The sequence below is a fragment of the Kurthia sp. FSL E2-0154 genome (assembly GCF_038003625.1).
GTDB classification, from domain to species: domain Bacteria; phylum Bacillota; class Bacilli; order Bacillales_A; family Planococcaceae; genus Kurthia; species Kurthia gibsonii.
Genome location: NZ_JBBOPO010000001.1, coordinates 865069 through 980411 on the forward strand (window position 1 = coordinate 865069; position 115343 = coordinate 980411).

The 115343-nt window shown below is 36.2% G+C and carries 111 protein-coding genes, 2 CRISPR repeat arrays, 1 riboswitch and 1 other annotated feature (1 of these 115 running past the window's edge); of the genes, 89 read left to right on the forward strand and 22 right to left on the reverse strand.

The features are described 5' to 3' along the window. Positions 1–255: 255 nt before the first annotated feature. The 4 genes from MHB75_RS04155 to msrA all read right to left on the reverse strand — a co-directional run bounded on the left by MHB75_RS04155 (position 256) and on the right by msrA (position 4559). Positions 256–1317: a DHH family phosphoesterase gene (locus MHB75_RS04155; protein WP_340996041.1), complete on the reverse strand. Its 1062-nt coding sequence runs from the start codon at positions 1315–1317 to the stop codon at positions 256–258. A 798-nt stretch (positions 1318–2115) separates the two neighbouring features. After that, on the reverse strand, positions 2116–2892 hold the full coding sequence (locus tag MHB75_RS04160) for an SH3 domain-containing protein (RefSeq protein WP_340996043.1): 777 nt from the start codon (positions 2890–2892) through the stop codon (positions 2116–2118). Between the two features lie 151 nt (positions 2893–3043). Further along, entirely contained in the window at positions 3044–3949 is a 906-nt protein-coding gene (locus tag MHB75_RS04165) for an AEC family transporter (RefSeq protein ID WP_340996044.1), read from the reverse strand. A gap of 64 nt (positions 3950–4013) precedes the next feature. Then, positions 4014–4559, reverse strand: coding sequence for a peptide-methionine (S)-S-oxide reductase MsrA (gene msrA / locus MHB75_RS04170; protein WP_285216270.1), 546 nt, complete (start codon positions 4557–4559; stop codon positions 4014–4016). 124 nt (positions 4560–4683) lie between these two features. Here msrA and MHB75_RS04175 point away from each other — a divergent pair, with 124 nt between their 5' ends. The 18 genes from MHB75_RS04175 (at position 4684) to MHB75_RS04260 (ending at position 29279) form a co-directional block, all read left to right on the forward strand. Further along, positions 4684–5628, forward strand: coding sequence for an LCP family protein (locus MHB75_RS04175; protein ID WP_340996046.1), 945 nt, complete (start codon positions 4684–4686; stop codon positions 5626–5628). A gap of 50 nt (positions 5629–5678) precedes the next feature. After that, positions 5679–6902, forward strand: a complete 1224-nt coding sequence (locus tag MHB75_RS04180) for an AI-2E family transporter (protein WP_340996047.1) — start codon at positions 5679–5681, stop codon at positions 6900–6902. A 268-nt stretch (positions 6903–7170) separates the two neighbouring features. Next, positions 7171–8205 (forward strand): N-acetyl-gamma-glutamyl-phosphate reductase, encoded by a 1035-nt coding sequence (argC, locus tag MHB75_RS04185; RefSeq protein WP_340996048.1) that lies wholly within the window; start codon positions 7171–7173, stop codon positions 8203–8205. Between the two features lie 14 nt (positions 8206–8219). Then, positions 8220–9446 carry a bifunctional glutamate N-acetyltransferase/amino-acid acetyltransferase ArgJ gene (gene argJ / locus MHB75_RS04190; RefSeq protein WP_340996050.1) on the forward strand — a complete coding sequence of 409 codons (1227 nt, stop codon included), beginning with the start codon at positions 8220–8222 and terminating at the stop codon, positions 9444–9446. Beyond that, complete coding sequence (argB, locus tag MHB75_RS04195) at positions 9409–10188, forward strand: acetylglutamate kinase (protein WP_340996052.1); 780 nt, start codon at positions 9409–9411, stop codon at positions 10186–10188. The genes argJ and argB overlap by 38 nt, the downstream gene beginning before the upstream one ends. Beyond that, positions 10185–11318, forward strand: coding sequence for an acetylornithine transaminase (locus tag MHB75_RS04200; RefSeq protein ID WP_340996054.1), 1134 nt, complete (start codon positions 10185–10187; stop codon positions 11316–11318). Before argB ends, MHB75_RS04200 begins: the two co-directional genes overlap by 4 nt. A gap of 210 nt (positions 11319–11528) precedes the next feature. Then, a complete protein-coding gene (locus tag MHB75_RS04205; RefSeq protein WP_141273912.1) occupies positions 11529–11960 on the forward strand; it encodes a hypothetical protein in 432 nt (143 codons plus the stop codon). A gap of 13 nt (positions 11961–11973) precedes the next feature. Next, entirely contained in the window at positions 11974–12285 is a 312-nt protein-coding gene (locus MHB75_RS04210) for a hypothetical protein (RefSeq protein WP_068453792.1), read from the forward strand. Positions 12286–12567: 282 nt separating this feature from the next. Continuing rightward, a CRISPR array of direct repeats spans positions 12568–12869; the repeat unit is 37 nt; unit sequence AGTTTTAGATCAATGTAATTTTAGATAGTAGTAAAAC. Between the two features lie 335 nt (positions 12870–13204). Then, positions 13205–17212: a type II CRISPR RNA-guided endonuclease Cas9 gene (gene cas9, locus MHB75_RS04215; protein WP_340996056.1), complete on the forward strand. Its 4008-nt coding sequence runs from the start codon at positions 13205–13207 to the stop codon at positions 17210–17212. A 9-nt stretch (positions 17213–17221) separates the two neighbouring features. Further along, positions 17222–18109, forward strand: coding sequence for a type II CRISPR-associated endonuclease Cas1 (gene cas1 / locus MHB75_RS04220; protein WP_340996057.1), 888 nt, complete (start codon positions 17222–17224; stop codon positions 18107–18109). A gap of 23 nt (positions 18110–18132) precedes the next feature. Further along, entirely contained in the window at positions 18133–18441 is a 309-nt protein-coding gene (cas2, locus tag MHB75_RS04225) for a CRISPR-associated endonuclease Cas2 (protein WP_336663328.1), read from the forward strand. Continuing rightward, complete coding sequence (locus tag MHB75_RS04230) at positions 18438–19304, forward strand: hypothetical protein (protein ID WP_340996058.1); 867 nt, start codon at positions 18438–18440, stop codon at positions 19302–19304. The genes cas2 and MHB75_RS04230 overlap by 4 nt, the downstream gene beginning before the upstream one ends. Before the next feature lie 301 nt (positions 19305–19605). Then, positions 19606–20894: a CRISPR direct-repeat array (repeat unit 36 nt; unit sequence GTTTTAGATCAATGTAATTTTAGATAGTAGTAAAAG). A gap of 334 nt (positions 20895–21228) precedes the next feature. Next, a complete protein-coding gene (locus MHB75_RS04235) occupies positions 21229–21381 on the forward strand; it encodes a hypothetical protein (RefSeq protein WP_340996060.1) in 153 nt (50 codons plus the stop codon). A gap of 123 nt (positions 21382–21504) precedes the next feature. Continuing rightward, a complete protein-coding gene (locus MHB75_RS04240) occupies positions 21505–23028 on the forward strand; it encodes a CoA-acylating methylmalonate-semialdehyde dehydrogenase (RefSeq protein WP_340996062.1) in 1524 nt (507 codons plus the stop codon). 123 nt (positions 23029–23151) lie between these two features. Next, positions 23152–24711, forward strand: a complete 1560-nt coding sequence (locus MHB75_RS04245; RefSeq protein WP_340996063.1) for an amidohydrolase — start codon at positions 23152–23154, stop codon at positions 24709–24711. Between the two features lie 135 nt (positions 24712–24846). Further along, positions 24847–26391, forward strand: coding sequence for a PucR family transcriptional regulator (locus MHB75_RS04250; RefSeq protein ID WP_340996065.1), 1545 nt, complete (start codon positions 24847–24849; stop codon positions 26389–26391). Between the two features lie 117 nt (positions 26392–26508). Continuing rightward, on the forward strand, positions 26509–27858 hold the full coding sequence (locus MHB75_RS04255) for an aspartate aminotransferase family protein (protein ID WP_255314746.1): 1350 nt from the start codon (positions 26509–26511) through the stop codon (positions 27856–27858). A gap of 23 nt (positions 27859–27881) precedes the next feature. After that, positions 27882–29279, forward strand: a complete 1398-nt coding sequence (locus MHB75_RS04260) for an amino acid permease (protein WP_340996066.1) — start codon at positions 27882–27884, stop codon at positions 29277–29279. Between the two features lie 47 nt (positions 29280–29326). Here MHB75_RS04260 and MHB75_RS04265 read toward each other — a convergent pair whose 3' ends face one another. Continuing rightward, positions 29327–30487, reverse strand: a complete 1161-nt coding sequence (locus MHB75_RS04265; protein WP_340998555.1) for an aminotransferase class I/II-fold pyridoxal phosphate-dependent enzyme — start codon at positions 30485–30487, stop codon at positions 29327–29329. 163 nt (positions 30488–30650) lie between these two features. Continuing rightward, a riboswitch (SAM riboswitch) is annotated at positions 30651–30763 on the forward strand. Between the two features lie 71 nt (positions 30764–30834). Here MHB75_RS04265 and metA point away from each other — a divergent pair. The 6 genes from metA to MHB75_RS04295 all read left to right on the forward strand — a co-directional run bounded on the left by metA (position 30835) and on the right by MHB75_RS04295 (position 36636). Continuing rightward, positions 30835–31743 carry a homoserine O-acetyltransferase MetA gene (gene metA / locus MHB75_RS04270; RefSeq protein WP_068453781.1) on the forward strand — a complete coding sequence of 303 codons (909 nt, stop codon included), beginning with the start codon at positions 30835–30837 and terminating at the stop codon, positions 31741–31743. A 105-nt stretch (positions 31744–31848) separates the two neighbouring features. After that, positions 31849–33774, forward strand: coding sequence for a translation factor GTPase family protein (locus MHB75_RS04275; RefSeq protein WP_340996068.1), 1926 nt, complete (start codon positions 31849–31851; stop codon positions 33772–33774). Positions 33775–34513: 739 nt separating this feature from the next. After that, on the forward strand, positions 34514–35068 hold the full coding sequence (locus MHB75_RS04280; RefSeq protein WP_340996069.1) for a chromate transporter: 555 nt from the start codon (positions 34514–34516) through the stop codon (positions 35066–35068). Beyond that, positions 35065–35592 (forward strand): chromate transporter, encoded by a 528-nt coding sequence (locus MHB75_RS04285; protein ID WP_087680503.1) that lies wholly within the window; start codon positions 35065–35067, stop codon positions 35590–35592. The genes MHB75_RS04280 and MHB75_RS04285 overlap by 4 nt, the downstream gene beginning before the upstream one ends. A 74-nt stretch (positions 35593–35666) precedes the next feature. Beyond that, complete coding sequence (locus MHB75_RS04290; RefSeq protein ID WP_340996072.1) at positions 35667–36077, forward strand: GNAT family N-acetyltransferase; 411 nt, start codon at positions 35667–35669, stop codon at positions 36075–36077. A gap of 115 nt (positions 36078–36192) precedes the next feature. Continuing rightward, a complete protein-coding gene (locus MHB75_RS04295; RefSeq protein WP_340996074.1) occupies positions 36193–36636 on the forward strand; it encodes a DUF5680 domain-containing protein in 444 nt (147 codons plus the stop codon). Here MHB75_RS04295 and yeiL read toward each other — a convergent pair. Beyond that, a complete protein-coding gene (gene yeiL, locus MHB75_RS04300) occupies positions 36625–37323 on the reverse strand; it encodes a transcriptional regulator YeiL (protein ID WP_340996076.1) in 699 nt (232 codons plus the stop codon). The genes MHB75_RS04295 and yeiL overlap by 12 nt on opposite strands. Before the next feature lie 82 nt (positions 37324–37405). On the opposite strand from yeiL, the gene MHB75_RS04305 reads away from it, so the two are divergent. The 5 genes from MHB75_RS04305 (at position 37406) to MHB75_RS04325 (ending at position 40824) form a co-directional block, all read left to right on the forward strand. Next, entirely contained in the window at positions 37406–38563 is a 1158-nt protein-coding gene (locus MHB75_RS04305; RefSeq protein ID WP_340996077.1) for an MFS transporter, read from the forward strand. 12 nt (positions 38564–38575) lie between these two features. Continuing rightward, on the forward strand, positions 38576–39028 hold the full coding sequence (locus MHB75_RS04310) for a membrane lipoprotein lipid attachment site-containing protein (protein ID WP_340996078.1): 453 nt from the start codon (positions 38576–38578) through the stop codon (positions 39026–39028). A gap of 127 nt (positions 39029–39155) precedes the next feature. Continuing rightward, the gene (locus MHB75_RS04315; RefSeq protein WP_141273900.1) at positions 39156–40223 is read left to right on the forward strand and encodes a YeeE/YedE family protein; all 1068 of its coding nucleotides are present in this window, start codon (positions 39156–39158) and stop codon (positions 40221–40223) included. 12 nt (positions 40224–40235) lie between these two features. Next, positions 40236–40460: a sulfurtransferase TusA family protein gene (locus tag MHB75_RS04320; protein ID WP_068453749.1), complete on the forward strand. Its 225-nt coding sequence runs from the start codon at positions 40236–40238 to the stop codon at positions 40458–40460. A gap of 70 nt (positions 40461–40530) precedes the next feature. Continuing rightward, on the forward strand, positions 40531–40824 hold the full coding sequence (locus MHB75_RS04325) for a hypothetical protein (RefSeq protein WP_068453745.1): 294 nt from the start codon (positions 40531–40533) through the stop codon (positions 40822–40824). A 68-nt stretch (positions 40825–40892) separates the two neighbouring features. On the opposite strand, the gene MHB75_RS04330 is transcribed toward MHB75_RS04325, so the two are convergent. Further along, positions 40893–42221 (reverse strand): IS3 family transposase, encoded by a 1329-nt coding sequence (locus tag MHB75_RS04330; RefSeq protein WP_340996079.1) that lies wholly within the window; start codon positions 42219–42221, stop codon positions 40893–40895. A gap of 231 nt (positions 42222–42452) precedes the next feature. After that, positions 42453–42926, reverse strand: a complete 474-nt coding sequence (locus MHB75_RS04335; protein ID WP_340996080.1) for a YbaK/EbsC family protein — start codon at positions 42924–42926, stop codon at positions 42453–42455. A 103-nt stretch (positions 42927–43029) separates the two neighbouring features. Between MHB75_RS04335 and MHB75_RS04340 the strand changes: the two genes are divergently transcribed. The 5 genes from MHB75_RS04340 (at position 43030) to MHB75_RS04360 (ending at position 46441) form a co-directional block, all read left to right on the forward strand. Beyond that, a complete protein-coding gene (locus tag MHB75_RS04340; protein ID WP_068453740.1) occupies positions 43030–43230 on the forward strand; it encodes a YwbE family protein in 201 nt (66 codons plus the stop codon). Between the two features lie 106 nt (positions 43231–43336). Then, entirely contained in the window at positions 43337–43993 is a 657-nt protein-coding gene (locus tag MHB75_RS04345; protein WP_340996081.1) for a hypothetical protein, read from the forward strand. A gap of 235 nt (positions 43994–44228) precedes the next feature. Then, entirely contained in the window at positions 44229–44678 is a 450-nt protein-coding gene (locus MHB75_RS04350) for a GNAT family N-acetyltransferase (protein ID WP_068453733.1), read from the forward strand. A gap of 377 nt (positions 44679–45055) precedes the next feature. Continuing rightward, positions 45056–45709, forward strand: a complete 654-nt coding sequence (locus MHB75_RS04355; RefSeq protein WP_068453731.1) for an acetate uptake transporter — start codon at positions 45056–45058, stop codon at positions 45707–45709. Between the two features lie 117 nt (positions 45710–45826). Then, complete coding sequence (locus tag MHB75_RS04360; protein ID WP_340996082.1) at positions 45827–46441, forward strand: RraA family protein; 615 nt, start codon at positions 45827–45829, stop codon at positions 46439–46441. A gap of 103 nt (positions 46442–46544) precedes the next feature. Here the strand turns inward: MHB75_RS04360 and MHB75_RS04365 are convergent, their stop codons facing one another. Next, positions 46545–47060, reverse strand: coding sequence for a hypothetical protein (locus MHB75_RS04365; RefSeq protein ID WP_340996083.1), 516 nt, complete (start codon positions 47058–47060; stop codon positions 46545–46547). A gap of 130 nt (positions 47061–47190) precedes the next feature. Between MHB75_RS04365 and MHB75_RS04370 the strand changes: the two genes are divergently transcribed. Continuing rightward, entirely contained in the window at positions 47191–47745 is a 555-nt protein-coding gene (locus MHB75_RS04370) for a DJ-1/PfpI family protein (protein WP_068453725.1), read from the forward strand. A 161-nt stretch (positions 47746–47906) separates the two neighbouring features. Here MHB75_RS04370 and MHB75_RS04375 read toward each other — a convergent pair whose 3' ends face one another. Genes MHB75_RS04375 through MHB75_RS04390 form a run of 4 tightly spaced genes read right to left on the reverse strand, consistent with a single transcriptional unit; the run spans position 47907 to position 50872 of the window. Then, complete coding sequence (locus MHB75_RS04375) at positions 47907–48671, reverse strand: ABC transporter permease (RefSeq protein WP_340996084.1); 765 nt, start codon at positions 48669–48671, stop codon at positions 47907–47909. Then, positions 48668–49564 (reverse strand): ABC transporter ATP-binding protein, encoded by an 897-nt coding sequence (locus MHB75_RS04380; protein WP_340996085.1) that lies wholly within the window; start codon positions 49562–49564, stop codon positions 48668–48670. Before MHB75_RS04380 ends, MHB75_RS04375 begins: the two co-directional genes overlap by 4 nt. Continuing rightward, complete coding sequence (locus tag MHB75_RS04385) at positions 49551–49763, reverse strand: PLD nuclease N-terminal domain-containing protein (protein ID WP_340996086.1); 213 nt, start codon at positions 49761–49763, stop codon at positions 49551–49553. The genes MHB75_RS04380 and MHB75_RS04385 overlap by 14 nt, the downstream gene beginning before the upstream one ends. Continuing rightward, a complete protein-coding gene (locus tag MHB75_RS04390) occupies positions 49763–50872 on the reverse strand; it encodes a helix-turn-helix domain-containing protein (RefSeq protein ID WP_325921145.1) in 1110 nt (369 codons plus the stop codon). Before MHB75_RS04390 ends, MHB75_RS04385 begins: the two co-directional genes overlap by 1 nt. Before the next feature lie 121 nt (positions 50873–50993). On the opposite strand from MHB75_RS04390, the gene MHB75_RS04395 reads away from it, so the two are divergent. The 5 genes from MHB75_RS04395 to MHB75_RS04415 all read left to right on the forward strand — a co-directional run bounded on the left by MHB75_RS04395 (position 50994) and on the right by MHB75_RS04415 (position 53400). Beyond that, positions 50994–51965 carry a tetratricopeptide repeat protein gene (locus MHB75_RS04395; protein ID WP_340996088.1) on the forward strand — a complete coding sequence of 324 codons (972 nt, stop codon included), beginning with the start codon at positions 50994–50996 and terminating at the stop codon, positions 51963–51965. A 5-nt stretch (positions 51966–51970) separates the two neighbouring features. Continuing rightward, positions 51971–52084 (forward strand): copper homeostasis protein CutC, encoded by a 114-nt coding sequence (locus MHB75_RS04400; RefSeq protein ID WP_340996090.1) that lies wholly within the window; start codon positions 51971–51973, stop codon positions 52082–52084. 38 nt (positions 52085–52122) lie between these two features. Next, positions 52123–52662 carry a copper homeostasis protein CutC gene (locus tag MHB75_RS04405; protein ID WP_340996091.1) on the forward strand — a complete coding sequence of 180 codons (540 nt, stop codon included), beginning with the start codon at positions 52123–52125 and terminating at the stop codon, positions 52660–52662. A 19-nt stretch (positions 52663–52681) separates the two neighbouring features. Continuing rightward, a complete protein-coding gene (locus tag MHB75_RS04410) occupies positions 52682–52822 on the forward strand; it encodes a hypothetical protein (RefSeq protein WP_340996093.1) in 141 nt (46 codons plus the stop codon). Between the two features lie 332 nt (positions 52823–53154). Next, positions 53155–53400: a hypothetical protein gene (locus tag MHB75_RS04415; protein WP_068453711.1), complete on the forward strand. Its 246-nt coding sequence runs from the start codon at positions 53155–53157 to the stop codon at positions 53398–53400. A 157-nt stretch (positions 53401–53557) separates the two neighbouring features. On the opposite strand, the gene MHB75_RS04420 is transcribed toward MHB75_RS04415, so the two are convergent. Beyond that, positions 53558–54007, reverse strand: coding sequence for a GNAT family N-acetyltransferase (locus MHB75_RS04420; RefSeq protein ID WP_340996094.1), 450 nt, complete (start codon positions 54005–54007; stop codon positions 53558–53560). A 138-nt stretch (positions 54008–54145) separates the two neighbouring features. Between MHB75_RS04420 and MHB75_RS04425 the strand changes: the two genes are divergently transcribed. From MHB75_RS04425 to MHB75_RS04495, 15 genes are all read left to right on the forward strand, one after another. Further along, the gene (locus tag MHB75_RS04425) at positions 54146–55321 is read left to right on the forward strand and encodes a pyridoxal-phosphate-dependent aminotransferase family protein (RefSeq protein WP_340996096.1); all 1176 of its coding nucleotides are present in this window, start codon (positions 54146–54148) and stop codon (positions 55319–55321) included. 131 nt (positions 55322–55452) lie between these two features. Further along, a complete protein-coding gene (locus MHB75_RS04430; protein WP_340996098.1) occupies positions 55453–56688 on the forward strand; it encodes a right-handed parallel beta-helix repeat-containing protein in 1236 nt (411 codons plus the stop codon). A 14-nt stretch (positions 56689–56702) separates the two neighbouring features. Then, on the forward strand, positions 56703–57275 hold the full coding sequence (locus tag MHB75_RS04435; protein WP_340996101.1) for a hypothetical protein: 573 nt from the start codon (positions 56703–56705) through the stop codon (positions 57273–57275). Between the two features lie 237 nt (positions 57276–57512). Next, positions 57513–58121: a LysE/ArgO family amino acid transporter gene (locus MHB75_RS04440; protein WP_068453706.1), complete on the forward strand. Its 609-nt coding sequence runs from the start codon at positions 57513–57515 to the stop codon at positions 58119–58121. Between the two features lie 82 nt (positions 58122–58203). After that, positions 58204–59676: a class I adenylate-forming enzyme family protein gene (locus MHB75_RS04445; RefSeq protein WP_445667017.1), complete on the forward strand. Its 1473-nt coding sequence runs from the start codon at positions 58204–58206 to the stop codon at positions 59674–59676. A 12-nt stretch (positions 59677–59688) separates the two neighbouring features. After that, positions 59689–60870, forward strand: a complete 1182-nt coding sequence (locus MHB75_RS04450; protein ID WP_340996106.1) for a thiolase family protein — start codon at positions 59689–59691, stop codon at positions 60868–60870. Positions 60871–60943: 73 nt separating this feature from the next. Continuing rightward, positions 60944–61288, forward strand: coding sequence for a hypothetical protein (locus tag MHB75_RS04455; RefSeq protein ID WP_340996107.1), 345 nt, complete (start codon positions 60944–60946; stop codon positions 61286–61288). A 106-nt stretch (positions 61289–61394) separates the two neighbouring features. Then, the gene (locus MHB75_RS04460) at positions 61395–62690 is read left to right on the forward strand and encodes an SPFH domain-containing protein (RefSeq protein ID WP_087680484.1); all 1296 of its coding nucleotides are present in this window, start codon (positions 61395–61397) and stop codon (positions 62688–62690) included. Between the two features lie 12 nt (positions 62691–62702). Beyond that, positions 62703–63791 (forward strand): hypothetical protein, encoded by a 1089-nt coding sequence (locus MHB75_RS04465; RefSeq protein ID WP_087680483.1) that lies wholly within the window; start codon positions 62703–62705, stop codon positions 63789–63791. 90 nt (positions 63792–63881) lie between these two features. Next, positions 63882–65045, forward strand: a complete 1164-nt coding sequence (locus tag MHB75_RS04470) for a hypothetical protein (protein WP_340996109.1) — start codon at positions 63882–63884, stop codon at positions 65043–65045. Position 65046: 1 nt separating this feature from the next. Continuing rightward, entirely contained in the window at positions 65047–66171 is a 1125-nt protein-coding gene (locus MHB75_RS04475) for an AAA family ATPase (RefSeq protein ID WP_340996111.1), read from the forward strand. Then, positions 66172–67395, forward strand: coding sequence for a VWA domain-containing protein (locus MHB75_RS04480; RefSeq protein ID WP_340996112.1), 1224 nt, complete (start codon positions 66172–66174; stop codon positions 67393–67395). Between the two features lie 73 nt (positions 67396–67468). Beyond that, entirely contained in the window at positions 67469–67978 is a 510-nt protein-coding gene (locus MHB75_RS04485) for a YusW family protein (RefSeq protein WP_340996113.1), read from the forward strand. Positions 67979–68134: 156 nt separating this feature from the next. Continuing rightward, on the forward strand, positions 68135–68959 hold the full coding sequence (locus tag MHB75_RS04490; RefSeq protein WP_170214740.1) for an AraC family transcriptional regulator: 825 nt from the start codon (positions 68135–68137) through the stop codon (positions 68957–68959). Between the two features lie 14 nt (positions 68960–68973). Continuing rightward, entirely contained in the window at positions 68974–70011 is a 1038-nt protein-coding gene (locus MHB75_RS04495; RefSeq protein WP_340996116.1) for an NAD(P)/FAD-dependent oxidoreductase, read from the forward strand. Between the two features lie 14 nt (positions 70012–70025). On the opposite strand, the gene MHB75_RS04500 is transcribed toward MHB75_RS04495, so the two are convergent. Continuing rightward, positions 70026–71384 carry an MATE family efflux transporter gene (locus MHB75_RS04500; protein ID WP_340996117.1) on the reverse strand — a complete coding sequence of 453 codons (1359 nt, stop codon included), beginning with the start codon at positions 71382–71384 and terminating at the stop codon, positions 70026–70028. Between the two features lie 69 nt (positions 71385–71453). On the opposite strand from MHB75_RS04500, the gene MHB75_RS04505 reads away from it, so the two are divergent. The 11 genes from MHB75_RS04505 to brxL all read left to right on the forward strand — a co-directional run bounded on the left by MHB75_RS04505 (position 71454) and on the right by brxL (position 89559). Beyond that, positions 71454–72278: a MerR family transcriptional regulator gene (locus tag MHB75_RS04505; protein ID WP_340996118.1), complete on the forward strand. Its 825-nt coding sequence runs from the start codon at positions 71454–71456 to the stop codon at positions 72276–72278. A gap of 57 nt (positions 72279–72335) precedes the next feature. Next, positions 72336–73061 (forward strand): FadR/GntR family transcriptional regulator, encoded by a 726-nt coding sequence (locus tag MHB75_RS04510; protein ID WP_340996120.1) that lies wholly within the window; start codon positions 72336–72338, stop codon positions 73059–73061. Between the two features lie 594 nt (positions 73062–73655). After that, positions 73656–74246, forward strand: a complete 591-nt coding sequence (locus MHB75_RS04515; RefSeq protein WP_340996121.1) for a DUF1819 family protein — start codon at positions 73656–73658, stop codon at positions 74244–74246. 4 nt (positions 74247–74250) lie between these two features. Beyond that, positions 74251–74817, forward strand: a complete 567-nt coding sequence (locus tag MHB75_RS04520) for a DUF1788 domain-containing protein (RefSeq protein WP_285216308.1) — start codon at positions 74251–74253, stop codon at positions 74815–74817. Between the two features lie 54 nt (positions 74818–74871). Then, the gene (brxC, locus tag MHB75_RS04525; protein ID WP_340996123.1) at positions 74872–78453 is read left to right on the forward strand and encodes a BREX system P-loop protein BrxC; all 3582 of its coding nucleotides are present in this window, start codon (positions 74872–74874) and stop codon (positions 78451–78453) included. Between the two features lie 11 nt (positions 78454–78464). Continuing rightward, positions 78465–81977 carry a BREX-1 system adenine-specific DNA-methyltransferase PglX gene (pglX, locus tag MHB75_RS04530; protein WP_340996125.1) on the forward strand — a complete coding sequence of 1171 codons (3513 nt, stop codon included), beginning with the start codon at positions 78465–78467 and terminating at the stop codon, positions 81975–81977. An 80-nt stretch (positions 81978–82057) separates the two neighbouring features. Then, a complete protein-coding gene (locus MHB75_RS04535) occupies positions 82058–82840 on the forward strand; it encodes a hypothetical protein (protein WP_340996127.1) in 783 nt (260 codons plus the stop codon). A gap of 36 nt (positions 82841–82876) precedes the next feature. After that, complete coding sequence (locus MHB75_RS04540) at positions 82877–83683, forward strand: DUF2971 domain-containing protein (RefSeq protein WP_340996128.1); 807 nt, start codon at positions 82877–82879, stop codon at positions 83681–83683. 256 nt (positions 83684–83939) lie between these two features. Next, positions 83940–84905: a DUF3800 domain-containing protein gene (locus tag MHB75_RS04545; protein WP_340996129.1), complete on the forward strand. Its 966-nt coding sequence runs from the start codon at positions 83940–83942 to the stop codon at positions 84903–84905. A gap of 22 nt (positions 84906–84927) precedes the next feature. Next, a complete protein-coding gene (gene pglZ, locus MHB75_RS04550) occupies positions 84928–87486 on the forward strand; it encodes a BREX-1 system phosphatase PglZ type A (protein WP_340996131.1) in 2559 nt (852 codons plus the stop codon). 18 nt (positions 87487–87504) lie between these two features. Then, a complete protein-coding gene (gene brxL / locus MHB75_RS04555) occupies positions 87505–89559 on the forward strand; it encodes a protease Lon-related BREX system protein BrxL (RefSeq protein ID WP_445666993.1) in 2055 nt (684 codons plus the stop codon). Between the two features lie 74 nt (positions 89560–89633). Here brxL and proC read toward each other — a convergent pair whose 3' ends face one another. Continuing rightward, positions 89634–90440, reverse strand: a complete 807-nt coding sequence (proC, locus tag MHB75_RS04560; RefSeq protein ID WP_340996134.1) for a pyrroline-5-carboxylate reductase — start codon at positions 90438–90440, stop codon at positions 89634–89636. 57 nt (positions 90441–90497) lie between these two features. Next, positions 90498–90711: a binding site (T-box leader), on the reverse strand. A 125-nt stretch (positions 90712–90836) separates the two neighbouring features. On the opposite strand from proC, the gene MHB75_RS04565 reads away from it, so the two are divergent. Genes MHB75_RS04565 through MHB75_RS04575 form a run of 3 tightly spaced genes read left to right on the forward strand, consistent with a single transcriptional unit; the run spans position 90837 to position 93027 of the window. After that, positions 90837–91784, forward strand: coding sequence for an MBL fold metallo-hydrolase (locus tag MHB75_RS04565; RefSeq protein ID WP_141274884.1), 948 nt, complete (start codon positions 90837–90839; stop codon positions 91782–91784). After that, the gene (locus MHB75_RS04570) at positions 91771–92505 is read left to right on the forward strand and encodes an SDR family NAD(P)-dependent oxidoreductase (protein ID WP_141274885.1); all 735 of its coding nucleotides are present in this window, start codon (positions 91771–91773) and stop codon (positions 92503–92505) included. Before MHB75_RS04565 ends, MHB75_RS04570 begins: the two co-directional genes overlap by 14 nt. 54 nt (positions 92506–92559) lie before the next feature. Continuing rightward, the gene (locus tag MHB75_RS04575) at positions 92560–93027 is read left to right on the forward strand and encodes a hypothetical protein (RefSeq protein WP_340996138.1); all 468 of its coding nucleotides are present in this window, start codon (positions 92560–92562) and stop codon (positions 93025–93027) included. Between the two features lie 92 nt (positions 93028–93119). On the opposite strand, the gene MHB75_RS04580 is transcribed toward MHB75_RS04575, so the two are convergent. Beyond that, complete coding sequence (locus MHB75_RS04580; protein ID WP_068453674.1) at positions 93120–94136, reverse strand: DUF2332 domain-containing protein; 1017 nt, start codon at positions 94134–94136, stop codon at positions 93120–93122. 108 nt (positions 94137–94244) lie between these two features. Here MHB75_RS04580 and MHB75_RS04585 point away from each other — a divergent pair, with 108 nt between their 5' ends. The 8 genes from MHB75_RS04585 to MHB75_RS04620 all read left to right on the forward strand — a co-directional run bounded on the left by MHB75_RS04585 (position 94245) and on the right by MHB75_RS04620 (position 101351). Further along, a complete protein-coding gene (locus MHB75_RS04585) occupies positions 94245–95126 on the forward strand; it encodes a LysR family transcriptional regulator (RefSeq protein ID WP_068453673.1) in 882 nt (293 codons plus the stop codon). Positions 95127–95349: 223 nt separating this feature from the next. Beyond that, entirely contained in the window at positions 95350–96552 is a 1203-nt protein-coding gene (locus MHB75_RS04590; RefSeq protein WP_445666994.1) for an argininosuccinate synthase, read from the forward strand. Continuing rightward, on the forward strand, positions 96552–97925 hold the full coding sequence (argH, locus tag MHB75_RS04595; protein WP_285216321.1) for an argininosuccinate lyase: 1374 nt from the start codon (positions 96552–96554) through the stop codon (positions 97923–97925). The genes MHB75_RS04590 and argH overlap by 1 nt, the downstream gene beginning before the upstream one ends. A gap of 256 nt (positions 97926–98181) precedes the next feature. Further along, the gene (locus MHB75_RS04600; protein WP_340996141.1) at positions 98182–98823 is read left to right on the forward strand and encodes an HAD hydrolase-like protein; all 642 of its coding nucleotides are present in this window, start codon (positions 98182–98184) and stop codon (positions 98821–98823) included. A gap of 69 nt (positions 98824–98892) precedes the next feature. After that, positions 98893–99573, forward strand: coding sequence for a nuclease-related domain-containing protein (locus MHB75_RS04605; protein ID WP_340996142.1), 681 nt, complete (start codon positions 98893–98895; stop codon positions 99571–99573). Positions 99574–99685: 112 nt separating this feature from the next. After that, positions 99686–100396: a cytochrome c biogenesis CcdA family protein gene (locus MHB75_RS04610; RefSeq protein ID WP_068453666.1), complete on the forward strand. Its 711-nt coding sequence runs from the start codon at positions 99686–99688 to the stop codon at positions 100394–100396. A 56-nt stretch (positions 100397–100452) separates the two neighbouring features. Continuing rightward, entirely contained in the window at positions 100453–100815 is a 363-nt protein-coding gene (locus MHB75_RS04615) for a response regulator (protein WP_087680471.1), read from the forward strand. 23 nt (positions 100816–100838) lie between these two features. After that, positions 100839–101351 carry a CcdC family protein gene (locus MHB75_RS04620; RefSeq protein ID WP_068453664.1) on the forward strand — a complete coding sequence of 171 codons (513 nt, stop codon included), beginning with the start codon at positions 100839–100841 and terminating at the stop codon, positions 101349–101351. A gap of 483 nt (positions 101352–101834) precedes the next feature. On the opposite strand, the gene MHB75_RS04625 is transcribed toward MHB75_RS04620, so the two are convergent. Further along, the gene (locus MHB75_RS04625; RefSeq protein WP_340996146.1) at positions 101835–102020 is read right to left on the reverse strand and encodes a hypothetical protein; all 186 of its coding nucleotides are present in this window, start codon (positions 102018–102020) and stop codon (positions 101835–101837) included. Positions 102021–102110: 90 nt separating this feature from the next. Here MHB75_RS04625 and MHB75_RS04630 point away from each other — a divergent pair, with 90 nt between their 5' ends. The 5 genes from MHB75_RS04630 to MHB75_RS04650 all read left to right on the forward strand — a co-directional run bounded on the left by MHB75_RS04630 (position 102111) and on the right by MHB75_RS04650 (position 104090). After that, complete coding sequence (locus tag MHB75_RS04630; protein WP_141273593.1) at positions 102111–102317, forward strand: DUF1659 domain-containing protein; 207 nt, start codon at positions 102111–102113, stop codon at positions 102315–102317. Between the two features lie 19 nt (positions 102318–102336). Further along, positions 102337–102552 (forward strand): DUF2922 domain-containing protein, encoded by a 216-nt coding sequence (locus MHB75_RS04635; protein ID WP_141273591.1) that lies wholly within the window; start codon positions 102337–102339, stop codon positions 102550–102552. Positions 102553–102611: 59 nt separating this feature from the next. Further along, complete coding sequence (locus MHB75_RS04640; protein WP_087680623.1) at positions 102612–102746, forward strand: YvrJ family protein; 135 nt, start codon at positions 102612–102614, stop codon at positions 102744–102746. Between the two features lie 58 nt (positions 102747–102804). Continuing rightward, complete coding sequence (locus MHB75_RS04645) at positions 102805–103401, forward strand: SCO family protein (RefSeq protein ID WP_307723174.1); 597 nt, start codon at positions 102805–102807, stop codon at positions 103399–103401. A 149-nt stretch (positions 103402–103550) separates the two neighbouring features. After that, positions 103551–104090 carry a GNAT family N-acetyltransferase gene (locus tag MHB75_RS04650; protein WP_141273585.1) on the forward strand — a complete coding sequence of 180 codons (540 nt, stop codon included), beginning with the start codon at positions 103551–103553 and terminating at the stop codon, positions 104088–104090. A 132-nt stretch (positions 104091–104222) separates the two neighbouring features. On the opposite strand, the gene MHB75_RS04655 is transcribed toward MHB75_RS04650, so the two are convergent. The 3 genes from MHB75_RS04655 to MHB75_RS04665 form a co-directional block, all read right to left on the reverse strand. Beyond that, on the reverse strand, positions 104223–104759 hold the full coding sequence (locus MHB75_RS04655; RefSeq protein WP_340996150.1) for an HdeD family acid-resistance protein: 537 nt from the start codon (positions 104757–104759) through the stop codon (positions 104223–104225). Positions 104760–104773: 14 nt separating this feature from the next. Further along, positions 104774–105805, reverse strand: a complete 1032-nt coding sequence (locus MHB75_RS04660) for a YdcF family protein (protein WP_340996153.1) — start codon at positions 105803–105805, stop codon at positions 104774–104776. Positions 105806–106222: 417 nt separating this feature from the next. After that, the gene (locus MHB75_RS04665; RefSeq protein WP_340996155.1) at positions 106223–106552 is read right to left on the reverse strand and encodes a hypothetical protein; all 330 of its coding nucleotides are present in this window, start codon (positions 106550–106552) and stop codon (positions 106223–106225) included. Between the two features lie 197 nt (positions 106553–106749). Between MHB75_RS04665 and MHB75_RS04670 the strand changes: the two genes are divergently transcribed. The 6 genes from MHB75_RS04670 to speB all read left to right on the forward strand — a co-directional run bounded on the left by MHB75_RS04670 (position 106750) and on the right by speB (position 114289). Then, on the forward strand, positions 106750–108885 hold the full coding sequence (locus MHB75_RS04670; protein ID WP_340996157.1) for a type IA DNA topoisomerase: 2136 nt from the start codon (positions 106750–106752) through the stop codon (positions 108883–108885). Between the two features lie 609 nt (positions 108886–109494). After that, positions 109495–110667: a methionine adenosyltransferase gene (gene metK / locus MHB75_RS04675; protein WP_218026238.1), complete on the forward strand. Its 1173-nt coding sequence runs from the start codon at positions 109495–109497 to the stop codon at positions 110665–110667. Further along, a complete protein-coding gene (locus MHB75_RS04680; RefSeq protein ID WP_340996161.1) occupies positions 110667–112154 on the forward strand; it encodes an aminotransferase class I/II-fold pyridoxal phosphate-dependent enzyme in 1488 nt (495 codons plus the stop codon). Before metK ends, MHB75_RS04680 begins: the two co-directional genes overlap by 1 nt. Next, complete coding sequence (speD, locus tag MHB75_RS04685) at positions 112151–112588, forward strand: adenosylmethionine decarboxylase (protein WP_087680631.1); 438 nt, start codon at positions 112151–112153, stop codon at positions 112586–112588. The genes MHB75_RS04680 and speD overlap by 4 nt, the downstream gene beginning before the upstream one ends. Further along, positions 112588–113445, forward strand: coding sequence for a polyamine aminopropyltransferase (gene speE, locus MHB75_RS04690; protein WP_340996162.1), 858 nt, complete (start codon positions 112588–112590; stop codon positions 113443–113445). Before speD ends, speE begins: the two co-directional genes overlap by 1 nt. Beyond that, entirely contained in the window at positions 113435–114289 is an 855-nt protein-coding gene (gene speB / locus MHB75_RS04695) for an agmatinase (protein WP_340996163.1), read from the forward strand. Before speE ends, speB begins: the two co-directional genes overlap by 11 nt. A gap of 74 nt (positions 114290–114363) precedes the next feature. Here speB and mscL read toward each other — a convergent pair whose 3' ends face one another. Continuing rightward, a complete protein-coding gene (gene mscL, locus MHB75_RS04700) occupies positions 114364–114753 on the reverse strand; it encodes a large conductance mechanosensitive channel protein MscL (RefSeq protein ID WP_068453620.1) in 390 nt (129 codons plus the stop codon). 196 nt (positions 114754–114949) lie between these two features. Here mscL and MHB75_RS04705 point away from each other — a divergent pair, with 196 nt between their 5' ends. Beyond that, positions 114950–115343, forward strand: the 5' end (the start) of a protein-coding gene (locus MHB75_RS04705) for a DHA2 family efflux MFS transporter permease subunit (RefSeq protein WP_340996165.1). The gene runs 1046 nt beyond the window's last position; the window shows 394 of its 1440 coding nt (coding positions 1–394); it begins with the start codon at positions 114950–114952; the stop codon falls past the right edge of the window.

Here is a 115343-nt window from a genome sequence, read left to right on the forward strand (position 1 = left end):
AACTATATTTTTACACGAAGTAGATAAATTAATCTAGTCTTTTCTCTTAAATTTTTTATTTTTTTTATTCTATGGAAATTTAAGACTTTGAAAATGATAATTTTTTGATTGAAACTTATGCGTAGTTTAAACTGAAAAATGAATGAAATCAAATGTTATGTGTTAATGAGGGTAAAAATACACATCAAAAAAGTGTTTAATAAAAAAATAAAGACATAACTCGCTTATTCGCGAATTATGTCCAATATGTTCAAGTTATGCTTTTTTTTGTGCCTCGAAAATAGCCGAGATGAAGTCCATACCAAGTGCAGATAAGTCACATCCAGATGCATTTGGATGACCGCCACCATTATATTCTTTCGCAATTTTTGATAAATCAAGTTTTTGTCCAATTGAACGTAGCGAGACTTTATTTTTTACTAAAGAGACAATGAAGACACAATCAATTTCTTCTTCAAACTTCTCAGCTAAATGATTGCCAAGTTCGCTAAAGAATGAATCTGTTTCAACAACACCAATATTAATCGGTTCATCATGTCCTTTTAATGTGTAATTTTCAATGATGATCATTTGTTTTGATTTTTTCTTTAAAATTTTACGTAGTTCATCTTTTGAAAAATCAAGATACTGTTGGTCGGCCTCTGTGAACAATGAGTCATTTAAAATGTAATTCATACGATCCTTTGCGAATTCGTGGCGACGACGTGCGTAGAAAATCGTATTCAGGTCGGCAGCTTCCTGGATCGAAAGAGCGTGCCAATCCCATGTATCATATAGACGAACATTTTCAACAAAATGCGTAACACGTGTTAACATCGTGTCTTTTTCTTTTTGTGTATATTCAGGGGTGGCGATTGATTCTTCACCATCTTCTTGCTCGATTCGTTGAAGAGGTGCCACTTCAAAACCAGCATTGAATAAATTTTTGAACATTAAAGTAGTCGCACTCATTTTAATGCCATTTTTTTCTGGAATAACTTCTGCCCAACCATAATCATTTAAATAGAGTGCAGAAGCATGGTGGTCAATTAAAATAATATGACGGCCATTCGGTTCTTTATTAACAGCAGAAATCGCTTCAGCTGTTTCTTCGTTTACAGATAAGTCTGTAATGATTAATAGTTCTTGATCTTGCAGCTCAGCGATTTTTTCAATCACAGCCTCATCAATTTTACGCGTCTCTACATAATAAGGAATATGCGGAATACCAAAAGCATCTAATACAATAGAAGGACCGATTCCGTCCAAGTCTGTATGTGTAATTAAATGAATTTGAGCATATTGCGTTAGTTTTTTCGGTAATTTTTTAAAATTCATATCGTCAACGCCTTTCTAAAACATCGAACCTCATTATAGCATTGAGTGGTTTCATAAAAGAAGGGGAAAGCACGAATTTATACATTTTACTTGGCTGAAAGGGAATCATATTGCGTTGAAAGGGACAAAATCACGCGCGAAAGGGAAACGTCGCCATTGAAAGGGACAAAATCACGCGCGAAAGGGAATCATCGCCATTGAAAGGGACAAAATCACGCGCGAAAGGGAATCATCGCCATTGAAAGGGACAAAATCACGCGCGAAAGGGAATCATATTGCATTGAAAGGGACAAAATCACGCGCGAAAGGGAATCATCGCCATTGAAAGGGACAAAATCACGCGCGAAAGGGAATCATCGCCATTGAAAGGGACAAAATCACGCGCGAAAGGGAAACGTCGCCATTGAAAGGGACAAAATCACGCGTGAAAGGGAATCATCGCCATTGAAAGGGACAAAATCACGCGTGAAAGGGAATCATCGCCATTGAAAGGGACAAAATCACGCGTGAAAGGGAATCATCGCCATTGAAAGGGACAAAATCACGCGTGAAAGGGAATCATATTGCATTGAAAGGGACAAAATCACGCGCGAAAGGGAATCATATTGCGTTGAAAGGGACAAAATCACGCGTGAAAGGGAATCATCGCCATTGAAAGGGACAAAATCACGCGCGAAAGGGAAACGTCGCCATTGAAAGGGACAAAATCACGCGCGAAAGGGAATCGCTGCCATTGAAAGAAACAGATCCACCTGATAAAAAAACAAGGAAGCCTTAAAGGGCTTCCTTGCTTTGCTTTTATTTTGTTAATTGGATAAACGTTTTACCTCGGTCTTTTGTTTGGATTAGTCCTTTATTTGGTGCGTAGTAGTAGGTCATTTTGCCATTTTGGGTCACAACGACATTTTTAAATGTGCCAGCTTTTGTTTTAGCAGTGGCTTTTGTTTGCGTAATTTTTGTTTTTTGACCAAGTTCGCCAGACCAGATTAAATTCTTTTTAATTGGGTATTTGATAGAAAGGGATAAATATCCATCTTCTATATCACCTGTATAAAGCCCTTTGCTTGTATCATATTCTGTAATCCCGAACTGTGTTGGTGAAGATTTATAGAACCAGAAGTTTGTAACTGCTGGACTCGGTTTGTAGGTTTTTAAGAAAGAAGCGGTAAATGTACGCGCATAAATCGAACCTGCATTCATTGGTACGTCGTAGCGATATTTTTTAGAAATATCTCGCGCGTAATGTGTGCCTGTTTTAGAAGAAACTTTTTTCAACGCAGATGTTTTTACATAGGCATATTGGAATTGATAACGAATTTTTGAGAATCCGTTCTTCGTTTGTCCTGTAACAATGACAGCACTATTCTTCGGTAGTTTCACATATTTTTTTGAATTAGCAGAAGGTTTACTGAAAATATGAACGGTTTTATTCGGTTGAACTTCTCTGAATTGTTCAACGGAAACCGTTTTATAGGTGCTCTTGGCTTGAGAAAAGGTAGGTGTTAACGTCAAAATACTAAATGCGACAGCAGTAATTGTGATGAATGTACCTGTTTTTTTCAATGAATAAGACATGATGAAGACCTCCTCTTTTCCACCTACAAGGATGAAACGTTATGTATAGGTTGGATATTAAGCTACGTATTCCCTAAAAAATCAGAAATAAACGGTTTTTTAATAAAAAAACCTCACGTATCTATTAGACGAAGCGTGAGGGTAAAAAGTTTTAAACTCCTAAGAAAAATAACACAATCGGAATACTGATGATACTCAGTAATGTTGTCACTAATGTTGTGAACGAAACGAGATCAGGCTTTGTATTAAATTGTAGTGCAAGCATTGTCGTATTTGCGGCAGCTGGCATCGCAGCTTGTAAAATTAAAACCGATTTTACAAGTGGAGGTAAAGGCATAAAATAAAGAATAGCTGCTGCAATAAGTGGTGAAGCGATAATACGAATGATTGTTGTTGCACCCATTGCTACATAATTGACACGTTTTCTTGAAATCACAGCTAACTGCATCCCTAAAATAAGCATGACCACAGGAATGGAAGCATCTGCGATTAAGTCAACAGCATTCATGACAGATTGATGTACTGGTACATGAATTAGTTGTAAAACTAAACCGATGACAGCACCCCATAAAACGGGCATTTTCAACGCTTTTTTAAAGGATGCGTTTAAGCTTGGGGAGTCGTCACTACCCACAGAAGCAATAAAGATACCAAGTGTATTCATAAAAAGGGAGTGAATAACCATAATAATGACAGCAATATGAAAGCCTTCGTCACCAAATGCAAATAATGCAACAGGCGCTCCGTAGTTACCACTATTCATGAAGACAGCTCCAAGCATGACAGCAGATGTTTCTGAACGGTCACTATGTAAGAGGCGTGTAACAAGGAATGTTACGATGAACAGTAGAACACACAATAAAATCGCAAACGAAAAAATATACATGTAATCGATATTAATCGGTGTCATATAAAATGTTCGGAACGCTAATACGGGTGACATGACGTAAAGTGTTAAAGTGGAGATGTTTTTAATATTAAAATGGAGAATACGTTGACCAATAAAACCTGTTAAAAATACGAGTAGCACAGGTAATATAACAAGAAATAAATCCATAAAGTCACTTCTTTCTACCAAAAAAACAATGAAATAAAATGAGAACCTTTTTTATACAATAACGTCACATAGACGTATCTTCATCCCAATGTGATGAAATGAATTCATCGCGCCCAGATTGCGCACGGTCTTCTTTATATTCTTTTGGATTCTTTTTATAAAAGTCTTGGTGATAATCCTCTGCGATGTAAAATGTCTCAGCTGGTACAATTGGTGTAACAATCGGCTTTTTAAATTTACCAGACTTAGCCAATACTTCTTTTGATTGTTCAGCAAGTACACGCTGTTCTTCATTATGATAAAAAATCATTGCACGATAATTTGAACCGCGGTCTTGGAATTGACCTTCGTCGTCAGTTGGATCAATTTGTTGCCAAAACAATTCCAAAAGTTGTTCATAGCGAAATTGTGTAGGGTCATAAATGATTTCAACCACTTCTGTATGACCTGTTTCACCTGTTTTAACTTGTTCATATGTTGGATTTTCAATAGTCCCACCCATATAACCAGATATAACAGATTCGATTCCATCCCACTCGATGAATGGTTTAACCATACACCAGAAACAGCCACCGGCGAATGTTGCTTTTTGTAATGATTGATTGGACATAAAAGACCTCCTAAAAGAAAGATGTAAAATATTTTTTTAATATAATAACTACTCAAAAAACTGTAGAGAGCATGTTACTATTATAAAGAAGAAAACGATGAGACGAAAGGAGAATTTAAACGATATGGCACAAACACGAAAAAGAAGAAAAAAAGGTAAATTACGTAAAGGAAGAATCTTTTTTACAGTATTATTTTTACTTGCAATCATCGGTGGCGTTTATTTTTACCTACAATATAAATCTGGAGAACAATTGGCTGTTGGAGAAGAAGCTCCTGAAAAAGCAACGTTGGAATTTAATGGTGATCCACAAAGTAATAAGGATATTGAGAATATTCTATTAGTCGGTGTTGATTCACGTGGTGAAAAACAATCACGTTCCGATACAATGATGTTAGCTTCATGGAATAAAGCAACAAATGACGTCAAATTAGTTTCATTCATGCGCGATATTTATGCGGATATTCCAGGTTATAAAAGTTATAAATTAAATACAGCTTATTATTTAGATGGAGCTGATTTATTGAAAGCGACATTGAAACAAATGTTTGATGTAGAAATTAATCACGTAGCGGTGGTCGATTTTAAAAACTTTGAAAAAGTAGTAGATGTTGCTGCTCCGAATGGGGTAGAAGTAACTGTACCACATGACATGTCAAAAAATATTGGTGTCAAATTGAAAAAAGGAACACAACGTCTAAATGGTAAAGAACTACTTGGATTCGCACGTTTCCGTTATGATGCACAAGGCGACTTTGGACGTGTTGAACGTCAACAACAAGCAATTGAAGCATTGAAAAAAGAAGTTCTTCAAGTTGAAAATGTGAAAAACTATCCAAAATTACTTGGTGTTGTGCAAGGATCTATCCAGTCAGATTTAACGAAGGGTGATCAGTTGAAGATGCTATTAGGTGCTGTAAAAGGCGGCGATGTAAAAATCGAGAAATTAACAATTCCTGTTGAAAATAGTTATACATTTGCGAATGTACCCGGTTCAGGATCAGTCATCCAAATCAATTTAGAACAAAATATCCAAGCACTGGATAAATTCTTACGCTTTAACCAATAAAAGGTGTATACTGAGAACAATAGAGAAATAGAAAGAGTTGGAGGTGTGCTATGGAACCGAATAAAAGAGATTTTTTTAACACACGGTTTATTCAGTTTTTAGGCGGTAAAAATTTGCTTTTTGGATTAGTCACATTAATTTTAATGGGAATTGCTTTGTATCTTTACACAAAGGTCTCATTCATTTTTGAACCAATCATCGTATTCGTCCATACAGTACTGCTACCTGTTGTATTAGCAGTGATTGCCTTCTATTTACTACGACCAGTCTTAAAATTATTAATGAAGTGGCGTATTCATCGCGTATGGGCAATTCTCATCATTTATGTTGCACTCGCAGGGTTGATTACATTGCTTGTGACGCTTGTTGTACCATTTTTACGCGAGCAATTTATGAATCTAATTACAGAATTCCCTCAATATTTTGTTCAGTTCTTAGATACCATTCAAAAATTTGTTGAAAGTTCGAAAGTTGCAGCAATACTTGATAAGTATGACCTGCGGCTTGACCAAGCGATTAATAATACAACAAAAGAAATTAGTGATTATGTAAAAGATGGAGCCGGTCAGTTAGGTAAAGGACTTGCGACAAGTATCACAGGTTTTTTAACGACATTAACAGGCATTGTATTAGCACTTGTAACTGTTCCATTCATTTTATTCTACTTATTAAAAGACGGTGAAAAATTACCACGTGCTTTTATGAAATTATTACCACCATCTTTACGTGGCGGTACAGAGCATGTATTAAAAAATGCGGATCACCAAATTAGTAGCTACATTCAAGGACAAATTATCGTGTCCTTCTGTATAGGTACGATGGTGACGATTGGTTTCTTAATTATCGGACTTGATTATGCTGTACCACTTGGTTTTTTAGCTATGATTACATCTGTCGTACCTTATCTAGGACCTATCATAGCCATTACCCCCGCAGCCATTATTGCGATTGTAACGGCACCTGTCATGCTATTAAAATTAGCAGTAGTTTGGACGATAGTGCAGTTAATTGAAGGGAAGTTCATCTCACCACAAGTAATGGGTAAATCATTACATGTGCATCCGATTACAATCATTTTCGTTCTGTTAACAGCTGGTTCATTATATGGTGTACCAGGAGTTGTGCTCGGTATTCCAGGATATGCTGTGTTAAAAGTAGTTGTATCGCATTTATGGAACCTGTTTAAAAAGCGTTTTAATAAATTCCATGATGATCACGAACAATATGAAGTGATGGAATGGAAAGATGAGCAAGACGAACAACCGAAATCATAAATAGAGACATTGAGTGAATAAAGATACATGGAAATGTATGTTTTAAATCGCTCAATGTTTTTTTATGCACGAATAAAAGAAGCAATTTAACGAATACAAGCTCATTTATAAAGAAAGAGAGGATATAAATTGCGTGAGAACCTCTTTTGTAAAATAAAATGCTGAATTAAAACGGAATTTTCTAAAATTTTCAAAATAAATAAAAATACATTTGACATTATAAATATACATTTATATAATATGAATATCATATGAAAGAGGTGATTCGATGAAAGTGGGCATCATTGGTGCAACAGGTTATGGAGGATTAGAACTCGTTCGGCTACTAAGCAGTCATCCAGCAGTCCAAGAGATTCAATTATTTACTTCTTCAGAAGAAGGGATATCATTCTCAGCAAAATACCCGCACTTAACAACATTATATGATCAGCCGCTTGAAGCGATTACGAAAGAAGCCATAGCACAATTAGATGTGGTCTTTCTTGGAACGCCTTCTGGCATATCGGGTCAATTAATTCCGGAAATCTATCATGAGCAAACAGTCTTTATCGATTTATCAGGAGATTTGCGATTAAAGAATATTGAAAATTATGAAAATTGGTATGGTAAAAAAGCTGCCCCACAAGATTTAGTCAATCAAAGCGTTTATGGTTTATGTGGTTGGAATGATGCAGCAATTAAAGAAGCACAAGTGATTGCGAATCCGGGGTGTTATCCGACAGCGACGTTACTTTCTATTCTACCTTTATTGCAAAAGGGGTTAGTAAAGCATCACAATATTATTATTGATGCGAAAAGTGGTGTATCTGGTTCAGGTAATAAGCCATCACAAATGACGCACTTTACAGAAACAACCGAAGCTACAACGATTTATAAAATTAATCAGCATCAACACATTCCAGAAATTGAGCAAGCGATTGAATTATTTACAGGAAAAGTTGAGCCGATTACCTTTTCAACGCATCTTGTTCCAATGATTCGAGGCATTATTACGACGAGCTATTTACAAGTTGAATCAGGGGTAACGGAAGAACAGTTATATAGGGCGTATGAAGATGTATATGCAGATGATCCATTCATTCGAATCGTACCAAGTGTACAAAAGTTAAGTACGAATCAAGTGCGTGGAACGAATTACTGCGATATGACGATTAATTTAGATGCGCGAACAAATCGCTTAACCGTTGTTGCGGTGATTGATAATTTAGTGAAGGGTGCAGCAGGACAAGCAATTCAAAACATGAATAAAATAATGGGATATGAAGAACAGGCAGGACTAAAACAAGTACCGCTGTTCATCTAAAAGGAGAGCATAGTATGGCACAAATCATCGAACCAGCAAAAAGATTAACAAGTGAAAGTATTATTGCACCAAAGGGGTTTAGTGCAGCAGGTATTCATTGTGGACTAAAGCATAAAAAGAAAGATTTAGGCATGATTGTAAGTGAAGTACCAGCGAGTGTAGCAGGTGTATTTACAACGAATGCGATTAAAGCAGCACCGCTTGTATTGACGAAAGAAACAGTCTATACGAATGAAAAGATGCAGGCAATCATCATTAATTCAGGTAATGCCAATGCATGTACAGGTACACAAGGTATAGCAGATGCACTACAAATGCAGCAACTGACAGCAGAGAAGTTGGGGATTTCACCGCAACTTGTAGGTGTAGCTTCAACAGGTGTTATCGGTGAAATTATGAAGATGGACAAAGTAGTAGCAGGCATTGATATGATTCAACCAGGACATACACTTGAAAATGCGATTGACTTTGCACAATCGATTTTAACAACAGATACGGTTATGAAAAATACAGCGTATGCAGTCGAGATTGATGGACAAGAAGTCATCATTGCAGGTGTTGCAAAAGGTTCAGGTATGATTGAGCCGAATATGGCGACAATGCTTGGTTTTATTACGACAGATGCGAATATCGAACAAAAAGAGTTACAAGCATTATTAAAGAAAACAACGGATACGACATTTAATGCGATTACAGTAGATGGTGATACATCAACGAATGATACGGTTCTTGTATTAGCTAACGGTTTAGCTCAAAATAACCCATTAACACCAGAACATCCACAATGGTCGATTTTTGAAGATGTTTTTGTCAAAGTAGCAGAAGATTTATCAAAAATGATTGCACAGGACGGAGAAGGTGCGACGAAGCTAATTGAAGTAAAAGTTGAAGGTGCAATTACGGATGAAGAAGCACGTAAAATTGCGAAAACAGTTGTTGGATCACCACTTGTAAAAACAGCCGTATTCGGTTGTGATGCGAACTGGGGACGTGTTATTTGTGCCATTGGCTATAGCGGCTGCACAATTGATCCGACAGATATTCTAATCAAAATCGGTGATACAACGGTTGTTGAAAAGGGAGAACCGATTCCTTTCTCTGAAACAGAATTAACAGCGTACTTAAAAAATCATGAAGTGAAAATTTATGCGAACTTACATCAAGGAGATGGTGTAGGAAAAGCATGGGGATGTGACTTAACCTATGACTATGTCCAAATCAATGCCACATACAGATCGTAAAAAAAGAATGGTCATCAAATTAGGTGGAAGTATGTTAGAAGGTTTGAATGAAACATTCTTTCAACACTTAAAAGAAGTGCAACAAACATATGATGTCATTATCGTTCATGGCGGTGGTCCAGCGATTAATGAGGCACTTGCGCAGGCAAATATAGCCACACATAAAATTGACGGTATTCGTGTAACAGATGAACAAGCCGTTCATCTCGTAGCAAATACACTCATTGGTGAAGTGAATCCAATGCTAGTTGGTCAACTCAATCAAGCAGGTATCAAAGCGATTGGATTGAATGGTCAAGATGCGAAGTTATTACGGTGCCATTATTTAAATAAAGAAGTATTTGGCTATGTAGGGGAGATTGATACAGTCAATATGGCAATATTAGAGCAGTTACAAGCGCTTAACATCCTACCTGTCGTTGCATGTATTGGTGCGACAAATATAGGGCAACTTCTCAATATTAATGGAGATACTGTAGCTTGTGATGTAGCACTTGCCAATCAAGCTGATGAACTATTATTTGTGACAGATGTAGAGGGCATTCGTATTGAAGATGCATCGATTCAGCAGACGACTGCACAGCAAATTCAGGGGTGGATTACGACGGGGGCAATTTACGGCGGCATGATTCCAAAAGTAGAAGCGGCGATGACATGTGTCGATGCAGGAATTCCAGCAGTGAAAATCGTTGGTGCAACGCTACAAGGAACGACTATTTTAAAAGAGAAGGTGACACAATGAGTGCTTTATTTCAAAACTATCATCGAAGACCTGTTCATCTTGTGGAAGGTAAAGGGACGTACGTATGGGATGACCAACAAAAACGCTATTTAGATTTTACTAGCGGTATTGCCGTCTTGACGTTGGGGCATTGTCCTGAGGAATTAGTTCAAGCGATGAAAGCGCAAAGTGAAAAATTGTGGCATACATCAAATTTATATACAAGTCATGCACAAGAAAAGTTAGCGCATGATCTTGTGAAAGATACACACCTTGCTCACGCTTTCTTCTGTAACTCAGGAACAGAAGCGAATGAAGCCGCAATCAAATTGGTACGTAAACATACGAAAAAACATAAGATGATTACATTTGAACAGTCTTTTCATGGACGTACTTTTGCGGCGATGAGCGCAACTGGACAAGCAAAGGTTCATAGTGATTTTGGACCGATTGTTGATACATTTGAATATGTACCATTTAATGATGTGGCAGCACTTGAAGCAGCAGTAGACGATGAAACCGCCGCAATCATGTTAGAAGTCGTACAAGGAGAAGGCGGTGTACACGTTGTCACGCCTGAATTTGCCGAAGCGATTCAACATATTTGCGACGAAAAAGGGATCTTACTCGTAGTCGATGAAGTACAGACTGGTATTGCGCGTTCAGGTACACGCTATGCTTTTGAACAGACAGCTTTAAAACCACATATTGTCACACTCGCAAAAGGACTTGGTGGTGGGTTCCCAATCGGCGCTATGCTTGGGACAGCGGAATTATTCGATACATTCAATGCGGGTACACATGGTTCGACATTCGGTGGAAATCCGATGGCGATGGCAATCGCACAAACCATTGTAGATGTAACATTCAATGATCCATTCTTAGAAAAAGTGAAAGCATCTTCTACCTATTTTAAAGAACAACTCGCGATTCACTTACCAGAAGTAGAAGTACGTGGTATGGGATTACTACTTGGAATGGAATTAACACAACCGATTCCAGAAGTTGTTGCGGCATGTGAAGAAAAAGGTTTACTCGTTGTCGGAGCAGGTGCGACTACACTAAGGCTCTTACCACCACTAAATGTAAGCCAACAAGAAATTGATGAAGCAGTGCAGATTTTAAAACAAGTAATGCTTGTAAATGTCTAATTAATATACGTGAATTAATGTGTTCAGAGAATCACCATTCACGCTGTATACCTCTTAAATATCTGTGATTTGTCATAGACGGTGCGGAACAGGGACCAAACCGTCTGTGAAAATCACACCTAATTCACTTCCTAATAAAACTAGGGAGATTTTTTTATGTATATATTTACCTTTTTATATGTTAAAATGGAAGAAAGTGGGGGTGTTAGAGTGACGGTACATACAATCGAGGGGAAAATAGAACAACTTCAGATGGAAAAAACATATATTTACCTACAAACAAAGGATTTCATTATGCATCTACCGATTACAACAGAAGTCATAGATTGGGAAGCAGGTGACACTATTTCGCTACATAAAATACCTGCTCAAAGTTATTTTCGCCTCTATCGTTTATATGGACAATATGTATTATTCATTTCTGAAAAATCGACTTTTTATGGACTATATGAAGGAATCTATGATGAGGTGACATCGTGTATTAGCGACGTTTGTATGATTCGTCATAGCGCACAGACGAAAAAATACGGCGCACGTCTAACGGACGGAGCGTATGTCATTGCACTTTGTAAAATCACGACACGCAGTATTCCACCGCAGTCGACACCAACTGCCTTATTCGTATTCCGAAAAAACACATAGGAGCGTGAACAACATGAAAGCAAATCGTACGGTTTTAACGATTGTCGGTATCATTGTATTAGCTGTAATAGGTTGGGGCGTTTATATGATGAATGAAGTCGTTGTTGCTGAAGAACGTATTGAACTATCAGACAAGAACATCATTAAAAAAGATAACCATCAATACATTCAAATCGAGAGAAAAGACTATGAACTTACAGACTCACTCGCGAAAAATATCGATTCTACAACAGAACGCGAATACGTAGTAAGCTACCGCTACAACAAGCTATTCAAAAACAGCGGCGAAATGACATCAATTCGTAAATACGGTCTACAGAATTAGAAGGTTTATAGATTTAAAAAGTGAATACGCCTCAATGCCTATTCCATGAATAGTTAAAAAATACATTTGATTGAAAAAATAGTTAATAAATGTTTAAAAAAGGCAGGGTAATTGGAAAACCTTTATAAACGAGAAAAAGTTGTTAGTTGCTTTAAATAGAAAATAGCCTTTTCTTGTGAAATGTTGATTTATCAAGCTTTCCTGTGTGTTAAACAAAGCTACTAAATAAAAATACATGTTGAAAATCTTAGATTTTAAGGAGAAAACAGCTGGAAATTTTGAGGTTTTAGATCAATGTAATTTTAGATAGTAGTAAAACTGAGTGCAATGTTAGGGTGGCGACAAATTGAGTTTTAGATCAATGTAATTTTAGATAGTAGTAAAACTTATAATTGTAAATTCTTATGTAATGTTAAGTTTTAGATCAATGTAATTTTAGATAGTAGTAAAACTAATTACTATATGAATGATAACGATGAATAGTTTTAGATCAATGTAATTTTAGATAGTAGTAAAACATTGAATTATCGAATGAAAGAATTGTTTGGGTTTTAGATCAATGTAATGTTACATAGTAGTAAAGTGAGTATATCGACAGAGATACGTCGCCGAGCATTTGAATATATTCAAAGACAGTGTGTCCTTTTAAAAGGACATGCTGTTTTTTTTATTTTGAACATAAAAAAACCACCATATCGAGATATGGTGGCGAAGACTCCTGAGGTCAGCATATACGCTTTAAGCTTATTTTAACGTATCAATGTAATGTTACATAGTAGTAACACTTATAAATTTACAGTATTATACATCTAAAGTCAACAATAAATTTCTTTTATGTAAAAAATAAGAAGTTTGACTTTAGTTCTTTTTCCATATAATATTAATGGTAATATTTACAAAAAAGAGAGGAATGAACTAGATGAAGCGAGATTATACGATTGGTTTAGATATTGGTACAGCAAGTATTGGTTTTGTCGCAGTCGATTCAAAACAACAAATTTTACAATATAATAATCGTTATGCTTTTGGGACACATGAATTTTCGACAGCTGAAACAGCTGAAACGACTAGATTAAAAAGAGGAACCAGAAGACGATACAATCGTCGAAAAAAGCGAATCCAGCTAACACAACAATTATTTGCAGATGCCATGAAAGAACATGATTTTTTTACCGAGAAAGCCTCTAAACATTTTTGGCGAAATACAAATGATTTTGAGAATCGTACATTATCGGAAGTGTTAACGAAGTTGCGTATAAAGCAAAATACATACCCTACCATTTATCACTTACGTCAATCATTAATTGAATCAAAAAAGAAAGTTGATTTGCATTTAGTCTATTTAGCTATACATAATTTAGTGAAGTATCGTGGACATTTTTTACAAACTGGTGAGTGGACATCGGCATCTTCAACACAGCCGATTTCATCACAATTAGAGGAGTTATTCGATTATTATAATGTGACATTCTATAATCAGCTATTGGATTTAGAAAATGTAGATTATCGAGCATTAGAAGAAAAATTAGTGAATATTAATTTATCAAAACAACAACGTATTGATGAAGCAAATGAGATTCTAGGCACAAAAAAACTAGAATTTTTGAAATTGTTAGTAGGTTTAAAAACAAATTTAGATAAATTATTTCCATATTCAACCGATTTGGAATTGAAGAAGAAAAAGTCAATTCAATTGTCGAAGCAAGAAGTTACAGATATTGAAGAAACTTTAGTAGATGAAGAAGCTGAATTATTCGAATTCTTACTACCTATTTACCAGTCCATTCAACTATTTGATTTATTGAAAGGACAATCTTATGTAGCAGCAGCTAAAGTTAAAGAATACTATCAATTTGGAAAAGACTTAGATGACTTACAATCTGTATTTAATAACTACTTAGATGAAACGGCTTATCGGACATTCTTTTTAACATCTAAACATAATAAGCGTTTATATGAAGTACAACCAAATAAGGCCAATCTTGAAAAACTATCTATCTTTGATCGTTTCTTATTACATGAGAAGTATGAAGAAGAATTTCATAAGCAATTGAAGAAGTATTTACAGACAGCCAAGCAGCAAGTAGCAGGAACAGTTGATGAACAAAAAATCGACTTGTTGTTAAAACGAATCGGTGATCATGATTTCTTGAAAAAACTAAAATCAAAACAAAATGCTGCAATTCCGCATCAAAATAGTTTGTATGAAGCAAAGCAGATTTTACGTAATCAGCAAGCATACTACCCATTTATTACAGAGGAATTCATTCAAAAAGTAAAACAAATTATTGCATTCCGTATTCCATACTATATTGGACCTTTAAGTAAAAATGATGCGTCACGTTTTGGTTGGGTTAGTCGAACGAACCTAAATGAATCAATTACGCCTTTTAATTTTGAACAGATTGTTAATAAGAGTGAATCGGCAGAGCGGTTTATTCGTAGAATGACGAATAAATGTACGTATTTACCAGAGGAAGATGTATTACCTAAATGTTCCCTTTTATATGAGGAGTACGAAGTAAGAAACGAATTGAATGTTATTCAAATACGTACAAGTACAGATCAAAAAAATAGTAAGTTTCGATTTTCTATTGAAGAAATCGACTGGATTATTGAGCATGTCTTTAAAAAGATGAAAACTGTTAAAACAAAACGTTTGGTAGAAGAATTGAAAAAAAGCCCATTTGACCGTTTTAAAACAGATGCACCTCTACAAATATATGGAACACAAAAAGAAGATCAGTTTGCGACGAGTTTAGCAATGTATATCGACTTAGAAAAGATTTTCGGTGGAATTCTGGAAGAACATGAACATATGTACGAGCAAATCATTGAATGGTTAACTATTTTTGAAGAACGTTCTATCTTTGAATTGAAAATGAAGGAACAATATCCTGAAATAACACATGAGCAAATTGAACGTTTAAGTCGTTTGAAACCAACTGGTTGGGGAAGATTTTCACGAAAACTATTAGTTGGATTACCGATTACCGATTTAAAAACGGGTGAAATTACATGTGTAATGGATATGTTAAGAACGCAAACAGTTAACTTCATGGAACTTATGCGCTTGACGGATTTAAAAGAAAAAGTAGAGAAGTTGCAAAAGAAGCGTCATATGACAAAGAAAATTAGTGTAGCTGATATTCAAGAGCTACCTGGATCTCCTGCCTTGAAAAGAGGAATATGGCATGCCATTAAAATTGTTGAGGAATTAACAAGTATTTTCGGTGAACCAGCACATATTGTATTAGAAGTTGCGAGGTCTGATGAGGAGAAAAAGCGTTCAACTTCACGTCAACAACTCTTAAAAGAGTATGAGCAAATTGCCAAACAGTTAAAAGACCAAGAGATTCAATCGTTTTTAAAAAATCATCTAAAATCAGATGATAAAAATTTACAGAATGAACGTTTTTGGTTATATCTAACGCAACAAGGGCGTTGTATGTATAGTAACGAACCACTTGATATTCAATCATTGTCTTCTTATCATATCGATCATATTTTGCCACAAAATTTTGTGAAAGATAATAGTATCGCAAATAAAGCGCTCGTAAAAGAACGATATAATCATGAAAAGGGTGGCAATCAAACACCACTTCAAATCATTAAAGCAGAAAAACGAAATGAGATGTTAGCATTTTGGGCACGATTGAAAAAGATTGGCATGATTTCGCCTAAGAAGTATGAGTCTCTTTGTAAAGCGAAATTTACAGATGAAGATAAAGAAGGTTTTATCGCACGTCAGTTAGTCGAAACAAGACAAATTATTAAAAATATTAATCTACTATTGGAAGAACGTTTTGAAACAACGACAATCCATGCAATCAAAGCAGGAATGGTTTCTAAGTTTAGACAAGCGATTGATTTACCAAAAGTGCGCGAAGTAAACAATAAACATCATGCAATGGATGCTTTATATGCTGCTACATTTGTACAAATGATTATCGAAGCATATGGAGAAAACTTCTTTGAGTTTACGTTTGAAAAACAAGCATTACGCGATAAATGGAGTAGGGCAGCACAAACGAATAAAGAATTCTTCTTATTTGAGCAGATGAAAGAAAAAGAGCTGTTAAGCCCTTTAAATCAGAAAAAAGTAAGTGCACATGTTTACTATCGAGAGGTATTTGATGAGGTTCCGTGGAATACTACGAAACAAAAGCGTTATGGCGAAAAAATGTTCTTTAATGAAACAATTGAATCACCCAAAATATCCACTGCTAAATATGAGTCTGGAAAAAATAATATTGGTGTACATCAATCGATTAAAAAACGCTGTTCATGGGTGATTTCGTTCGAAGAAATTTCAAAAACAGGTAAGACGAAGAAAATAGTAGGTATAGTTGATGTACCAACTATCTTTTACGCACAGGCAAAAGAACGACAATTAACAAAGCAAGAAATGGTTGAAGCTTTAGTGAAACAAAACGCTAAAAAGCCAACTCAAAATGTAAAATTTTTATATGAATTGCAAAATTATCATAAGGTATTAGAAAACGGCCATCCATATTATTTCATGTCTTCATCTGAAAGACATGTAGGAAAGCAATTTATTGTATCAAGTAAGCTTTTGAAAAGTTTGCAGCAACATATTTCATACGTTACTGAAAATCAAGAGAAATGGATTACACAAGCAAAAATACTATTAAATCAAGTGAAAGAACAATTTGTAACACAGTATCCATACTTTGGAGAAAAGATGTTTATGAAAATTGAAAAAGAAATTGAAAATGTATCAAATGTTGATGATTTTAAAAAATTAATTAATGAAATTTATAAAAGCGCGCAAAACTCTGGAACACGTTCAGATGTATTAGATAGTCGCTTAAAAAATAAATTCAATACCGCGACATTACAAATAATTGAAGAATCGATTACAGGGTTACTCTACAAGAAGCCTAAAAAAGTAGTCGCTTTATAAGGAGAAACTATGAGCTGGCGAACCGTTATTTTATCGACAGAATCAAAAGTTAGTTTACGCATGAATCATTTAGTAGTATCGGGTGAAAAGGTAAGCACCATTCCATTAGAAGAAATCAATGTACTATTAATTGAAAACCCGAATATTGTGTTAACAGGACATATTTTAAATGCTCTAACAGATAAGCAAATCACCACGATTTTATGTGATCAAAGACATTACCCAACAACTGTTATTCAGCGTGTATTCGGTCATCACAGACAAACAAAAAAGATAAAAGAACAATTCAGCTGGTCACTTGCGAAAAAAGATTTTCTCTGGGGAGAAATGATTAAACAAAAAATTAAAAATCAACAAAAGCTTTTAGACTATTTCGATTTACCAAATGCGGATTTCTTTACGACGTATATAAACGAAGTAGTACCAGGCGATTCAACTAATCGAGAGGGTGTAGCTGCAAAAACCTACTTCCTCTCATTATTTGGTAGCCAGTTCACGCGCTCTGAAGATGATATTCAGAATTGGGCGTTGAACTATGGCTATGCCATACTTCATTCATTATTCTCGCGTCATATTGTCGGAAAGGGGTTATTAACAGAAATCGGTATACATCACTCAAATGAATATAATGCACATAATCTATCAAGTGATTTTATGGAATTATTCCGTCCACTTGTCGACTTCTTTGTCTATCAATATATTCGTGGAGACATATTTGAAAAAGCCGAACGCAGAAAAATAATCAAGATGTTAGAAGTGAAAGTCTGGATTCGAGATGGTCACTATTATCTTGATCAGTGTGTTCAAATATATTTAGATAAAATGATTTTATATTTAAATACAGGTGACGAAAAAGAATTAGTTTTCCCGAATTTTGATTTTAGCCAATATTACTAGGAGTTGAGAGGGTGCATCGAATTATGAGAATGATTATATTTTTTGATTTACCAGTAGAGACCGCCATTCAAAAGAGACATTACCGTCAATTCAGGAAATATTTAATCGAAAGTGGTTATTTTATGATGCAATATTCAGTGTACTCGAAGATTATTTTAAATCCTCAATCCATGCAATATCATCGTGCCAAGTTATTAAAACAGTTGCCACCACACGGATTAGTAGAGGCACTCGTTGTAACGGAAAAGCAATATGCGAACATTGAAACATTAGTAGGAAATACAATTGAGCGAGATGAAAATCATTCGACGAATCGAACAATGGATTTATGAAAATATATACAAACCAGATCGACCCAATTGTTTTACAAGAATCTAAAGTAAATGTGGCATCTTTTGAATCGAGTGAGATGCAGCGAGAATTTCGAGAGTTATTACTTTTCTTTTCAATTGGGAAGAAGAAGGAACATCCCTATTTAATTTTTGAGCAAGAAAAAGAATTAACAAATCGAACAATGAATATTCTATTTTTAAATGGTGGAGACTTAAACTATTTAGAATCTAAAGACTATGTAAAGCTGATCCAAAACATGTTATTTGAACAGTTCAAAACAATCCCTGCTTTAACAGAAAAATGGATGCACTTTGAAAAGACATGTCAAATTCAATTAGAAAATTTATCACATCATTTTTCGGATTTTTATATTGATCTTGAATTTAAAGATGTTGTAATAGATCAAATATGGAAAATGTTAGAGCTTCACATTGTCAATGATGAGACGGAAACGATGACAATTTTAGATTTTCGGAAATTACAAATTGAAAGTTGGAAAAAAATAATTAATCAAGATTTACCAACAGTCATCATTTATCAATTTCCAGAAGCAGATGTAACCATACAAGAAATGAATCAACTAATGACTCTTTTAAATGATATAGGATTAACAATTCTATGCATTTCAAACAGCTATCAATTAATTGAGAATACTTCAAAAGACAGCTTGTTTTTAATAAAAGAGCGTGGCAGTTTATATAATGTGGAGCAGTTAGAAAGAGAGCTAGAAAGTTTCGAATTTAACACGACAAGTATAACCAATGAAAGATTAGCATCTGCCTTAGCATTTCATGATTTTACAAATCAAACAATGTTACTAGACAGCAGATGGAAAAAATTCTTAGATTCAAGTAAATATTAGTAGTTATAGATTAGAATAAAATGGTAGTATATAGAAAAGTGAATACGCCTCAATGCCTATTCCATGCATAGTTAAAAAATACATTCGATTGAAAAAATAGTTAATAAATGTTTAAAAAAGGCAGGATAATTGGAAACCGTTTATAAACGAGAAAAAGTTGTTAGTTGCTTTAAATAGACAATAGCCTTTTCTTGTGGGATGTTGATTTATCAAGCTTTCCTGTGTGTTAAACAAAACTACTAAATGAAAATACATGTAGAAAACCTTAGATTTCAAGGAGAAAACAGCTGGGAATTTTGAGGTTTTAGATCAATGTAATTTTAGATAGTAGTAAAAGGGAAAAATCAGCAAAAGCAGTAGCAGCCGGTTTTAGATCAATGTAATTTTAGATAGTAGTAAAAGTGCAGCCTTTGTGGATGTGTTAATGGAAAGGTTTTAGATCAATGTAATTTTAGATAGTAGTAAAAGATACTATACTTAGTTGTGGCTGTTGCGAAGGTTTTAGATCAATGTAATTTTAGATAGTAGTAAAAGATAAATCGCGTTGTCCCGTTAAAAATGTCTGTTTTAGATCAATGTAATTTTAGATAGTAGTAAAAGAATTGACAGAATACGTGAAAAAATATAAGCGTTTTAGATCAATGTAATTTTAGATAGTAGTAAAAGATTACTACTTATTGAACGGCCACTTCGCAAGTTTTAGATCAATGTAATTTTAGATAGTAGTAAAAGTATGGCGCAGAGATTGTTGATATTGACGATGTTTTAGATCAATGTAATTTTAGATAGTAGTAAAAGGAGCATGGGAATAAGTCAGGAAGAAGCATTGTTTTAGATCAATGTAATTTTAGATAGTAGTAAAAGTACTCGCTTAACTTATGTAGGTAGACGTACGTTTTAGATCAATGTAATTTTAGATAGTAGTAAAAGTATTTGGTTTTAAGTAGTAGTCAATAGCTGGTTTTAGATCAATGTAATTTTAGATAGTAGTAAAAGTACATCGTAAGCATACGTTTCTGCACCTGCGTTTTAGATCAATGTAATTTTAGATAGTAGTAAAAGGACACTACGATTGTGGGCAGGTGCGTTTGCGTTTTAGATCAATGTAATTTTAGATAGTAGTAAAAGTTATACGCTGATAAACGTAATACTGTGACTGTTTTAGATCAATGTAATTTTAGATAGTAGTAAAAGGATGTGCTGACCGTTTTAGACACTTCTTTAGTTTTAGATCAATGTAATTTTAGATAGTAGTAAAAGTAAAGGTTCAGATAATCCACTTATGGACACGTTTTAGATCAATGTAATTTTAGATAGTAGTAAAAGATCGCATTGTACAACTTGATTTTACTTGCAGTTTTAGATCAATGTAATTTTAGATAGTAGTAAAAGGGTTTTGTATCGATTGGCGTAACACAAAGTGTTTTAGATCAATGTAATTTTAGATAGTAGTAAAAGTACATCGTAAGCATACGTTTCTGCACCTGCGTTTTAGATCAATGTAATTTTAGATAGTAGTAAAAGGACACTACGATTGTGGGCAGGTGCGTTTGCGTTTTAGATCAATGTAATTTTAGATAGTAGTAAAACAAAGGTGGCGTTCGTAAACGTGGCGCTAGTGTTTTAGATCAATATAATCTCCGTCTATTTCCTATCAAATTTAGAGATAGTGATTTCGGAGGAGAAATCAAAAATCTGTGCCAACATCGGCGCAGATTTTTTTAGTTGGCAGAATGTCTACAGGAAGCATTCATCCTTGGTGTGTTACAATATTTAATGAAGTGAACTTCTAAAAACAATTGAAAAGAGTAAGGTACAGATGAAATTAAAAGGTTTCATAAACATCATGATTGTGATGTGGGTTGTCCTCAATTTAAAAGATATGCAGTAGGATAATCCACATATTTTTACGAAGATTGTTGTGATGGTAGCCGTTTTATGGCTATTAGGTCATGATTTTTTACGATTTGAACAACAGCAAAAACATGAGAAAATCGGACGTACGGTCTTCCTAGGTGTTTTGATTGGCTACCTTTTTTACGAACTCGAAGGCTATATACTTACATACTTCTTTTGAACACTTTACACTTTGTCTAATTCTCGCTTTTGAATCATTACGCATCGTGCAATTTTTCTGTATCTATTATATGGTAAATTATGTGTAAGTAAAAGATTACTAGCAGATGAAGGGGTGTTTTAGATGACAGTAGAACAAAAAGTACAGCAGTTACATCATTATGTGAATGGTGAAAAAGTAGCAGGTAAGAGCGGTGATTATTCATCGGTTTACAATCCGTCTAAAGGTGAAGAAATTGCGCGTGTACCGCTGGCGACTCGTGTAGAAGTACGCGAAGCGATTGCGACAGCGAAAGCAGCTTTCAAAGGGTGGCGTAATACGTCAGTTGGTAAGCGTGTTGAAATTCTCCATCGTTTCCGTCAATTACTTGTAGAACATGAACAGGAATTAACAGAGCTGATTTGTACGGAGAGTGGGAAAACACGTGAAGATGCAAAAGGGGAAATCACACGTGGTTTAGAGTCAGTAGATATGGCGATTGCTGCACCGCAAATGTTAAAAGGAGAATACTCTGTTAACGTGGGTGGTCAGATTAATGCCTTTTCTCGTAAAGATGCACTCGGTGTTGTTGGAACGATTGCACCCTTCAACTTTCCAATTATGGTGCCGCTTGCGATTACAAGTATGGCTGTCGCGGTAGGAAATGCGGTCATTTTAAAGCCATCTGAAAAAGTGCCCATGTCGGCATTATTCCTATGTGAGCTATGGGAAAAAGCTGGTCTACCAAAAGGTATATGGACGGTAATTAATGGTGGTAAAGAAGCAGTAGATGAGCTACTTGAGAACAAAGATGTACAGGCCATCTCATTCGTTGGCTCAACACCAATTGCAGAGTATATTTATGCAACAGGTACAAAACATGGTAAACGTGTGGCAGCATTCGGTGGCGGTAAAAACTTTATGGTCATCATGCCAGATGCGGATTTAGACCAAACAGCGAATGCGTTCTTAGGTGCTGCATATGGTGCTGCTTCGCAGCGTTGTATGGCGATTTCAGGTGCTATTCCAGTCGGTGAAGACACTGCGAATCGTTTTGTGGCGATTTTAAAAGAAAAAATCTCACAACTAAAAGTCGGCGATTATCAAGAAGTCGGCATTGATTTCGGGCCTGTTATCACACAGCAATCAAAAGATGTTGTCATCGAATCAATCGAGCGTGCCATTTCAGAAGGCGCAGAAGTTGTGGTTGATGGACGTGATTGGGATATTGTAAAAGAATCAAAAGGATTCTTCGTAGGTCCAACATTACTTGATCATGTACAGCCAGGCATGCATGCATACGAACAAGAAGTCTTCGGTCCTGTTCGAATCGTGACACGCGTCTCAACATTACAAGAAGCAATCGATTTAATTAATGCACATGAACTAGGAAATGGTGTAACGATCTTCACGAATAATGGTGGCGCAGCTCGTCACTTTGAAGATGAGATTGATGTAGGTATGGTCGGTGTCAACGTACCGATTCCAATTCCTGTTGGTTATCATAACTTTGGTGGCTTTAAACGCTCAAAATTCGGTGAAGGGCATATGTTTGGTCCAGATCAAGCGCGCTTCTTTACAAAAACAAAAACCATTTCTGAAAAATGGCTAACAGCGGATGAGCATGCGACAACAGCGTTCTCATTCCCAAGTAACCAAGATGCGTAAATAAATGATTGAGAGAAGTAGGTGTTCGTACCTGCTTCTCTTTTTTTCGAACAGAATTACTTTCTTTTTAATCGTTAAAAAGAGATAATAGAGAGAATAAATGGAAAAAGGGGTGATGTGTACGTGAAAAAAGTTTGGATCAACGGCACAATTTACACAATGGAATCAGAAGGCGATACGATAGAGGCGGTTTTAACAGAAAATGGGCGCATTATAGCATGCGGCTCTACCGAAGATTTAAAAAAAGAAGCGGATGAAATCATTGATTTACAAGGGGCAGTGATGTATCCCGGCTTCGTTGATAGTCATTTACATATGATTGGCGTAGGACTACAGTTAATGCGACTCGACTTATCGTCCGTCCAATCAAAAGAAGAAATGTTATATTTACTCACGATTGCAAGCCAAAATATACCGGAAGATAGTTGGCTCATTGCGGAAGGTTTCAACGAAAATCAATTTTTAGACCCGACGATTCCGACATTACAAGAACTCGATGCAATTCGTCAAGGACCGATTGCAATTAGTCGTATATGTCGTCATGTCTATTTAGGAAATACAGCTGCATTACGCGCCGCTAATCTAGAAAATTACACAGATTCAGATAAGGGGTCTGTCGGACGCGATGAACAAGGGAATTTAACAGGGCTTGTCTATGAAGCGGCAGCAGAACAATTGCGTGATGCTCAAATTCAAGAGGGTGAGCAATATGTGAATGAATTAAAAAAAGCTTTGAATGTCGCAATGGATACAATGTTATCAAAAGGATTAACAGCAGGTCATACCGAAGATTTCGCTTATTATGGACCTTACCAAGAACCGTATCGTGCGTACCGCGAAGTTTTAGCTGAACGACAAGATTTTCGCTGTCATCTACTTATGCACTACTATGTATTTGAAGAAATGATGGAAGCGAATCTTACGTTTGATGAACCATTTATGGAACGCGGTGCAATGAAAATTTTTGCGGACGGTTCATTTGGCGGTTCAACAGCGGCACTGGTTGAAGATTATGCAGATCAATCGGGATGGAAGGGAACACTCATTCAAACAGATGAGGAGATGGCGAAATTATTCCAGCTCGCACGAAAATATGACGCGCCCATTGCGGTTCATGTCATTGGTGACGCCGCAGCAGAGCAAGTCGTAACGATGATGGAACGTTACCCAGCGGCTGAAGGTGTGTGCGATCGATTGATTCATGCGTGTTTAGTGAATGAAGATTTATTAAAGCGCATCGCAAAACTGCCTGTTGCAGTCGACGTTCAACCGACATTTGTGACATCAGATTTTCCTTGGGTAGCCGATCGACTTGGTGAGGCACGTTTACCATATGCTTATGCATGGAAGTCATTACTTGAACATGGAATCCCATGTGCAGGAAGCAGTGATGGACCGATAGAGAGAATCGACCCGCTACTTGGAATTGAAGCGGCTGTCACACGTAAAAAAGACGGTGTTGTATATGGTGTAGAACAATGCATCAGTCGTTTTGAAGCGATTCAAATGTATACACGTGGCGGCGCAGAAATTATTGGGAAGTCACATGAGCGTGGAATGATTAAAGAAGGATTTGTAGCTGATTTTAGTGTGTTTGACCGAGATTTATTTCAAGGAACGATTTCAGAAGCGCAAGCAGTCATGACGGTTGTCGATGGACGCATTGCTTATCAACAAGGTTGATTATACAAAAAGTTTAGGTGTATGAATGCCTAAACTTTTTTATTTGAAAAATCTAAATTTTAAGAAATAAATCAAAAAAGTTATAGAATTCCGACAAAACTACATTATAATAGATAGCATAAAAGAGGTGAAAATGTGCAAAATTTACAATTACAATTAGCAGATATTTTACAATACGAGCAATTTCAATCGGCAGAATGTATGACGGGAAATATCAATCGACTTGTGAAGTGGGTACATATTATTGAAAATTCAGCTGTAGGTCATCTCATGAAAGAACATGAACTCATTTTAACAACAGGAATGGGGATTCATAAAGATGTCGATACATTTGAACGTTTTTTAGATGAACTCATCGCCAAAAACTGTGCAGGGCTATGCATTGAATATGGTCGTTACGTTCAGTCAATTCCAACAACCATTCTACAAAAAGCGAAAAAACATCAATTTCCGATTGTTGTTTTTCATGAAGAGGTGTCTTTTAGTGATATTACACAAGAAGTACATCGCCAAATCATCAGTCATCAGTACCAATTAATTGAGCGACTGGAAGCCTATACACATACATTGAGTAAGGCATCGCTCACATCGAATCGACCAGAAGCATTACTTGAAGTATTAGTCGAGGCAATTGGTGGACAGTGCATTTTACAACTAACAGATGAAAAAGCGGTCTATTATCCAAAATGTGATGCAGCGAAAAAAGCGCGTCTTGAAAAAGAAGCGCCTTTAATAAAGGAGATTTTATTATTATCCCAGCAATACGGTCAATTGAAATGGTATGGATTACATAGTGGAAGTGAGTCTTTGTTTTTAGAGAGAACTGCACTATTTATCGCACAAATTATTTTAAGGAAGCTGTATTCAATTGAGAAAGAAACGGTAGCACAGCAACTTTGGAAACAGGATTGGCTTGAAGGACGATTATCGAAGTCGGAAATTTTGCAGCATCTTGAAAAAGAACATGAACGTATTCGTATAAAGCAGATGACCGTTTTGTATGTGAATGTAGCAAATGGTCAGCTGGAAGGACAAGAAGGCTTTGATGATGTGTACTTTACATTATATGCCCGCAATGTTTTTGAAAAACGTGGCTTTACAATCTGTACAACGAATCATCAGGAGCATTATTATATGATTATTTTTAATCAGCGCGATGAAGCTTCAATGATGACGCGGTTACGGGAGGCTGTGTTAAAGATTAAAAAGATTTTCAAAACAGACACCGTTACACGCATTGCGACAGGTAAAACAGTTGAATCAGTGGAAGATGTACCGACTGCATATGAAACTGCCAGAACAACGATGCATATTCGAAAAGTATTGCAGACGACAGATTGTTTGTATGAAGATGTGTTATTAGGGCATATGATTTTAAATTTACAACAAACAATGGATGTAGAGCAGGTGATGACGCAATATCTCGGACCATTAATTGCCTATGATGAAAAACATTCATCGGAGTTAATCCCAACATTGCGCGCTTATTTAGCAACGAATTGCTCCAAACAGGAAACAGCTCAAAAATTATATATTGTGCGTCAAACATTATATCATCGTTTGAAAAAAATAGAAGAATTAATCGGAATGGATTCGAGTGAACCACATCATCGTATGATGTTTGAGATGATGCTATACGTAAAAGAGTTTATAGAAAAATCTTCGAAAATTCATGAATAAGCTAACTTATGTAAAAATATTCTGTTAATTATTTTACATTATGTAACATACATTTCTTCCTTTCATGTCAGATAATACAAGTAAGAAAGACAACATGAATGAGAAGGAGTGGTTGATGTGTCTAAAACACAAACAGAAATGAACGCAAAAGCAGTAGATGAACAATATCTTTGGCATGGGATGAAACCGTATAATCCGCAAGCAACAATGATTATAGAAAAAGCACATGGTGCACGTATTCAAGACTCAGATGGTCATGAATATATCGATGCGATGGCAGGGTTATGGTGTGTAAATGTTGGTTATGGGCGTGAAGAAATCGCAAAAGCTGCTTACAATCAAATGGTGAAAAATGCTTATGCGCCATTATCGCAATCACATCCACCAGCGATTCAACTCGCAGAGAAAGTAAATGAATTACTAGGTGGTGGCTATGTAGTATTCTTCTCAAATAGTGGTTCGGAAGCAAATGAAGTCGCTTTCAAAATTGCACGCCAATATTATGCGCAACAAGGAAAAGCATCTAAATATAAAATTGTGTCGCGCTATCGTGCATACCATGGAAATTCGATGGGATCTTTAGCAGCAACAGGTCAAGCAGAACGCAAATACAAATACGAACCGCTTGCGCCGGGCTTTTTACATGTTGCACCGCCTGATGAGTACCGTCAACCAGAAAAAGCATCTGAACCGACTGCACTTCCTTCTGTTCAAGCAGTCGACCATGTCATGACATGGGAGATGGGTCAGACGATTGCAGCTATGATTATGGAGCCAATTATTACAGGTGGCGGAGTGATTATACCGAATGAGCAATATATGCGCGGTATAAAAGAAGTATGTGAAAAACACGATGCATTACTCATTGTTGATGAAGTAATTTGTGGTTTTGGACGTACAGGAAAGCCGTTCGGACATCAACACTACGGTGTAAAACCAGACATTGTAACGATGGCAAAAGGGATTACAAGTGGTTACTTACCACTATCTGCAACTGCTGTGAAGCGAGAAATCTATGAAGCATTCAATGGGAGTGAGATGTATGACTATTTACGACATGTCAATACATTTGGCGGTGCAACAGCGAGTTGTGCAGCAGCGCTTAAAAATATTGAGCTAATGGAGCAAGAACAGCTATTTGAACGATCATCTATTAAGGGAGCAGAAATCTTACAAACACTTCAAGAACAGCTTGAAAATCATGCACTTGTTGGCAGTGTACGTGGAAAAGGTTTATTAATTGGTATTGAGTTAGTAGAAAATAAAGAGACAAAACAACCTGTAGCCGTTCAGGTTGTGAATGACATTATTGCAGCGTGTAAACAACAAGGCATCATCATTGGGAAGAACGGTGCAACTGTTGCAGGATATAATAATGTCCTAACATTATCACCACCACTCAATACAAGTGATGAAGATTTACAAATGATTGTCGATACCGTTGTGAAAGCCATTTGGGATAAATAGCAAAGCATAAAGGGGTGTTGTAGATGAATGAAGGTCAGTCGTTACAAAAGGGGTTAAAAAAGAGGCATATGACGATGATCGCCATCGCTGGTGTTATTGGCGCGGGACTCTTTATGGGGAGTGGTTCAGTTATTCACTTAGCTGGACCTGGCGCCATCTTATCGTATGTGATTGCAGGAACCATTGTTGTCCTTGTGATGCGCATGTTAGGGGAGATGGCAGCTAAAAATCCGTCGAGTGGCTCATTTGCGATTTATGCAAGTCAGGCACTTGGAAAATGGGCAGGATTTTTAGTCGGCTGGCTTTATTGGTTCTTCTGGGTAATTGCCATCGCGCTAGAAGCAACTGCAGCAGCAGCCATCATTCAATATTGGTATGATGGGATTCCGCTTTGGTTATTAAGTTTAATCTTAACTTTAACATTAACTGTTACCAATTTAGTATCGGTTAAGGCTTTTGGTGAATTCGAGTACTGGTTCTCATTAATTAAAGTAGTTAGTATTATTGCATTTTTAGCAATCGGTGCATTTATTATTTTTGGCATCGTACCAGGCTTTTCATCAGTTGGCTTTACGAACTTAGTAGGGCAGGGTGGGTTCTTACCGAATGGTTTTGGCGCAGTCATGATGGGTGTTGTCATTGTCATCTTCTCATTCATGGGTACTGAAATTGTGGCGATTGCAGCAGGAGAATCTGCTGAACCGGTGAATGCCGTACAAAAAGCGACGAATTCAATCATCTGGCGTGTACTGATCTTCTTCGTCGGTTCGATTACCGTCGTTGTGACATTGCTTCCATGGGATTCATCGAGTATTTTAACAAGTCCTTACGTTGCAGTACTCGACTATGTCGGTATTCCAGCAGCAGCGCAAATTATGAACTTTGTCGTTTTAACCGCTGTATTATCTTGTCTGAATTCAGCACTGTATGCAACATCTCGTATGTCTTTTGCTTTAGCAGAAGAAGGACAAGCACCGAAAATTTTCTTGAAGTTGAATAAGCGCGGCGCACCTGTTTATGCCATTTTAGCGAGTACATTCTTCTCGTATATTGCCGTAATTATGAATTATGTATCACCAGAAGCGGTCTTCATGTTCTTAGTCAATTCATGTTCAGCGATTACATTAATTATGTATTTCATCATTGCAGCTTCTCAGCTTGTTATGCGTCGTCGTGCGATTAAAGAGGGAACAGAACATGAACTCGTACTACGTATGTGGTTATTCCCGTATTTAACAATTGGCACGATGATTATGGTAGGAGGACTTGCAATTGCGATGTTCTTCATTCCAAGTATGCGCTCTCAAATTCTCTTTACAGCAGTCATTGTAGCGGCAGTCATGCTTATGTATTACTTTACACAACGTAAAAAAGCACCTGTTGACCTGTTACAACCAGAACCTGAAACACCGCTTGAATAATAAAAAGTCTGAATCCTTATTGATGATGGGATTCAGACTTTTTCTGTTTATAAAGTTGCGAGTCTTGTAACAGCTTCTTGTAATAGTTTTTCATCTTGAACGAGTGCGATACGTACATGGTTTCTGCCCGATGCACCGAAGATTGAACCGGGTACAAGTACAACGCCTGTTTGTTCAATAACGTGATAGACAAATTCTTTGTCATCCATCTGTTGTTGCGGATACTTCGCATAAACGAACATACCACCAGCTGATGGTGCGAGTTCCCAGCCGATTGCTTCAAGACCTTCTGATAGTACACGATGTCTTGTCGAAAAAATGGTACGCAATTCATCTGTAATTGATTCCGCATTGTCGAGTGCAACACATGCCGCATCTTGAATTGGACGGAATGTACCATAATCAAGGTGTGATTTGAGTTCGCCCAATGTTTCAATGATGGAAGCGTTTCCAACGATATACGCAATACGAGCGCCTGCAAGACTAAAGCTCTTAGAAAGTGAATTAATCTCGACACCCACTTCTTTTGCACCTAGTACTTCCAAAAAACTAAGCGGCTTTGTACCTTCAAAATAGAATTCTGAGTAGGCGGCATCGTGAATGACGATTAAGTTATGTTTTTTCGCAAAAGCAATCGCTTTTTCAAAGAATGCGACAGAAGGCATTGCTGGAACAGGATTCCCTGGGAGATTTAAGATGAGCATTTTCGCACGTGCACAAATATCTTCTGGAATGGCATCAAAATCAGGTAAAAACTGATGTTCAGCTGTTAATGGCATCGCATACGCTTCACATTTTGCGAGATGAATGCCTGCTGCATACGCTACATAGGCAGGGTCCGTTGTTAAGACGATATCTCCTGGATTACAAAATGCGAGCGGTAAATGCACAAGTCCTTCCTGAGAGCCCATCGTTTGAATGATCTCTGTTTGTGGATCTAATTCCACGCCACTACGACGTTGATAATAGTTGGCAACTGCTTCATGGAATCGCTCCGTTCCACCGAGCGTATAGCCATAACTATCAGCCTTTTCAGCTTGTTTTGCTAATTCTTCTCGCACAATTTGAGCAGGTGGTAAGTCAGGACTTCCCAAACTTAAATCAATAATTTTTGTGCCTGTTGCCGCTTTCTTTTTTGCAGCAGCTTTTAAACTACCGAAAATGGCTTTCGGAAATTGATTCATTAATGTTGAACGATGCATCGTCATCATGTTGTGTCACTCCTTTAATTCGCTTATTTCTTCTTTATTTTACCATATTGTATTTGGCTAAAAATACTATTTACGTTTTTTAACGAGAGATTTTATTGAATTATCAGAAATGTTTGCTATTAAAGGATAGTTCTGCTATGATAGTTAATAATTCAATATTGTCTTATCAAGAGAAGCCGAGGGAATGGCCCGATGACGCTTCAGCAACCTCTGTTTAAAACAGAAAGGTGCTAATTCCTACAGAAGCTCCATTATGCTTCTGATAGATAAGAGTCGGATACATATGTGTAGCCTCATTCTTATCAAAGAGTGAGGTTTTTTATATTTAAAGGGGGAGTTTGATCATGCCAATCAATATACCAAGTGGGCTACCAGCAACTGAAATTTTAAAAGAGGAAAAGATTTTCATTATGGACGAAGTGCGTTCGACAAGTCAGAATATTCGTCCGTTAAATATTTTAATTTTTAACTTAATGCCTGAAAAAGAAAAGACCGAGTTACAACTACTGCGTCTTTTAGGAAATACACCACTTCAAGTAAATGTTACGTTTTTAAATACGGCGACACATGAATCAAAAAATGTTAGTAAAAATCATTTAGAGTCATTTTATACGACGTTTGAACATGTAAAACACCGTAAATTTGACGGTATGATTATTACAGGAGCGCCAATTGAATTATTTGAATTCCATGAAGTTGATTTTTGGGATGAGATGGTCGAGATTATGGAATGGACGAAAACAAATGTCACGTCTGTTTTGAATATCTGTTGGGGCGCACAAGCGGCACTCTACTATCATTATGGTATTGGAAAATATACATTACCGTCAAAATGTTCGGGTGTGTTCGATCACATCGTGCATGATAGTACCGTTAAGTTAATTCGCGGATTTAATGATGTATATACAGCACCACATTCACGTAATACCTCTGTTTCAAGAGAGGCTATTTTAAACCATCCTGATTTAGAACTCGTGTCTGAATCAGACGAAGCAGGGGCATTTATTATCGTATCGCGTGATGAAAAACAAATTATGATTACAGGTCATTTAGAATATGATGCAGATACATTAAAGCAAGAATATGACCGTGATGTTGCAAAGGGCATCGAACCGCAAGTACCAAAACACTATTTCCCGAACGACGACCCAACGAAAAAACCGTTGAATCGTTGGCGTTCACACACGCATCTATTATTCTCCAATTGGTTGAATTACTATGTGTACCAAGAAACACCGTATGAATGGGAATAAACAGCAAACCATCTTTTTTCGTGTATATTCGAAAGAAGATGGTTTTATTATTGGACATGATATAATTCATAGTAGAGACGCTTTGATAAGAAATGAGGAAAGATAATGAAGAAAACAATTGGCATTTTAGCGCATGTAGATGCAGGGAAGACCACCTTTTCAGAGCAATTACTTTTTCATACGAAAAGTATTCGCACCATTGGGCGTGTCGATCATCAAAATGCACATTTAGATTTGCATGAGATTGAACAACAGCGTGGCATTACCGTTTTTGCGGAACAGGCCACTTTTACATATCGAGAAAATGATTATACGGTGATTGATACACCAGGACATGTCGACTTCGCGGCAGAGATGGAGCGTTCGATTATGGCACTGGATGGGGCAATTCTTCTATTAAATGGAACAGACGGTGTACAGGGACATACAGAAACAGTTTATCGTTTACTAAGAAAATATCGTATTCCTACACTGTTTTTCGTTAATAAAATGGATTTAATTAGTGCCAATGCAGCAACAGTGACAGAAGAAATTCAACAAGAATTAATGGAATATGCACTACCATTTCATGACTGGGCAACAGGAATAGAAGAATTTGCAGGACGAGATGAGCAATATTTAGAAGACTATTTAGAAGGAAGTTTATCCGAAAGCGAATGGCAAAAAAGGCTTTCGAAAGCTTTCATGGTACAAGAGTTTTCACCGATTTTATATGGCTCAGCATTAAAAGATGAAGGCATCGATTTTGCATTAGAAGTGCTAGATACATTGCTCCAGCCACAGCATAAATCGGGAGAGTTACAAGGAATGATTTATAAAATTCGTCATATTGAACAAAATCAACGTATGGCCTTTATAAAAATTCATCAAGGTTCGTTGAAAGTAAGAGACGATGTACGCTGTGGTGGGAATTGGTTTAAAGTCACACAAATTCGTAAATATCACGGTAAAAAATTTGAGGAATTACAACGAGCGGAAGCAGGTGATACGGTAGCGGTAATTGGTTTGAAAGAAGCAACAGTTGGTATGGGAGTAGGTGAATTTACGCCTTCTTATGAAATAGATTTGCGTCCAACCATGCGCACACAAATTGTTTATGAAGGCGCCTTACATCCGAAAGAGTTACTAGCATATTGTCGTCTGTTAGAAGCAGAAGATCCAGCACTTAGTGTGACGTGGCAAGAAGAAATACAGAAAATAACACTTCATATTATGGGGGAGATTCAATTAGAAGTGCTACAGCAAATTTTTGAAGAACGTTTTAGCGAGCAAATTGCATTTACAGAACCGACAATTATCTATAAAGAGACGATTCAACAGACGGTACGAGGATACGGCCATTTTGAACCGTTAAAACATTATGCAGAGGTGCATTTACAAATCGAACCAAATGAACGTGGAGCTGGAATTGAAGTAATGAGCAAGTGCCACCCGAATGATTTAGCAATCGGACTGCAAAATATGATTCAACAATCATTGATTGAAAAAAAACATCGTGGTATTTTAACAGGTTCTGAAATCACTGATTTACGTGTAACGATTTTAACAGGACGTTCGCATCCGAAGCATACAGAAGGTGGTGATTTTAGAGAAGCGACATTACGTGCCTTGCGTCAAGGATTAGAACAAGCTGAAAATCAATTACTTGAACCGTATTATTCATTTTCATTGAAGGTGCATCATGAACTATTTGGACGCATTGTCACAGATGTAACGAATCGTCATGCACAACTAGATGAACCACAATTTATGGGTGAACAGGTATATATGACAGGTCGTGCACCAGTTGCAACGATGCGTAACTATCCAATTCAGTTTGCTGCTTCAACGAATGGTCGAGGTAATCTGCAACTCCGTGTCGATGGCTATGATGTGTGTCATAATGTAGAAGAAGTGATAGATCAAATTACCTATCAAAAAGACGCTGACCCTGAGTACAGTTCAAATTCAGTATTTTGTGCAAAGGGAAAAGGCTATTCCGTTCATTGGACAGAAGCCAAAGAAGCGATGCACTGTCCAATTAATGACTAAAAGAAGAGTATATTTGGAAAATTAAGCTAAATTCCGAATATACTCTTTTCTTGTTGTTTAAGCTTAATCATGTATATTTTAAGAAATCACTAGATAAATGTTTTATATCTCAAAAAAATAAATTTTACCTTCAATCAAAATGCAGATGGAAAGCCGATTAAATATACAGTAAAAGAAGTTACAGAACTGAAAGATTATGAAGTATCCGTCGACGTAGAGAATAAAGGGAATATTGTCATCAACAATCTGTTATTGAACGTATTGAAATCCCCGCTCATATCAGTAATTTACAACAGATTATAGAGCGAGAAATTGTCCCAAAAGAAAGAATGCTTAAAATGTATAAAACAGAAACAGTAGAAGAAATAAAGACGATTGTTATAACCTATTCGACGAAAATAGATGCAATGAAAGATATTCTTTACTTTCCAAATGGACACGAATGAACAGAATCATATCACCTAGAACGTCGTGTAATTTACCATGTCTGTTTAGCAGAATTCAGTCGTTTAATTCAAATAGATGCGTGGATATCCATTTAACTATAAATAAAATGTAGAGAAATCTATGAATAAATGATTAAATTCGTATAAAAATCAAGTTGTTTTTTTAAAACATTCAGTAAGAAGAACTTCATTTTTATTATAAACAACTAAAAGGAATTTTCTTTATTTTCAAAAAGAAGTATGTGTATTTCAAAAAAAAGGTATAATGAAAAGAAGTATATGGAGGTGTTTTTTTGCGACAACAAAAAGCCATTTTCATTTCTTTTTTTCGTTCAGGTATACTAGGTTTTGGTGGAGGCCCTTCGGTTATACCTTTAATTGAAAGAGAAGTAGTGAAAAATTTTAAATTGATGGATTCAGATGAGTTTGCGAACACGTTAGCGATTGCGAATACGTTACCAGGTCCGATTGCAACAAAAATGGCAGGGTATGTCGGTTACCGTGTAGCAGGTATTACAGGCATGCTCAATGCACTTGTAGCAGCGGTTATACCGACTGTAGTAGCTGTTATTCTGTTATTAAGTAGTTTACAAAAGTTTCAAGAAGTACCATTTGTTCAAGGTATGACAAAAGGTGTTATACTTGTCGTATCTGCGATGATGTTTAGCTTGATGGTTGATTTTTTGAAAAAATCTTACTATAAGCTAGGAATTCTAACGGGTTTAGTTTTATTAGCGATTAGTATCATTTTAATGGTTATTCTCAATCTACATCCAGGGATTGTTATTGTATCATTCCTTGTATTAGCGTTTGTTCTTCCAGTTCGTAAGGGAGGCAAAAGTACATGATTTATTGGCAATTATTCGTTGTATTCCTCTATACGAATTTGATTGGTTATGGAGGAGGTCCTGCAACGATTCCATTAATGGAAGAAGAAGTGGTGCAGCAACATCATTGGATGACGACAGAGGAGTTTAGTAATACAGTTGGTCTGGCGAATGCTCTACCAGGACCGATTGCAACAAAGATGGCAGGGTACATTGGATATGAGCAGGCAGGTATTATTGGAGCCATTATTTGCCTTTTTGCAACAATTATGCCATCATTAATTTTAATGATAGCTCTTTTAGGGCTACTAAATAAATTTAAAAAGTCACAACGTGTACAGCGACTTTCCACATATGTCTTACCAGCAATCGCTATTTTGATGGGGCAACTCGCATATAGTTTCTTAAAAACATCGATGGATTCCTCGGGTATTTGGTTATCCATCATATTAGTCGCAATTTGTTATATTTTGATTGATATCGTAAAAATAAATGTTATTTTTTTAATCGTTTTGAGTCTTATATTAGGTGGTTTTTTCTTATAAAAGGAGGTATAAGACAGTGGATAAATTACGTAAGCATTCTTCACACTAAATTACATTTAGGAGGAGAATAAAATATGAAAGTAACTTTTTCAAAACAAAAACAATTTTCAAAAGAACAATTAGCAGCACTATATAACGATGTCGGTTGGTTTGCTTATACGCAAGATTTACCACAACTACAACAAGCCATTGAACAATCCCTTTATGTTGTAGGCGCTTATAAAGGGGAAGAATTGGTTGGTTTAGTTCGTGTTGTCGGTGATGGTTTAACAATCATCTATGTCCAAGATATTTTGGTAAAGGAAGCTGAACAAAATCAAGGAATTGCCTCGCACTTATTAGAGGATGTATTACACACATTTGCTTCTGTACGACAAAAAGTATTGTTAACGGAAGAAGCACCAGACGTTCGTCACTTCTATGAAAAGCACGGTTTTACATCTTGTGATCAAGGCGAAACAGTCGCTTTTGCAAAATTCACATAAACGAAAAAACACTTTGGAATCATTTCCAAGGTGTTTTTTTAGTTCAAATAGAAGGAATTCGATTATGAAACAGTGAAAAGGGAATAAGAAGAAAAAGTGTAAAGTAGGTGAAGAGATGGGAGATTTAAAAGCATTTATTTGGAAAGTGAAAAAATCGATTTATGCAGAGAATGCAGATCACTATGTACAAGGTGGATTACGCCATACAACATTCAAAGATGGTTTCTATCACTTTGAAAATCAAGAAATTGGCCATCGCTACTATTCTGGGCATGAGGTCATTTATAAAAAAGATGAACCTATTTGGACAATGGTTTATTCGGGTGGCATTTTAAATGATGATATAGGTGAGAAGCGACTATTATCTTTTTTATGCCGTGCCCTTGTAGAAGAGGAAAGGACCAATATATTACGTGGCCCGAGCTTCTATCAAGAGGAACATTTACTTTATTTGAATGAATTTTACGGTGGTATTGATCGATTTTCTGGACGTGAATATATCCGTTTTGGTACACATATTATTTATGAACTTCACTATAGCGGTGGTTTAATCGACTAAGTCAAGTAAACGCACATCAAGATGGTGCGTGACAGTCGCCATCTTTTGTAATGCAGCCGCATCTTCAATGATATAAGTACGACCTTGTTTCGATAACTTTTTCTGTTCAATGAAATGTGCAAAAACATGGAGTAAATGGCGATAAGAGACACCGAGATATTCACATACTTCGGTGTGCTTTTCTTTGTAAATACCTTCATGAGAAGAGATTAAAATAAATTCAGCAAGTCGATTTTCAAGTGGGAAGGAGAGTCCCTGTGCAAAGCGAGATGAGTGCATTGTAGCTTTTCGACTGAGATAGGCGCAAAGAAGACGCAAGAAATGTGCATCTTGTAGTAAGAGAGAGTTTACTTGTTGAATGGGAATCGCAAAACACTGTAAATCCGTTAATGCTTGTACTCCTTTTGAATAAGTGGCATCTTGTAACAATTCGAGTTCACCGATAAAAGCACCTGTTGTAATAAAGTTAAGTAATGCGACTTTACCATTCGGCTGCGTTGTGAAAATTTTTGCACGCCCTTCTAATACATAATAAAGATAATCAGGGGTATCGCCTTCATGAATAATCATGTCACCGCGCTGAAATGTTTGAATAGATAAAAAAGGTTCGATTGGAAAAGAAAATAGTGTATGGATAGGATGTATCTGTAATACCTGTTTTATGTCGTCTGTTTGTAAATTTTGCATCATTTACCACCTTCAATATGAGATATCTCACATTATTGTAGAGAAATACGTGCTAAACTGCAATAAGAAATGGAGTGAAAACATGAGAGAACAAAAGTGGATGGCACAACATTATTTTATCTTCTTCTTATCATGGGGGATTTTTCTACCGTATTGGACAGGGTATCTCGTACATGAAAAAGATGTAGCGATTGAATTAGCAAGTATGATGATGAGTGCAGGGTTAATATTACGCGGGATTTCGACGATGTTCATCTTTCCGGCGATGGCAAACCGCTTTAGTCAAAGTACAGTACTGACAATTTTTATTTACGGCTCATTTTTAACGAGCGTATTATTTATTTTTACAAGTGATACAACGCTATTATTTATTTTAACGTGTTTACTTAGCTTCTTCTTACCAGCGATTATGCCTGGTTTAGATAGTACAGCAGGGATTTTAGTACAAAAATATAATATTCATTATGGACGTAGTCGTTCATATGGTTCACTCGGTTTTATTGTATCGGTTATTATCGTGAGCCTTGTGTCTGCTCTTTACGGCGATCAATCGATGTTATGGCTTATGATAGCCTATACACTACTACTCATAGTAGTCAATCTGCAACATGTACCAGAAGCATTAAAAGAAAAGCCAAATAAAAAAGGGAATAATGTTAGTTTTAAAGCGATTTTTAAAACACGCCATTTCGTTTTTATTTTAATTTTAGTTACATTAATCCAAGGTTCACATGCAGCCTATTATAATTATGGCTATTTATACTTAGAGCATTTAGAAGTACCCAAGTATTTGATTGGTATCGTGATTAATGTCGGTGTTGGATTTGAAATCTTTTTATTTGCGATTGCCGACCGCGTATTTTCAAAGTGGAGTCCTGCTAAATTACTCGTCTTAGCATCTATTGGTGCATCACTTCGCTGGTTACTTGCCTTTGCTGTACCAAATGCATGGATATTTACTGCGTCACAAAGTTTACACGCTTTATCGTTTGCAGTCTCACATTTTGCCTTTATAATGTATTTAGCAAAAGAACTGGAATATACACAGATTACAAAAGCACAAGGAATCTATTCCGCTTTTGCATTAAGTTGGGGAACAGCGATTCTAACGGTTATTAGCGGTTATTTCTATAATACCCAACCGAATTTTGCATTCGCTGCTATGTTTGTTTTCACATTACCAGCACTCGTTGGTTCACTTTATTTATATAAGAAGACGAAAGCAACCGAAAACATGTAAAGGAGTAAGAATTTGAAGAAATATATCATATTATTTTTTGCTATGTTATTGCTTGCAGGATGTAATATACAAGGGAAAACTGCGAAAGAACCACCGACTGTTAAAATAGAAGCAGACGGTAAAAGTTATGATACGATTCTTGGGACGTTTTGTTGGAATGGGAAGTGCGAGGATCATGCAGGACCTGTTGAATTAATGAAGGATGAAGTCACATTACAAGTGAAGGCGGGCGAAAAGCTTCAATTGAAGCAGAGTACGACGAATCTTCCTACAACTTCTTTTTTAACAGAACTTAATTCCATTGAACAAGGAAAAGATTTACCGTTAACAGAAGATGGGACGTTTACAGCGCCGACACAACCAGGAACATATTACTATGGTTATACGGCTTCTTGGCGTGATGAAAAGAAAGATGTATCAATTGGCGATGCACAGTATGCCTTCGCTTTAAAAGTATTACCATAAGAAAAAATCTCGAAATCAATTTGATTTCGGGATTTTTTTACTTTATTTAAAAATAAAGGTTGAAATATTCAGAAAAATAGATTATATTAATCCTACAGGAATACTAGGTTAAAGAAGGAGTGAGAAAATGATTCAAATGGTAGGAACAGGGTTACTATGTGGCGCACTACTTGGTTTCGTCTTACAAAGAGGACGCTTTTGTTTAACAGGTGGTTTTCGAGATTTATATTTAACGAAAAACACACGTATGTTTAATGCTTTATTACTTGCGATTGCGATTCAAGCAGTCGGTGTCTATGCACTTATTCACTTTGATTTATTAGTATATGAAGCAGGAACGTATTCATTCGTAGCTGTAGCACTTGGCTCATTTATTTTTGGAATTGGCATTATTCTAGCAGGAGGTTGTGCAACAGGTACATGGTATCGCGCAGCGGAAGGATTAGTCGGTAGTTGGATTGCACTAATTTTTTATATGTTAACGAGTGCCATGATGAAGACAGGAGCATTCAAACCAATTCATGACGCTCTCCAAAGTATGCAAGTACGTGATAATTCGATTGCACGTACATTCGGTGTCAATGTGTGGGTACTTATTATCTTTTTCATCGGTGTTGTAGCACTCATTCTTGTAAAAGAAGCACGCAAACCGAAGATTTTTATTCCACAACTAAAGCCGAAAAAAACAGGTATCGCGCATCTTTTATTTGAGAAGCGCTGGTCAACTTATGTGACAGCTTCCTTAATCGGTGTGATTGCGATTTTAGCATGGGTATTCAGTGAAGCAAGTGGTCGCATGTCGGGTTTAGGTATTACAACACCATCTGCCAATATCGTACAATATGCTGTAACAGGTGATGTACAGTATATTAACTGGGGTGTTTTCTTAGTACTTGGTTTATTGATTGGTTCATATATCGCCGCAAAAGGAAGTGGCGAGTTCCGTTTACGCGTACCCGATCCTAAAACCATTGTTTCTAGCCTATGTGGTGGTGTATTAATGGGGTTCGGTGCAAGTTTAGCAGGCGGTTGTACAATCGGAAACGGTCTTGTACAAACAGCGATGTTCTCATGGCAAGGTTGGATTTCACTTGGTTTCATTATTCTAGGAGTTTGGACAGCGACTTATTTCGTATTCGTTCGTCCAACAATTAAAAAAACAGCGCAACAACCAACTGTTGCACAAACAAATTAGGAGGAATTTTACATGGTTAAAGTATTAGAAACAGCAGGGCAAGTTTGTCCATTTCCATTAGTAGAAGCGAAGGCGGCACTTGAAACATTAACATCTGGTGAGGAGTTAGAAATTCGCTTCGATTGTACACAGGGAACGGATTCGATTCCACGCTGGGCAGCAGAAGAAGGGCATACTGTAACGAATTTTGAACAAGTGGGCGATGCGGCTTGGACGATTACCGTACAAAAGAAATAGCCACTTGTTTACAGAATACATTTCCTATGGCATCATACTAATGACTCTATAAATAAAAAGGTTGATGACAATGGAACAAAAATTCAAAGTGAATCAAATGCTGACGAATCGTCAAACAGGTCACGTCGAAAAAATTTATGCGACCACACCAGACGGTCAACCATTTGACTTACTCGAAATTAGTATTTTAACGCATTATGAAGTGATTACATTAGAAGCGTTAGAAGAAAAGTTACAACAAGCAGGCATCACATATGAATTAGTGCCTGTTGGTCGCACATATCTTCTAACTGTCGCAACAAAAGAAGATGCAGAACGCTTCATTGAACAAATCGCACCGCTTTATAATGAAGTACTACAATAAAAAAAGAGGAATTTCGTCAAATACATGATAAACTGGCACCTATGTCAAGGACACAATAAAAAAAGAGATTAAGCAACTTGAAGGTGATTCCTATATTGAATAGGAGTCATCTTTTTTAAGTTCCACTGATAACGATAGTTGTTGTAATAAACCATGTAATGATTTATTTTTGTCTTTAATTCTTGTAATGTTTTACTCGATTGATAATCTACTTCGTCCTTTAAATGTCCAAAGAACGATTCTTGAGGCGCATTATCCCAACAGTTACCTCTTCTAGACATCGATTGACCTAAACCATATTGCTTTAATAACTTTTGATATCGAGGACTTGTATAATGGCTTCCTTGATCTGAGTGGATGAAGGCATCTTTATGGAGAGTGACTTTCTTGTTGTTGACTAACTTATGGATGGTTTGCGTTGCGATGTCTAAAGTGATTCGATCTGAAACATGATAGGCTAGAATTTCATTGGTAGAGGCATCTTTTACGGTCGACAAATACGCCATACAATTACCGTTATATGGCAAGTAAGTAATGTCGGTTAATAATACTTTTCCGGGAACACCTTGCTTAAATTTTCGGTTTAATTGGTTTGAAACCACTTGATGTTCCTGTGTAGCTTTCGCCATTTTTTTATAAGGATTCGGCTTTCGATGAGGGCAAATGATGCCGTATTTCTTCATAATTCTTTGGATTTTTTTACGACTAAAGATAAGATGAAAGTCATTCTCCAGAATCATTTTAATGGAACGAGACCCTTTCTTATAACCACGTCGCTCAAAGGCTTTTAATATGATTTCTTTCGCTTCTACGTCGCGTTGCTCTCTGGCTTGACGGCTAGAACGGGCTTTTAGGTAACTGTAATATCCAGAGCGTGAGACGTCTAAAAGGGCACAGAAATAAGCCGTCATTCGCTTCAATTGATTCTGTTCCACCGTTTCATAAATCAATAGATAGATACTACTTGGATTTAGGCTTTCTCTGGCGTTTAGCAGCCTCCTTTCGGTCACTTCGAGCTTTTTTAATAACGCTACTTGACCTTCTAATAGTTTAATTCGAGCCTCTTGTCTTTCAATGATTTCAGTTGATGTCAGTTCACGGATTAAAGGTCGACCTGAATTACTTTTCCTTGAATCTGTAAGTCCGATTGAACCATCCTTTTCATAAGCTTTCTTCCATCTATAAGCAGATTGTTCAATACGCTTCATTCCGATTACTTCTACATCAAAACCATTTTCTTCAAAAATATGACGTGGCAGTTTCCCCGCTAAATAAGCATCTAAAAATGTATGTTTAAAAGCATCTGTATAAGTGATAGAACGCTCGCTAACACGTGCTACATTCGTATTATTTTGAAGTGTTTCGATCTCTTGCTTTGTAAATATGATTTTACTCATGACGTCGCCTTCTTCCTATAGCTTGAATGTAAAGTATATAAAAAAATACCTGTGATTAAAACACTCTTTTTATCGAGTGTCCTAACTACAGGTACCATACTATGATGAAATTCCTCTTTTTTTACTTTTTAAAATACTATGCCTGTGCATGCAATATGAGAATTTCATATGCTGTTACTTTAACATTTTAAAGCATTGTCAATCATTTAAAAATCTTCATTTAGACATATCCTATGTACGCCAATTTTTACATACGTCCACCCATTCAATACTTTGTGCATAGCGTTCTAATTCTGGAATCGTTAATTCGATGGCGGAATTACTACTACCACAAGCTGGGAATACCGTCGTGAATCGTTTAAGTGACTCATCTAAATAGACGCGTACTCCTTCATTAATACCGAATGGACAAACCCCACCAATCGCATGACCAATCGTTTTTTCTACTTCTTCTGGTTTTAGCATGCGTGGCTTTAACTGAAAAGTTGCTTTAAATTTAGCATTATCAATTTTCGTATCACCAGCCGCTACAATTAGAATCGGCTGTTCTACCCCGTTAAATGATAAAGTTTTCGCAATACGCTCAGGCTCACAACCAAGTGCTTGCGCTGCTTCCTGTACAGTAGCCGTACTTGCATCAAATGTTTGAATCTGCTCTACTAAATCAAATTGTTCAAAGTATTGTTGTGCTCGTTCGAGTGACATCTCTTGCTCCTCCTTTGTTATTTGCATGATATAATGATAACGTAATCAATTGAGAAAACCAACGTAATTGTTTGAATATTTCATTTATTAAGGAGAGATTAGAATGGACGGACGTAAGAGAAGTACGATTCATAAAGGACTGGCAGTGGCGATTGTCTTAAAACAAGATCAGCGCACAGGAAAAGAAACAGTGGGGGTTGTCAAAGATATTTTGACGAATAGCCCATCACATCCGCACGGTATTAAAGTGCGCTTAGAAGATGGTCAAGTAGGCAGAGTGTGTAGAATTCTTGACAATGCATAGATTTTTAGACATCATTCTCCATTTATGAATTGCCCAAACAAATCTTGGTTGGTACTATAGAATAGTATGAATATTTGTATAGAGATGAATAGGTAGGGAAATGCACATGAGAATTTTAAATTTCATCATTATTTATGTCGTTGTATTAGCACTTGGTATGGGTGCAATTGCACTAGGTGTACCACAAACGGCAGCACTTTGGTTCTTCACCATTGCCGCAATCGTGTTAGTAATCGGCTACATGTATGCGATGACATCAACGAAGAACACAAAGTTAACATTATTTGCGATTAAGTTTCAAAAACGTTCGCCAATGTTTGCGTATGTCTTTGCGATTAAAGACGGTACATTAGAAGACGAACTAGAAGCGATTGAATTAGTGAAAAAGAAAGTGAAAAATCCTGAAACCGTTTATGACTATGAATTTTTAGGTTATATTCGCCAAAAGGATCTAGTAAATGCGTACGAAATCATTAAAAAGATGAAATCGAGTCCACGTAAACGTTTAAATATCGCAATTTACGAAGCAGAAGCTGGTAAATATGGTATGGCGCGTAGTCACGATTTAGACTTCATCTGGATGGAAGATTATATCGAAGCATATGTCGCAAATCTTCAAGGTAATAAAGAACGTTATGAAGAATATATGCAAAAGGCGATTGAAGGTACAAAGGGTTTACAACGCCTAACGAATGAAGCCATCTATGCACGCGATTTACGTGAATGGGACGAGGCACATCAAAAGAAGAAAAAGAAAAAATAATGAAGGAGCTGTGTACGCAGCTTCTTTTTTTATATAGAATGAAAAAATCTTTTATTTATGGATAAAATTTCAATTTTTTTCTAGAATTATTACCTTAGCGAACTAATTTATGCAAAACTGATTGTATGCAGATGTGTCTAAAAAGACTACAATAAAGATAAGAATTTAAATATTTAGGGGATGGAAGGAAAAAACTTAAGTATTTAAGTGCTATTTATGATAGGAGTGAGATAATATGCAACTATTCGAAGTACCTGTAGGAGCGAGAGAAAAGTTTTTGAATTTATTAATCCTTGCAGATGAGGATGAAGCAGTCGTTAGAGAATATATGAATGAAGGTAGACTATTCGAAATCACAGAAAAGATGGAGAGAGTCGGGGTTATTCAAACAATTGAATGCGACGGTTATTCCGAAGTGAAGAATATTGCCATAACTCCAGAGCGTCAAGGTCAGGGGATTGGAAAAAAAGCTTTACGCTTCGTTGAAAAGATTTTATACGACGATGGAGCTCAGATCATGAAAGTTGGGACAGCAAATTCATCTATTAGCAATATCGCTTTTTATCAAAAGGCAGGTTATCGCCTAGATTCAATTCAGCATGATTTCTTTTCAAATTATAAAGAACCGATTTTTGAAAATGGAATTCAAGCGATTGATTTATTATACTTCTCAAAAGAATTATAAGAATTTACAAAATAGTATGATGTAGCTTGATGAAAGAAAACACCTTCTTGTGAAGACACAAAGGTGTTTTTTTATATGGTCAAAAGAACTACGATTGTATTGTAAGCCGATAGAAAAGCATGTATGTGTCTGGAAATATCAAAAAAATAGCATAAAAAATATACAATTTCTTTCTTGTACTATAACAAAAATGATTGTATCAATACAATAAAACGTGAATTTTCTCTTTTAAATTATTATTTTCTGTTTTGAGTACCTTTTTTGCTTATTAAATCAATTCTTTTACTTATTTATGAAAATATTGGTTCTTTTTTGATGTAAACGGTTATATTTTACTTGTAACAGAAAATAACGTACATAAAGTAGGGGGAATGAACATGAAACAGGTTCAAGATATTCGAGTAACAGCAGCAGATCCATCTGGTATCGGTCTATTTGGTTTAGCGATTGTCACATTGGTGGCATCAACGCAGAAGCTGGAATGGACAGAGGGATTAGGCTTTGTTCTCCCATGGGCAATCTTTTTAGGGGGTTTTGCACAATTATATGCTTCAATGATTGATGCAAAATTAGGAAATACATTTGGCGCAACAGCATTTGGTGCATATGGCTTCTTCTGGTTAGCTGTAGGCGGTGGCTGGTTAATTCAAGCAGGCGTGTTAGGCGAAACACTTGCTTCTCAATTAGATGTACACCAACTCGGTGTTGTATATTTAGGCTATTTAGCATTTACAATTTTCATGACAATTGGTGCATTAGAAACAAACAAGGTATTATTCTTAATCTTCTTCTTAATCAATTTCTTATTCTTAGGTCTAGGATTAAGTTCACTAGGTATCTTAGAAACTTCAATGCACAATATGGCTGCAATTTCTGAATTATTAATCGGATTATTAAGTGTCTACGGTGCAGGCGTAAATGTTCTAAACCGTCACTTCGGTTTTGAATTCTTACCACTAGGCAAACCATTCAACATCATTGGTCGCCGTCGTGAAAAAGCAAAAGCTTCAGACATGGCAACACACTCATAATAGTAAAAGGGAGTCGATTCGTGAATCGGCTTCTTTTTTTATCTTTCAAATCTAGCATAAGTATTCTTTTATGGTATATACTAACAACAGGGTCAGCTTCAAAAGGAGTAAATTAACATGACAACACAAACACAAAAGGTATACTATCCAACAACAGCGATTAGTGACGGACAACATGGTGAAGGGTTCGTTGCGGGTGGCATTCGCCCAATTCGTGAAGATTTCACGTTATTCGGTAAAGCGATTACAGTGAAGTTACCTGTTGGAGAAAACGGGGCAGTATTAGAAGCGATTGCACAGGCAGAGCGCGGCGATGTACTCGTTGTCGATGCGAAAGGCGATTTGAATCGTGCAATTGCAGGTGATTTCGTGATGAGTATGATGAAAGCAGTAGGCATTGCGGGACTGGTTGTTGATGGTGTTATTCGTGATGTTGAAGCAGCACGCGCATTAGACTTTCCGGTGTTTTGCAAGGGGACAACAGCTGTTGCGGGTGTGAAAAATGGTGGCGGACGTGTACAAGTACCTGTCGCAATTGGAGAAGTCGCAGTAGAGCCAGGTGATTATATTTTTGGTGATGCAGATGGTGTCATCGTCGTGCCGCAGTCAAACATTGATAAAGTGTTAGAGCGTACGCAAGCGAAAATCCAAAGTGATGCAGAACGAGAAGAATCTGTATTACAAACGGAAGAGACTGTACGTGCGTACTTAGCGAAAGTTACAAGTAAGTAGTAGTTGAAGAGAAGAATCGTGTAAACGATTCTTTTTTATATAGATCTAGAGATAGAGTTAACTTGATTAGAAGTGTATTGTAAACCTATGCTTTGAACGTCATTTAGTTATGTTCGTAATATGTATCGTATAGTGGCTTAAATGCTTTTTTTAACATTTGTATATTTTCTGTATTATTTGAAATGATATCGATTACATCAGCGTTTACATACAACAAAAAATTATCAGAATAGAATACTATATATGATTCAGGGGTTCCTTTTTTAATAGAGAAACAGTAGTTATATACATCTGTACAATTTAGTTTTTTTAGTTTCGTTAAAATAACTCGAACATCTGGAGTGTGGTATAGATTTTCGGTGATTTCTTGCCAATTTTTTAATTGAATGACTTTTCCAATCCCTGTTTTAACATATATATTTTTATTTTGAAAAATATAACCGGAAATAAAAATTGTTTGTATAGATTTAGTTTTGAATATTTTTTCTAAAATGGATTTCAAGTTTTTTAATGTGAGTTTATCTAAAATGAATCTTATTCTTTTATGATGATGCGTTTGAAAATAAGGCGTTTCTTTATTGGGTGTAAAGTCAATATTAAATCTTTTTAGTTCAACCATTAATAGAGTCTCCAATCTTTTAATAATCTTAATTATGAAATTCGTTTGTAAAATAATCAAGAAAATAAAGGGTTTTCCTTTTGTAGCTCGAATATGAAAAGTGTACGACTAATCAAAGGAGTGGATTTAGATGTCGAAAAAAGTGTTAATCATTGCAGGAGATGCAGTAGAGGCTTTAGAAGTGTACTATCCATATTATCGTTGTTTAGAACAAGGGTATGATGTGACGATTGCAGCGCCAAGCGTGAAAAAGATTCAAACTGTGATTCATGATTTTATTGATGGCATGGACACATATGTTGAGAAAACAGGCTATGGTTTAGAGGCAAATGCAGCTTTCGAAGATGTAAATCCAGATGAATTTGATGGTTTAATCATTCCTGGCGGGAGAGCGCCTGAATATTTACGTTTGAATGACCATGTAGCGAAGATTGTCCGTCATTTCTTTGAAGCAGACAAACCAGTTGCGGCTGTCTGTCACGCGGCACAAATTTTTGCGGTGATTCCAGATGTTATTAAGGGACGTGAGCTAACAGCTTATATCGCTTGTAAACCAGAAGTACAGGCAGCAGGTGCAACATATGTTGAAGAACATCTGCATACAGAAGGAAATCTTGTATCAGGACATGCATGGCCTGATTTACCAGGATTAATGAAAGGCTTCATTCAATTACTTGAAAAATAAATAATTCTAATGAGAAACGGCAACAAATGCTGTTTCTCATTTTTTGTAGAGATAGTGTGATAACGCTTCACTTAAAGCCATACTTCAAAATTATGTGGGGATGCACTTCGCTGTATATAAAAATTGCGTGTAAGATGAAAAACATCGTACACGCGCTTTTTTTAAATTCCTTTTCGATTAAAGAGAACAATAGCAAGCAGGTGGCAGGCGATTATACAAATAGTTGTTGTAATCAGAACACCTGTATAGTCGGACCAGACGTATTCACCGTGGAGTACTAAATTATTTTCAGAGATGAGACGAATGAATGATAGATCTTTTAATTTCTCGAATAGTGAAATAATAAAAAGAACGATGAGAATGCCAACCGCAAATAATAATGTGCCAAAGAATGAGCGGAATAAGACATTACCTAAAATTAAGACGGAAACGACGAAAATACCGAACAGCCAGAGTAAAAAGACAGATAAGAATAAATGCTGAACATCTTCTTTCGGCCAGTAATAGATTGTATAAGCATAGACAACTAATACGGATAATACGTAAATTACTGTCCACATGATCATAGAGAATAATGATTTGACGAGGATGACAGATGTACGTGACAGTCCTTTCGTTAATGGAATCACGAGTGTACCATGTTGGCGCTCATTTGATAAGCTCGCACCGAAGATTAAGACGAAAACGAATAAGCCAATTTGTGAAAAGTTTTTAAAGAATTGTTGCCACGAATCGAATGCTGTCGGTGTCGGGAACGAGTCTGCTACATCTTTTGGTAAGAAGTTCCCTAAAATTTCAGGCATGAATTTTGCAGTGAGAGGACTAGAAAAGGCAAGAATGAAAAAGACGGTTGCTAGAATGAGCAGTCTATAGTTACGGAAGAAGTCTATCCATTCTTTCTTAAAAAGTGCCGATACTTGATTCATGATTGAATCACCTCCAAAAAGACATCTTCGAGTGTCGATTGTTCAATCTCAATGGATTGAATGGCAATCTGTTGCTGAATGCATTGTTCGAAAATCTGTTGTTGTGTTGCAAGTAAATTCGTCGATGGAATCGTGAATGTTGTACCGCTCTGTGTCGCATTCATTAGGAGCGGCTTTAGTTTTTCAGCGTCAGCCATTTGCTGTACGACAACGCGTAAAATCGGTTTTTGATGTTGTTTTAAAATATCCGATACTTTACCGCTCAATTGGAACGTACCATTGTGTAAAAAAGCGACGCGGTCACAAATTTTTTCTGCATCACTTAAAATATGCGTTGAAAAAATAACGGTGGTTTCATGTTTAATCCTTTGCAAAATCTCAATCATTTCGCGGCGACCTACAGGATCAAGTGCGGAAGTTGGTTCATCACAGATGAGTACTTTCGGTTGGTGAATGAGTGCCTGTGCAATACCAAGACGTTGCTTCATACCGCGTGAAAACCCGCCAATACGCTTACGATTGAAGGGAAGACCCACTAAAGCTAAATATCTTTTTGCTCGTTCCACGCGTACTTTTTTATCTAATCCTGTAACTTCACCACAAAATAGTAAATATTCATAGGCTGTCATATACGGGTAGAATGAAGGAACGTCGGGTAAGTAACCGACATGTTGATTCGTCGGTGTGTTACCAAAGCGTACAGATTCGCCTAGAATTCGCACATCTCCCTGATCGGCTTTTAATAACCCCAGCATAATCTTCATTAAGGTTGTTTTACCTGCACCATTTTGTCCAAGTAATCCAAAAATTTGACCTTCTTCTATTTTAATTGAGATATCATTTAAAACAGTATGTGTACCAAACTTTTTATGAATATGATCAATATGAATCATCACGTTCACCTCTTCCAAATAAGAAATAAACAATTGGTCCAATAATCTGGATGAATAATACGATGAGAATCCACATGATGCGGTTACCAAAGCGATAGTGTGGATGGCGAATAACATGAACGAGTGCAACAATCGCGAGCGTCCATTCTAAAATAATAAGTGGAATTAGAATCGGTAATAGCTCTCTGACTTGATTCATTATGCATTCACTCCTAACATATGTGTTAAATTACTTACTAGCACTTGATAACGTGCATCTTGTTTTAATGGCTCAAACATCGGGTTTTTTTCAACAATATCTAGCAGACTTTGACGTAGAGAGGCTTCATCGCGTGGCATTGTCTGACCTAAATCAAGCTCGCGTAATAGCCATTCATCTACTTTATTAAAGTAATCGTCTCCATGTAATGTAATCGGGAAAGGTGTTTGTTCAATTACATGTAAGTAGCGTTGTAAAGCTTCAAATGCTGCGTCCATTCTCCCTTGAATGGTATAACCTTGAGCCGCGCCAATATACATAGAAATACATGAGTTGATATGAAGCGTATCAAGTTGGAATAAACGAATTAAGCCAAAGCCGCGTTCCACCGTCTCTTGAAAACGTTCTTCATCTTGTAATTGCATTTGTAAATAATTTGCGAGAATAAAGACATTACTCACGATTTTTTGAAATAATGAAATTTGATATGTTTCTTCTGCCTTGTCACCTTGTTGAAGCTGTAAATAAGCGCTCGCAAGCACTAAATCATTCCCCGCATAGGCTTCTACTTCCTCACCAAAGAGTGCAATGACTTGTTGTGGTTCGTTTTTAATGAGTGCAATTTGCGCTTGTAATGAACGACAAAGTTGTAACAGACGTAGGTCGCTTGATTGTTGTTGAATGCGAATACAGAGCGATTCAGCTAATGATAAAATTTCTTTCGTGCGTTCCCCTGCTAATTGGGTATAATTAAGTAGTAAGACAGAAATTTGCATTAATAAAGGGAAGCAAGCATAGTATTCTTTAATAATGTTTTGAATTTCAGCATATACCTCATCAAATGGTTTTTGTTGAAAATCATTGGCTAGGCGCATATATAATTGTTGGATGTGTTCTTTTGACATTTGCGGTTCATAACCGAGTAAGTCATCAATCGAACAATTAAAATACGTAGCGAGTTTTGGGAGTACCGACAAATCAGGATAACTCTGATTCGTCTCCCACTTTGAAACAGCTGCAGTTGATACACCCACATAATGTGCGACATCTTGTTGGGTTTTGCGTTCTTTTTTTCGTAGCGTTACTAAGCGATTTGATAAATCAAACATATGATCAGCTCCTTTACATAAAGTATAAAACTAAAAAAGGGGAAAATCGAACGACTTATATTTATATTTGATTAAAAAAATCAACTATTGGTTGAATAATAGAGAAGGAGTGACGAATTACGTGTCACTGACGGAACAACTAAGAGAAGCTGGGCATCCAGAATTAGCTCAGTATTATGAAGAAAAAAATAAACAAGCGATGATTGCATATATGCGTCAATTTGATGTGGTCGCATATCATACATTGTCACTATTACTTGCGCAATTAGAAGCTGTAACAGAGACAACGAATGAGACAGAAAAGATTTTTTGGCAAGATCTAGACATTGCCATTGAAGAATTTTTAATAGCGGAAAAGGAGACGGATTTTCCATATGTTATAGAAGAATCTCTCGTTACTACTTATGCGCAGGCGATTGCTGGAAATTCAGAGGCGATGATGCAGTTGGCTAAGTACTATCAAGACCAAGAATTATATGAAGCTGCGTATGATTGGTATGCGATTGGTATGCAATTAGAAGTAGGAGAAGCTTACTATTGGCATGGAAATTATGCCTTTTTAGGTCGCGTTATTGAACATGATTTAAAAGTAACGTACGAAGCATATTTACACGCTTCACAGCTTGGTTATCCAGATGCTGTAAATAATTTAGCAGACATGTATTTACGTGGTGAATATGTGGAACAAGACGACGCAAAAGCGGCAGAAATTTTTAAAGAAGCTGCCAAATTAGGTGTGAAGGAGTCCATGTACACACTTGGCTATTTATATCATCATGGGAGAGGTGTTCCGAAAGATGAAGAACTCTCGGCTTATTGGTATCACCAATCTGCAATACATGGTGATGTTTTTGCGATTAATAAACTAGGGCACGAGGCATTCGCAGAAGATGATGGGGAACGTGCACTTAGTTGGTATCAAAAAGCAGCAGATTTGCAAGATCCTTATGGCGAGTATAACGTCGGTTTTTGCTATGAATCGGGTATAGGTACACCAATTGATTTAAAAAAAGCGAAAATATGGTATCAAAGAGCCGCATTGCATGGTGATGAAGAAGCGAAAAAGCGTTTAAAAGAACTCGCGAAAGGATGAAGAATGTGCTAGAAGTGATTGTGACAACCGTAGAAGATGCAATTATTGCAGAAGCAGGAGGGGCTGACCGTCTCGAGTTATGTATTTCCATGGAAGAGGGAGTAGCACACCCAGTCTAGGCAAGATTAAAAATGTCATTAGTGCAGTAAGTATTCCAGTGCATGTAATGTTGTGCCCACATAGTAATAGTTATCACTATACAGTCGAAGATTTTTCAGTTATGTTAGACGATTTACGTGTCATCCAATTATTTGGTGCGCGCGGTGTCGTACTTGGCGGATTAACGAAAGAAAACTTCATCGATAACATTCTATTACAAGATTTATTGCCCCACTGTGAAGGACTTAATGTGACGTTTCACCGTGCATTTGATGAAGTGGAAGATCAAATTGAAGCGTTACACCAACTAAAGAAATATCCGCAAATTAAGCAAATCTTAACTTCAGGTGGTCCAGGGACAGCGCTTGATAATCTAATACAAATAGAGGCATTACTTTATGAAACATCGCATGAACGAATGCATATTTTAGCAGCTTCAGGAATTGACCCAACGAATGTAGCACAATTACTTGAAATTGGTGTAACGAATATTCATGTAGGCTCGGGCGTACGTTTTGGGAAAAGTTTTCATCAGCCAATTAATATCGAAATGATTCGTAAAATAAATTCTGCCTGGTACATATATTGCATTTGGTAATGACCAAAATGATTGTCGTATGTTAGAAGAGGCAAAAATATCTGTTTGTGTAGGTGGAAATGAAGAAGTAAGGAAGTATGCGACGTATGGATGTGACGAACAACAAGTGGCGCATATGATGAGACAATTATCGAATGAATGGAAAGAAATTAACATATAGATTATATAAAAAAGCATAAATTTCTTTAAGTTTATGCTTTTTTTATGAAAAAATGTCAAAAAAGTGAATTTATTTTATCTATACTATTCTAGGATTAAATGCATAAAAATAGCATGAAATACTAATGAAAATAAGTATTTATACTCATTATAAAAGGTATAAAAAACTAAAAATTTTGAAAATTAAACAATTTACTATAAAGATTTTAATTTTTCAATAATCAATTCAAATGACTATAAAATGCTAAGTATTGTACAAAAATAGCTCGTTCATGTTAACATGAAATTACTAGTGATAGAACAACTAGAATTTTTCTAATGGGAAGTGATTATATGTTAACTGTTAAAATTTCAAGAGAAGATGTAAGTTACGTAGTTGAAGTTATGACACAAGCAACATTAGATGTAAAAAGTATGACTGTAAAATCTCTGCATGATATGGTATATACATTAGGCCGTCTTGCACATATTAATGACGTTCATTTTTTTATTCCAAGTGATTTAGAGACCTCTCTAGTCAAGTCATTACAAGTCGAGTATCCAGGAGAAGTGTATGAACATCGAATTACAGTCCAATAATGCAATGAGTATTTACATGAAAAAGGAGGCGACATCCAATTAGTCGCTCCTTTATTTTTAACTGAAGGCGCATTGAAAAGTAGGGCGATCTTCCTCTTTTTAATGTGTTAAAATTTTTTCATAAGCATAACATGGGATATTTTCACCATAAGAAACATTACCGACATACTGGTAATGATTTTTTTTTTGCCACGCGTTGCATCGGTATATTCTCTGTATGTGTATCAAGCCGGATTTGTTTAAACCCTTTGGCGAGAACAACTTCCTCAATCGCTTGTAAAAACTGTGTACCAATGCCTTTTGCAGCTGTTTCTTTTGCAACCGCCATGCGATGAATCGCAATATATGAATCATTAGACGACCATTTGCCATTTAATGCATCGTAAGCAGGCTCACCGTCTTCGTCCAAGCAAACTGTTCCAATAATTTGCTGTCCATCCATCAATACATAACTTTTCTGTTGTTCCACATCTTTTTTCATCTGTTCTAGGTCAGGGTAGCCATTTTGCCACTGAGGTAGACCAAGCTGTTTTAAATTCGCGCGTCCATCTTCAATAATCTCCATAATGCGTGTAATGTGTTCTTTTTTTGCTTGTACTAATCGCATCGTATCACCTCTTTTGTAGTATAACGTAAAAATGTTATTCTACAAATATTTAGAATATTTAGGAAAACGCTTGACTATAACAGATAAATTATTTATATTGTGTTATATAACAAATTAAATTGAACAGGGGTTGACGATATGAGAAATAAAGAATTACTATTAATTCCAGGCCCAACACCAGTGAGAGACGACATTTATGATGCACTTAGCCAAGAGACAATGGGACATACAGATCCACGATTTGCACGCATTTATAAAAATTCAATCGAAATGACAAAGGAATTATTTAATCATCCTGCAGAAGCATATGTTATTTCAGGTTCAGGAACACTGGCGATGGAGATGGCAATCGTCAACACTGTTTCAAAAGGGGAACGTTTATTAGTAATTAGTCATGGCTTCTTTGGGGACCGTTTTGTACCACTTGCAAAAGCTTTCGGCATTGAAGTCGATGTGATTCAAGCAGAATGGGGCAAACAGATTTCAAAAAAAGCTGTTATAGAACAATTAAAACAGCACGAATATAAAGCGGTTACAGTAACGCATGTCGATACATCTACAGGTGTTGTAGCAAATGTTCAAGAATTAATTCCTGTTGTTAAAAGAGCAGGTGCATTATTCATTTTAGACGGTGTATGTGCAACGACAGCGCTAGAAGAAGATATGTCAAAAGAGTATGGGCAAGAAGGCGCGAAAATTGATGTAGTCTTAACTGGTTCACAAAAAGCGATTGGTGCACCTCCAGGGCTTGCGATTATTGCATTTTCAGAAGAGGCGGTTGCCGCACGTGAAGCATTAGAGAATGTTCCAGCTTATTACGCAGATATTCATAACTGGCGTAAAGTAATGGACGACCCAACAGCTTATTTTGCAACACCACCTGTTAATTTGATTTATGCATATGAATGTGCAATGAAAATTGTACTTGAAGAAGGGATGGAGGCGCGCGTGGAAAGACATGAAAATTACGGTGCAGCGATTCGTCGTGCACTAATTGCATACGGTATGAAGCCATTGGCAAAAGAAGAAGCAGCTGCTCCAACATTAAGCTGTATTTTATATCCTGAAGGTGTAGAAGATCATGTATTCAGAGCGAAACTAGCAGATCGTGGTATTATCGTAGCAGGTGCGTTAGCGCATTTATCTGGCAAAGCATTCCGAATCGGTCATATGGGTAACACAACACCGCAAATGCTTGAACAGGCGATTTGCCAAATCGGTGAAGTATTAGAAGAGATGGGACATAGCGTAACAATTGGTGCCGCTCTAAAAGCATTTAGAGAAGTATTAGGTAGTAAAGCAACGATTTCATAATCATAGAATAATCTGACTTGTTTTCGAACAAGTCTTTTTTTATATGAAAATAGTCATACATATTGCTTAAGTATATTAAAAAGATGTATTCTGTTAAGTAGGTTTATGAAAACATAAAAAGGAGCGTTCACATGAAAAAACAGCATCATCTGTCTCTATTTATTGTATTTAGTATGATTATGGTCTTTTTAGTACTAAATACACAGATGGAGGCAAAAGCTAAAACACCTACTTACATAATTACACCGAGCAGTAAGCCATACAATGTAACGTATAGTAAATATAGTACATATAACCAACATACAAAACATTATTATGTATTACGTTCCTATTTAGAACGTTTTGAAAAAACAAAAGGTGGAAAACTCATCTTAAAGAAGGGAACATACACAATTTCTAATACACTCTATGTTCCTTCTAATGTGACCATTCAACTTGAAAATGGAGCAAAGTTAGTAAAAGGAACAAAGACAGGTACAAGCCAGTTTAAGGCGGCTAGTTCCATGTTCCAATTAATTGCACCTTCAAAATCAGGTAAAAAAGGTGTTTACGGTAAATATAATGGAGAGAAAAATATTCAATTCATAGGTAAAGGTACCGCAACAATTGATCTAAATTATGTTGAAAAAGGTATTGGTATTATTATGGGGCATAATCAGAATGTTTTAGTAGACCGCATTCAATTTCGTCATATGAATTATGCGCATTTTATTGAAATGGATGCTTCCAAAAATGTAACAGTAAAAAATTCAACATTTAAATATGCAAAAGACCCACTTTATTCTGTAAAAGAAGCAATTAATCTGGATACACCAGATCGTTCAACAAAAGGATGGAGTCAGGAGTGGAGTAAATTTGATGCACAACCAAATAGTCATGTATTGATTGAAAATAATACATTTGAGGATATTCCACGTGCTGTAGGTACACATAAATATTCGTATAAAAAATTACATGACCGTATAACAATTCGTCAAAATAAAATGGTGAATTTGCGTAGTGACTATATTCGTGTGCTCAACTGGTCGAATGCTGTCATTGAGAAAAATACATTTACAATGAGTTCGAAAAATAAGCGTAATGAAGTAGTAAAAGGGATTGCGGCGAGTGGAACAAAAAATCCGATAATCCGCAACAATACATTTAACTATATGGCCATCTCGATGATGTTCTTCACATTCTCAAATACTGGTGGAGGCACAACGAAAAAAGTGTTTGCAGATTTATCGAAAGCCAATAAAGAAGCATTGATGACGAATACGTTTAAAAACTTAAAAACACCATATATCCAGATTCGTGACAATATTCAATCAAATGGTTCACGTAAAACAGAAACCATTCGATTAGACGATTCAGTTTTACGTTAAGTGGGGGCATTCACATGAAGAAAAGTGTAAACATAATTTTAAGTATTTTTCTTATTTCAAGTATTTTCCTGACGAACCCTAAAAATAGTTATGCAACAAATACAGTAAATATTACTTTTGATGATGGAACTAAAAAAATAATAAAGAAGTATAAAAAAAATACGACGATTTCATTGAATTACATGCCTAAAAGTCCTTTTAAAGATAACAAGTATCATTGGTTTTCAGGCTGGTATACAGATAAAAAATTAACGAATTATGCGTATGATGTGAAATTAAAGAAAAATAGAACTTTTTATGGAAAATGGTATACGCTAAATGCTCCTAAAATTGCAATTAGCTATAGTAAAGATCGTCACCCAATTATTAAAACAAAAAAAGATAATAAATATATTCGAGAATTAACGATTTATCGCGCAACATCTAAAAATGGTATATATAAACAAGTAGCATATAATAAAACATCCTTTACAGATCGAGCTGTTAAGAAGAATGGAAATAAAACGTATTACTATATGGTTTCATCTGCAGTCTTTACAGGGTTAGAATGGAAATATGCACATTCAAAAATTTTAAAAGTAAAATAGTTTGATGGTCATTTAGTTATATAACGAATTCATAATAAAAAACGAGATAAAAGATTTTAAGAATAGAAAATACTGTATGATTTTTAGACGTCACTTTAAATCATGCAGTATTTTTTAATATTTAATGTAGCATGTTTTTTCTTATACGGAGCTTAATACATATATCTACTCTTTAAAAAATTAATTATTTATAAAAATTCAAAAAAATGTATAATATATACAAAAGGAGGATGAAGTATGTTAGAAGTAATGATTCATGGGATGTTACTGGCATTCGGGTTAATTTTACCATTGGGTGCGCAGAACATCTTTTTATTTAATCAAGGGGCTATGCAACCGAAATTTATTTATGCATTTCCTGCTTGGATTACCGCCGCACTATGCGATACACTCTTAATTTTACTCGCAGTTTTCGGAGTATCCGCAATCGTTCTTCAATTTGAATGGTTACGTATTACGATGATGAGTGTCGGTGTTTTATTTTTAAGTTATATGGCATGGAGCATTTGGCGCAGTGAGCCGCCACAAGATGTACAAGGTTACTCGATGCCAATGAAAAAGCAAATGCTATTTGCGGCATCTGTATCCTTATTAAATCCACACGCCATTTTAGATACAATCGGGGTGATTGGTAGTAGTGCATTAGCTTATACAGGCGCAGCGCAGTGGTATTTTGCGATCTCTTGTATTGTTGTTTCATGGGGTTTCTTCTTAGCGTTAGTCATTCTTGGTGCGATTTTTAAAAAGCTTCAATTACCGCGTTATGTGTTTGTCATTATGAATAAACTATCTGCTATTTTTATCGCTTTCACCGCAATTTACTTAGTTATTACATTATTTGCTTAGTCACTCGTTGTCATTTTCTTTTTGAATTGTTAGAATATACATATATTGAATGAGTATTCAGTTGAAGGAAGGGGATGGAATGATGTTAATGAAAGATGTATTAAAGCAACATGCTGAGGAGTTAGGCGATTATCAAGCAATTGTGTATCACGATGTTGAATGGACGTATCGCACTTTTTATAATGAAGTCACTTGTTTAGCAGGCTATTTACAAAGCTTACCACTTCAAAAAGGCGACTTCGTCGGTTTATTAATGGAGAACACGGATCAATTTCCAATCGCTTATTTTGCGATTCAATTTGCAGGGTATGTCGTCATGCCAATCAATACAAAATTAGCACCACCTGAAATTGCCTATATTTTAAATCATTCAGAAGTGAAAGTATTGATTATGGATGAAGTTTTCCAAGAAACATATGAGAAAACGGAATACATCTGCCAACAAGTTATTATGACAAGCGATTTACACAATTTAGCATTGATGGCTCCGCAGTATCGTGATGTGACGATGAACCCATCTGATGTGGCGGTGATCCTTTATACATCTGGCACAACAGGGCATCCAAAAGGTGTTATGTTAACGCATCAAAACATCTATATGACAGCGGAACTCTGGTCTGAACCGATGGAATTGACGTCAGAAGATCGTTTATTTATTTGTACACCACTATTCCACTCGGCTGGCGCGCATGTCTTTATGGTTCCATGTTTTTATGTGGGTGCTACATTAATCATTGAAAAAGCATTCTCACCAAAACAAATTATGCAACAATTAAGTGATACAAAAGCGACATTCTTCTTTGGTGTTCCAGCAATGTACACACTTATTTTAAATCATGATTTAGACGAATCACACGATGTTTCATCCCTTCGTCTATTCGGTTATGGTGCAGCGCCGATGCCTTACGAACTCATTCGACGTTTAAAAGAAGCTTTCCCAAATGTTAAAGTACAAAATTTCTATGGACAGACAGAAAATTCACCAGCTGCCACAACATTATTAGATGATGATGCACTAACAAAAGTGGGTTCTGTTGGTCGTCCACTCGCACACACAGAAATTCGGATTGATGACGGTGCTGGTGACGCGCTGCCAAATGGCTATGTCGGTGAAATTGTGGTCAAAGGTCCTCAGTTAATGAAAGGCTATTTAAAAAATCCTGATGAAACGATGATGGCACTTCGTGGTGGTTGGTTATATACAGGCGATTTAGGGCGATTAGATGAAGATGGCTATTTATATATTGTTGATCGTAAAAAGGACATGATTATTCGAAGCGGCGAAAATATTTATCCAATTGAGATTGAAGAAGTATTATATCAAATGCCAGCTTTATTTGAAGCAGCTGTTGTCGGTGTTCCGCATCCTGTTTATGGAGAAGTTCCGAAGGCATATGTTCGCGTAAAAGAGGGGAATACTGTATCGGAAGAAGAAATTCTAGCCTACTGTGCGACACAGCTCGCAACGTATAAATTACCGTATGAAATTGAATTCATTGATGAATTGCCGCGTAACGCTTCAGGAAAAGTATTGAAGCATGTATTGCGTCATTAAGGAGGAACAAGTATGGAAGATGTGTATCTAATTGAAGGTGCGCGAACAGCCTTTACTGCGTTTACAGGATCTTTTGCGACTGTATCAGCTACTCAGCTCGGAACAGTAACAGCTGTTGAAGCATTGAAGCGCTCGAAAGTTGGACTAGAAGATATTGATGCAGTATTTTACGGGAATGTCATCGCGACAGGTAAAGATGCAGCTTATACAGCGCGTCATATCGCGCTACTTACAGGGCTACCAGAGGAAGTACCTGCTCTCACATTGAATCGATTATGTGGTTCAGGATTACAATCTGTTATTTCAGGCGCACAGGAAATTCAACTCGGTGAATCACAAATCGTTTTAGCAGGTGGCACAGAAAATATGTCACAAGCTCCATTTTCAAATTTTGAACAACGCAGTCAATCATCAAAAATGGGGAATATTCAATTTGAAGATATGCTACAAGCAACTTTAACCGACCAATACACTGGTATGGGCATGGGAATGACAGCTGAAAATTTAGCTGAAAAATATGCGATTACGCGAGAACAACAAGATGCCTATGCAGTATTATCACATGAACGTGCAGCAGCTTCACAACAAGCAGACGTATTCGCACGTGAGATTGTTCCTGTTCAAGTGCCAACACGTAAAGGAACACGCGTAATTGAGCAAGATGAACAAATTCGTCCAGATACAACCGTTGAACAGATATCACAGCTCCAACCTGTTTTCAAACGTCAAGGTACTGTTACAGCAGCAAACGCCTCAAGTATTAATGACGGTGCAGCTTCAATCGTACTTGCAAGTGGGCAAGCTGTAGAAGAAAAAGGATTACAACCACTCGCAAAAATCATTTCGTATGCTGCTGTTGGCGTGGATCCGAACTACATGGGAATTGGTCCTGTACCCGCGATTAAACGCGCTTTAGTACGTGCAAATTTAACAATAGATGATATTGACTTATTTGAGATTAATGAAGCTTTTGCAGCACAATATTTAGCAGTTGAACAAGAATTACAACTAGAGCGTAATCGTGTGAATGTACATGGAGGAGCAATTGCACTGGGGCATCCAGTCGGTGCAAGTGGCACACGTGTATTATTGAGTGCAGCACATACATTGCGTGAAAGACAGGAACGCTACGCAGTTGTAAGCCTTTGCATAGGAGGAGGTCAAGGAATTGCGATGATTATTGAGCGTGTATAGGTATAAAGAATCAAATATGTTAAAAGTATGGTTAGAGGTAAAACATCTCTTCCATGCTTTTTTAATTTAGGATATGATAGTACTTGCTGATTTAAAAAAGAATGGAGAATTGATTTTGTTTATACGCGTCTACATGCAAGCTTCTACTGAAGTGGAAGCGACAACTTATTTGCAGAAACTATTGAATTTAGGTGAGCGAGTAAAATTATCGCTAAAAAAAGAGAAGTGTGAACCATTCTTAGATACGTTTGCAGTTGAATTAGAGGCAAAAGCAGCTTCCGAAAAGCAAGTGAACGAATTACTAGAGAGTATCGCACCAAAATGGAATCAACTACCAAACAGCTTTATCGCTACAGAAAAAGAGACAGAATTACATATTCATCACATAGAAATGATTGAAGTGTATCCTGAATTTTAATCTTTGAAGTTCGCTTACGAGAGCGAGCTTATTTTTTTGCTTAAAATGGAACTTTTCTCCCGAAAAATCGTATAAAAAAGTATATATAAAGACGGAGGTTGGTTAGATGGGTTTATTAAAAGCTGGAATCGGTGCCATGAAAGGCGTTTTAGAAGATCAATGGCGTGAATATATTTATTGCGAAGGACTTTCAAAAGATGTGTTAGTCGTAAAGGGGCGTAAACGCTCAACGAAGCGTGGTTCGAATAAAGGGAATGACAATATCATTTCAAACGGTTCGATTATTGCAGTAAATGAAGGACAATGTATGATGATTGTCGAGCAAGGAAAAGTAGTCGAAGTCTGTGCAGAACAGGGTGAATACGTCTATGACATGTCGACAGAACCAAGTGTCTTCTATGACGGTGATTTCATGGAAAACTTAAAAGAAACATTTAAAGAAGTCGGCAAACGCTTTACATTTGGCGGTGAACCTGCAAAAGACCAACGCGTATATTTCTTTAACACAAAAGAAATCGTCGGGAATAAATACGGAACACCATCACCTGTACCGTTCCGCGTAGTAGACCGTAATATCGGATTAGATGTCGACATCTCGATTCGTTGTCACGGGGAATATTCATATCGCATTGTCGATCCATTATTGTTCTATGTCAATGTTGTAGGGAATGTAGAGAATGAATATACACGTGATGAAATTGATAGCCAATTAAAAACAGAATTGATGACTGCGTTACAACCTGCTTTTGCAAAAATTTCAGCGCTAGGCGTTCGTTACAGCGAAGTACCCGCACATACGATGGAATTAGCTGATGCGCTCAATCAAGTATTATCTGAAAAGTGGACGGCTTCTCGTGGTCTTGCAATTGGTACGATTGGTATTAGCTCGATGAAAGCTTCTGAAGAAGACGAACAAATGATTAAGACGCTTCAAAAGAATGCGGTTATGCGTGATGCTCCAATGGCAGCGGCACAATTAACAGGTGCGCAAGCAGAAGCGATGGTCAAAGCGGCTGAAAATGAAAATGGTGCGATGAACGGCTTCATGGGCATGAATATGGCACAAAATACAGGCGGTATGAATGCAAATCAACTGTATCAAATGGCACATGAGCAGCGTATGCAACAACCAGCAGCACCCGAATCAAATGAAGCAACATGGACATGTTCGAATGGTCATACAAATACAGGGAAGTTTTGTTCGGAATGTGGCGAAAAAAAGCCAGAAGTTGAGACGTGGACATGTTCTTGTGGGGCTGAAAATACGGGTAAATTCTGTTCCGAATGTGGTCAGAAAAAACCTGTCGCTACAACATTCCATTGTTCCGAATGTGGACATGAAATGTCAGCTACATCTGCTCCAAAATTCTGTCCAGAGTGTGGTACACCTACGGGGCGCTAAGGAGGAAGTAGCATGACGAGTGATGTGAAAGAAGTAAAGCTCGATTTTGATGCGGAATGTCCTTCCTGTGGTGCTTCTGTTGAATTTAATCCGAAAACTGGAAAGCTCTCTTGTCCATATTGCGGCTATGAAGTAGATATTGCGAAACCCGAACAAGAGGAACAACGAAGCGCGCAAGAACTTGATTTTTACGACGCAAAAAATCGTGGAAGATTTGACTGGGGTGTCGAAAAAAAGACTGTTATTTGCTCGGAATGTGCGGCAGAAACGATTTATGATGCGCTCCAAGTAGCAGATACTTGTCCGTATTGTGGTTCACATCAAGTGATGGAAGCAAGTACAGAAGAAACACTTGCGCCGAACGGGGTTTGTACGTTTGAAGTAACCGATAAGGAAGCAGGCGAATCTTTTCATAAATGGATTCGTAGCCGTATTTTCACACCGAGACAGGCGAAGTTAAGTGCGAAACCAGATGCTTTTACAGGTGTCTACTTACCGTATTGGACATTTGATTCACGAACGATTTCGTATTACTCTGCGCAGTATGGGATTAATCGAACGGTACGTGATGCAGAAGGAGAGACACGAATCGTAACAGATTGGTATTCGACATCCGGTGTTTATCAAGAGTTTTTTGATGATGAATTGGTGAGTGCAACGAGAAGATATGATCGCGATATGATGCGCAAAATTGAACCGTTTCGTTTAACAGATAATAAAGGGTACCGACCTGAATATGTCAGTGGTTTTTTAGCAGAACGCTATAGTATCGGCTTAGATGAAGGTTTTGAAGAAGCGAAATCGAGTATTCATAACAAAATCGAACAAGCGATTAAATCAAAAGTTCGCTTTGAACATGGCGCAGATATTGTTGGTCATGTATCGTTTTCGACAACACATGATGACATTACGTATAAATATTTGATGCTACCGATTTGGTTATCTTCTTTTAAATATAAAGATAAGCTCTATCGTTTCATGGTGAACGGTCAAACAGGTCGTGTAGGTGGTAGTGCGCCAATCTCACCTGTTCGAGTGGGAATCGCGGTATTATTATCAATTGCCGTGATTTATATGATTTATCTATTCTCACAATCTTAAATTGAATTGGAGGAATTGCCTAAACGGTGATTCCTCTTTTTGTTATAATAAAGTGACTTTAAAAGAAACAAATGAGAGAGGAAGAGCTCGTTGAATGAATTTTATATGGTTGCAGATACCGCGCGGTTAAAAAATATAAAACCAGAGGAATTAATCCAGCAACCTTTCTATATCGTACCGAAACAAATACCTTGTATCCAGCTACAGTTAGATGCACAAACTATTCAGCACATGTTGACGCATTTACCACGTCAATTAGAGGAGATGAAGCAGTCACTAGAGCAAAAAGTGACACGTTTTCAATCAGCTAGTAGCGTCAGACAGCAATATCAAGCGATTGAAAAAGAGCTAGTAAAACTAGTGCAAAATGAAGCAGTGATTGGACAACCCATTTCAGCAGAAAGCGCACGTATTTTATACGATCAAGTAGCCTATTACTTAGAATGGCTAATGAAAGAAGTCGTATATGTTCAACAAGAAACACTCCTCTCATTCACTGAAAAAAACTGGAATGAAAAAAAGAATATAGACGATTTTTTAACAGTATGTCATACATGGTTTGAGACGATTTTCCATGTAACACCCACATTGAAAAAAGTAGATTTACAACAAGACTGGCTTGGGATTTCAGATGATGGTATCACGTATAACTACCACCTATTTGCAGGATATGACGTACTATACGATTTTAAAACGATGTTTAAAACAGCTGACGTACCAGGATTCATATTAAATCTTTCGAAATTTTTAGTGCGTGATACAACGCGAGGTAAGACGAAAACCGCTCTAACAGAATTTGCTTACAGTCGCGTGATTAAAGGGCTTGGGATTTACCCAGATGAAGACCATCTATTTTGTTATCGCTATAATCCTTTATTTCAGTTAAGCTGTTCTGATTTTGCACTGCCTTATTTAACAGAGCGTAAACGATATATGATTTATGCGATGTATGATTTACGTCAAAATACTACATCTCCATTTGTACAATATGATGAGCGTAAATACGGTGCAACGATTCATGCCGAGAATAACGAGTTGAAAGAAGCCTATGCAAATATCACACCGCGTTTTTTAGCTTGTAGTTATACAGAAAAGGAACAAGAACAACTTGATTTTGACCGTATTCCTATTCAAGCGATGTGGTTAGAGGATGAAGCGGCACTTCGAGATTTTATACAACAAGATTCGCAGTACCCTGCTTTTACACATGTCCTAATCGAACAATTTTTAAAACGAATAGAAGGTGGCAAATAGAATGAAGCCTGAAGTACAAAAATTACAGCAAATTGAACAACAACTAAATGCACACTTTATCGAACGACAACATGAAATTCATGCCATCTTACTCGGTATCTGTGCGCAAAAAAATGTCCTATTGATTGGTGCGCCCGGTGTTGCGAAATCAAATATTGTCGACCAATTCATGCATGTATTACCGACAACTTATGGTACATTCAAGCGACTAATTTCACCGACCACACAACCAGAAGAATTATTCGGATCTGTCCGCTTTGACCGTTTAAAAGAAGGTGTGATGGAACGAAATATTGAAGGACAGCTCCCAACGGCACATGTAGCTTTTTTAGATGAAGTGTTTAAAGCAACATCTGATTTACTTAATAGTTTATTAAAAATTATGAATGAACATCGCTTTGAAAATGGTACCGAAGAATTGACGACACCACTGTTCACATTAATCGGTGCAAGTAATGAATTTCCAGAAGAAGACCGTTTGAATGCATTGTATGATCGCTTTTTAATTCGCCGTGAAGTAGAAGCGATTCAAACGCCTACGCACTTCATGCAGATGTTACAGGGGAATACAGATGAGATTACACTACCTCGTCTAACGGCAGAGGAGATACAGGTTATCCACGCTGAAACAAAAGCAGTTCACATTCCGCAGACGATGATTGAAATGTTGACGGATATTCATTTTAAATTGAAAGATGCAGGGATTGTTGTGTCTGATCGCCGCACGAAGCAATGTTTATCGATCTTACAAGCTGAAGCATATTTACAAGGACGCGACGAAGTGAAGCAGTCGGATTTTCGTGTGTTAGTAGATTGTTTATGGATTGAGTCGGAAGATCGTGAGACGGTACAAGATTTACTTGCACCTTATACAAAAACAGTCATCGACCAATTGTTTGTGCAATTGAATCGTTTGCGTATGGAAGTAGATGCGAAACATGCAGTACTCAAACAAGCAGAGATGATTCAATATGAGGAATATGCACAGTTTGCTTCAGCCGTTTTAATGAAGTGGCAGCAAATCGAACAAGAAATGATGATAGAGTCACCAACAGAAGAAGAACTGCAAAAGTTAAATGAATGGAAAGCACAACTACATGAAAAAATAGCGGAGGAAGTGATGTAGTTGCATAATGAGTTAAATAGTCAACTGATGGATATCGACCGATTTACGATGCAAGCATATAACGACTTACTCACGCATCATGAAGGACTGCAACAATTAGTTGAAAAACAGGAACAATTACCACAATTAGTACGTGATGTATGGTGTATGCTCTACACTGGAAAGACCGAATTTAAAACGACTTCTCCTTTACAAATACTAAGTGAACTACAAGAGTTTCCGCTTTTTTTACAACAAGCGATGGGTGATAAACTGATTACGACGCTTGCGACACTAAGATTTGGCTATTTATTTTTACGTCAACTGGAACAACCGGAAGATGAGTCATTAGAAGATGCATTTAAAAAAGAGATACAGCATGTTTTAGAGCAAGTAGAATATGTAGAAGATTTACTCAGTAGTTTGCAACAACGAAAACAAGAGAGACAGCAAACACCGATTTATGATCAGTTGGCTTTAGCAGATGCACTAGAAAAGCAATCAGAACTACAACAAATGGCTGAATGGGCGAAAAAATTTAAAATTTCAGCGAAACAAAAGCGCGTTCAAACGAAAACTGCTTCCATACTAAAAGGGACTGTAACAACAGGACAAAAAGCAGAGCGTTTATTACCTATTGAGTATTTGAAATCTGAAACACCTGAAGCAAAACTTGATTTTCTTGTGCGTTTTTCAGAAGGAAGAACCCGCATGTATGATTATAAAGAGCGCACGAAAAAAGAAAAGGGCGCACTCATTATTTGTTATGACGAGAGTAGTAGTATGCAAGATTTAGACGTACAAGGAAAAGGTTTTTTAATGGCTTTACTTAGTATGGCGAAACAAGATCGTCGAGATTTTGTGTTTATTCCATTTAGTGGTGATGTGGATTATCAGCAAATTCAGCATTTTAAAAAAGGGAAATATAAAATCCCTCAATTTCTTCAATTTGCACAGTCGTATATTGGAGGCGGAACAAATTTTGAAAAGCCGCTTCAACAAGCCATTCAATTTATGAAGCATTCGACAAAAGGGGAAGTATTATTTATTACGGATGGTGTCTGTCATATTCCGGAAACAGTAATCGAACAGATGAATGCAGAAAAGACAAAAAAACAGTTTTATTTGATGTCATTATTGATTGGACATAACAAACATCCTGGACAATTAGCGGAAATTTCAGATGAAGTGCTTCATTTAATTCATTTTCAAGATATTCATCATACGAGAGTTTTTGAATTATAGAGTAAATATAGGTCTAAAATGTTTTAAAAAAAGAAAATGTGGAAAAGTGCTATTGAAAGGACGTGTACTATTAATGAATAAAAAATTAGCTCTTTATGCAGTTCCATTATTAGCGTTATCGTTGGCAGCATGTAGCACAGATAAGGATGAGAAGAAAGAAGAAACAAAAGTAGAGGAGCCTGCATCAGATACTACAAATGATTCGTCGTCATCTTCATCTTCAACTGACTCTTCAAAAGACGATAGCTCAACGAATGAAAAAGTAGCAGAGCAACCGTACAAAAAAATGGATCTTGATGTTGAGTATGATAAAGGTGACTACACATTTGAATATGAGAAGAAGAGTAATGGCGATGTAGCAGAAATAGAAGATGAGCGTGACAATACGAAAAAGACGGGTGATGAAGCTCTAGGTGAACTGCAACCAATTGTTGAGAAGTTCACGTTTGACCAAAACTCATCAGATGAAGAAGTGAAGAAACAAATCATGGATAATATTAAAATCGATGATAATTACAAGTCTATCAAACTAGAAGTGAAGTTTGATGATGGTAAAGAAAAAGAATATAAATTCGTTAAATAATTGAATGTGAAAAACTAGTATCGTCTTATCAGGTGATGCTAGTTTTTTCTTTTCTAAAAGGATTTTTCACATTAATTGAGAATTTTTATCAATTAAACTTGAAATTGATAATCATTATCATTTATAATGAATGTATTAGTTATGGAGGTTATGTCGATGGATTTAACAATGATGGATGTAACAGCATACTTTGCAAAAGCAGCTGTTTCTTTAACGAATGTCTTTCAAGAGCATATTTTAGCTGAACATAAATTAACACATATTCATACACAATCGAGTGCATTTATCTTCCCAGTAAGCGGAAAAGCCTGGGTGCACAGTGGTCGTGAGAAATTCTTTATTACACCAGGTCGTATTTTACATATTCACGAACGTGAAACACTTCATATTGAAAATTGTGGTGAACAAGATGTACAATTTATCGTTGCACAGTATCAAGTAGCCATTCGATCCGATGATGATTTATATGATGATGCTTTCGTGCTGCGCGTATCAGATACCACAATTTATTTAGAAGATGCCGTTCGATTATTGGATATGCAGGCGCTACCAGGAGCGATGGCAGCACTTCAACGTCGCACGCTCTTTTTCCAACTCATCGAACGCTGTATGGAAGGTGTACGCGATCAACAGCTTCAATCGACGGTAGATGTGATGGAGTCCATCGTTGCTTATATTCAACAACACTATCGCGAGAAAATTAATGTCACAAAAATTGCAGAGAAATTTCAAATTGAGCGTCGTCGTCTTGCTTATTTATTTGAAAAACATACCGGGTTATCACCGAACGCGTATATTACAGCGTATCGCATTTCAAAAGCGAAAGAATTACTAGAACGTGTGGATTTATCCATTGCAGAAGTAGCAGAGCGTGTAGGATATGATGATTGTTTCTATTTTAGTCGTGTATTTAAAAAACAAACAGGTTATGCACCTTCAACTTACAGAAGAAAACAAATCGTCGCATGGACAACAATGTAAAGGAGCAGATGAACATGACAGAGATATATGATGTAACGATTATTGGCGGAGGACCAGCAGGATTATATGCCGCATTTTATGCCGGACTGCGTAATATGAAAACAAAAATAATTGAGTTCCAATCTGAATTAGGTGGTAAAGTGCGTCTATTCCCTGAAAAGAAGATTTGGGATATTGGTGGTCAGCCCCCAATTACTGGTGATGCCTTCATCAAACAACTCATTGAACAAGGTCTAACGTTCCATCCAACTGTGTATGTAGAAACGAAAGTAGAACGTATTGTCGATCAACTAGATGGAACATTCCATATTGAAACAAATAAAGGAACGCATATGAGTCGCTCGGTCATTGTCGCAGTTGGTGGCGGAATTATTCAACCACAGAAGTTACAAGTAGCAGGTGTTCCAAAAGAAGATGTGCAAAATATGCACTATGTTGTACGTGAGTTTGAACAGTTCCGCGATCAAGTAGTACTCATTTCAGGTGGCGGTAACACAGCTGTTGACTGGGCAAATGAATTACATGGTATTGCCAAAGAAATTCATGTTGTCTACCGCGGCGAAACCTTATCTGCTCATGAAGCTCAAGTGGAACAGGTGATGCAGCATGCTACAGTTCATACGCAAACACAGATTACACAAGTTCATGCTAATGAAAATACGAATTGTATAGAAAATGTAACGATTGAACAAGCAGCAGGTGAAAAAATGATCTCCGTTGATCATATGATTGTCAGTCATGGCTTTGATTTAGATCAAACATTACAATATGACGTATCGATTCCGCTTGAACGAATCGACCATGCCATTGCTTCGACTGCTACAGGTAAAACGGATATGCCAGGTATTTTTGTGGCAGGGGATATCGCTAAGTACGAAGGGAAAGTAAATCTATTAGTCGGCTGTTTCCAAGATGCTGTTAATGCAGTGAATGGTGCGAAACTACACATCGAACCAACTGCTAGCCATGTAGCAATGGTTAGCTCACACAATGACCGCGTACAAAAACGCATGGCAGTAGAAGCAAGAAAAAATGAGAAGTCGCTCGTTTAGGCGACCTCTCATTTTTATTTTGGTATTGGATTTGCTTTTGGTACCCACTTCATACAGATTAATAAAATGATACATGTTAATCCTTCAGCAATCGGGAAGGCAAGCCAGATTGTAATGCTTGGCAATGCCATTGGTAGTAAAATAAGTAATGGCATAAAGAGTAGAATACTTCTACTTAGTACAATTAATACGGAAAGGCGAATGCGTTTAATCGCTTGGAAATACTCTGCAATTACTAAATTGAAGCCTAAGAAAATATAACCTGTGAAGTAAAGGAGAATCCCTTTTTCCGTAAAGACGACAACAGTTGGATCATCAACACCAAATAGTTTGATGAGTAAGGATTTTCCGAAAATCCCGATGATGAGTAAGAGCACACCAATAATGGTCGCAGTTAAAATGCCAAGTAATAAAAACGATTTTAAACGATCATAAAGTCGCGCGCCGTAATGATAACTTACAAGCGGTTGAATCGAAGCACCTACTGCAATGAAAATCATTAAAAAGACCGCGTGCAAATAATTGATGATCGCAAATGCTGTGACACCCACTTCTCCTGTATAATGAAGGAAAGTAAGATTATACATCACAACGATGACAGCAAAACTCATCTCGACGACATAACTTGGTAAACCGATTTTTAAAATATCGAGCATACCACGTAGTGAACGAGTAGGCTTTACAAAGTGTAGATGATTTGCAGGTGTACGGAAATGAAGTAATAGAATACATAGACCAATTAGTGTGGCAATACCAGTCGCATATGCGGCACCAGAGACACCCCATTGCCAAACGAAAATAAAGAAATAATTAAGTACGACATTTAAAACGGCTGTGACACCTAAACCCGTCATAGCTAATTTCGGATTCCCGTCATTTCGAATGAAAATACTTAAAATATTTTCAAGTACAAAGACAAAACCGAAAATGAGAATGACCCATAGATAATCACGTACATACGGATAGGTCACTTCACTTGCACCAAAAAGGTAAGCGACTGCTTTAAGTTTCCATAACCCAATCACGATTAGAATGCCTACAATCACTAACGTTAAAATAATTGAGCGTGTAAAGATGGCATGTGCTTTTTGAAATTTATTTTCGCCAAGTGCGATGGAGAATAAGGTCGCACCGCCCATCCCAATCCAGAGCGATACAGCTAATAAAATAGAGAAAATCGGTGTGGCAATATTCACACCGGCAAGTGCCTGTTCACCAACGCCATGACTGACGAAGATGCCATCGACGAGAATATTACTTGCCATGAGTAACATGCCGAAAAGCGATGGGAATAAATAAGATAAAAATAGTTTTTTAGGTGGGCTTGTTTGAAGTTTAAGCGCCATTGGATCTTGTTGTGTTGCGGTTGTCACGATATCAATTCCTTTCGTAGTTATAATGCTAAAGTATATGGTTACCGTATAGTCAAGGGGGAAATGTAGATGGAAAGAGAAAAATTAAAAGGTTTTTTTACAACAGGCGAATTTGCCCGTTTATGTAATGTGCGAAAACAAACATTATTTCACTATGATGAAATTGGTTTATTAAAACCAGAAGTGAAGCTCGATAATGGTTATCGTTACTATTCCTATCAACAATTCGATGTCTTTAGTGTCATCGAATTATTAAAAGAATTGAATATGCCATTGAAGGAGATTAAACAGTTTTTAGCAACAAAATCACCAGAGCAGTTTGTGACATTATTTGAAGAAAAAAAGCGTGAGCTACAACAAAAAATGAAGCATTTGAAGCAGTTGGAGCGCATTGTTGATACAAAATTGGCGATTACAAAAGAAGGAATGGCGACAGATTTTACAACAATTCGTATTCAACCTGAAGAAGAAGAGCGTTTTTTCATTAGTGCAGATGTTAAAAATACAGATGATAAAGCCTTCTTACATGCGATTTCTGACTTGATTGAGTTTGTTTATAATGAAGAATTAGATATTGGCTATCCAATTGGAGCGATTTTACAAATAGAAGAAATTGAAAACGAAGATTACGAGAACTATGTTAATTTATACACAAAAATCGCGCCGACCAAACGTCAAGTGCCGATTCATGTGAAGGAGAAGGGGTTCTACGTAGTTGCCTATCATATTGGGGAAGAATCGAAAAAACATACAACTTATGAGCGTATCCAGCAATATGTACGAAATCAACAAATGCGATTAGCGAGTGATGCGTATGAGGAGTATGTGTTTGAAGAAACAGCTGTTTCAGAATTAGAAAATTATGTCACAAAAATTAAAATACGTGTTGAGTAGAAAAAGTAGGAAGAAGCGAGATGAAATATGCTAAAATGAGGATAAGAGGTGGGGGTAATGGGAATTAAAATCGTACAACGTAAAAAAATTTACGAAGAAGTCGCGGAACAATTAATGGCATTAATTAAATCTGGGGAACTATTGCCAGGAGACCGTCTAGATTCGGTAGAAGAATTAAGTCGTCAGTTTGATGTAGGGCGTTCAACGATTCGCGAGGCATTAACAGCATTGCGTGCGATGGGCTTAATCGAGATGAAACAAGGTGAGGGGACCTTCGTTAAAAATTTTGATGGGCGTACACTAGGAATACCGCTTGCATCTGCGCTACTCATGACGAAAAAAGATATTGCCGAACTGCTAGAAGTCCGTCGTGTATTAGAAGTAGGTATGGTGAAAAGTGCCGCAGAAAATCGGACGATGGAAGATTTAGCTGCATTAAAAGGGCATTTACAAGAGATGTATGATCATACAGATCAACCGAAAATTGCCGAACAAGCTGATTTAGCGTTCCACTATACAATTGCGAAAGCAACACATAATGAGATGTTACAATCTCTTTTTAAAACAGTGAATGATGTGATGAGCGAAGTCATTCATGATACACGTCTCATCTGTTTATATGATGAGCAAGCGACATTTGAAGCATTGAATGCGCAACATTTACATATCTTTAATGCGATTGAATCACAAAATATTGACCAAGCAAACGAAGCGATGACAACACATCTTCAGTTTGTGGAAGACGTATTGAATAGCTATGTGGCAGAGCAAAAAGAAGGATAAATAAAAATAAGAAAGCTTCAGTATTTTATATGCTGAGGCTTTTTAAGTTGTATTAGGATGTTCGTTTTGGGCGATGCTTTTCGCGGGCACGGCTTCATCTCATGTTGGCGATTCATCGCCAACATGGATATTCCGCTCGTACTGTTCCCGCAGAAGTCACGCCCACACGTCCATCTAATGTAAAAAGTAGCTATGTGAACTTAAGTTGTTATTATCGTTTCTTTTTGCTATAGAATGTTTTCGCTAGATAGAAAGGTTGGATTGTTTAAAGTTATTTTCTTAACATAGGGTAAAGGTATAGGAGATAAAACACTTTCAAAAAGCTTGCTGAACTAGATTAAAAAGTATAGAAGTTACTTGCCATGGTATTTATAAATAAAATGTAAATATTAAATTGAATCAAATATTAATTAGAGATACAATAATAAAAGAATAATAAAAAAGTAATAAATTTATCTGAAATCAATGACAATTTTATTAGTAACGCAAGGTTATAAAGTCATTATAAAAAAGATTAAATAGTTGGAAATCAAACTTTGGTTATTTTGAAATATTATTAAAGTATAAAATATAAAAAACGAGGGATGTGAAAGTATGGATTTAGAATATTCTTCGGCGTTAACAGGTGCGGGCTTTATGCTTTATGAAGTGAAGCAAATTGCTAAACTTAAAGAAGCTGGATTTTCAGATAAAGATATCCGTTATAAAGTATTAGATGAAAATATCTTTCAGTACGATAAGCTATCTAGTGTCAAGAGAGCTCTGCCTTATATTTTAAAACGTGTCGATGTATTAGATGGAACATTAAGAAAGTTATTAATAGAAGAAAGTTTTGAAGTAGGGAAAGTTATTAATCTTTACGCCATTATGAAAGCAGATCGTCTCTTCTATGAATTTATGCAAGAAGTAGTTGCTGAAAAGTTGAAGAAAGATAATTATTATATTGATAAAATGGATGTGAACTTTTTCTTTGCAACAAAAATAGAACAAAATACTACGATATCTAATTGGTCGGATTCAACTATTGCTAAGTTGAAACAAGTATTTAAAAAAATATTGTTAGAAGTTGGAATATTAGAGAGTTTAAAAACAGGCGAATTAAATCGTTTGATTGTAGATAGCCAAGTAAGTGAACATCTCCAAAGCATAGGTGAAAAGAATTATGTGAAAGTGATGGGGGAGTGATAGAATGGTGACTTTAAAAGAGCAATTAAGACAAATTAGCGAGCGTATTAAAGAAGATAAATTCATTGAAGGGCGAGGGCTAGGAAATGAAATTAGCTTCTATATTTTTGATTACAATCCTAAAGACGAGTTATTAGTCCGCGAACATGTGATGAATTTGCATAAAGAATTTAAGGATGGTTTATATAATAGAAAAATAATTGAATTCGATTTGTACAAAATGCTAATAGATATCACAAAAGAGAAACGAATTTTTGATCGTATTCCAGAAATGGAGTCAAAGCAGGGTAAAGATGCACTGTTTAAAGCGATGACTACGTTTGCCAAACCAGAAATATTTTTAAATAAAATCGAAGAGCAAATCGAAGATCACAATGTTGTATTACTTACAGGCGTAGGAAAAGTATATCCTTTTGTACGTTCACATAATATTTTAAACAATTTACAAGAAGTATTAGATAAAATACCGGTAATTATGTTTTTTCCAGGGCAGTATGATGGTCAGTCACTACAGTTATTTAATAAATTTAAAGACGATAATTATTATCGTGCATTTCGTTTAGTTGATTAACTAAAATATAGCAAAATTTTGATGAGGCGAAATTGATAAAATGGAGGGACACACATGCAATTAAAACAAATGTTTGTAAAAGATATTGAACGTGATATTCGTGGCGTTATTAAAGTTGGACAAAAAAATGAAGAAGACATTTACCAAGAGCTAGATGAGTATGTTGTAACAAAAGAGTTACATACACACTTTTCAAAGTTTTATGATAACTACATAAAAGGCATTCAAGGCAATACAGATAAAATGGGTGTTTGGATTTCTGGCTTCTTCGGTTCAGGTAAATCACACTTCTTAAAAATTCTTGCCTATCTTTTAGAAAATAGTACGGTTCAAGGGAAAAAACCTGTCGATTTCTTTGAAGATAAAATTAAAGATGCGCTTGTTTACGCGAACATGAAACGAACAGCAGATGTTGATACAGAAGTTATTTTGTTCAATATTGATTCAAAAAGTTCTCTAGATAATAAATCAAAAGAAGATGCAATTTTACGTGTGTTTATGAAAGTTTTTTATGAGCATCGCGGCTATTATGGCGACATCCCAGGCGTTGCAGAGATGGAGAAATATTTAGATGAGCAGGGTGTTTATGGTGCGTTTAAAGAAGAGTTTAAAGTACTTGCAGGTGAGTCATGGGAAGACCGACGCAATAGTTTTTACTTTGATCGTGATTATGTTATTGGTGCGTTAGTAAAAGCAAATAACATGACAGAGGAATCAGCTGGTAACTGGTTTGATAATGGGGTTAATAACTTTGAAATCAGCATTGAAAAGTTTGCGAAAGATGTAAAGTCGTACATCGATAGTAAAGGACCAAACTTCCACTTGGTCTTCTTGGTTGATGAGATTGGACAGTATATAGGTGATAGCCGTAACTTGATGCTCAATTTACAAACACTTACAGAAGATTTAGGAACATATGCACATGGAAAAGTATGGGTAATGGTGACTTCACAGGAAAGCATTGACTCAATTATTAAAGTAAAAGGTGATGACTTTTCACGTATTCAAGGACGTTTTGATACACGTTTATCATTATCATCCATTTCCGTAGATGAAGTTATTAAGAAACGTATTTTAGAAAAGCAACCACACATTTATGACCGACTTCGTGCAGATTTCCCAAATAAAAGTGCTGTGCTTAAAAATTTAATTAGCTTTAAGGAAAATACAGCAGATTTACGTGGTTATGCGGATGATATAGAGTTTGCAGAAGTATATCCGTTTGTACCATATCAATTTAAATTACTGCAAAACGTATTCGAACAAGTTCGTAAACATGGTTCATCTGGTAAACACTTATCAGAAGGTGAGCGTTCAATGCTTTCAGCGTTTAAAGAGGCTGGACTGCAATTTAAGGATGCTGAAGAGGGTGCTTTAATACCGTTCTATGCATTTTATGACACGATTAAAGAATTTTTAAATCCATCGATTACACGTGTTATTGAAGGAGCAAAAATGAACCCAGCGCTTTCCGATGATGAGTTTAATACGGATCTTTTAAAAGTTCTTTTTATGCTTAAATATATTAAAGAACTACCAGCAAATATCGACAATATCGCAACTTTAATGGTCACACATATTGATGAAGATAAACTTGAATTAAAAGAAAAAATTCAACGTGCATTACGAAAACTAATTGGACAAACATTGATTGCTCAAAATGGAGATCATTTTATTTTCTTAACAGATGATGAACAAGATGTTAACCGTGAAATTAAACAAATTAATATTGATGAAGAGATTATTAAACGTGAACTAGCACAATATATTTTCAATGATTTATATGAAGAAAAGCGTTACATCTATTCGAAACAATATACATTCTCTTACAACCAAGTGATGGATGAAAAGACATATGGTACACAGTCTGCTTCGATTAGTCTACAAATTTTATCACCTCTTTCAGATCATTATCAAAAAAGTGAACAGGAATTAATGATGTTATCTTCACGTCATGATGAATTGGTTATAAAACTTGGTGGTAATGAAGGATATATGGATGAGATTGAGGAAGCGCTTCGTATTGAAGAATATCGTAAAAAGAAGAATATCACACAGCTACCGGAAAACATTCAGAATATCTTAAACAACAAACAAGCAGAAGTACGCGAAAGACGTCGCAGAGTACGCGAACTATTAGAGTACGCAATTAAAGAAGGAACTTTTTATGTCAATGGTGAAAAGTTAGAAGTGAAGGGTTCTTCTGTAAAAGAAAAAATTAATACAGCCTTTAAACATCTAGTGGATAATGTATATACAAAATTAGCTTATATTAAAGAATTTGTGGAACAAGAACGTGAGCTTGTTTTGCTATTAGCTAAAGACGATCAACAAGTAACATTCGATGAACAAATGAATAACGGACCAAATAATTTAGCGAAAAAAGAAATAATGGAATATATTAGTTTTCAAGAAGACTTACAGAAACAAATTCGTGTCAAACTTATTTATGACCGCTTTACAGATAAACCTTATGGATGGAAGCAACTTGATATTGCAAGCTTAATTGCACAGCTATTAAAAGAACAACGCATTCGTCTTCGATATAACTCTGAGTATTTAGAACCAGGTCAAGATACAAATAAAATAATCACAGTATTTGGTAAATCAAGTGAAGCAGATAAAGGAATTATCACAAAACGTGTACAAGTAGATGAAGCATTGCTACGAAGAGCAAAAAGTATTTGCCGTGAAATATTCCCACCGATGGACTTTGCAGATGATGAAGATGGTTTTGTTCAAGGTATTCGCGCAGCAATTCGTGAACAAGTATCAGAAATTAACCAATATAAAGCGAACTATGCAACGAAAGTAAAATATCCTGGACTTAGCTTGTTGGATAAAGGATTGGAATATTTCGGACAGTTTACACAGCAATTGGATAATGTTTCGTTCCTAACAAAATTAAAAAATATGGAAGACGATTTAGCTGATTGGAAAGACGATGTCAACCTTGTGAAAAGTTTCTTTAGCACGAATCAAAAAGACTTATTTGAGCAAGGCGTAGCAGCACTTGAAAAATACGAAGAAAATAAACCATATTTAGCAAGTACTGAAGTAGAAGAAGCGATGAACACACTTCGTGACATCGTACAAAATCCGATTCCATACAAAAAAATTAAAGATATTTCAACCTATGTGTATGTGCTGAACAATGAAATGTCGGGTGTATTAGCAGAGAAAAAAGCGCTAGTACAACAGAAGTTAAAGACAGCCTACGATGAATGCATGGTTTATGCAAATCAATATGGTGTATCTACAGAGACAAAGCAACAAATTGAAGCATACTACACAGGATTAAATACGAGCCTAGCTCAATTTGAAGACATCTTTAAAGTAGATGCAATGACTTCACAAAGTGATGATTTTAAAGAAAAGACATTAAAGTCGATTCAGCTAGAAATTGCAGAATGGAAACGAAAAAAAGCGTTGGATCAAGTAGTTGCAGGTGATACAGGGGTAGAACCGCCAATATTTGTTGAAGATAAAATTCAAAAAGAAGTAGTAAATGTGAAACGTCTAGTGGATATAAAAACGTTATCAAGTGAAAAAGAAGTGGATCAGTATATTAATACATTATCTACGAAGCTAAAACAAATTATTAAAGCGAATAAGCAAATCGAGTTTGAAGATTAGGAGTGACAGAAGTGAATAAAAGCGCACTGAAAAAGTTCGCAACAGAAGCACGTAAAGAGTTATTAGAACGTGTAGAACTACAAGCAAGAAAAATTGGGATAACTGCTGACTCCATTCAATCAGCAACAGTCGAAAGTTCGGATGCCGTCTTCATTGACGGCAAACAGCTTTTAGCTGTTGAACGTCGCCAACGTAACAAATTAATTAAACGAATTGAAGAAATTGGCTTTGATCGTGTAATGGAGGAAACAGCGTATACGTGGTTCAACCGCTTTATTGCACTACGCTTCATGGAAGTAAATGATTACTTGCCAACGAAAGTACGTGTTTTATCATCATATAATGCAGATAGTGCAGAGCCAGATATGATGAAAGAAGCTCTGTCACTGGATTTAGAATTAGACAAAGAATATGTTTACGAACTGAAAATGGCAAATAAAACTGATGAACTGTTTAAATATTTAATCAAAGTACATTGTAATGATTTAAATCGTTATATGCCATTTATGTTTGAAACGATTGAAGATTACAAGGAAATCTTATTCCCAGAAGGATTACTTGGAACAGATTCATTTGTACGTCAAATGACAAATCCAGATGTGATTGCAGAGAGTGATTGGGAAAGTGTTGAGATTATTGGGTGGTTATATCAGTATTATATTGCTGAGGAAAAAGATCGTATTATTCAAGCCAAAAAGAGATATAAAGCTGAAGAGTTACCATTTGCAACACAGTTATTTACGCCAGAATGGATTGTACGTTATATGGTACAAAATGCTTTAGGGCGTTATTGGATTGAATCACATCCTGAACATAGAGATTTAATTGGAAACTGGGAGTATTATTTAGAAAATCCAAATCCAGAACCTGATTTCGAAGAAAAAATAGCACCTTATATTAACAGAGAATTAAATGTGGAAGATATAAAGTGTTTTGATCCAGCAATGGGTAGCGGACATATTTTAGTTTATATGTTTGATGTTTTATTTGAGATTTATAGTAGATGTGGTTACGTGGAGAGGGAAATTCCACGTCTAATCATTGAGAAAAACTTATACGGCTTAGACATTGATGATCGAGCATATCAATTAGCAAGTTTTTCAATTGTTATGAAAGCAATGAAACATAACAAACGTTTTTTAAGAAGTATTGACAAAGATGGCTTAACGTTAAACTTAGCATCTTTACAAGAAACTAATGGTTTTACAGATGAAGAAATTGCTTTTTTAGCAGGGGAATCAGATGGTTTATCATTTGAAAAAATGAAGTCATTTATTGCTCAATTTATTGATGCTAAGTCTATCGGCTCTTTAATAAAGATTGAAAATTATGATTTTGATTTTTTTGAAACTCGTTTGAAAGTAATTGAATCTGAAAGTGCAGATTTATTTCAATTAGATATTAAGGATCGTATATTAAAAACTTTTAAAACATTAGTAAAACAAGCATTAATCATGGAGAAAAAATATGATATTTTTATTACCAACCCTCCTTATGCTGGAACTAAGTATATTACACCAGAGGTTTCAAAATATTTAAATGAGAATTTCCCTAATACTAAATCAGATCTTTACTCCGCTTTTGTTGAATATAGTTTCTTTAGAACGAAACGAAATGGACAAATAGCTTTTTTAACACCTTTTCCATGGATGTTTATTTCATCTTTCGAAAAGTTAAGGACAATAATAATAAATGAAAAAAATATTACTTCATTAATTCAATTAGAATACAATGCTTTTGAGCCTGCGATGGTTCCAGTATGTACATTTACATTAAGAAACTATTATGTGGACTTAGACGGGAATTATATTAAACTGTCCAATTTTAGAGGGCATGAAAATCAACCTGTAAAGACTATTGAAGCTATTCAAAACCCTTTAGTATCATATCGCTATATCATAAATCAGAAAAGTTTTATTAAAATTCCTGGAAATCCAATAGCTTATTGGTGTAGTGAACATGCTATTAATAATTTTTTAGAACAAAAATTCAGTGATATTGCAAACGCAAGAGCAGGAATGATTACGGGTGATAATTCTAAATTCACTAAATTATGGTATGAAGTTTCATTTGATAAAGTGGGTTTAAACATTTTTTCAAGGGAAAGGGCAAAAAAATCTCAGAAAAAATGGTTTCCATATAACAAAGGTGGGGGTTACAGGAAATGGTATGGTAATAATGAATTTGTTGTAGATTGGGAAAATGACGGCTATAGCCTTCAAAATACCAAGGATGAAAACGGGAAAGTACCTGCCCACGCTTTTAACTTTGATTATATATTTAAAAAAGCTATAACATGGTCTTCTATTACATCATCCAAATTTTCAGCTCGAAATTGTGAGGGTGGATTTTTGTTTGATGCAGGGGGATCATTTGCTAAGGTAGAAAAAGGACATAATTATATCTTAGGGTTTTTGAATTCTAAAGTAGCAGAATACTATTTGAATTCAATTAATCCTACTTTGAATTTTCAAAAAGGAAATATAGAATCTCTTCCAATAATTGATAGTCATATATATGAGGATCGAGTTGAAGAAATTGTTAGTGAAAATATATCTATATCTAAAGCTGATTGGGATTCAATTGAAACCTCTTGGGATTTCGAAAAGCATCCATTTATTAAATTCTTACCAGGTAATAGGATAGCAGAGGCTGTTCAACATTGGCACAATGAAAATAAAAATCTCTTGAAACAACTTAAGGAGAATGAAGAAGAATTAAATCGTATTTTTATTGAAATATATAAATTAAATGAGGAATTGCTACCAGAAATAAAAGAACTTGATATAACTATACGGAAATGCCAATTAGAATTAGATATAAAATCATTTATTTCTTATGTTATAGGGTGTTTATTAGGTCGCTATTCACTTGACGAGGAAGGTCTTATCTATGCTGGTGGAGAATTTGATGCATCACGTTACAAAACTTTCCCAGCAGATGAAGATAACATCTTACCTATTTTGGATGGTGCTTATTTCGAAGATGACATTGTAACGAAGTTTGTTGATTTTGTTCGAGTTACATTTAGTGAAGAAACATTGGAAGAAAACCTTGATTTCATTGCAGATGCAATTGGACGTAAAAAGTCAGAAACAGCAAGAGAAGTCATTCGCCGTTATTTCTTAAACTACTTCTTCAAAGATCATGTGCAAACATATAAGAAGCGTCCAATTTATTGGTTATTTACGTCTGGTAAAGAGAAGGCGTTCAACTGTTTAATTTACATGCATCGTTATGATGAAACTACGCTGTCTCGTATTCGTACAGATTATTTACATGAAGTGCAAATTCGTATGGATGCAGAGAAGAAGGATTTATTATCAATTATTGAAGGCGATTATACAAAAAAAGAAATTAGTGATGCGAAAAAAGCATTGAAGTCGCTTGATAAGAAAATTGATGAATTAAAGGCTTATGATGAATTACTACATCATATGGCAGATCAAAAAATCACAATTGATTTAGATGACGGTGTGAAGCATAACTATGATTTATTTAAAGGTTTAGTGGCGAAGATATAGTTTTTCTCTCAAGTATAGATTACTCTTTTTGTTTTATGGAATTTCGGCGATAATTTATTGCCAATGGAGAGTTGAGCATAATGAACATCAAACAAGATCAAGTCGCTTTATTATTGAAAGAAGCACATATTGCCTCTTCATCAATACGGTATGGATTAAATGCACTTTGTAGAGCAAATATTTATGCAAAAGGTGACTATTATCAAGCCTTTTTTCAGCTTTCTATAGGTTTAGAACGACTAATGAAGCTTATAATCAACGAGAATTATAGAGGTACGAATAACTCGTTTCCAAATAATAAAGTGTTAAAAGATTATGGGCATGATCTAATTGAAATGTTTGAAAGAATCAATGAAATAGAGCTGTTTCGTCACTCGGACGCGGATATGAATGATATTTTATTTAGCATTTTAAAATGCTTATCACAATTTGCGAAAACAACAAGATATTATAATTTAGACGCTTTAACTGGAAAACAACAAAATATTGATCCACTTATTCAATGGGCAATTATTCAAGAAGAGATTTTACGGCATAACCCAAAGCGCAAAACCTCAAGGGATAATGGAATCCAAGAATTGAAAAGCTATATTAATGAAAACAGCGTGGCTATGATCTTTAACGAAAAAAATAATATTATTGATAATACTGCTGATTTTATTGATAGAGTTGAAATGGATGCATACGTTCAAGAATATGCGGTTTATTATACTTATTTGTTAATTAGCGAACTTGTAAATAAGCTTCTTAAAATAGAATCTAATTTCGAATTATATCCTTATTTGAGTGAATTTTTCAGGGGCTTTTATGGAGGACATACGAAGTATGAAATAAGGAAAAGAAGAAACTGGACGAACTATTAAATATAAGACTTAAGTGGCAGGAGAGGCTATTATTTGATGACAAATGCGATTATTTATGACTTCTTAATGGATGGGATTAGAGGAGATTTAAGTCTTTTTTATAACAAAAAATATAAGCATATCCCAAATCGATTATTTCGATTTGAAAAATTTTCAGATGCAAGACTGGACACATTGAAACAAAATCACATCCGTATGAGTGAAGCAGAAAGATTTAATGATCCATTTGATTGTTTAGGCGTTTTCTGGAATACCGCAACACTTGCTGAATTTTCAAAAACTCAGGGTTTAAGTTATAATGGTGAATCTTTAGATAAAGAAATAGACAAAATGTTTAGAGAAGCTTTAACACCATTAAAAGTAACGTGCTTTAGTAGCGAACTATATAATTTGCCGTTATGGGGGAATTATGCTGAAAGCGGTTCAGGGTTTGCTGTGGAATATGACTTTAAACAGTTAGGTATGAATTCGGATTTTACTAAACTTCTTTATCCAGTCATTTATAGAGAGGAAAGAGAGGATATTACGGGTGTATTGAAAAAGTTAATAGAAGTTGCATCGAATGGTCAATTTCACCCGTTGCTCCGTTTGTTGTTTTACAAGAATTTAATTAAACATATTAGTTGGGCTTATGAAAAAGAATGGAGATTAATTTTCATAGAAAAAGAAAGTTTTATAAAAATGCCAATTAAGCCAACTGCTATTTATATTACTAATCGATGTGATGGTGAAAATGAAAAGCTATTGAAGGAAATTGCATTAGATTTGGAATGTAATTTTTATAAATTGATTCCTACTAAAAATAATAGAAATTTTATTTTTGAAGAGAGCTTGGCAAAATAATTTTATTGCTAAAGAAATTTGAGGTAGAAAGTATAGCAATCTCAGCTATAACTTCTACCTTCTTCGTTATTTAAGCAAAACAAAAAACCCCAGCCCTGCAAAATGGTAGCGGGGAAAGGGTTTTAAAAGAGCTATTCCAGCCCTGCAAATGATAGCGGGGAAAGAAGTTGCTCATAAATTATTATATGATGTCACCATTATATTATGCATGATGTTGAAATGTCAACATTCGCTAATTGGAAATGGAGAGGACTTTATGAACTATAAAATATTTTTTGATGAATCAAACAAATTAGATCAACCTAATGGGATATATTCTTATTATGGAGCATTAGGAATCACAACAGCTACAATGTATAATATTAATAATACCGTAGAAGAAATTAATACTCAATTAAAGACAAAAAGTGAAATTCATTTTGTTGATTATACAAGTGATACACATTTTGGAAAGTACTTTAAAGCGTTAAATTATGTATTAGATCAAGATATTAAAGTAAATTTAATGATTGTAAATAAAGAAGATGCTGAAAAAATTGCGAAGCAAATGGACCTAACAATGACACAATTGCGTGAACTGTTTTATGTAAAACTTCCTGAAAGGCTATTTTATGGTCTGACTCGTGATATAGAAGTAGGCAAGCGGGTTCAAATCATTATTGATGAAAATAGTGAATACGAGAAAATCGACTTAGAGCGTAAATTAGAAGAGCAAATGAACGCACATTCCGCCTATCGCAATAAAGGCTATAAAGTCAGTGATGTAGTTCAAGCTTCCTCTGAGAAGAGTACATTATTACAAATAATTGATGTTTTTATGGGCATTATTATTTTTCTTTTTGAGTCTCAATATAAGAGTGACACTGTTGATGATGATAGTGTTTCAAAGTTAGTCAAAAGTGATTTAATATACCGTACGCTCATTCATAATAATAACTTAGAAAAATTCCATCAAAAAATTAGTTTATATAAATGGGATGGCGAAGACGATAAAATTAAGAAAATCCATATAAGCGATTATACAGGCGCATTTTTAATTTACAAAACTCGTTATGACATACAGGAAATGGGTAAGCTTGAAAAATTAAGATTACAAAATCCAGAACAAGACACAAGATTTTATAGAGAACAGATGGGTTATAAAACACGTCAGCTGAAAACATTGCAGGGCTACATAGACGAACTCAATGGTCTGGGCAGAAATCATTTTTTCAGTAGTTAGATAAAGAAAGTAGTGATATGTATTGAATATCGAACAAATAGCATCTGCATTACAAGACATTTTCAATGAGCCGTTAAGAGACGGCGAACAGCGTAAAATTGTCTTTTGGGTAGATAAGGATGAAGAGTTTATTGAGGAAATTGAGCAATTTGTTTTGGATGGAGTTAAGGTCCAAACATTATTGGATAATAATCAATTTTATATGAAGTATTTATTGGAAGAAGAGGATACAACATCTAACTATTTAATTTACACAAATATTGAATTAGGTTTAGAAAATAATTGGTTAGCGGATATCGTATTTTATTCGACAACATTCTACGCAGATCGGCTATCACTTATTTTAAATGACCTACAAATTGATTCAGCATTACGTGGTGTTGTAAAGAAATACGAGCGTTTCTTCCAGAATAAGGAGCGTTACCGTAAGTTTCAAGCAGTTGATATGGAAGCGTACAGCGAGGAGTCCATTGAGCTCGCGATTATGAGCGTATTATGCAACGTGAAGGTTCTTGACTTCGAAGAGATTTTAAAAACGGTACTGATAGATACATTGGATGATGCTGAAAATAAATATTTACAGCAAATGGGCAAGTTTTTTGATGTTGCTGTATTTTGGCGTTATGTAGCCAATATGTATGGTTATGAACGTGAAAGTCCAACATTAAAAACTTTATTTATTCATTTAGCAGTGACTGCATTTAGTCATAGTGTATCAGAAGAATATTTAACGTCTATAAAGAACTTTATTGCGACTCGTAATAAAACAAATGCATTGGTCTTTATGGATCACTGGATGCATCATAAAGCAGACTATGTATTATACAATCAGTACGTAGAGATGGTAGAGCAGGAAATTCAACTTCCGAAAGTGTTACAGTCAATCCCTATCGATGAATTTAAGCAAGCAGATACATTTCAGTACGTGGATAAGGCCATCATTGTTTATATTGCGAACAGCCTTTTAGAAGGACGAGAAGACTTTGAAGAATATATTAAGCTGATTAAGTTACGAAGAGCGAAACACTTCTATGAATACTATGCTTCGATTTATGATGCTTTATATTACAGCGTGAAAATGCAGGAGTTTTATACGGAGCATCGACAAGGTATCCCTTCTGGTCAAGCGTCTGAAATCTATAAAGCGTATGAAAGTAAGTATTATGTAATGGATACATATTACCGAAAGTTTTATGTAGCGTATGATGCAGAAAGTAACAATGAGATTTTGAAAAAGCTAAAAGATTTAGTAGAGCATCTATATACACATTGGTTCATAGGTGAGTTAAGTACTAATTGGTCACAAGCTGTGAAGACTGAAATGACAGAAGATTGGTCATTGCCTGGTGTGGTGAATCAGCAAGATTTTTATTCATCCGTCGTATCGTCTCATATACGTCAAGGTGAACGTGCATTTGTAATTATTTCAGATGCCTTTCGCTATGAAGTTGGTGTCGAATTAGCGAATCGTTTAAATTCAGAAACACTTGGTTCTTGTACAGTTCAAACGATGTTAAGTGGAGTTCCATCTGTTACAAAACTCGGTATGGCCTCGTTATTACCGCATAAAAAATTGGACTTTAATGAATCTATGAAAGTATTAGTGGATGGTAAAAGTACTGCTGGAATCGAAAATCGTCGAGCAATTATTGAAAATGCAGTTGCCGATAGTATGGCTGTTTATTATCAGGATATGATGAACATGAATAAGGCGGGCAGACGTGAAACCTTTAAAGGTAAAAAGCTGATTTATATTTATCACGATACAATTGATGGTACAGGTGATAAGGCGTCCACAGAAATTTATACATTTGATGCAGTTGAAAAAGCACTCAATCAATTATCGGATATTGTTAAGATGATTCGGGATGATTTAAGCGGGACCAATATCTATATTACAGCAGATCATGGCTTTTTATATCAGCGTGAACCTTTAGATGAAAGTGACAAAATTGAAAAGGTGAAAATCGATGCAGTTGAATTATCAAGACGCTACGCTTTATCAAAAGAAAATGCAGAAATCGATGGACAAATTAAAGTTGATTTAACATCAATTGTGCAAAATGAACATCAGCTTTATGCGTATGTACCAATGGGAACAATTCGAAATCGCATTCAAGGAGCGGGAGTGAATTTTGTGCATGGCGGTACAAGTTTGCAGGAAATTATGGTACCCCTACTATCATTTAAAAATAAACGAGCAGGTCAAAAAGGCGTCCAACAAATTTCTAAAGTCGATATTAAGCTTACAAGTACGATGCGTAAAATAACAAATCGTATATTTAATTTGAATTTCTTCCAAACGGAGAAGGTTGGCGAGAAGTTAAAACCTCGTATCATAATTATGTATATGGTAGATGACGAGAACCAAAGTTTATCAAATGAAGAAAGAGTCATTGGCGACCGTACTTCTTCTAATCCTGCAGAGCGTGAATTCAGATTAAGATTTGCATTGAAAAACATTTCATATGATCGTAGTAAATCGTATTACTTAATGATGAAGGATGAGGAAACAGGGGTAGAAATTGAACGTATTCCATTTGAAATTAATTTGAGTATTGTAAGTGACTTTGATTTTTAGTTGTAAGGAGGGATGATATTGGATAACGTACATGAAGTGAATACAATAGAATTAGATCGGAAACTAAATGAAGTTTTTGCAGGGCGCGTCGTGCGTAAAGATTTAACAAAACTCATTAAAGAGGGTGCCAATGTTCCAGTATATGTGTTGGAATATTTACTAGGGATGTATTGTGCTACAGATGATGAAGAGAGTATTCAAGAAGGGATTCATCGTGTCAAAAATATTCTTTTTGATAATTTTGTTCGTCCTGATGAAGCAGAAAAAATCAAAAGTAAAATTCGAGAGCTTGGTCAATATTCAATTATTGATAAGGTAACAGTACGACTTAACCCAAAACGTGATTTATATGAAGCAGAGTTTTCGAATTTAGGTTTAAAAGAAGTGCCTGTACCAGCATCTTATGTCAAAGACTTTGATAAATTATTAGCTGGTGGTATTTGGTGTATGCTAAAAATTGATTATTTTTTTGATGAAGAACAAAGGAATTTAAGTCCATTTAGTATAGCAAATTTAAAACCTATTCAAATGCCGAATATGGATTTGAATGAAATTATCGATGGTCGTAAAGCATTTACAAAAGTGGAATGGATGGATATACTCATTCGTTCAACAGGGATGGAGCCAACACAATTAGATGATCGTGCGAAATGGCATCTATTACTGCGTTTAGTACCACTTGTAGAAAATAACTATAATATGTGTGAATTAGGACCACGTGGCACAGGTAAATCACATGTGTATAAAGAGATTTCTCCCAATTCTATTTTAGTATCGGGTGGTCAGACGACGGTTGCCAATTTATTTTACAATATGTCTTCTAGAACTGTAGGTTTGGTTGGTATGTGGGATGTTGTAGCATTTGACGAGGTTGCAGGTATAAAGTTTAAAGATAAAGATGGGATTCAAATTATGAAGGATTACATGGCAAGTGGCTCATTTGCACGTGGTAAAGAAGAGAAAACAGCTTCTGCATCTATGGTCTTTGTAGGGAATATTAATCAAAGCGTGGATTCACTCATTAAAACTTCTCATTTATTTGCGCCGTTCCCAGAAGGGATGAATAATGATTCTGCTTTCTTTGATCGTATGCATTATTATTTACCAGGCTGGGAAATCCCTAAAATGCGTCCAGATTTCTTTACGGATCGTTACGGTTTTATTGTAGATTATTTAGCAGAATACTTTAGAGAGATGCGTAAACGTTCTTTTAGTGATGCAATCGATACTTACTTTAAATTAGGAAATAATTTAAACCAACGTGATGTAATTGGTGTAAGAAAGACTGTATCTGGTTTGATGAAGCTACTTTATCCACACAATGAATTCTTGAAAGAAGATGTAGAAGAAGTACTTCAATATGCACTTGAAGGGCGTCGTCGTGTAAAAGAACAATTGAAAAAAATTGGTGGTATGGAGTTTTACGATGTCATGTTCTCATATATTGATAAAGAATCTTTAGAGGAGTTGTATGTATCTATACCAGAACAAGGTGGCGGTAAATTAATTCCAGAAGGTTTAAGTAAGGCGGGGCATGTTTATACGGCTGGTGCTAATGAATCTGGAATGATTGGTATATTTAAGCTAGAAAATCAAGTAGTCTCAGGTTCAGGGAAATTTGAAAAGTCTGGTGTAGGTTCAAATCGTGCTGTTAAAGAGAGTTTAGATACAGCATATCGTTATTTCACAGCTAATAGTAAAAGTATAAGTGCATCCATTGCGATTAAAACCAAAGACTATTTAATGCATATAGCAGACTTACAGGGGATTGGATTAGCACCTCAAGTGTCTGTTGCAGAATTAGTAGGATTATGTTCAGGTGCATTAGAGAGACCTATACAAGAAAGTACAATTATATTAGGGAATATGACAGTTGGCGGAACTATTGAAAAAATCGAAGAATTGCCTAATATACTTCAAGTTTGTGTAGATGCAGGAGCGAAAAAAGTGTTGATACCTGCTTCGTCAGTAGTAGATTTCCAAACAGTACCTTCTGATTTACTAATTAAAGTTCAACCTATTTTCTATGCTGATCCGATTGATGCTGTAATGAAATCATTGGGTGCAATTTAGAGATAGTCATTAAAATAAATAATACACATAATAAAGAGGACTTTAGCACAATTTGATCTGCTAAAGTCCTTTTCTTATTCCGCTGCTAATTCAATCGAGCGTTTTGTAGCTTCATCAATACAAGCTTCAATAGCTTGTTTGAAGTGGTGGTTTTCAAGTGCTTGAATACCAGCTGCTGTTGTGCCGCCTGGGCTTGTCACTTTACGACGTAGTTCGGTAGGTTCTTCGTTTGATTGTTTCAACATTTCAGCAGCACCTGCAATCGTTTGAACAGCGAGTGAGCGAATTGTGCCTTGCTCTAGACCGTATTTCATTCCTGCTTGTTCAAATGCCTCGACTAAATAATATAAATAAGCAGGGCCGCTACCTGAAAGTGCTGTAATCGCATGAAGTTCTTCCTCTTTCACCTCAATTACGAGTCCAATCGCTTCTAACATCTTTTTAAACGTAGCTTTCAACTCATCCGATACTTCTTCGCTAAAAGCCATACCGCTCGCACTCATACCGATTGTTGCCGATGTGTTTGGCATGACGCGTACAACAGGGCGGTTACCTAAAATACTTTGAATCGTCTCAATACTCGTACCTGCAACAACGGATAATACGGCTGTATCTTCTCGTAAATACGGGGCTAAATCGTTCATCCCTGCCATCACATCTTTTGGTTTCATTGCTAAAATAACACAATCTGCTTTGGTTAAAATCGCGCGACGGTCTGAAACAACTTGTACACCATAGCTGTTCGCGAGCTTCGCGAGTTTTTCTTCATTCGACTTGTTCATTACATGAATGGCTGGCGGGACTACAACCTCCTCTTTAACCCATCCTTGAATAATTGCTTCTGCCATTGAACCTGCACCTGCGAATACAATTGTTTGCATACATGTCGCCTCCTCTAAAATAATAAAAATAAAAAAGCATTCTCCATCCTTCTATGAAAAAAGGACGAAAATGCTTGGATTCCGCGGTACCACCTTGATTTACTCTAAAAATAGAGTACGCTCAGACTCTTTATCGCAGAGTATACGGTTCTGTTTTCAGAACTGCTCAGAAGTAGGTTCTAGCTCATTTTGCCATGTGACTCTCAGCCGATGATCACACTCTCTTTTCGCAAGGGATGTCTGCTATACTATTCTTCATCAATGCATTAGTATATAAAAGTGATTATAGTTTCTTTACAACAGGTTGTCAACTGTCATTGGTAGATGACAACCATTCAAGATTTCAGTATAATCATATGAATAACCATTCAGTATGAAGTGAGAGGGGATTGTCACATGATAAAAAGAATTGAAACACCAACACCCTTCGCCGTTGGAAGTGTGAATTGCCATTTATTAAAGGGTGATGCATTATCCATTGTAGACGTAGGTACAAAAACAGACGAAGCACTTGAGGCGATTCGAGCAGGGTTAAAGCAAGAGGGCTATCGTTTAGAAGATATTGAACAAGTAATTTTAACGCATCATCATCCCGACCATATCGGTTGGACGGATGCTTTTCCAAATGCTGAAATCATGGGGCATATTTATAATGATGCCTGGTTGCGTCGTGATCCTGTCTTTATCGATTCGCACTATGATTTTTATATGCATCAACTACAAATTGAAGGTGTACCTGAAAAGTTTTTTGAGTGGCCAAAGCGTATGACGAGACGACCGCATATGATGGGGACAAGACCGCTAACTCGTATTTTAAAAGAGGGCGATGAAGTACCTGGTCATAAAGGGTTGTATGCGATTGAAACATTGGGGCATGCGCAGTCACATCTAGCTTATTGGCATGAAGATACAAAACAATTGTTAGGTGGCGACTTGTTGATTTCGCATACGGTATCGAATCCACTCATTGAACCACCGTTAATGCCGAATAATCCACGTGCGAAATCGCTTCTTCAATATAATGCATCACTGAAAAAAGTATTGGATTTACCTGTAGAAATTGTACACAGTGGACATGGTGCGCCGATTTTAGATGCACATGCACTGATTGAAGAACGATTGGAACGTCAACATCGACGCGCGCTAAAAGTATTACAAATCATTGAGGAATTAGGTCCGATTACAGTTTATGAATTGTCTGCGAAAATTTTCCCAACAAAATATGAAACAGAACTCGGCCTAACATTGTCGCATACAGTTGGACAGGTGGATTATTTACAATCACTCGGTCATATTGTTGAAACGAGCGATGAACGAGGAGTATTACATTATGTCCGCGCCTAAACGAATTTTTATTACAGGTGCAACGTCTGGTGTAGGTTATGAAATCGTAAAACAATTAATTCATACATCGCATGAATTATGGCTGACAGGGCGAAATGAAGCGATTTTAAATGAATGGCAACAACAAGGAGCGCATATTATTCCGGCAGATTTAACAGATGACCACCAACGTAAGCACCTCATTCAAAATGTACCAGAAGTAGATGTAGCGATTTTAAATGCAGGTGTTGGTACATTCTCATATGCACACGAGATTAAAGATGAAGACATAGATGCGATGATTGCACTCAATGTCACAGCACCGATGAAGTTAACGAAGGAACTTCTACCGATTGTAAAAGAGCAGTTCATCTTTATCGGTTCGCAAGCAGGGAAGGTTGCAACACCGAAAGCTTCTGTCTATGCAGCGACAAAATTTGCACTCATTGGTTACACGAATGCACTACGATTAGAACAACCCAATAAAGTGATTACGGTTATTCACCCAGGTCCGATTGATAGTCCGTTTTTAGACCATGCAGATGCGACGAATACATACCGACAAAAGATGGGGAGCGTGCTATTATCAGCTGAAGAAGTCGCAAAAAAGACGATTCAAACGATTGGTACGAAAAAAAGAGAATGTAATATCCCGTGGTATATGGGGATTTCGAGTAAGCTATATGCACTTGCACCGTCTATTGTCGAAACGATTGGCAAACCTTTTTTTAATAAAAAATAAGCTACATTGCTTTTTATACTCTTTTTGGTAATATTAAACAAAAGAGGTGTATAGATGAAAAAGTATATGATGCTATGTGTGGTGTTTTTATTACTTGCAGGTTGTTCGAACAATACAGAACTTGGTAGTAGCCCACCGAAAGTGACAGTAGAAGTAGACGGAGAAAACTATGAAACGGAACTTGGTTCATATTGCTGGCAAGGCGGTACAACAGGTAGTGGCGAATGTGCAGATAAAGCGGGCCCTGAAGAACTATTGAACGGAAAACAGCCGATTGTTGTTCAACCAGAAGCCGAACTAGCGATTCAAGTCGATTTAAAACGCCAACCAGACGAAGTAGCACTTGAACAAGTGAAAAAAGACCAACCAATACCCGTTTCAAACTTTAAAGATTCACGCTTTACTGCCCCAAAAGAAAAAGGCACGTACTTCTATATTCTTCAAGCAGATTGGACGAATCAAAAAGAAAAAAACACATCAGACGGCGACGCTTGGTATGCGTTTCATGTACGTGTGGAATGATTGTTTTTTTCGAAGCAGAACCCAATCAACATAAACAACCCCCGTATGATGTCAAAATCATACGGGGGTTTCTATGTTTTAAATGACTATATTTAATTCTTCCACTTGAACCAGCGCGCGTGACTCTCCGCTTGGTCGATACGACGAATTTCTTCGATTTGATGTTCGTGTAAGAAATCTTGGTGTAGTTGTTCATCATATAAATTATTGTAAATATGATAAACAGGGCGTGTTTTACTAATCGCAATAAGTGACTGCATCAAATTCATCTTCGCTTCAGGAGAGAATTGATTTGCGACATATGTGTGGAATATGACAAGCATTTCTTCTTCAGGTACTTGCGTTGCAATGCGTTGTAATTTCTTCGTTGCATCGCCATCCACTAATTGAATCGGTAATTCACGTGTAATATGTACAGCTTGATTGAGTAGTTGTAGACGATCAGTATGTTCAGGCCAAATGAGTGCTTTCAACCAATCTAAATCTTCTTCCTCATTTACATTCATCGTACGTAAGTCGATACCAATTCGTGTCGCCACTTCAAAAGGTTTGGCAATACTTTTTGGTAAAGATTCTCCGCGATTATCACTTTGTAATGTCAGTGAACTCGTTTGATCGCCAACTGTTGTATCGCCATAACGGAATTGATAATGGTCGATACCGAGCTGTAAACCAGCGCTTGTGCCAACTTCAATGAGTGCGAGCGGCTTTTTATGTTGTTCGAAAATATCGCAAAGCATTGGATACAAGTAAGCACAACGTCTTACTTCATTTGTTTGAACTCGCTTTGTTGCAAAAAGATAAGCAAGTTCTTGTGTATGTGTTAAGACAAAATCTTTAAAATGTGGGAACGCTTCCATCGGTGATTGTACAAAATCCGTAAAACGTGGATAGAATGCACGCAGTGGATGTTCTTGTGTCATCAATAAATATTGAACAGAGGCAAAGAGCAAATTCGGAATGGGTTGTTCTTTTGGAATTTGGGCAGCAATGCGCAAAATCGCTTCATCTTGTGCAATCGCATAAGACAATTGTTCATATAATGGACTTGAATTGTGACACTCTTGCTGGGCAAATTGTTCAAAAATCCCTTTCAAATTTCTTGTCATAAGCTTCCCTCCGATTATTTTTACTACTTTTATAGTAAAATAAAAGAATGATTAATAAAATTAAATATATTTAAATGTTTTAATTAAAAATAGTAAAGAGGTGGCGAGATGGAGTATCGTTGGATTGAAACATTTCTAGTTGCAGCTAAGTATAAAAATTTCCGAATGGCATCGGAACAATTAAACTTATCGCAACCGAGTATTACGGTGCATATTAAACAGTTAGAAGATGCTTTGAATACGACATTATTCAAGCGCGAAAATAATCGCGTAACATTAACAGAGTCAGGGAAATTATTTTTAGTGCAAGCGAAAAAGATGAAGCAGCAGTGGGATGAGAGTTTGCAAACATTTGCTCTGCAACAAAAGGGTGTTATTGAGAAGTGTCAGATTGCCATTACACCGATGATGGTGGAAACGATTTTGCCAAATATTTTATATGAATTTATTAGTACACATCCTGAGTATGAAATTTCGATTACGATTGAAGAGTCGGAGAAGATGGAACAGTTAATAGAAGCAGGAGATATTCAACTGGCGATTGGTTTAGTACAGCCTGGATCAAAACGTGTGCGTAGTCATCTATTTGTGGAGAGCCCATTACAACTCGCTTATCCACTCGATCAATATGACGATGAGACGGGCGTATTTATTGAAGAACATGAATTGTTTCAACAATATCCTCTTTTCACAGGGCATGATCCAACGAACTTTGCTTACATTCAAAAAGAAGTGGCGCGCCATTATCCATCGTGTAAACAAATTCAGTTATCGCATTCATATGCGGTGAAGAAGTTTATTCGCGATGGGTTAGGGATTTCTTTTTTACCAAAACTCATCTTACGAAAAGATATGATGGAGGGAAGGTTGAATATTTACGATTTTCAAAGCTTTCCACTACCGAATGTATCGCTATACTTTCTATATAAAGAATTACGCTCGCTTGAAAAAAGTTTAATAGAAGTGATTGAATCACGTCATTTTGCATAGAAAAATGCAAATATGCATGAATAAACACAAAATATGCATAAAAAGAATAGAGATAAAAAAGGTTTAAAAGTCAATGTTTAAAAGGCTTTTAAACCTTTTTTTAAAACAAATACAAAATACATGAAAATACACTTGCATTCATAAAAATACCATGCTATGATAAGTGCATAAATATAAAATAAAAACGTATAAACATACACAACACGAATCGGAGGAAATAAAAATGAAAAAAGTCGTACTCGCTTATTCAGGCGGTTTAGATACATCTGTTGCAATTACATGGTTACAAGAACAAGGTTATGAAGTAGTTGCTTGTTGCTTAGACGTAGGTGAAGGAAAAGATTTAAAACATATTCAAGAAAAAGCATTAAAAGTTGGTGCAGTTGAATCATACGTAATCGATGCAAAAGACGAATTTGCAGAAGATTTCGCATTAATGTCTTTACAAGCACATACATGGTATGAGCAAAAATATCCATTAGTATCAGCATTATCGCGTCCGTTAATCGCGAAAAAATTAGTTGAAATCGCAGAACAAACAGGCGCAACAGCAGTAGCACATGGTTGTACTGGTAAAGGTAATGACCAAGTTCGTTTTGAAGTTGCATTCAACGCTTTAAACCCAGATTTAGAAGTATTAGCACCTGTTCGTGAGTGGGGCTGGAGTCGTGAAGAGGAAATCGAATATGCAAAAGACCGCAATATTCCAATTCCAATCAACTTAGACTCACCATTCTCAATCGACCAAAATTTATGGGGTCGCGCAAATGAATGTGGTATTTTAGAAGATCCATGGGCAAAACCACCAAAAGATGCATATGATTTAACAGTTGAAATTGAAGATGCACCAGACGTAGCAGACGTAATCGAAATCGAGTTTGAACAAGGTGTACCAACAAAATTAGATGGCGTATCATATAAATTATCAGAACTGATTTTAAAATTAAATGAATTAGCTGGTAAACATGGTGTTGGACGTATCGACCACATTGAAAACCGTCTTGTAGGGATTAAATCACGTGAAGTTTACGAAATTCCTGGTGCGCACACACTACTTGTTGCACACAAAGAATTAGAAGATTTAACACTTGTAAAAGAATTAGCGCATTTCAAACCAGTTGTTGAAAAACAATTAACAGAGCTAATTTATAATGGTTTATGGTTCTCACCATTACGTAACTCAATCCAAGCGTTCATTAAAGATACACAACAATATGTAAACGGTACAGTTCGTGTGCGTTTATTCAAAGGTCATGCAGTAGTTGAAGGACGTAAATCACCGAACTCACTATATGATGAAAAACTTGCAACGTATACAAAAGACGATGAGTTCAACCACAATTCAGCAGTTGGTTTCATCGAATTATGGGGCCTTCCAACAAAAGTTAATGCAATCGTTAACGGTAAAAAAGTAGGTAAAGCATAATGAGTAGCAAAGCATGGGGCGGTCGTTTTCAAAAATCGGCTGAAGCATGGGTAGACGAATTTGGTGCATCGATTGGTTTCGACCAACAACTAGTTACAGAGGATCTTGAAGGCAGTATCGCTCACGTAACGATGCTTGGTAAATGCGGTATTTTACAAGCAGATGAAGTAGATGCCATCTTAAAAGGTCTACACACATTACAAGAAAAAGCAGAAAATCAAGAGCTTGAATTCAAAGTGGAACACGAAGATATTCATTTAAATCTTGAAAAAATGCTCATCGACTTAATCGGTCCTGTTGGAGGTAAACTCCATACAGGTCGTAGTCGAAATGACCAAGTTGCAACAGATATGCATCTATTCTTAAAGAAGCGTGTCACAGAAGTGATTGCACTGATTAAGAAGTTGCAACAAGCGATTGTAGAACAAGCAGAAGCACATATTGATACGATTGCGCCAGGTTACACGCATTTACAACGTGCACAACCGATCTCATTCGCACATCACTTGATGACGTATTTCTGGATGCTAGAGCGCGACCAACAACGTTTTACAGAATCAATGAAACGTATTGATGTATCGCCACTTGGTGCGGGCGCATTAGCAGGTACAACTTTCCCGATTGATCGTGAATTAAGTGCCGAATTAATGGGTTTCTCAGCTGTATATCAAAATTCAATTGATGCAGTAAGTGATCGTGACTTCATCGTAGAATTCTTATCAAATAGTTCACTGCTAATGGCGCACTTGTCACGTTTTGCAGAAGAAATCATCATCTGGTCGACAGATGAGTTCAAGTTTATTGAATTAGATGATGCATTCTCAACTGGTTCAAGTATTATGCCACAAAAGAAGAATCCAGATATGGCAGAATTGATTCGTGGTAAAGCAGGACGTACATACGGTAACCTAATGGGGTTATTAACCGTATTAAAAGGTATTCCACTTGCATATAACAAAGATATGCAAGAAGATAAAGAAGGTATGTTTGATACACTTCATACAGTCGTTGGCTCGTTAAAAATCTTTGAAGGCATGGTTCGCACGATGGTTGTCAATGAAGAAGTGCTACACAAAGCAGTTCATAATGACTTCTCAAATGCGACAGAATTAGCAGATTATCTAGCAACGAAGGGGATGCCATTCCGTGAAGCACATGAAGTAACAGGAAAGTTAGTGTTTACATGTATTCAAAAAGGCATTTATCTACTGGATCTGCCATTAGAGGAGATGCAAAAAGAAAGTACATTGCTTGAAGCAGATGTCTATGATGTATTAGCACCTGTTGCAGCAGTCAAACGTCGTCATTCATTAGGTGGCACAGGCTTTGAACAAGTAACAAAACAAATTCAACACGCCAAAACATTGTTATAAGTAAGACATGGAACGTCTGTTCACAGAGGGGAACGCGAACCATGCGAAATGTCGCACCATTTCACCAAAAGGGATGCCAGAGGGAGAAACTTTTGCTAGCTCCATCGTGTACAATGTTTTGAAATAGATTGGAAGGTAATTCACAGAGGGGAATGAGTTCCAAACGGGACATACATATGTTCCAGAAAAGGCAACTTCCAGAGGGGAGTTGTTTTTTTATTATGGTAAAATATGTGTAATGAAAAGGAGAGGTTACATGAGAGGGTATATTTTCGATATGGATGGTACATTGTTTCAAACGAACTTAATTTTAGCATCAGCACTAGAAGAAACTTTTCAAATGTTGCGTGACAAAGGGTTATGGGAAGGAGAGACGCCATTAGAACTTTATGAAGCGATAATGGGTGTGCCTTTACCAGAAGTATGGCGAACGCTCTGTCCATTACATACGGAATTACAACACCAAGTGAATAATGATTTTTTTCAGCATGCATTAATTCGTTGTATTCAGAATCGACAAGGAGCTTTATATGACGGTGTAGAAGATGTGTTGAGTACATTATCAAAAGTAGATCCGCTATTTATTGCAAGTAACGGTCAAACAACTTATTTACAGGCTATTGTTGATACGTATCAGTTACAAAGATATTTTCAAGCCGTATACAGTATTGATGTCGAGTCATCAGGGAATAAAGCAGATTTAGTAGCGCGTATTATTCGAGAACAGCAATTGGAAGAAGGAGCTGTTATTGGGGATCGATTTTCAGATTTTGAAGCGGCACACAAAAATCACTTTAAAGCAATTGATGTAGCATTTGACTTTGCACAGCAGCAGGAATTACATATGGCAGACGAAGTTGTGACAGACTTTAGAGCACTACAATTGTTATTGAAATAATATTATTTCAAAAGATTGATTCTGTACGTATGTTCGGGGTATGATGAGTTTATACAGGAGGACGCAGCTATGTTCATCATCTTATTAACCCTCTGCATTTTTAGCAGTCTCATCGTACTGTACCATCGACAAAAGCCTTTAGATTCTATCTTTCAAGAAGATGAAGTAGAGGTTGTAACGGCGGAGCAAAGAGGCGAGGCATTAGAAAATGAAATCGTCGAATTTCTTTCACAGTTACCTGGACAATTTGTTTTATACAAAAACTTTTACATTCCACTTCCACAAAATAAATGGACAGAAATTGATGTATTAATGGTTCATGAAAAAGGTATTTTTGTATTTGAATCAAAAAATTATACAGGGGACATATATGGAACAATTCATGATTCACAGTGGACAAAATCGTTTAGCGAAACGTTCGATCAGCGTTTTTATAGTCCTATACGTCAAAATGCGACGCATATTCGAGCATTAACTGCATTAATCGGTTCAGTTAAACCTATTTACTCTGTCATTGTCTTTGGGCGTGATGCAGATGTGCATGTAGATTCGATGCCAGCAGATAACACATATATTTGTAAAATAACGCAATTAGTATTTTTATATGATATTTTACTAGCGCTTCCAAGTCAGATTTCAGTACATGCACTTCAAATTCAACTTGATTCATGGCAACTGACAACAGAGGAAACCAAGCTAGAACATGTGAAAAATATAAAAAGAGCCTATGGGAATAAAGCGATTTCCTAGCCAAACTGTGTATAACTCTTTATTATTGAGGTATATGCAGTTTTACTTGTAAAGTATCAAGAAAATACAATAATTTTTGGAGAATTTGTTTTATAATTGAAGGGAGAGGAATATGAATACAGATTTGAATTTGCTCATTGCGTTTGGAGCAGGGTTTTTAAGTTTCATTTCACCTTGCACATTACCATTGTATCCTGCGTTTCTTTCGTACATAACAGGGGTATCGTTTGGTGATATTAAAAAAGGAAAAGGCTTGATGCAAAAAAAAGCCATTTTACATACGTTATTCTTTTTATTTGGTTTTTCATTGATTTTTATTGCGTTAGGCTTTAGTACAACATTTGTTTCCTCTTTATTTAGAGAATATGACGAGATTATTCGTCAATTCGGTGGGATTTTACTTGTCATTGTTGGTTTAGTCACAGCGGGCATTTTCACACCACAATTTTTAATGAAGGAACGAAAATTTGAATTAAAGAGTCGACCAGCAGGTTATATTGGTTCAGCGCTTATTGGACTTGTGTTCGCAGCGGGTTGGACACCATGTACAGGACCAATTTTAGCAGGGATTTTTGCGCTTGGCGTATCGAATCCAGATGCAGCAATTTGGTATATGCTGGCATATGTAATTGGTTTCGCACTACCATTTTTCTTCTTATCATTCTTTGTCACAAGACTAGGTTGGATTCAGCGAAATGGTCAAAAATTAGTCAAAGTTGGCGGGTACATAATGATTGTACTTGGAATCATTATTTTCTTTAATGCGATGACGATTTTTAATCGCTTATTGTCACCGATTTTTGGCGATTTTATTGGTTTTTAACTAGCTAAAAATAGTGAAAAGTAGTATATTATAAAACGATAAAAGGGGTGGACAGATTGACAACTTTATTAGTAGTAGACGATACCGTTTTTATGCGTGAAACTGTTAAATCACTAGCGGTTGAATGTGGTTTACAAGTTGTCGGAGAGGCTGAGAATGGTCAACAAGCAATTGAACTGTATCGTACATTACAGCCAGATCTTGTTACGATGGACGTAACGATGCCCGTATTATCAGGATTGGATGCTACAAAAGAAATCGTAAATGAATTTCCAAGTGCTAAAATTATTGTCGTAACAGCTCTAGGGCAACAAAAAGTCGTCATTAAAGCACTTGAAAACGGTGCAAAAGATTTTTTGACGAAACCTTTTGATCATGAACAATTTAAACGTATTATTCGTCAAATGATTGTAATTTAGTGTAAAGATAAGGAGAGGGTCATATGTTTAATTCGATTCCTTCTCAATATGTACTAATTGGTTCAACAGTTTTAGTCGTATTCATGGGAACGATGATGATGCTCATTCGAGTAAAGTCAGCCAAAAAACCTGCAACAGTCAAAAAAATAATTATTCCGCCGCTTGGTATGGCAACAGGAGCTTTGATGTTTATCTTCCCATATTTCCGTGTTTCATGGGATCATACTATCACATCTGTTATAGTCGGTATGCTTTGTTCCATTCTATTAATTAAGACGTCTCGTTTTCATATTTTAGATGAGCAAATCTTTTTAAAACCGTCAAAAGCATTTTTCTTTGTACTAATGGGATTACTTGCTTTCCGTACAATTGCGAAAATCTATTTAGGTGGCGAATTCCACTTAGGTGAATTAGGTGGTCTGTTCTGGATTCTAGCCTTTTCAATGATTTTACCATGGCGCTTAGCGATGCTATGGCAATACAAGCGTTTAGAAAAGAAAATACCGCTACATACATTTGAAAAAGTAGAACAATAAAATAATCGAGTTTTTTCGAGCGAGTTATGTTTCCTATAGGAAATGTAGCTCGCTTTTTTTTATTAAAGGGAATCTATCGGTTTGAAAGGGACAAATGCATGCGCGAAAGGGAAAAGTCGCCGTTGAAAGGGACAAATGCATGCGCGAAAGGGAATCTGTGCCGTTGAAAGGGACAAAAGACCGCGCGAAAGGGAAAAGTCGCCGTTGAAAGGGACAAAAGACCGCGCGAAAGGGAAAAGTCGCCGTTGAAAGGGACAAATGGTCGCGCGAAAGGGAAAAGTCGCTGTTGAAAGGGACAAATGGTCGCGCGAAAGGGAATCCATCGGTTTGAAAGGGACAAATGGTCGCACGAAAGGGAATCCATCGATTTGAAAGGGACAAATGGTCGCGCGAAAGGGAATCCATCGGTTTGAAAGGGACAAATGGTCGCGCGAAAGGGAATCTATTGGTTTGAAAGGGACAAATGGTCGCGCGAAAGGGAATCTATTGGTTTGAAAGGGACAAATATAAACCGATTACACTAAATAAAACAACAGCTAAAATATTTAAATCCTGAAGTTGTAATGTATGATCGAAGGGAATTGGTAAAAGGAATGAAAGCAATAAAATAATCGATGTAATACTAATAAAACCGATGAAAAAACGGTCTCTTTTTGTGCGGTAAACCAAGTGATACACCCCATTTTTGAAATATTCTACCCAATATTGTCTCCTTTATGAAACCGGGTTCTATGTAGTGATTGAAAGGAGGTGGTACACATGGCCGCAACATTCAAAAGTGCAAGCTTAAAAGTTCAGTATGCAGTAGGAATGGACGGGGATAAGCAATTAAAACAAACCCGTACATTCGGCAACATTCATGAAAATGCGACGACTACAGAAATTGAAGCTGTAAAAAATGCGATTACATCATTATCAGCGTATGCAGTAGTTCAAGCAGAAATCGTCACAACTAAAACAATCTAATTAAAAGGAGGAAAACACAATGAGTAAAGTATTGAAAATGACGTTTAATTTACTACCCAAAGGAACATTCGTTGTTGCGGTAGATGGCGTAAAAGCAGACGTAACAGAGACAGAAGTCCGCACAGTGATGGAGTCGATTAAAGCAGGCGGTGTATTTAAGCCAAAAGCAGGTGAAATTGATTCTATTGCATCTGCAGAGATTGTGGAGCAAACAACTACACCAGTGATCGTATAAAATAAAAAGGGCTGTGTCTTTTGGACATGGCTCTTTTTTTATAGAAAGAGGTGAAAAATATGCAAGAATGGATGACATTTATACAGAGTATCGGTTTTCCAGCAGTTGTTGCTTTCTACCTCTTACACCGAGTAGAAGCGCGTCTACAAGCGATTCATGATGCTCTTGTTGAATTAATCAAACATTCCTCTTAAGATGATTGCCAGTTGTTGTATGAAATTGTAAGATAGTGAGGGATAAGGGAGTGACATGATGCAAAAATGGAAGATATTAATCGGAATTAGTTGTTTGTGTATATTGCTTGCAGCTTGTGGTAAAACAACAAACTTTAAAGCAGAAAAAGATATTGAAGTGCAGAATTTCCAGTACACAAATCATAAAAATAAGACGGTTACATTAGATGATTTACAAGGGAAACCATGGCTAGCACTATTTATTTTTACGAGTTGCACAACAGTTTGTCAGCCGATGATGGCGAATATGGCAGATATTCAAGACGCCTTAAAAGAAAAAGGAATTGAAGATTATCGTATTGTCGGTTTTAGTGTTGATCCAGAGGTCGATACACCGAAAAAACTAGCGAATTATTTAAAAAATTATAAAGTAGCAGATGAATCGAAGTGGGATTTACTAACAGGCTATACACAACAGGATATCGAAAAGTTAGCGGTGAAGTCTTTTCAAACACTTGTGAAAAAAACAGCGGGCGAGGATCAAGTGACACATGGTACAACCTTTGCCCTTGTGAATCAACAAGGTCATGTCGTTAAAACATATAGCGGCTTTACAGATGTACCAAAAGATGAAATTGTAGTAGATGTCGAAAGTATCATTCAAGATAGTAAATAGTATCTAAAAAAGAATGAATAACGTCAAAAATACCATTTTTATTTTAAAAGATGGTATTTTTCGACTTTTAAAACATCATTTTTGATTCCATATAGACAGTAGAACCGTATTTCTATATAATGACAAATTAATTAAAGGAGGGAGTTTTTATGATTAATTTAAAGCCACATCACGTGAATTACGCTGTTAGAATTCATGAACTTGCATCCGATCCACTTGTAGCAGATGCGCTTGGTTTAGTAAACCAAACATTAGAAAATCGTTTAGAATTTATCCAAAAGATGCAACAAAGTGAAAAGGAAGGTACGACCTGTTCACGACTTGTATTTCATAATTATCAAATGATTGGTGTTACGACTTTAATGTACATCGATCAACAGAAAAAATCATGTCATTTAGGAAGTTGGTTAGGTGTACCATATTGGGGGAGGGGCTATAATGAACGTGCAAAATGTGAGATTTTAAAACTCGCTTTTGATACATATGGTTTAGAACGTGTATTTTTAGGGGCACGTACACAAAATCGCCGTTCACAAGCAGCACAGCAAAAACTTCCGTACCTACGTCAACACGTTATGCATGACTATCCAGAGGAACACCAATTTTTAGAAGAAAAAGAACAACAACCATGTATTTTAAATGTTGTAGAAAAAGATGACTTTTATGCATTTTTAAATATAGCTCGCTAGTCTATAAGAATAAAAACATATATAAAGCATATCTAAATAGAAAAAATCCGAAATCGTTTAACCTTACGATTTCGGATTTTTATTGTGAATGTTAAAAAGATAGATTGAATATTTTATAGTTTACATCCACACTTATTTAAATGAGAACCAAGATCGAACATTAATCGAAATAATTGTTAAGACAATTCCCTGAATTAAGAAATAAGCTCCTGTTAAAATTGTAAAGCTCATTGCCGAGTAGAACGGACGGATAAACATTAATACACTTAAAGCAAGCGCAATAATTGTAAAGGCTAAAATGATATAAAAAGCTGGGCTGCTTTTTACACGGAAATATTTTAACGTAATTAATGTCATAATTGATTCAATTGCAAACCAAAGTGCAAATAAGAAACCAGTAAATAGAATACCAAAATCGGTATTAAAAAATAGCAAGATACCTAAAGCTAAAATAAATAAACTAGAAATTAGACTAGAGGTTTCAGGTTTATTTGATTTTTTACGTGAGAATAGATAATTGAAAATATCAAAAATCCCTTTAATAACTGCAAGTGCAGCAGCGATTAGGACCATAGACTTCAATGCGATTTCAGGTTTTACTAAAAAGAAAATCCCAAATGCAATAAAAATAATTCCTGTAATTAAAGTAAATGTTGTGATTTTTTTCATTTCATAGACCTCCCTTAAAATAGATTACTAATAATAGCGAATAATAGAAGAAACGACACAATTAAGATATTTGTTCTTTTCTTCAATACTATATACCCTATAAACTCACGAATAAAAGCAGTAGGAATATAATAAAGTTTTGTTTTACCACCAATACCAAAAGCTCGAATTCCGAGTTGTTGTGCTAATTTTCCAGCACGTAAAAGGTGGTACGTACTTGTGGCAATAGCAACATTTGCCTTTTTTAAATCTCGCTGATCTTGTTTTTGTACGACTTTTTCAGCGAATTGAATATTTTCTTCAGTCGTTGTAGACTGATTTTCTAAATAAATAGGTAGATCTGATTCATAATTCTCCACAATGTATTTTTTCATCGCTTCGGCTTCCGAGATGTTTTCGTCTGCACCTTTTCCCCCACAAACAATAATCGTAGGTTTTACTTTTTGCTTTTTAAAAAATTGCATGCCTGCATCAATACGTCCTGCAAGTAGAGGCGTTACCTGATCTTTAATTAAACCTGAACCTAATATGAGAATATAGTCGATTTTTTTAAAAGTAGGCATCCATTTATAATAAACAGCTGTAAATGTATAAAGAGAAAAAAGCAAAATAATATAACCAATCGTTGAATGAATAAAAACAAGCATCATTTTTACAACTCGAACATCACCGTAATAATGTTGTAACAAGAATAAAATAAGTTCTAATACAACAAAGCCAATGAGTGAAAATAAAGGAAGTAGATTGCCGATTGAAAAACGTTCTCTTTTTAAAACAGCACGTGTATTCACAAATACCATAATAACTAAAATAAAAAGCCAAAATACAGCTAGTATAAGAAAGAAAATAGCGATAGGAACAATCAGCCAAAAAGTAAAACGTTCAAAATGGTTTAATAGAGTAGCGAAGAAAATTAGTCCAACTGATAAAATGAATAGTAAAATAGCTAAACCTGTAAAAAGACTAGTTGGATTTACGTGGTGAAGAACAAAGCTACAAAAAAATAGCACAAAGGATATGGCTATTAAAAACAGATAAACATCCATAAACAAACATCCTTTCCAAAACAACTTATCCTATATTATGTATAGAGATATTATTCACGCAAAATGAATTTACTAAACAATGAAGGGATAGGTTAGAGTAAATTATAGAATAAAAAGGGGAAGTTGTATATTTATGTTTAATGATAAATATTTCTCGGGACGAAGATATACTAAAAAAGCACCTTCAAGAAGAAGTGTGCTTTTGATAACGCGGGTTGTGTAAAGCGAACATGAGCCAAATAAGAAAGAGGACTAAAATGAGTGAATCACTCTTTTCAAACCGATGATGGAATAGCAGTGTTGCTAAGTCATGACCAACTAACGCGAGGAAGTTCATGAGAACAAGTACAAGAAATGAGTGAATCAAAAGTTTGGGGAAACGAATGGTTGTATATAACATCGTGAATCATTCCTTTTTTATTTTTCTAAAATAACTTTAGAGTGCTTTGTATCTGCCCATGTAAAGACTTTCACTTCATTTGGTGCATCTGTTGTTTCAACATAGACGATATAGTCGTATGGTTCGGGTGCTTTCCCTTTTAGTAAAAAATCATCATGTTCAGTTGTAATAGACTGAATGTCTTTTTCATCGTAACCTAGTCGCTGCAATTCAAAGACTGTGGCAGTGAGGATTTCTTCGCGGGCTGCAAGGTCGTCTAAACGCTTTTGATCATACAGTAATGTCGCATTTAATCCAATTGAGAGGATGAATAGAATGAGTCCAATCCATAAAAATGTTTTTTTCAAAGTGAGAACACCTCCAAGTATGTAGTATACCATTTTATCCATTTACTAGAATAGAAAGGAAAAAGTCCTGTTTCTTTTAAAATGAAGTGTATTTTACGCCCAAAAAGAAGAAATAAAACATTCTATAAACAGACGACAATCGACTTAATGGTATAATGAATGCATACATAGTAGATTAAAGGAGTTGAGCCTCGAACGTGGGACAAGTTGTTATTTTTGCTGAAAAACCATCGCAAGCGAAAGCGTATGCGGAGGCTTTTCCGGTGGCAAGAAAGACGAAACATTTTATTGAATTACAACCATGTGAGACGTTTCCAAATGGTGCGACGATTACATGGGGTGTTGGGCATCTTGTCGAACTGAAGCAGCCTGCTGAATACCATGCAGAATGGAAGCGTTGGAGTTTAAAAGTATTACCGATGATTCCTGAAAACTACGAGTTCAAAGTAGCGAAGGGGAAGTGGGATCAATTCCAAGCAGTGAAGGCGTTATTTAAAGAGGCAAGTATGTTAATTAATGCTTGTGATGTGGACAGAGAAGGATCGAATATTTTCTATTCAATTTTAAAACAAACCAAAGTGAAGTCAAAACCAATTCAAAGACTTTGGATTAATTCACTTGAAGTCGAAGAAATTCGCAAAGGGTTTCAAACATTGCGTGATAATCAACAAGATTATCAAATGTATATCGAAGCACAGACGCGTCAAATTAGTGACTGGCTCGTTGGGATGAATGCAAGTCGCTTGTACACGATGCTGTTAAAAGAAAAAGGTTTGAATGAGACGATTTCAGTTGGTCGTGTACAATCCCCAACAGTCTACATGATTTACGAACGTCATGTTGAAATTGAGCAGTTTCAACCAGAAAATTTTTATGAATTAAAAGGTGAATTTCATTCGCGCATGGGTTCTTATACGGGGAAGGCAGATTTTAAGTCGAAGAAATATGAAGAAGCTTTAGCTGCATTAGAAAAAGCGCATATTCAAGAGAAAAAACGTCTCCCTGCGACAATTCAAAGTGTTGAAAAAAAGCCGAAAAAGGTATTACCTCCAAAGCTACATTCACTCTCAACATTGCAGCAAAAAGCGAATCGTATATGGAAGTATAGCCCTGCAAAAGTGTTGGAAGTAGCACAATCTCTATATGAGAAAAAGCTCATTTCATACCCAAGAAGTGATTGTCAGTTTATTACGGACGCTGAGTTTGCTTACTTAAAACAGAAACTACCACAGTACCAAGAAATGATGAAAAAACCATTTGAACCGGCGCGCCTATCTGCTTCAAAAAGATATGTAGACGGCTCAAAAGTGGAAGAACACTATGCGATTATCCCGACAAAATCGATCCCATCTGCCGAGAAACTAGCAAGTCTTTCGCTCATGGAAAAAAATATTTATGCGGAAATCGTACGTTCAGCGCTAGCAATGTTCCACCGAGACTATATGTACGAGGAAACAAAAATTGTGACAGACGTTCAAGGACTGTTATTCAAAACAGTTGGAAAAGTGGAATTAGATCGCGGTTTTCAAGAGTTATGGCCTGCACCAAAAGAACAAAAAAAAGAAGCACCTCCACTACCGCTTGTGGAAAAGGGAGAAGATGTAGATGCGATGGTGCAAATTCATCAAGGTACGACGCAACCGCCTAAACCTTTTACAGAAGGGCAACTTGTACAGATGATGAAAACATGTGGAAGGCTTATTGAAGACGATGCAGAGAGCGATATTTTGAAGGAAGTTGAAGGAATTGGTACGGAAGCCACGCGCGCAAGTATTATCGAAACAATTAAGCGCCATGGGTATATTGATGTACAAAAAAATATCGTTTCCATTACTGAAAAAGGAAAGGTATTATGCCAAGCGATTGCAGGATCGCTATTGGCTAGTCCAATTATGACAGCGAAGTGGGAAAGTTATTTAAGAAAAATATCTGCAGGTACTGGCACACAACAAGCCTTCCTGCAAAATATTGAAAAGTTTTTGCGTCACTTAATTGAGACAGCACCGCAAATCGTTCAAACAACAGATATTACAGCTGCCGCAGAACTAGCAGAACCAGCAGTGAAAGGGCCAATTGCGAAGTGTCCGTCTTGTCATCAAGGAGAGTTATTAGAGAAAAAAAGTTTTTATGGCTGTTCTCGCTATCAAGAAGGTTGTAAATTTACAATTTCAAAACGTATTGCGAGTAAAAAAATTACAGCAAGCCAAGTACGTGATTTGTGTGAAAAAGGATTAACGAAACCAATTAAAGGTTTTAAATCAAAAAAAGGTTCGAGTTTTTCAGCACGACTAAAATTAACACAAGAAAAAATTGAATTTGATTTTTCAATTTAGAGATTGGCATGATTGCCAGTCTCTTTTTTTATTGAATTAAATTACTCTGTTTGTAGTAAAAAAACGACATATAAGACCGAAAAAAGAAGTGAAATTATATTCTGAATTTTAGAACTTTTTAAATGTTCGATGAAAAATGCGCTGTTTTTTAATGTGAAAGACATCAGAAAACGAGTAAAAAAGATACAAAAAAAGTGAAAAAAATACAGTGTTTTTTCTAATATAAATATAAAAAAGATAGAGTTGTATAAAAAATGTTTAAAGTGAATATTTATACATACGATGGACGAAAGGAATGTATACATGCGAAAAAGCATATCAAAAAACTTTTTGGATTTTTTATTGACTTGTAAAAATAATTCTTTTAGTATTGAACTCAGCATAAAGAATATAGCTCTTATTAATAACCGTTGAGACGAGGGGTCAAAGATACGGTGGCCAAACAATTTTATTCATGCAGGGTAAAATCCTGTGGGCCGAACCTGAGCACAAATGGACATTTGTGAACAATAAGAGGAACAGCAGATGATACTTTTCGAAGCTTTCCTTAACATTGGGTGAGCTTTTTTTGTGCCTAAATTTGCAAAAGTTAGGAGAATTAACAAGAAATTGGAAAAAGTATTATTTACATCAGAGTCCGTTTCAGAGGGACATCCAGACAAGATTGCCGATCAAATTTCAGACGCTGTACTTGATGCAGCACTAAGAGAGGATCCGTTTGCACGTGTAGCATGTGAAGTTTTCACTACGACGAATACGGTCATTGTTGGCGGAGAAATTACGACAACAGCTGTACTTGATTATGAAAAAATTGCGCGTGATACATTGGTGAACATTGGTTACACAGATGATGCATGGGGCATTGATGGACATACATGTGATGTTCAAGTGCTAGTGCACACACAATCACCTGATATTGCGATGGGCGTAGATGCCTCAAGTGATACACAAGATGTTGGCGCGGGAGACCAAGGAATTATGTTTGGTTATGCGACTTCTGAAACAGAGAACTATATGCCACTTGCCATTGAAATGGCGCATGAATTAGTAAAACGTGCTTCGATGTTACGTAAAAATGGCGACTTTAAATGGGCTCGTCCTGATATGAAGTCACAAGTAACAATTGATTATTCAAACCGCGAGCATCCTCAAGTGGATACTGTATTAATGTCAATTCAACACGACGAAGAATATGATGAACAAGCGTTTAAAAACTATGTTAAAGAGCAAATCATTGGTTATGTAGCAGCAAAATTCAATATGAACATGAACTTCCGTATTTTAATTAATCCAACAGGTCGCTTTGTTGTAGGTGGGCCACATGGAGATGCTGGACTGACAGGCCGTAAAATTATCGTCGATACATATGGCGGTGCAGCGCGTCACGGTGGCGGTGCTTTTTCTGGAAAAGACTGTACAAAAGTAGACCGCTCAGCAGCATATGCAGCACGTTATGTCGCTAAAAATATCGTAGCAGCTGAATTAGCAGAACGCTGTGAAATTCAGTTATCGTATGCAATTGGTGTAAGTGAACCGATCAGTATTGCAGTCGAGACATTTGGAACAGAACGTGTAGCACAACAAGATATCATTCACGCGATTCGTCAAACATTCGACTTAACACCGAATGGCATTATCGACATGCTTGATTTACGCAAACCACAATACAATCAAGTTGCAGCTTATGGACATTTTGGTCGTCAAGAACTTGATTTACCATGGGAGCGATTAAATAAAGTTGATGCCTTACAGCAACTTTTAGCAGTTGCTGCGGAGCAATAATGGTCATTGTAGCAAGTGCGGAACAAACACGTTTCGCACAGGCTCAAGCCCAAACACCACTATATGATGCGCTTGTCAATTATGCGAAAAGTGATGTCACACCATTTGATGTGCCAGGTCATAAACGAGGTGTATTACACCCGATGACAGCGACATTAGGTGAGATGACACTGAAGATGGATGCAAACTCGATGCAAGAACTCGATTTATTAAGCCATCCTGTATCAGTGATTAAAGAGGCGCAACAATTAGCAGCTGAAGCTTTTCATGCAGATGCAGCATACTTTTTAGTAAATGGTACAACTGTTGGGATTTTAGCGATGATTTTAGCTACTTGTAAACCGAATGATGCGATACTTGTACCGCGTAATTGCCATAAATCTGTGATGAATGGCATTATGCTAAGCGGAGCTATGCCTGTCTTTATACAGCCAACTGTCGATCAACATTTTGGTATCGCACACAATATCACATTGGAACAAGTAAAAAAAGCGCTGGATGAACATCCAGAAGCAAAAGTCTTACTGATTACGTATCCAACATATTTCGGTGCGATGAATGAACTAGAAGAGATTTGCACATGGGCGCATGAAAGAGGCATGCTCGTTCTTGTTGACAGTGCACACGGGGCGCATCTTTCAGCAATTCAACAAGTTGATGCGATGCAAGCTGGTGCAGATTTAGCCACAATTAGCATGCATAAAACAGGTGGGAGTTTGACACAAAGTTCAATTTTATTACAAAATACAACACGCCTTTCACAGGGAAAGGTGCAAAAAGTATTGAATATGCTACAAACAACAAGTGCAAGTTATTTATTAATGAGCTCACTTGATGTAGCAAGACGTGATTTTGCGCTTTACGGAGCGGAGCAGCTTGAAAAATTGAAGCCACTCTTCATGACAGCAATCCAACGAATTGATGCTATGGCTCATTATGAAGTTTTAACGGAGTCTTATATGCACAAGCAGTTTGGACAAGCATATGATTGGACGAAATTAGTTGTTCGTGTAAATGATTTAGGATTAACAGGTTTTGAAGTGTATAGCCTATTGAAAAAAGAATATGGTATTCAAGCGGAATTAGCAGAAGGATATGTCGTGATGTTCGTCATCACGTATGCTGATACGGCGGAGTCGCTTAATCGTCTAGTTTATGCCTTACAAGATTTGGAGATGCGCTATGCAAAAACGCAGTCGCTTCAACTCGAAATGGTTGTGAATGATGAGATTAATCCCATCATTATGACGCCACAACAGGCAAATTATGCAGCACAGGAAATTATACCGATTGAGCAATCAATTGGTCGCACGAGTGCAGAGACGATTATGATTTATCCACCAGGTATCCCTTTAATTATTCCAGGAGAAAAAATTACACAAAAAGTCGTGACATTATATAACTATTACAATCGGAAAATTGGCAATATTCTGTCAGAAAATGAATTTCCAGAAAAAATAACGGTCGTAAAGGATGAGGATCAATGAGTATTGAATTATCAACATTAGGTAGACATGTATTAATCGAATTTTATGGTTGTCCAGCAGAAATTATCGAGCAAAATAAATTAATTGAGCAATTTATGAATGAAGCAGCCGACTACTCAGGCGCTACAATCGTAGAATCTTGTTTCCACCACTTTAATCCATATGGTGTATCAGGTGCTGTAATCATTGCAGAATCGCACTTAACAATCCATACATGGCCAGAATATGGTTTTGCATCAGTGGATGTTTACACATGTGGTGACTCTGTTAGCCCTTGGAAAGCAGCAGAATATTTAGAGCAAAAGCTGCAAGCGAAAAAGACAGAATCATTCGAAGTACCACGTGGTATGGCGGATAAAATTCGTCAGTTCGCCCAACAAGAGATTGCAGAAATTACAGTGAAACAAGAGCAGTATGTGGAGGCGACAGTATAATGAAGAAGTACTATACAGAACAATGGAGCGAAGATTGCCAATTTTCAATCGCTTATGAAGAAAAGCTGCATAGTGAAGCCTCTCCATTCCAACAAATTGATTTTTATAAAGGCGAAGAATTTGGTACATTCTTTACACTGGATGGCTTAATGATGGTCAACGAAAAAGACGAATTTGTCTATCATGATATGATTACACATCCCGCTTTTGCGACAAATCCGAATATCAAAAAAGTATTAATTATTGGTGGGGGCGATGGCGGTACAGCACGTGAAGTACTACGCTATAAATCCGTTGAAAAAGTTGTAATGGTAGAAATTGATGAGCTTGTCTTCCGACTAAGCCAAAAATATTTACCGATTACAGCAGCTGGTGTAGAAGAAGATTCACGTATGGAAATGATTTTTGATGATGGTTTAGCATATGTTCAAAACGCACATGACGCATCTTTTGATTTAATTTTAGTGGACTCAACAGACCCAATTTCAGTAGGGGAAGGGCTATTTACAACTGCTTTTTACCAAGAATGTCACCGCGTTCTTTCAGCAGAAGGTATTTTAATTAATCAACATGAGTCACCATATTTTGCGGAATATGCAGAGAATATGCGCAAAGCACATACGAAAATTAAGAAGATTTTTGACATTGCAAAAGTATATCAATTCCATATGCCGACGTATCCATCAGGACATTGGTTATTCGGATTCGCTTCGAAAAAATTTGATCCAATTCAAGATGTACAAGCAGAAGTATGGTCAAATTTCGGTTTACACACAAAATATTACAATACAGATTTACATGTAGGAGCATTCATGCTGCCAACATTTGTGAAGGAGAAGTTAGCACGTGAAGAATAAAAATATTAGTACTTTTATTGCATGTGAAGCTGCATACGATGAAGCCGATATCGTGTTATTCGGTATTCCTTTTGATGGTACAACAAGCTTCCGTCCGGGTACACGATTTGCGATGCAAGCGATTCGTCCAGATTCATATGGTTTAGAAACATATTCTCCTTATTTACAGCGTGATTTAGAAGATACGCGTGTATTTGATGGTGGTGAAGTAGAGCTTCCATTTGGTAATACGGAAAAAGCGATGCAAGAGATTTTAGACTATACGCGTCAAGTAGTAGCAGATGGTAAAAAGTTTATGATGGTTGGTGGCGAACATTTAGTTAGTTTACCAACGATTCAAGCAGCCTATGAAAAATATCCGAATTTACATGTGATTCATTTGGATGCACATACAGATTTACGCCAAGAATTTTTGGGTGAAGAATTATCACATGCGACAGTGATTCGTCGTTGTCATGATTTTTTAGGTGATGGACGAATCTTCCAATTTGGTATTCGTTCTGGTACGAAAGAGGAGTTTGGTTGGGCGAAAGAACATACACATTTAGAACCTTTCACAGCTACAACTTTACAAGAGACAATTGAAAAGTTACGTGATGTACCCGTTTATATTACAATTGATTTAGATGTATTAGATCCAAGTATCTTTCCTGGAACAGGTACACCAGAACCGGGTGGCTGGACATATCGTGAATTAATGGAAGCGATTCAATCATTCCAATCACTCAATCACATTGTGGCAGCAGATGTCGTGGAGTTATCACCACAATATGACGTTTCGGGTGGTTCAACAGCAGTCGCATGTAAAACAATTCGAGAAATGCTTTTAACATTAGCGAAATAGTTTCAATCTATAATAGAAGAAAAAAACAGGCTAAGGTTTACGTATAAAAAACGTCAAACTCTAGCCTGTTTATTTTATTCAGTCTTATCTTTTTCAGCTTGTGCGCGTAGCAAGTCGCGAATTTCCTTTAATACATCATCTGTTGTTTCTTTTGGAGCTTCTTCGACTTCTTCTTCCTTCTTTTTAGCAAATTGTAGTTTATTTAACGTACGCACAAAGAAGAAGATTGCAGCAGCGATAATAAAGAAGTCAAATACACTTTGTATAAATGCACCGTATTGAATGCCAAAAGCAGTTAAGTCTTCAAATTGTTTTTCTGAACCCAAAATTTTAGCGAGTAAGGGCATAATAATATTGTTGACAAGCGAACTAACAATTTTACCGAAAGCACCCCCAATGACAACCCCGATTGCTAAATCGATTACGTTACCTTTGAAGGCAAACTGTTTAAATTCGTTCCACATAGGATAAAACCACCTTTTATAAAATAATCTTCTTAACGATACACTAACTGTACGATTGTCTTCAAGAAAAAATTAAAAATAAAATAGATAACCTAACAAAAATAGGGATTTTTGAACGGGATTTGTATTAAAAATAGAAAATATCGTGCTATAATATATATTTATATATAAGCTGGAATATGAAAGGATTTAAAAAATGAATAAAGTATTTTTAGCAGTATTACTCGCTACAGCACTCGCAGCGATTGAAGGAACGATTGTTGCAACTGCAATCCCGAGTATCACAGCAGATTTATCAGGTGTTGAGCTGATTAGTTGGATTTATTCAGCTTACTTATTAGCATCTGCCATTGCCACGATTCTATTCGGTAAATTAGCCGATATTTTTGGACGTAAAAAGATGATTATTATCGGGATTGGTATCTTCGTTACAGGTTCCTTACTAGCAGGAGTATCACAATCGATGGTACAGCTCATTATTTTCCGAGCAATTCAAGGGATTGGTGCAGGTTCAATTCTTCCGATTACATTAACAATTGTTGGTGAACTATTCCCAACAGAAAAAGCACGAGCAAAAGGTCAAGGATATA

What these genes read in the sequence shown, in the direction of transcription:
- MHB75_RS04155 (WP_340996041.1), bottom strand. Translation starts at nt 1,317, where the DNA reads ATGAATTTTAAAAAATTACCGAAAAAACTAACGCAATATGCTCAAATT.
- MHB75_RS04160 (WP_340996043.1), bottom strand. Translation starts at nt 2,892, where the DNA reads ATGTCTTATTCATTGAAAAAAACAGGTACATTCATCACAATTACTGCT.
- MHB75_RS04165 (WP_340996044.1), bottom strand. Translation starts at nt 3,949, where the DNA reads ATGGATTTATTTCTTGTTATATTACCTGTGCTACTCGTATTTTTAACA.
- msrA (WP_285216270.1), bottom strand. Translation starts at nt 4,559, where the DNA reads ATGTCCAATCAATCATTACAAAAAGCAACATTCGCCGGTGGCTGTTTC.
- MHB75_RS04175 (WP_340996046.1), top strand. Translation starts at nt 4,684, where the DNA reads ATGGCACAAACACGAAAAAGAAGAAAAAAAGGTAAATTACGTAAAGGA.
- MHB75_RS04180 (WP_340996047.1), top strand. Translation starts at nt 5,679, where the DNA reads ATGGAACCGAATAAAAGAGATTTTTTTAACACACGGTTTATTCAGTTT.
- argC (WP_340996048.1), top strand. Translation starts at nt 7,171, where the DNA reads ATGAAAGTGGGCATCATTGGTGCAACAGGTTATGGAGGATTAGAACTC.
- argJ (WP_340996050.1), top strand. Translation starts at nt 8,220, where the DNA reads ATGGCACAAATCATCGAACCAGCAAAAAGATTAACAAGTGAAAGTATT.
- argB (WP_340996052.1), top strand. Translation starts at nt 9,409, where the DNA reads ATGACTATGTCCAAATCAATGCCACATACAGATCGTAAAAAAAGAATG.
- MHB75_RS04200 (WP_340996054.1), top strand. Translation starts at nt 10,185, where the DNA reads ATGAGTGCTTTATTTCAAAACTATCATCGAAGACCTGTTCATCTTGTG.
- MHB75_RS04210 (WP_068453792.1), top strand. Translation starts at nt 11,974, where the DNA reads ATGAAAGCAAATCGTACGGTTTTAACGATTGTCGGTATCATTGTATTA.
- cas9 (WP_340996056.1), top strand. Translation starts at nt 13,205, where the DNA reads ATGAAGCGAGATTATACGATTGGTTTAGATATTGGTACAGCAAGTATT.
- cas1 (WP_340996057.1), top strand. Translation starts at nt 17,222, where the DNA reads ATGAGCTGGCGAACCGTTATTTTATCGACAGAATCAAAAGTTAGTTTA.
- cas2 (WP_336663328.1), top strand. Translation starts at nt 18,133, where the DNA reads ATGAGAATGATTATATTTTTTGATTTACCAGTAGAGACCGCCATTCAA.
- MHB75_RS04230 (WP_340996058.1), top strand. Translation starts at nt 18,438, where the DNA reads ATGAAAATATATACAAACCAGATCGACCCAATTGTTTTACAAGAATCT.
- MHB75_RS04235 (WP_340996060.1), top strand. Translation starts at nt 21,229, where the DNA reads ATGGTAGCCGTTTTATGGCTATTAGGTCATGATTTTTTACGATTTGAA.
- MHB75_RS04240 (WP_340996062.1), top strand. Translation starts at nt 21,505, where the DNA reads ATGACAGTAGAACAAAAAGTACAGCAGTTACATCATTATGTGAATGGT.
- MHB75_RS04260 (WP_340996066.1), top strand. Translation starts at nt 27,882, where the DNA reads ATGAATGAAGGTCAGTCGTTACAAAAGGGGTTAAAAAAGAGGCATATG.
- MHB75_RS04265 (WP_340998555.1), bottom strand. Translation starts at nt 30,487, where the DNA reads ATGACGATGCATCGTTCAACATTAATGAATCAATTTCCGAAAGCCATT.
- metA (WP_068453781.1), top strand. Translation starts at nt 30,835, where the DNA reads ATGCCAATCAATATACCAAGTGGGCTACCAGCAACTGAAATTTTAAAA.
- MHB75_RS04275 (WP_340996068.1), top strand. Translation starts at nt 31,849, where the DNA reads ATGAAGAAAACAATTGGCATTTTAGCGCATGTAGATGCAGGGAAGACC.
- MHB75_RS04285 (WP_087680503.1), top strand. Translation starts at nt 35,065, where the DNA reads ATGATTTATTGGCAATTATTCGTTGTATTCCTCTATACGAATTTGATT.
- MHB75_RS04290 (WP_340996072.1), top strand. Translation starts at nt 35,667, where the DNA reads ATGAAAGTAACTTTTTCAAAACAAAAACAATTTTCAAAAGAACAATTA.
- MHB75_RS04295 (WP_340996074.1), top strand. Translation starts at nt 36,193, where the DNA reads ATGGGAGATTTAAAAGCATTTATTTGGAAAGTGAAAAAATCGATTTAT.
- yeiL (WP_340996076.1), bottom strand. Translation starts at nt 37,323, where the DNA reads ATGCAAAATTTACAAACAGACGACATAAAACAGGTATTACAGATACAT.
- MHB75_RS04305 (WP_340996077.1), top strand. Translation starts at nt 37,406, where the DNA reads ATGAGAGAACAAAAGTGGATGGCACAACATTATTTTATCTTCTTCTTA.
- MHB75_RS04315 (WP_141273900.1), top strand. Translation starts at nt 39,156, where the DNA reads ATGATTCAAATGGTAGGAACAGGGTTACTATGTGGCGCACTACTTGGT.
- MHB75_RS04320 (WP_068453749.1), top strand. Translation starts at nt 40,236, where the DNA reads ATGGTTAAAGTATTAGAAACAGCAGGGCAAGTTTGTCCATTTCCATTA.
- MHB75_RS04325 (WP_068453745.1), top strand. Translation starts at nt 40,531, where the DNA reads ATGGAACAAAAATTCAAAGTGAATCAAATGCTGACGAATCGTCAAACA.
- MHB75_RS04330 (WP_340996079.1), bottom strand. Translation starts at nt 42,221, where the DNA reads ATGAGTAAAATCATATTTACAAAGCAAGAGATCGAAACACTTCAAAAT.
- MHB75_RS04335 (WP_340996080.1), bottom strand. Translation starts at nt 42,926, where the DNA reads ATGTCACTCGAACGAGCACAACAATACTTTGAACAATTTGATTTAGTA.
- MHB75_RS04340 (WP_068453740.1), top strand. Translation starts at nt 43,030, where the DNA reads ATGGACGGACGTAAGAGAAGTACGATTCATAAAGGACTGGCAGTGGCG.
- MHB75_RS04345 (WP_340996081.1), top strand. Translation starts at nt 43,337, where the DNA reads ATGAGAATTTTAAATTTCATCATTATTTATGTCGTTGTATTAGCACTT.
- MHB75_RS04350 (WP_068453733.1), top strand. Translation starts at nt 44,229, where the DNA reads ATGCAACTATTCGAAGTACCTGTAGGAGCGAGAGAAAAGTTTTTGAAT.
- MHB75_RS04355 (WP_068453731.1), top strand. Translation starts at nt 45,056, where the DNA reads ATGAAACAGGTTCAAGATATTCGAGTAACAGCAGCAGATCCATCTGGT.
- MHB75_RS04360 (WP_340996082.1), top strand. Translation starts at nt 45,827, where the DNA reads ATGACAACACAAACACAAAAGGTATACTATCCAACAACAGCGATTAGT.
- MHB75_RS04365 (WP_340996083.1), bottom strand. Translation starts at nt 47,060, where the DNA reads ATGGTTGAACTAAAAAGATTTAATATTGACTTTACACCCAATAAAGAA.
- MHB75_RS04370 (WP_068453725.1), top strand. Translation starts at nt 47,191, where the DNA reads ATGTCGAAAAAAGTGTTAATCATTGCAGGAGATGCAGTAGAGGCTTTA.
- MHB75_RS04375 (WP_340996084.1), bottom strand. Translation starts at nt 48,671, where the DNA reads ATGAATCAAGTATCGGCACTTTTTAAGAAAGAATGGATAGACTTCTTC.
- MHB75_RS04380 (WP_340996085.1), bottom strand. Translation starts at nt 49,564, where the DNA reads ATGATTCATATTGATCATATTCATAAAAAGTTTGGTACACATACTGTT.
- MHB75_RS04385 (WP_340996086.1), bottom strand. Translation starts at nt 49,763, where the DNA reads ATGAATCAAGTCAGAGAGCTATTACCGATTCTAATTCCACTTATTATT.
- MHB75_RS04390 (WP_325921145.1), bottom strand. Translation starts at nt 50,872, where the DNA reads ATGTTTGATTTATCAAATCGCTTAGTAACGCTACGAAAAAAAGAACGC.
- MHB75_RS04410 (WP_340996093.1), top strand. Translation starts at nt 52,682, where the DNA reads ATGTTAGAAGAGGCAAAAATATCTGTTTGTGTAGGTGGAAATGAAGAA.
- MHB75_RS04415 (WP_068453711.1), top strand. Translation starts at nt 53,155, where the DNA reads ATGTTAACTGTTAAAATTTCAAGAGAAGATGTAAGTTACGTAGTTGAA.
- MHB75_RS04420 (WP_340996094.1), bottom strand. Translation starts at nt 54,007, where the DNA reads ATGCGATTAGTACAAGCAAAAAAAGAACACATTACACGCATTATGGAG.
- MHB75_RS04425 (WP_340996096.1), top strand. Translation starts at nt 54,146, where the DNA reads ATGAGAAATAAAGAATTACTATTAATTCCAGGCCCAACACCAGTGAGA.
- MHB75_RS04430 (WP_340996098.1), top strand. Translation starts at nt 55,453, where the DNA reads ATGAAAAAACAGCATCATCTGTCTCTATTTATTGTATTTAGTATGATT.
- MHB75_RS04435 (WP_340996101.1), top strand. Translation starts at nt 56,703, where the DNA reads ATGAAGAAAAGTGTAAACATAATTTTAAGTATTTTTCTTATTTCAAGT.
- MHB75_RS04440 (WP_068453706.1), top strand. Translation starts at nt 57,513, where the DNA reads ATGTTAGAAGTAATGATTCATGGGATGTTACTGGCATTCGGGTTAATT.
- MHB75_RS04445 (WP_445667017.1), top strand. Translation starts at nt 58,204, where the DNA reads ATGTTAATGAAAGATGTATTAAAGCAACATGCTGAGGAGTTAGGCGAT.
- MHB75_RS04450 (WP_340996106.1), top strand. Translation starts at nt 59,689, where the DNA reads ATGGAAGATGTGTATCTAATTGAAGGTGCGCGAACAGCCTTTACTGCG.
- MHB75_RS04455 (WP_340996107.1), top strand. Translation starts at nt 60,944, where the DNA reads ATGATAGTACTTGCTGATTTAAAAAAGAATGGAGAATTGATTTTGTTT.
- MHB75_RS04460 (WP_087680484.1), top strand. Translation starts at nt 61,395, where the DNA reads ATGGGTTTATTAAAAGCTGGAATCGGTGCCATGAAAGGCGTTTTAGAA.
- MHB75_RS04465 (WP_087680483.1), top strand. Translation starts at nt 62,703, where the DNA reads ATGACGAGTGATGTGAAAGAAGTAAAGCTCGATTTTGATGCGGAATGT.
- MHB75_RS04475 (WP_340996111.1), top strand. Translation starts at nt 65,047, where the DNA reads ATGAAGCCTGAAGTACAAAAATTACAGCAAATTGAACAACAACTAAAT.
- MHB75_RS04485 (WP_340996113.1), top strand. Translation starts at nt 67,469, where the DNA reads ATGAATAAAAAATTAGCTCTTTATGCAGTTCCATTATTAGCGTTATCG.
- MHB75_RS04490 (WP_170214740.1), top strand. Translation starts at nt 68,135, where the DNA reads ATGGATTTAACAATGATGGATGTAACAGCATACTTTGCAAAAGCAGCT.
- MHB75_RS04495 (WP_340996116.1), top strand. Translation starts at nt 68,974, where the DNA reads ATGACAGAGATATATGATGTAACGATTATTGGCGGAGGACCAGCAGGA.
- MHB75_RS04505 (WP_340996118.1), top strand. Translation starts at nt 71,454, where the DNA reads ATGGAAAGAGAAAAATTAAAAGGTTTTTTTACAACAGGCGAATTTGCC.
- MHB75_RS04510 (WP_340996120.1), top strand. Translation starts at nt 72,336, where the DNA reads ATGGGAATTAAAATCGTACAACGTAAAAAAATTTACGAAGAAGTCGCG.
- MHB75_RS04515 (WP_340996121.1), top strand. Translation starts at nt 73,656, where the DNA reads ATGGATTTAGAATATTCTTCGGCGTTAACAGGTGCGGGCTTTATGCTT.
- MHB75_RS04520 (WP_285216308.1), top strand. Translation starts at nt 74,251, where the DNA reads ATGGTGACTTTAAAAGAGCAATTAAGACAAATTAGCGAGCGTATTAAA.
- brxC (WP_340996123.1), top strand. Translation starts at nt 74,872, where the DNA reads ATGCAATTAAAACAAATGTTTGTAAAAGATATTGAACGTGATATTCGT.
- MHB75_RS04535 (WP_340996127.1), top strand. Translation starts at nt 82,058, where the DNA reads ATGAACATCAAACAAGATCAAGTCGCTTTATTATTGAAAGAAGCACAT.
- MHB75_RS04540 (WP_340996128.1), top strand. Translation starts at nt 82,877, where the DNA reads ATGACAAATGCGATTATTTATGACTTCTTAATGGATGGGATTAGAGGA.
- MHB75_RS04545 (WP_340996129.1), top strand. Translation starts at nt 83,940, where the DNA reads ATGAACTATAAAATATTTTTTGATGAATCAAACAAATTAGATCAACCT.
- proC (WP_340996134.1), bottom strand. Translation starts at nt 90,440, where the DNA reads ATGCAAACAATTGTATTCGCAGGTGCAGGTTCAATGGCAGAAGCAATT.
- MHB75_RS04565 (WP_141274884.1), top strand. Translation starts at nt 90,837, where the DNA reads ATGATAAAAAGAATTGAAACACCAACACCCTTCGCCGTTGGAAGTGTG.
- MHB75_RS04570 (WP_141274885.1), top strand. Translation starts at nt 91,771, where the DNA reads ATGTCCGCGCCTAAACGAATTTTTATTACAGGTGCAACGTCTGGTGTA.
- MHB75_RS04575 (WP_340996138.1), top strand. Translation starts at nt 92,560, where the DNA reads ATGAAAAAGTATATGATGCTATGTGTGGTGTTTTTATTACTTGCAGGT.
- MHB75_RS04580 (WP_068453674.1), bottom strand. Translation starts at nt 94,136, where the DNA reads ATGACAAGAAATTTGAAAGGGATTTTTGAACAATTTGCCCAGCAAGAG.
- MHB75_RS04585 (WP_068453673.1), top strand. Translation starts at nt 94,245, where the DNA reads ATGGAGTATCGTTGGATTGAAACATTTCTAGTTGCAGCTAAGTATAAA.
- MHB75_RS04590 (WP_445666994.1), top strand. Translation starts at nt 95,350, where the DNA reads ATGAAAAAAGTCGTACTCGCTTATTCAGGCGGTTTAGATACATCTGTT.
- argH (WP_285216321.1), top strand. Translation starts at nt 96,552, where the DNA reads ATGAGTAGCAAAGCATGGGGCGGTCGTTTTCAAAAATCGGCTGAAGCA.
- MHB75_RS04600 (WP_340996141.1), top strand. Translation starts at nt 98,182, where the DNA reads ATGAGAGGGTATATTTTCGATATGGATGGTACATTGTTTCAAACGAAC.
- MHB75_RS04605 (WP_340996142.1), top strand. Translation starts at nt 98,893, where the DNA reads ATGTTCATCATCTTATTAACCCTCTGCATTTTTAGCAGTCTCATCGTA.
- MHB75_RS04610 (WP_068453666.1), top strand. Translation starts at nt 99,686, where the DNA reads ATGAATACAGATTTGAATTTGCTCATTGCGTTTGGAGCAGGGTTTTTA.
- MHB75_RS04620 (WP_068453664.1), top strand. Translation starts at nt 100,839, where the DNA reads ATGTTTAATTCGATTCCTTCTCAATATGTACTAATTGGTTCAACAGTT.
- MHB75_RS04630 (WP_141273593.1), top strand. Translation starts at nt 102,111, where the DNA reads ATGGCCGCAACATTCAAAAGTGCAAGCTTAAAAGTTCAGTATGCAGTA.
- MHB75_RS04635 (WP_141273591.1), top strand. Translation starts at nt 102,337, where the DNA reads ATGAGTAAAGTATTGAAAATGACGTTTAATTTACTACCCAAAGGAACA.
- MHB75_RS04640 (WP_087680623.1), top strand. Translation starts at nt 102,612, where the DNA reads ATGCAAGAATGGATGACATTTATACAGAGTATCGGTTTTCCAGCAGTT.
- MHB75_RS04645 (WP_307723174.1), top strand. Translation starts at nt 102,805, where the DNA reads ATGCAAAAATGGAAGATATTAATCGGAATTAGTTGTTTGTGTATATTG.
- MHB75_RS04650 (WP_141273585.1), top strand. Translation starts at nt 103,551, where the DNA reads ATGATTAATTTAAAGCCACATCACGTGAATTACGCTGTTAGAATTCAT.
- MHB75_RS04655 (WP_340996150.1), bottom strand. Translation starts at nt 104,759, where the DNA reads ATGAAAAAAATCACAACATTTACTTTAATTACAGGAATTATTTTTATT.
- MHB75_RS04660 (WP_340996153.1), bottom strand. Translation starts at nt 105,805, where the DNA reads ATGGATGTTTATCTGTTTTTAATAGCCATATCCTTTGTGCTATTTTTT.
- MHB75_RS04680 (WP_340996161.1), top strand. Translation starts at nt 110,667, where the DNA reads ATGGTCATTGTAGCAAGTGCGGAACAAACACGTTTCGCACAGGCTCAA.
- speD (WP_087680631.1), top strand. Translation starts at nt 112,151, where the DNA reads ATGAGTATTGAATTATCAACATTAGGTAGACATGTATTAATCGAATTT.
- speE (WP_340996162.1), top strand. Translation starts at nt 112,588, where the DNA reads ATGAAGAAGTACTATACAGAACAATGGAGCGAAGATTGCCAATTTTCA.
- mscL (WP_068453620.1), bottom strand. Translation starts at nt 114,753, where the DNA reads ATGTGGAACGAATTTAAACAGTTTGCCTTCAAAGGTAACGTAATCGAT.